Below are 112,955 nucleotides of genomic sequence, written 5' to 3'. Positions count from 1 at the left end.
CGATGCAGCGGCGGGCCCAGATGCAGCGAGATGGCGCCGCCCGGCGCCAGGCACCGACGCGCCGTTTGCAGCCCGTGCGGCGAAAACAGGCCGGCGGCAGGGCTGCCGTCGTCGGCGTCGGTCAGGTCGTAGACGATCAGGTCGAATTGCCGACCAGCCCGGGCGGATGCCTCCATCAGTCCAAGCCCGTCGCCGATCACCAGATGCAGGCGCGGATCCAGCGGCTCGTCCAGCGCGCCCTGGTGAATGCCGCCGAGCCACTCGCGCGCCAGCCGGACGACTTCGCCGTCGAGCTCGGCCACCACGACTTCCCGCATGGTGGGAATACGCAGCAGCTCGAACGCCGACCCGCCGTCGCCACCGCCCACCACCAACGCCGAACGTGGCGTTCCGTGCACTGCCGCCATCGGCGCGGTCATCAGTTCATGTTGGATGTAGGCATCGGCCTCGGTGCTCATGATGCGGCCATCGAGCCGGAAAATTCGCCCAAAATGCGCGTTCTCGCCGATTTCCACCTGCTGGTGGCGCGTCCGGGACGCCGCCAGCACGCTCACTTCCCCGAGCGTGGTGCCTGCCCCCGGCGCCAGCCATTCCGTCCACGTTTGACCACCCCTTCGGGAAGTGCCCGCGCGCCCGGAATTGCCGCCTGCTTCTGCTAAAATTGCGGTTTTCCCGCCGTCAGGTTCTCGCATGTCTGCCCTCGCCCATCCCGCCACAAGCCCTTACGCCAACCAACCCGTCAAGCTGATGGCCGATGCCATCCGCGTGCTTGCCATGGACGCTGTCCAGCAGGCCAATTCCGGCCACCCCGGTGCGCCGATGGGGATGGCGGACATCGCCGTGGCGCTATGGGGCCGGCATCTGAAGCATAACCCGGTCAATCCCCAGTGGGCCGACCGCGATCGCTTCGTGCTGTCCAACGGCCACGGATCGATGCTTATTTACGCCTTGCTGCACCTGACCGGCTACGACCTGCCGATCGCGGAACTGAAGAATTTCCGACAGTTGCACAGCAAGACCGCCGGCCACCCCGAATATGGCATCACGCCTGGCGTGGAAACCACCACCGGTCCGCTGGGCCAGGGCATCACCAACGCCGTGGGCATGGCGCTGGCCGAGCGCTTGCTGGGCGAAGAGTTCAATCGCCCCGGCTTCGACATCGTCAATCACCACACGTACGTCTTCCTGGGCGACGGCTGCCTGATGGAAGGCATCAGCCACGAGGCGTGCTCGCTGGCTGGCACGCTCAAGCTCAACAAGCTGATTGCGTTGTGGGACGACAACGGCATCTCGATCGACGGCGACGTGGTGCACTGGTTTGCCGACGATACCCCGAAGCGTTTCGAAGCCTACGGCTGGAACGTGATCCGCGGCGTGGACGGTCATGACGTGGTGGCCGTGGATAACGCCATCGCGCAGGCCAAGGCCAGCGACAAGCCGACGCTGATCTGCTGCCGCACCCTGATCGGCAAGGGCGCGCCGAACAAGGAAGGCGGTCACGACGTGCACGGCGCACCGCTGGGCGGCGCCGAAGTGCTGGCCACGCGCGAGGCGCTGGGCTGGGTGCACGCGCCGTTCGAACTGCCCGAGGCCGTGTATGAAGCCTGGAACGCGAAGGCAACCGGCCAGGCGCTGGAATCGGCCTGGAACGCGCTGTTCGACGCCTACGCACAGGTGCATCCGTACGAAGCCGGCGAATTCCAGCGCCGCATGCGCGGCGAACTGCCGGCCGCGTTCGACGAGACCGTGGACGCTTTCATCGCCAAGTGCGAAGAAAAGGCCGAGACCATCGCCACCCGCAAAGCCAGCCAGAACACGATCGAAGCGTTCGGCCCGGTGCTGCCGGAATTCCTCGGCGGTTCGGCCGACCTGACCGGATCCAACCTGACCAACTGGTCGGGCAGCAAGGCCGTACGCGCCGACGCCTGGGGCAACCACATCAACTACGGTGTGCGCGAATTCGGCATGAGCGCCATCCTGAACGGCATCACGCTGCATGGCGGCTACATTCCTTACGGCGGCACGTTCCTGACGTTCTCGGACTACAGCCGCAATGCGCTGCGCATGGCGGCGCTGATGAAGATCCGCTCGCTGTTCGTGTTCACGCACGATTCGATCGGCCTTGGCGAAGACGGTCCGACGCACCAGTCGATCGAGCATGTTGCCAGCCTGCGCCTGATCCCGAACATGGATGTCTGGCGTACCGCCGACACCACCGAGACCGCCGTGGCCTGGGCCGAGGCGATCCGCCGCGAGAACGGCCCGAGTTGCCTGATCTTTAGCCGCCAGAACCTGCCGTTCCAGAAACGCGACGACGCCACGCGCGCGAACATTGCGCGCGGCGGCTATGTACTGCGCGACGCGAAGAATCCGCGCACCAAGCGTCCGGACGCCGTGATCGTCGCCACCGGTTCGGAAGTGGGCTTGGCGGTGGGTGCCGCCGATGCGCTGGCTGCCGAAGGCGTGCACGTGCGCGTGGTTTCCGTCCCGGCGACGACCGTGTTCGACAAGCAGGATGCCGCCTACAAGGCCAGCGTGCTGCCGGCCGGCGTGCCGCGCATTGCAGTGGAAGCTGGCGTGACGGATTTCTGGTGGAAGTATCAGGTGCAGGCCGTGGTCGGCATCGATACGTTTGGCGAATCGGCGCCGGCCGGCGTGCTGTTCAAGCACTTCGGCTTCACGGTCGAGAACGTGGCCGACACCGTGCGCGCAACGCTCGCCCAATAAATTCGCCCGCGCGGCAGGCCGGTGCGACGCGCCGGCTGCCGGCGCAGGCCACTGGCTTTATCGATTGCACTCTAGGAGATAGACATGACCATCAAGATCGGCATCAACGGTTTCGGCCGTATCGGGCGCATGGTGTTCCGCGCGGCCGCCGCAAACTTCAAGGACATTGAAGTCGTCGCCATCAATGACCTGCTCGAGCCGGACTATCTGGCGTACATGCTGAAGTACGACTCGGTGCACGGTCGCTTCGACGGCGAAGTGTCGGTCGATGGCAACACGCTGGTCGTCAACGGCAAGAAGATCCGCCTGACCGCCGTCAAGGACCCGGCCGAACTGAAGTGGGGCGAAGTTGGCGCGGACGTGGTCATCGAATCGACCGGTATTTTCCTGACCAAGGAAGGCGCACAGAAGCACATCGACGCGGGCGCCAAGAAGGTGATCATGTCGGCGCCGTCCAAGGACGACACCCCGATGTTCGTCTTTGGCGTGAACCACGACACGTATAAGGGCGAGGCGATCATCTCGAACGCCAGCTGCACGACCAACTGCCTGGCGCCGGTTGCCAAGGTGCTGAACGACAAGTGGGGCATCAAGCGCGGCCTGATGACCACCGTGCACGCCGCCACGGCCACGCAGAAGACCGTTGACGGCCCGTCGAACAAGGACTGGCGCGGTGGCCGCGGCATCCTGGAAAACATCATCCCGTCGTCGACCGGCGCAGCAAAGGCCGTGGGCGTGGTGATTCCGCAACTGAACAAGAAGCTGACCGGCATGTCGTTCCGCGTGCCGACCTCCGATGTGTCGGTGGTCGATCTGACTGTCGAGCTGGAAAATCCGGCCAAGTACGAGGAAATCTGCGCCGAGATGAAGGCGCAAAGCGAAGGCGCGTTGAAGGGCGTGCTGGGCTACACGGAAGACAAGGTCGTGGCCACCGATTTCCGCGGCGACGCACGCACCTCGATTTTCGACGCCGAAGCCGGTATCGCACTGGACGGCACGTTCATCAAGGTGGTGAGCTGGTACGACAACGAATGGGGTTACTCGAACAAGTGCCTGGAAATGGCACGTGTCGTTGCCAAGTAATTGGCATTTGCAACCTCATGGAAACGCGCCTTCGGGCGCGTTTTTTATTGTCCGGTCGCTGCGCATCAGGGGCCGATCGGCTTTGCGTCGATGCTGGCGCCATCGACTAGGAAATGCCCGCCCGCCACGTGGTGGATGGTCCGCAGCGCATCGTGGCCTTCGAAGTGCCAGCGTCCTGCGCTGAATACCCGCGCATCGGCGTGGGCCGCCACCACCTCGCCAAGGAACAGGTCGTAGCCTTGCTGAATCGCCGGTTCTGGCAATATCCGGCACTCCAGCCACGCCGCGCAGCCTTCCAGCAACGGCGCGCCGATCACACTGCCGGCAAACGTCTGGAGGCCGTACGCGGCGAACTTGTCGATGCCTTGTTGCTCGGCGATCTCGCGGCCCGAACTCGAGCCAAGCGCCTGCGTGATGTCGACCTGGCTGACTGTGGGCACCTGCAGCGCAAATTCGCCGCTCGCTTCGAGTAACTGCCGTGTCCAGGTGGCCTTGTCCAGCACCACGGCGACCTTTGGCGGGGCAAAGTCCAACGGCATGGCCCAGGCGGCGGCCATGATGTTGCGCTGGCCGCCGTTTGCCGCGCTGACCAGAACGGTGGGGCCGTGATTGAGCAGGCGATAAGCCTTGGCGAGATCGACGGGGAGACGGTGGGAATTCATATTCGGAATCCGAAAAATCTGATGCAATCTGCGCAGGCTCAAGGCACGAACTAGCACATGTGGGCCAATATAACGGCACTCTCGAACGCCATCAGCTCGATTTTTGACATTATCTGTCTCAATGCTGTCAAAAATACGGCGGATATTGACAAGCGTAGTGCGAGAAGTGCCGAATTTGCTTTTCCCTGCCGTTTTTTTCTCTTACACTCGGAAGATATGTTGATATCTGATGTGCAGCCAGTGAAAGTGGTGGGGCCATCCAGAAGCGTGAGATATAACAACCGGGCCTGATCATGGTAAATGTGGATACCAAGCTGCTGGTGATTTTTACCGAGCTGCTGAGCAAGCGAAACGCCACTTATGTGGCGGAAAAAATGCACATGACGGCCCCCGCGGTGTCCCATTCGCTGGGCCGGCTGCGTGAGATCTTCGACGATCCGCTCTTCATCCGCGTGCCGCACGGCCTGACGCCCACGCCGCGCGCGCTGGAGCTCGGTCCGAAGATCCGCGACATGCTCGATCTCTGGTCGTTGATCAATGAAGGCGATGCCGACAACTTCGATCCCGCCATCGCGACCGGCACGTTGAGCATCGGCTTTGCCGCGGAGCTTGGCGATACGGTTTTCAACCGTTTTGTCCTGCGTATCAAGCAGTTGGCGCCCGATCTGCATATTCGCCTGATCGAATCGCACTCGTGGGAAAGCGACGTCGCGTCGATGCGCGCCAATGAACTCGATCTCGCCTTTTCGCCATTCCCCACGCGCCATCCCGAGATTGTCGAGGAAATGGTGACGTCGCTGAACCTGTGGGTTTGCGCGCGCAAGAATCATCCGGTATTGAGGAATGAATGGACGCTGGAGCAATATCTTGAATGCAGCCATATCTTCATGGCGCATTCGGGTGGTGCTGGCCGTCCGGCCGCGGCGCTGATTCCGCTGGACTACGCCTTGCAACAGCGCGGTCTCAAGCGCAACGCCACGCTGACGGTCCATTCATGGCGCGCGCAGGCAGAGCTGGCCGCGCAGACCGACATGATCTTCACGGTCAACGCGCTTACTAAGGACATGGCTTGCGAGACTTATGGGCTGAAGGCGTTTCCGCTACCCGCCGAGCTCAATACCACGCTGGGCCTCAATATGTTCTGGCACCGCAGCCGCAACACCCATCCGATGCTGGTTTGGGCGCGCGCGTTGTTTCGCCAGGTCGTCGGAGAATTCGTAGGGCCGCCGCAAACCACGACGACGCGAAATCTGCGTGTGGTGGCCGAGCAGGATGTGCACGAGTGAGCGACAAAAATAAGCGACAAAATGGAATGAAAAAAAACCGGCGCGAGCCGGTTTTTTCATGTCCGCGTTCGCACGGCATGCGCCGCGCCGCTTAGCGCTTGGGCCGGTGGGGGCAGTTGTCCTTCGTGCAATTGCCATACAGCGACAAGGCGTGTTCCTGCAGCGCAAAGCCGCGTTCGCGCGCAATGCTCTGCTGGCGCTGCTCGATGTCCGCGTCGAAAAATTCCTCGACTCGGCCGCAATCCAGGCACACCAGATGGTCATGGTGCTTGCCTTCGTTCAACTCGAAAATCGCCTTGCCGGATTCAAAGTTGTTGCGTGACAGGAGGCCGGCTTGTTCAAACTGAGTCAGCACACGATAAACCGTGGCCAGCCCGATATCCATATGCTCGTTGAGCAGAATGCGGTAAACGTCTTCCGCGCTCAGATGGCGTTGTTCGCTGGTTTGGAAAATCTCAAGGATCTTCAGGCGGGGGACAGTCGCCTTCAGGCCGATATTTTTGAGGTCCGCCGGACTCGGCATGGGCGTGACTCCCTAGAGTACAATGTCTGGATAGTTGAATCATAAGGGTTTTGGCGACAAAAGTCGCCCCGGTGCCATGGCGCCCGGACGCCGCCTGCGCGGTGGCGTACCCGTTGCGCCGTGGCCGTGCCGGAGCCACCGCTATCATGCGGTGCGCCGGTTCCGGCACAGATCATTCCCGTCTGGAAGCGAGATACATGCGTTCATTCCGTTCGTCCGCCATGCGCCCGGCGCTGGTGTCTTCCCTGCTGGCAGCCGCGCTGCTCGCTGGCGCCTGCTCGGCTTACGACAGCACGTCGCGCAAGGTGGCTTCCGCCATCACGCCGTACCGCATCAATATCGTTCAGGGCAACTTCGTGTCGCGGGAAGCGGTTTCCCAGCTGCGCGAAGGCATGACGCGCGACCAGGTTCGCTTCCTGCTGGGCACGCCGCTGCTGCAGGACGTGTTCCACGGCAATCGCTGGGACTATTACTTTTCGTTCCGCCGCGGCAGCACGCCAGTCGTGCAATCGCGCCACTTCACGGTGTTCTTCGACGCCGACAAGCTGGTCAAGTGGGAAGGCAGCGAGCTGCCGTCCGAATATGAGCTGATTGCCGAAATCGACGGCATGAAGGCTGCGCTGAAGAATCAGACGCCGGGCAAGATCACATCGCCCAGCCCCGCGCCTGCCGATTCGGCCCCGGCTCCGATGCCCACGCCGGCTGGCGCGTCCGCGCCTGAAGCCGCGCCGGCGACGCCCGCATCGCCGGATGCTGCGCCGGCACCGGCCGCTTCGCCCGCTCCGGCCGCCAGCGCCGTGCAGGACAAACCGGCCAGCTGAGCCGGCGCGCGGCTGGTCCCGGACCGCCACTTCAGCCCTTTCAACCCCTCCCGCTGCCCGCGCCGTTTGCGGGGCGCGGGCATCAGAATCGTCGCATCATGAAAATCGCCATTGCAGGCGCATCCGGCCGCATGGGCCGCATGCTCATCGAGACCGTGCTGGAAACCGACGGCGTCACGCTGGCTGGAGCACTGGAAGTGCCGGGCTCGGCCGCGCTGGGTCAGGACGCCGGCATGTTCCTCGGTCGCGATACGGGCGTGAAAATTTCCGCCGACATCGACGCAGTGCTGGGTAACAGCGACTGCCTGATCGATTTCACGCGCCCCGAGGGCACGCTTGCACATCTGGCCGTCGCGAAGCGCCTGGGCAAGAAAATCGTGGTTGGCACGACCGGCTTCGATGCGGCCGGCAAACAGGCGCTGGCCGACGCGGCCGAATCGATCGGCGTGGTGTTCGCCTCCAACTTCAGCGTTGGCGTGAATGCTACGTTCAAGCTGCTCGAAGTGGCGGCAAAGCTGCTTTCCACGGGCTACGACATCGAGATCATCGAGGCCCATCATCGTCATAAGGTCGACGCTCCGTCCGGCACCGCGCTGACGATGGGCGAAGTGATCGCCAAGTCGATCGGCCGCGATCTCGACAGCTGCGCCGTGTACGCGCGTGAGGGCCACACCGGCCCGCGCGATCCGAATTCGATCGGCTTTGCCACCATCCGCGGCGGCGATATCGTCGGCGATCACACGGTGATGTTCGCCGGCATCGGCGAACGCATCGAGATCAGCCACAAGTCGTCAAGCCGCCAGTCCTATGCCGATGGCGCCGTGCGCGCTGCCCGGTTCCTGGCCGATAAGCCCAGCGGCATGTTCGACATGCAGGATGTGCTGGGCCTGAAGTAAGTCCAACGGCTCGCCCAGGCGGGCCGTTTTTACCTTTGCAGGGCGCCGTGGCGGCCGGGTTTGGTGGTCGGCCACGGTTATAATCGCCTCTTTCGCAATCCAATCCCCCCCGGCCGCCCGACGCGCCAGTCGCCGCGCGCGGACCGTTGTCCAGACCGTCGTCCTGACCATGCAAGACAAATATCTTCCGTCCGCCGTAGAACAAGCCGCCCAGCAGCACTGGCAAGCCATCGACGCCTACAAGGTATCGGAGCACGCGGTCGGACCCGACGGCAAGGAAAAGGAGAAGTTCTACGCCTGCTCGATGCTGCCGTATCCGTCGGGCAAGCTCCACATGGGGCATGTGCGCAACTACACCATCAACGATGTGATGGCGCGCTACCTGCGCATGAACGGCCGCAACGTGCTGATGCCGATGGGCTGGGACGCGTTCGGCATGCCCGCCGAGAACGCCGCGCTCAACAACGGCGTGGCGCCTGCCGCGTGGACCTACGACAACATCGCTTACATGAAGAAGCAGATGCAGTCGATGGGTCTGGCGATCGACTGGTCGCGCGAAGTCGCCACCTGCAGCCCCGACTACTATCGCTGGAATCAGTGGCTGTTCCTGAAGATGCTCGAACGCGGCATCGCCTATCGCAAGACCGGCACCGTGAACTGGGATCCGGTGGACCAGACCGTGCTGGCCAACGAGCAGGTGATCGACGGCCGCGGCTGGCGCTCGGGCGCAGTCGTGGAAAAGCGCGAGATCCCGATGTACTACCTGCGCATCACCGATTACGCGCAGGAACTGCTGGGCGATCTGGACGACCTGGGCTGGCCGGAGCGCGTCAAGATCATGCAGCAGAACTGGATCGGCCGCAGCGAAGGCGTGCGCTTCGCCTTCCCGCACGACATCCGCGGCGCCGACGGCGCGCCGATCAACGACGGCAAGCTCTATGTCTTCACCACGCGTGCCGACACGATCATGGGCGTGACGTTCTGCGCGGTTGCCGCCGAGCATCCGCTGGCCACGCACGCTGCCGCCAACAATCCCGAACTGGCCGCATTCATCGAGGAATGCAAGCACGGCTCGGTCATGGAAGCCGATATGGCGACCATGGAAAAGAAGGGCATGCCCACCGGGCTGCAGGTCACACATCCGCTGACCGGCGAACAGGTGGACGTGTGGGTCGGCAACTATGTGTTGATGACCTATGGCGACGGCGCCGTGATGGGCGTGCCCGCGCATGACGAGCGCGACTTCGCCTTCGCCAACAAGTACAAGCTGCCGATCAAGCAGGTCATCGACGTCAAGGGCCAGGCCTATTCCACCGATGCGTGGCAGGAATGGTATGGCGACAAGGAAGCGGGCCGGTGCATCCACAGCGGCAAATATGACGGCCTTGGCTACAAGGCGGCGGTCGACGCCATCGCCGCCGACCTGGCCGCCAAGGGCCTCGGCGAAAAGAAGGTGACGTGGCGCCTGCGCGACTGGGGCATTTCGCGTCAGCGCTACTGGGGCACGCCGATCCCGCTGATCCATTGCGACAGCTGCGGCGTGGTGCCGGTGCCGGAGAAGGACCTGCCCGTGGTGCTGCCCGAGGACCTCGTGCCGGACGGCACGGGCAATCCGCTCGCCAAGGATCCGCGTTTCCTGCATTGCACGTGCCCGTCGTGCGGCAAGCCCGCGCGCCGCGAGACCGACACGATGGATACGTTCATCGATTCGTGCTGGTACTACATGCGCTACACCTGCCCGGACGCCGACACGATGGTCGATGCGCGTAACGATTACTGGATGCCGATGGACCAGTACATCGGCGGTATCGAGCACGCGATTCTCCATTTGCTGTACGCGCGTTTCTGGACCAAGGTCATGCGCGACATGGGCCTACTCAAGTTCGACGAGCCATTCACGAACCTGCTCACGCAGGGCATGGTGCTGAACGAGACGTTCTACCGCGAGGACGCGGCGGGCAAGAAGACCTGGTACAACCCGGCCGACGTCGACCTGAAGACCGACGAGCGTGGCCGTCCCGTGGGCGCCACGCTGAAGGCCGACGGCCAGCCGGTGGTGATCGGCGGCGTGGAAAAGATGTCGAAGTCCAAGAACAACGGCATCGACCCGCAGGCGCTGATCGATCAGCACGGCGCCGATACGGCGCGTCTGTTCGTGATGTTCGCGGCGCCGCCCGAGCAGCAGCTCGAGTGGAGCGGGTCGGGCGTGGAGGGCGCGTCGCGCTTCCTGCGCCGCGTGTGGAACTACGGCTATGCCAACGCGCAAGCGATCCGCGACGGTGCGGGCACTGCGCCGACCGCCGATGACGCCGCGCTGCGCCGCGAGGTCCACAGCGTGCTCAAGCAGGCCAACTACGACTACGAGCGCATCCAGTACAACACCGTGGTATCGGCCACGATGAAAATGCTCAATGCGCTGGAAGATGCCAAGTCCGCGTCGCCGGCTGCCCGCCGCGAGGGCTTCAGCATCCTGCTGCGCGTGCTGTACCCGGTGGTGCCCCATATCGCGCATGGACTGTGGGCGGAACTGGGCTACGCCGACGAGTTCGGCGACATCCTCGACGCCGCATGGCCGCAGGTCGACGAAGGCGCGCTGGTGCGCAGCGAGATCGAACTGGTGCTGCAGGTCAACGGCAAGGTGCGCGGGAGCCTCACGGTGCCGGCCGATGCAGACCGCGCCGCGATCGAGGCCGCGGCCGCCGCCAACGAGATCGTCGCCAAGTTTGCCAACGGCGCGGCGCCCAAGAAGATCGTCGTGGTCCCGGGCCGCCTCGTCAACGTCGTGCTGTAAGGCACATAGTCAGGAACAGACATGGATCGACCGGACATGGGACGCCGCGGATTTCTCGCCATCGGCGCCGCAATGGCGGCGGCTGGCCTGCTGGCCGGCTGCGGCTTTCACATGCGCGGTAATGCCGATTTCGCGTTCAAGCGGCTTTACATCGGCTTGCCGTCGAATACCCTGATGGGCGCGGACTTGCGGCGCAATATCCGCAACGGGTCGGACACCAAGATCGTCGAAGACCCGAAGGAAGCCGACGCGATGCTCGACGTGCTGGCCGACACGCGCGCCAAGACGATCCTGTCGATCACCGCCGAGGGCGTGGTGCGCGAGTATCGGCTGACCCAGCGATTCAGCTTCCGCCTGCGCGATGCCACGGGCAAGGAGCTGATCGGGCCGTCCACGCTGGTGCTCACGCGCGACCTGACGTACAACGAAGCCAACACGCTGGCCAAGGACTACGAAGAACAACAGCTCTATCGCGACATGCAGCGCGACGTGGTGCAGCAACTGATGCGCCGGCTTGCGGCAGTCAAGACGATCTAGGCGGAGATCCGCCAGGACACCACGATGCAGCTGAAGCTCGACGGACTCGACGCCCATCTCCGGCAGGCCCAGACCAAGGGCCTGGCGCCGTTGTACGTGGTGCATGGCGACGAGCACCTGCTGGTGCTCGAGGCGGTGGACCGCCTGCGGCGGGCCGCGCGCGAATCCGGCTTTACCGAGCGCGAGGTGCTGGTGGCCGAACGCGGTTTTCACTGGAGCCAGCTCACCGAGGCGCAGCAATCGATGTCGCTGTTCGGCGACCGCAAGATCGTCGAGTTGCGCGTGCCGACGGGCAAGCCCGGCAAGGATGGCGGCGAGGCGCTGCGGGCCGTCGCGGCCCAACCGTCGCAGGATGTCGTGATGCTGGTCACGCTGCCGCGGCTCGATTTTGCGGCATCGAAATCCGCGTGGTTTCAGGCGCTGGAATCAGCCGGCGTGTCGATCAAGGTCGATGCGGTCGATCGCACGCGCTTGCCGGCATGGGTGGGCGACCGCCTTGCCCTGCAGCAGCAGCGCGTGGAACCGGGCGAAGCCGGCCGGCGCGCGCTGCAGTTCATCGCCGACAAGGTCGAAGGCAATCTGCTTGCCGCGCATCAGGAAATTCAGAAGCTCGGTTTGCTCTATCCGCCCGGCGTGCTGACGTTCGATCAAGTGCACGATGCGGTGCTCAACGTGGCCCGCTACGACGTGTTCAAGGTGTCCGAGGCGATGCTCGCGGGGGATGTTCCGCGCCTGGTGCGGATGCTGGAAGGATTGCGCGGCGAAGGCGAGGCCACCGTGCTGGTGCTGTGGGCGCTGACCGAGGAAATTCGCGTATTATCCAAGGTCCGGCAAGGGCTGGCGGCCGGCAAGCCGGCGGGCGTGCTGATGCGTGAACTGCGTGTCTGGGGCCCGCGCGAGCGCTTGGTGCCACAGGCGGCCCAGCGGCTGTCGATGCCGCAACTCGAAGCCGCCCTGGCGATGGCTGCGCGGCTCGACCGGCAAGTCAAGGGGCTGTCGGATCTGCCCGGCGCAGGCGGTCCGGGCGGCGGTTTGCCGGCAGAGCCCTGGGATGGCCTGCTGGAACTGGCGCTGATGGTCGCGCGGCCGGCCTGAGCACGGCACGGCGAGCGCCAGACCGGACGGAATCAGAATATCGCTGGCAGCCGCGCCGGCACATCGACATCGCGGCACCCACAGCAAACCGGGCATCGCCCGGGACATCATCATGACCGAGTTCGATCTCCACGCTTACATGCACCGCGTCGGCCAGCAGGCCCGCGCGGCGTCGCGCGCCATGGCGCGCGCCTCCACGGCCGACAAGAACCGCGCGTTGCTGACGATTGCCGCAGCCATCCGGCGCGATGCCGACCAGCTCAAGGCCGTCAACGCGCGCGATGTGGAGCGTGCCCGCGCCAATGGCCAGGACGCCGCGTTCATCGATCGCCTGACGCTGTCGGACAAGGCCATTGCGACGATGGCCGCCGGCCTCGAACAGATCGCCGCGCTGGCCGATCCGATCGGCGAAATCACCAACATGAAGTTCCGGCCCACCGGCATCCAGGTAGGGCAGATGCGCGTGCCGCTGGGCGTGATCGGCATCATTTACGAATCGCGTCCGAATGTGACCATCGATGCCGCAGCGTTGTGCCTGAAATCGGGCAACGCCACGATCCTGCGCGGCGGCTCCGAAGCGATCGAATCGAACACCGCGCTGGCAGCGCTGGTGGCCGAAGGGCTGTCCGCGGCCGGCTTGCCGGCCGAAGCGGTTCAGGTGATCGAGACCACCGATCGCGCGGCAGTCGGTCGCCTGATCACGATGACCGAATACGTCGACGTGATCGTGCCGCGCGGCGGCAAGAGCCTGATCGCGCGCCTGATGGAGGAGGCGCGGGTGCCGATGATCAAGCATCTGGACGGCATCTGTCATGTCTATATCGACGACGATGCCGATGCCGAAAAGGCGGTGCGCATCTGCGACAACGCCAAGACCCAGCGCTACGCGCCGTGCAACACGATGGAAACGTTGCTGGTGTCGCGCAAGGTGGCGACCGCGATCCTGCCGCCGTTGTGCCGTATCTACCAGGAAAAAGGCGTCGAGTTGCGTGTCTGCGCCGATACACGCACCACACTTGAAGCAGCCGGATTCTCTGGCCTGGTCGACGCCACGGAAGAAGACTGGCGCCTGGAATATCTGGCGCCCGTGCTGGCGATCCGCATCGTGGATGGCCTCGACGCTGCCATCGCGCACATCAACACCTATGGCTCGGCGCACACCGACTCGATCGTCACGGAAAACTACACGACCGGCATGCGCTTCCTGCGGGAAGTCGATTCGGCCAGCGTGATGATCAACGCATCGACGCGCTTTGCCGATGGCTTCGAGTACGGACTCGGCGCGGAGATCGGCATCTCGAATGACAAGCTGCACGCACGCGGTCCGGTCGGACTGGAAGGGCTCACTTCCCTGAAGTACGTCGTGTTCGGTCACGGCGAGATTCGCATCTGAAAGGACGGACAAGTCGATGCTTTGGGTCAAGGCCTTTCATATCCTGTTCGTCATCTCGTGGTTTGCGGGGCTGTTCTATTTGCCGCGCATCTTCGTCAATCTGGCGATGGAGACCGATCCGGCAAGCGTCAAACGCCTGCTGCTCATGGCGCGCAAGCTATTTCGCTTCATGACGATACTCGCGGTGCCGGCACTGGTGTTTGGCCTGTGGCTGTTCCTGGGCTACGGCATCGGGCGCGGTGCGGGGCAGGGCTGGATGCACGCCAAGCTGGCGCTGGTACTGGTATTGATCGGCTATCACCATGGTTGCGGCGTGTTGCTGCGCAAGTTCGAGCGGGGCGTCAATACGCGCTCGCATACGTTCTATCGCTGGTTCAACGAGTTGCCGGTGCTGGTATTGCTGGCCATCGTGATTCTGGTTGTCGTAAAGCCGTTCTAGGCTATTGGGTTTCCACTGTTTTTCGATGAGGTCGTGATGAGCAAGCAGGTCGAATATTTCCTGGCGCCACAGTCTCCGTTCGTCTACCTGGGCCATGCGCGTTTCGTGGCGATCGCCAACCGGCACAATGCGCAGGTGCTGCTAAAGCCGGCCGATCTGGGCAAGGTGTTTGCGGTCTCCGGCGGCTTGCCGCTGGCGCAGCGCCCGCCGCAGCGTCAGGCGTATCGGCTGATCGAGCTCGAGCGCTGGAGCAAGTTTCTCGATATCCCGATGAACCTGCATCCGACCTACTTCCCGGTCTCCGGCGACGCCGCGGCCCGGCTGATCATCGCCGCGCAGCTGGCGCACGGCACCGCCCGCGCGCTGGAATTGACCGGCGCAATCTCGCGCGCAATCTGGGCCGAGCAGCGCAATATTGCCGACGCGGCCACGTTGGCGCAGATCGCCGACGAGAACGATTTCGACGGCGCGGGACTGCTCAAGGCCAGCGAGGCGCAAGCGGTGCAGGCGGCCTATGCGCAGAATACGCAGGACGCGATTTCGGCCAATGTGTTCGGCGCGCCGTGGTTTATCCATGACGGTCAGCCCTACTGGGGCCAGGACCGGCTCGATTTTCTCGATCGCGCGCTCGCGGCGGGCTGATCGACGCGCCGGGCCAAATTTGTTCCGTCCGCCGTTGCGGACGTTTTTGTTTTCAGGAATCTCACGCCATGACCCAAGCCTTTTTTGCTCCTTGCCCGCGCGGCCTTGAATCGGCGCTGGCCGACGAGCTGCGCGAGATTGCGCAATATCCGGCCGTGGCGGCCACGGCGCCGTTCGAGGTGCATCGCGAGATGCCGGGCGGCGTGTCGTTCTCCGGCGAGATGGCTGCCGCGTACGCGGTGAACCTGCATTCGCGCATTGCCAGCCGCGTGCTGTTGCGCGTGGCGCAGCGCGGCTATCGGCACGAAGACGATATCTACACGCTGGCGCGCCAGCAGCGCTGGGAGCAGTGGTTCTCGCCGGACGAGACGCTGCGGGTCGATATCACGTCGCACAAGTCCGCGCTGCGCAGTCTCAATTTCACGGCATTGCGCGTGAAGGACGGCGTGTGCGATGCGATGCGCGAGCGGCTCGGCGCACGGCCCAGCGTGGACACGGTGAGCCCCGACGTCCGGATCTACGCGCACCTGAGCGAGACCGATTGCACGCTCTATCTGGATACTACGGGCGAACCCTTGTTCAAGCGCGGCTGGCGCATGGAAAAGGGCGAAGCACCGCTGAAGGAAAATCTCGCCGCCGGCATTCTGCGTCTGGCCGGCTGGACGCAAGGACAGACGGACCGTCCGTTTTTCGATCCGATGTGTGGCAGCGGCACGTTCCTGGTGGAAGCCGCGCAAGTGGCGCTCGGCATCGCGCCGGGCGTGGGGCGCACCTTCGCGTTCGAATGGCTCAAAGGCGCCGATACCCGGGCCTGGCAGGCATTGCGGTCCGATGCGCAGCGCGCGCGTGAAGAGGCGGCAGGCCGTGCTGCCACGCTGCAGATTGCGGGTTCCGATATTTCGACCGACATGCTGTCGATGGCGGACGCCAACTGGCAGCGCGCCGGCTTGCCCGGCGATGTGCCGCTCAAGCAGGTCGATGCGCGCTTCGTGCAGCCGCCGTTTGCGCAAGCCGGTGTGCTGATCATGAATCCGCCTTACGGCGAGCGCATCGCGGTGCGTGGGGATCGCCGTAACGCGCTGCAGGATGCGCCGCGCGACGAAGCCGAGGAGGCGGCCGCAAACCAGTTCGCCACGGCCTTCGCCACGACCCTGAAGCAGAATTTTTCAGGCTGGCAGGCGTGGGTATTTACCGGCGATCTGTCGATGCCGAAACGTCTGCGTCTCAAGGAATCGCGGCGGACGCCGCTGTTCAACGGCAATATCGAATGCCGGCTGTTTCGTTTCGACATGGTGCGCGGCGCAAATCGCGAACCGCAGAAGAAGGACTGACTACGTTGCGCTGCATCCCTGCGATCTTCAGGCCGCGGCGGCCCGGGGATCGCGCAGGAACTTGCGCATCACGCTTCACGCGTGCCGGTTGCGCCCCGTCAGCGCGTCTGCATTGCGCGCGAACTCTGCAAGGAAGCTCTGCAGGCTGACCACCGGTTCCTGCAACATATGGCGCGGCAGGTCGAACAGCGCGTAGAAATATTCCTCGTTGCCCTCGCAGCGTTCCGCCGGCAGGCAGTATTGCTCCCAATCGACACAGGCCGGCGTGTACATGCCGTTGCCCGGCCAGAAGAACGGCACGATGCGGCCTTCGCGCAGGCCCTCGATCAGCGCGGCCGGCGCCTCGTAGGCTTCGGCCGATTCCACCTGGCTCATCAGTCCCGCGCGCGTCTCGATCACCATCAGCGTGGCATGGCCCTGAGCCGTCAACAGCAGCATGCCGACCGGATTCGGAAACAGGTAGTACTCGACGAAACCGTAGCGCGCGGCGGTCTGGCGCACGCGCTCGGCCATCGCCGGATCGGACAGGAACGAGTACGAATGGCGTGTCAGCAGGTCGCGCAGCGTGCGCGAGATCGAGGCGAAGTATTGCTGCTGCAGCGCGTCGATTTCCTCGTTCAGGCGCGCCACCATGTTCGGGTCGTGCTTCTTGACGTAGCGATCGATCAGGCCGTGATTGAAACCTTGCACCGCGATGCTTTCGTCCGCCGTGCCGGTCAGCAGGATGGTCTTGCAGGGCAGGTCTTCCAGCGACTGGCAGAATTCCAGGCCGTCCATCTGCGGCATCGAGTAATCCACCACGATCACGCCCGGCTGCAGGAAGCGGTGCACGTCATGGATCTGGCGATGAATGCGGTCGACATCGAGCTGCACGGTGCGGCGCTCGGAAAGAAAGGTCAGGTCGTCGTGCGTGACGCGCACCGGCAGGAAGGCGGGGTGGCGCGTGGCATAGGCTTCGCGGATCCAGCCCAGGGCCTCGCGCGGATCGGTAAAGCTGACCACGGCGCGCGATGCATCCATCTGGAACGCCAGGCTGTCGATAAACGATTTGCTATCGTCGACCAGCACCGTCAGGACGGGGTGATGGAAGACCGACAGGTTCCTGTCATGCGCAGTGAATGTCATGGTGCGATCAAATCTGGCGGCCGGCCGCAAAGGGAAAACAGTGGGGCAAGCCAGTATAGCGCCTGCGATTGGGCGTGCAACCGGACCACGCAAAAGGAAACGGCCAGCGTTGGTTGCTGGCCGCAGTAGTTCGATTTTATTGATGACAGGTCTGCGCGCTGCTTTATTCACACGCCGGACGAGCGGCCTGTCAGTATTAACGGCAGATTAGTCGACCGACTTGAACATGTCCTCCACCACCTTCTTGGCGTCGCCGAACACCATCATGGTCTTGTCCATATAGAACAGCTCGTTGTCCAGGCCCGCGTAGCCGGCCGCCATCGAGCGCTTGTTCACGATGATGGTCTTGGCCTTGTACGCTTCCAGGATCGGCATGCCGGCGATCGGCGATTTCGGGTCGGTCTTGGCCGCCGGGTTGACGACGTCGTTGGCGCCGAGCACCAGCACCACGTCGGCCTGGCCGAACTCACTGTTGATGTCCTCCATCTCGAAGACCTGGTCGTACGGCACCTCGGCCTCGGCCAGCAGCACGTTCATATGGCCCGGCATGCGCCCCGCCACGGGGTGGATCGCATACTTCACGGTCACGCCGTGCTCGGTCAGCTTTTCGGTCAATTCCTTGAGCGCATGCTGCGCCCGCGCGACCGCCAGGCCGTAGCCGGGCACGATGATCACGGTTTCCGCGTTGCTCATCAGGAATGCCGCGTCGTCGGCGGAGCCCGATTTCACATTGCGCTGCGCCTGCGCGCCTCCCGCGGCCGCCGCCGAAGTGTCGCCGCCAAAGCCGCCCAGGATCACGTTGAAGAACGAGCGGTTCATCGCGCGGCACATGATGTACGACAGAATCGCGCCCGACGAGCCGACCAGCGAGCCGGCGATGATGAGCATCGGATTGTTCAGCGAGAAGCCAATGCCCGCCGCCGCCCAGCCCGAGTACGAATTCAGCATCGACACCACCACCGGCATGTCCGCGCCGCCGATCGGGATGATGATCAGCACGCCCAGCACGAACGCGATGGCCAGCATGATCAGGAACGGGAGCCATGCCTGCGACATGAAGAAAATCACGCCGAAGCCGATCATCGCGACGGCCAGCAGCAGGTTCAGCCAGTGCTGCCCGGCGAACACCACTGGCGCGCCCTGGAACAGGCGGAACTTGTAGCGGCCCGACAGCTTGCCGAACGCGATGACCGAACCTGAGAACGTGATCGCGCCCACGAAGCAGCCGATGAACAGCTCGATACGGTTGCCCAACGGAATCGCATGCGAGCCGGCCGGCGTGATGCCGAACGCTGCCGGCTCGGCCACCGCGGCCACCGCGATGAACACCGCCGCAAGACCGATCAGCGAGTGCATCGCCGCCACCAGTTCCGGCATCTTGGTCATCTCGACCTTGCGCGCCACATAGGCGCCGATGCCGCCGCCCACCACCAGTGCGCCGAAGATCAACGCCAGGCCGGTGCCGATCGACGATTGCGCCGCGCCTGCGGCGATGAATTCGTTCTTGAGCTTGACGATCAGCGCCAGCGTGGTCACCACGGCAATCGCCATGCCGATCATGCCGAAGGTGTTGCCCTTGCGCGCCGAGGCGGGGTGGGACAGGCCCTTGAGCGCCTGGATGAAGCAGATCGACGCCACCAGGTACAACAGCGTCACAAGGTTCATGCTGATGAGTTCCATCACGCCGCCTCCTTGCCTGCGCCCGATCCCGCCTTCGCTTTCGGTTCCTTTTTCTTGAACATCTCCAGCATGCGCTGGGTCACCAGGAAGCCGCCAAACACGTTCACGGCGGCCAGCGCCACGGCCAGCGTGCCCATGATGCGGCCCACGCCGCCTTCGGTCAGGCCGGCCGCCAGCATCGCGCCGACGATGATGATGGCCGAGATCGCATTGGTCACGGCCATCAGCGGGGTGTGCAGCGCCGGTGTGACCGTCCACACCACGTGGTAACCCACGTAGATCGCCAGCACAAAGATGATCAGGTTGATCACCGTGTGGTTCACCATCTCCATCGACTTCTCCTCCGTTGCTTTCGAATACGTGCTGCCGTGCGTCACGTCGATCGGGACTGCAAGGATCGCCACTGCAAGATCAAGGTGCGCCGACGCCGCGGCAGCGATGGCGGCGCGGACGGTCCGGTCCGCGCCAGCGTGTCATCGCGGAAATCAGGCGGCCTGCCTGACGACCTGGCCGTCCTTGCACATCAGGCAGGCGGCGACGATGTCGTCTTCGAGGTTGAGGGTGTAGCGGCCGTCCTTGTCGACGATCAGCTTGAGGAAGTCGAGCACGTTGCGCGCGTAGAGCGCCGACGCATCGGCCGCCACCATGCTGGCCAGATTGGTATGGCCGATCAGGACGACGCCGTGGCGCTCCACGACTTCATCGGGCACGGTCAGCGGGCAGTTGCCGCCCTGCACGGCTGCCAGATCGACGACCACGGAGCCCGGCTTCATCTGCTTGACCGTGTCTTCGGCCAGCAGAACCGGCGCCTTGCGGCCCGGGATCAGCGCGGTGGTGATCACGATGTCGGCCTGGGTGGCGCGCTGGTGGACGAGTTCGGCCTGGCGGCGCATCCAGTCCGCAGGCATCGGACGCGCGTAGCCGCCCACGCCCTGGGCGATCTCGCGTTCCTCGTCGGTCAGAAATGGCACATCGAGAAACTTGGCGCCGAGCGATTCGATCTGTTCCTTGACGGCGGGGCGCACGTCCGATGCCTCGATCACCGCGCCGAGGCGTTTCGCCGTGGCGATCGCCTGCAGCCCGGCCACGCCCGCGCCCAGGATCAGCACCCGCGCGGCCTTGACTGTCCCGGCCGCGGTCATCAGCATCGGCATGAAGCGCTGGTAGTGGTGCGCGGCCACCAGCACGGCCTTGTAGCCGGCGATGTTGGCCTGCGACGACAGCACGTCCATGCTCTGCGCGCGCGTCGTGCGCGGCGCGGCTTCCAGCGCAAATGCGGTGATCGCGGCGCTGGCCATGCGCGCGTTGTTCTCGACATCGAACGGATTGAGCATGCCGACCAATACGGCGCCAGGCTTGATCTGCGCGCGCTCGGCGTCGTCCGGTGCGCGCACCTTCAGCACCAGCTCCGCGCCCAGTGCGTCGGCGACGGACCCGATGCGAGCGCCGGCGGCTTCGAAGGCGGCGTCGGGAATGCTGGCGCGTACGCCTGCGCCCGACTGCACCGTGACCTGATGGCCCTGCGCGACGTATTTCTTGACGGTCTCCGGGGTGGCGGCGACACGCGTCTCACCTGCCCGCGTCTCGAGCGGGATGCCGATATGCATCGTCAATTTCTCCTGTCTGGCGTTTTTATGTATTGGTCGGGCCAACGTCCTCGCCCGTTGGTGCAGCGCGGAACGCAGCATCAATTTTTGCGCAGCTTACCCGAAACTTACGTCCGGTGGTGACTGGGTGGTCAGCGATTTGTGCTTTCGTCGAGACTCATTTTTTCGCGGAATGAAATGGCTCGTTTCATTCGGACCCGATTGCCTCTAATTACGCTTTTACCAAATGACATCGACATCACAGTATTTCTTGACGCCGATTTGATGCGCGGATCGATATCGTGGCGCTTGCGTCGCTTTCGCGATGTTCATTCAAACGCCTTCACGCCTTCACGTTATCGCTCCCTCATGATTGCAACTCGTCTGTTCACTTCCGCGCCCGCCGCGCTGGCCGCCTGCGTGCTGCTTGCAGCGCCGTTTTCCTCGGTATTGGCACAGGAAGTCCCGGCCCCAGCGCAGGACGCCGCCAATACCTCGCCGCATGCGTTCACCGCCAATGTGTCGCTGGTTTCGGATTATCGATATCGCGGTATCAGCCAGACTGACCGGCGCCCGGCCGTGCAGGGCGGCTTCGATTATGCGCACGCCAGCGGTTTTTATCTCGGAAACTGGAATTCCAGCATCAGCTGGCTCGGCGACGCCGACGCATCGGTGTCGGCGCCGGTCGAAATGGATTTCTACGGCGGCTTCCGGAATACGTTCAAGCTGGCGGAGCAGGACATCAATTACGACGTTGGCGTGCTCGAGTACTACTATCCGGGCGGCTATACCGCGACGCGTCCGTACACCACGGAAATTTACGCCGGTGTCGGCTGGGGGCCCGTGTTTCTCAAGTATTCACACGCCGTGACCAACCTGTTCGGTTTTGCCGACAGCAAGAACAGTTACTACATCGACCTCACGGCCAACGCTCCGCTCAACGTGTGGGATCTCACGCTCAATGCGCATGTGGGATACCAGGGCGTGCAGCATTTCAGCGATGCGTCGTACACGGACTGGAAAATCGGCTTGACCCGTGACCTCGGCCACGGCTTTGCGCTGGCCGTTGCGTATATCGGCAGCAATGCCGACAAGAGTGTCTACACCAATTCGCGCGGCCGCTATCTGGGCAAGGCGACGGCGTTTGCATCGATTACCAAGACGTTCTGACCCTACGGGCTTTACGCGATCTTGATGCGCGTCCCGGCAATCGATGCACAAGCTTGACGCGCGCATCCCTAGCATAAAGCCATGTTCAACAGAAGGTCCGCGCAACGTGGACCACGCCTTATGCGACAGTCATCGAGTCTCGCCGTAGCGTTTGCTTCGATTCCGCGACGCCGCTCCCCTTCGCACGATCAGTGGATTCGCCTGCGGCTGGCGGTGTCGTCGGCGCAGGTGTTTGCGCTGCGCCAGACATTGCATCGCGCGATTGGCAGCATGGCGCGGATCTACGTCGTGCAGGTCGATCATCGCCACGGCGAAACCTCGCTGCATGTGGAGGTGGAACGTGCCGATCGCGATGCGGCGATGCACGCGATCATGACCGCGCTGCCGGCGGCGGAATTCGGCGCCGCGTCTGTGCTGGGAGAGGATCATGGCGCGCAGTGAGGCGCCGCGCGGCGCGCTGGCCGAGGGTTTGTGGCTGCCGATGATCACGCCGCTGCAACACGATCGCGTGGCACTCGATACGGCCCAGCGTCTGGCCGCGCACTACGCCGCGGCTGGCGTCGACGGCCTGATCGTGCTTGGCACGACCGGCGAGGGCGGCCTGCTGACCGATGCCGAGCGTTCGATGCTGGCTGCCGCCGTGCTCGAAGCCGTCGATGGCGCGGTGCCGGTGATCGCAGGCGTCGGCGGCGTGGCCACGCATGCCGTGTGCGATCAGGTGCGCAAGCTCGATCGTCTGGCGCTGGCCGGATATCTCGTGCCGCCGCCGTACTATCTGCGCGTATCCGATGAAGGCATCGCCTGGCACATGCGCAGTGTGGCCGGCCAGACCGGCAAGCCGCTGATGCTCTACAACGTCCCCAAACGCACGGGCTGCACGATGTCGCCCGAGCTTGTCTGGCGGCTGGCGACGCATCCGCAGATCGTCGCCATCAAGGAGTGCGATCCGGCCGGATTGCGCACGCTGGCGATGCAGGACCGCATCGGTGCATTTTGCGGCGACGATGCGTCGATGCTCGAGCATCTGCTGCGCGGCGGTACGGGCATCGTGCCGGCTGCCGCGCATATACGCCCAGACCTGTTTGTGCGGCTGCTGCAACTGGCGCGCACCGGGCGCGAAGAGGCCGCCCGCGCGCTGTTCCGGCAATTGTCGCCGTTGATCGGCCTGTTGTTCGCCGAACCCAATCCCGCGCCGGTCAAGGCGGCTCTTGCGCTGTGCGGTCTTGCCACCGCGGAAGTGCGTCGACCCTTGATGCCAGCATCGAAAACGCTGGCGGCACAGCTGGACGCAGCGATGGCGTTGCTGCCGCCAGCAACCGTCGCGCGGGCTGCGTGACGGGGTAGAACGATGCACGTTTCGACGGCAACCGGTAAAATGCCCGATTGCTTAAAAAATGTGCATCATGTCACGAGAATGGAATGCCAGCGTCACAGTTGCCGCCGTTATCGAACGCGGCGGCCGTTTCCTGATGGTGGAAGAGGAAACCCCGGACGGCTTGCGCCTGAATCAGCCCGCGGGCCATCTCGAGCCCGGTGAAAGCCTGATCCGCGCCGTGGTGCGCGAAACGCTGGAAGAAACCGCGCACACGTTCGAACCGCGTGCCTTGCTCGGTTGCTACATGAGTCGCGGCCGCTCGTCGCGCGACCAGGGCGACACCACCTATATCCGCTTCGCCTTCACGGGCGACCTCGGCGCGCTGGACGCAGGCCGCCAGCTCGATGCCGGCATCGTGCGCACCGTATGGATGACCGCCGAGGAACTGCGCGCGTGCACCGAGCGCCATCGCTCGCCGCTGCTGATGGCTTGCGTCGACGACTATCTGGCAGGCAAACGGTTTGCGCTCGATATGCTGCACACCCATCCGACCGCCGTCGCCGACCCGATCGCCGCGGCCGCGGCCACCGCCTCGGGGGCCGCATCGTGAGCGGCAAGCGTGTGGTGGTGGGCATGTCGGGCGGCGTCGATTCGTCGGTGACCGCCTGGCTGCTCAAGCAGCAAGGGTATGAAGTGATCGGCCTGTTCATGAAGAACTGGGAAGACGATGACGACAGCGAATACTGCTCGACGCGGCAGGACTGGCTCGATGTCGCATCGGTGGCCGATGTGATCGGTGTGGATGTGGAGGCGGTCAATTTTGCCGCCGAATACAAGGACCGCGTGTTCGCTGATTTCCTGCGCGAATATTCGGCGGGCCGCACCCCGAATCCCGACGTGCTGTGCAATGCCGAAATCAAGTTCAAGGCGTTTCTGGACCACGCCATGTCGCTTGGCGCGGACACCATCGCCACCGGCCACTATGCGCGTGTGCGCCAGGCCGCGAACGGACGCTTCGAGCTGCTCAAGGCCTTCGACCACACCAAGGACCAGAGCTATTTCCTGCATCGGCTGAACCAGGCGCAACTGTCGCGTACGCTGTTTCCGCTCGGCGAAATTCCCAAATCGCGCGTGCGCGAAATCGCCGCGGAGATCGGCCTGCCCAATGCGAAGAAAAAGGACTCGACCGGCATCTGCTTTATCGGCGAACGGCCTTTCCGCGATTTTCTCAATCGCTACCTGCCGACCAAGCCGGGCCCGATGAAGACCGACGACGGCAAGGTGGTGGGCGAGCACATCGGCCTGGCGTTCTACACGTTGGGCCAGCGCAAGGGCATCGGGCTTGGCGGCAGCCGTGATGGCACCGGCGACGCATGGTACGTGGCACGCAAGGACATGGCGACCAACACGCTGTATGTGGTGCAGGGTCACGATCATCCGTGGCTGCTGACGCCCGTGCTGCATGCCGAGGATTTGTCGTGGGTGGCGGGCGAGCCCCCGGCCGCCGGCGCTGCGATGGCGGCCAAGACGCGCTACCGTCAGAGCGATGCGGCATGCACCGTGGTGGCAGCCGATGCGAGCGCGCTGGACTTGTCGTTCGCCGAGGCGCAATGGGCGGTCACGCCGGGACAGTCGGCCGTGCTTTACGACGGCGATGTCTGCCTCGGCGGCGGAATCATCCAGTAATCCGGTAATCCGGTAATCCGGTAAGCAAAACGGCCGCATGCGCGGCCGTTGTCGTATGGATTGCCGAAGGCGGCGTCAGGCTGCCGGCGGGGCGGTATCGATGAACGACTGGCGTTTCTCGATCTTTTCCTGGAAAGCCAGCAGATTCGGATACTGCGCGCGCCAGGCGATGTCCGGAAAGCGGAAATCGAGATACGCCAGCGCGCAGCCCACGGCCACATCGGCCAGCGTGTAGTGGATGCCGGTGCACCACGGCTTGTCGGCCAGACCGGCCGACATGGCGGCCAGTGCCGCGTCGATCTTGCCGCGCTGGCGTGCCACCCAGCTTTCGCTGCGTTCCTGCGGCTGGCGTTGCGTGCCTTCCAGCCGCACCAGCAACGCGGCGTCCAGCAGGCCGTCGGCCAGTGCTTCCCAGCAGCGCACTTCCAGGCGCTCGCGGCCGCCTTGCGGAATCAGGCGGCTGACCGGCGACAGGGTGTCAGCGTATTCGGCAATCACGCGTGAATCGAATACCGCGCCGCCATCTTCCATGACGAGGCACGGCACCTTGCCGAGCGGATTGAACTGACCAATCGTCGTATCGGGCGACCAGACGTTCTCCTCGATCATCTGGTACTCGATCTTCTTTTCCGCCAGCACGATGCGCACCTTGCGCGCGTATGGACTGGACTGCGACGCGTACAGCTTCATGTTCTCCCCTTGATCGATAAGCGAGGCGGAGTATACCTGCGGCGCGATGCAACTGCGGGGCCAATGGAGCGTGGCGCGCCGATCGCTGTGGCTGCCGGATCTCAAGCCGCACAGCGCCATGGCCCGATGGTAAAATCCCGCGTTGCGCGTTTGGCGGCTGCGCTCCTTCGCTGGCCGTCCTGGCCCTTGCTTTGCAAGGACGAGCGGCGAAATCGCCGCTTATGGTCGCTTCCCATGGTTCCAGCGCCTCCTGCGCGAGCCCCCTGTACCCCCATTTCTCCCGGTTGCCAGCATGTCCACCTCATCCCTTTCGCCGCTCACCGCCCTGTCTCCCATCGATGGCCGTTATGCCGCAAAGGCCGATGCGCTGCGCGAATGGCTGTCCGAGGCGGCCTTCATGCGCAATCGCGTCAAGGTGGAGGTCAACTGGCTGATCGCGCTGGCGCAGGCCGGCCTGCCCGATGTGCCGAAGTTCTCGGCGCAGTCCGAGGCCGCACTGCAGGCGCTGGTGGACAACTTCACCGAGGCCGACGCCGCGCGCATCAAGGAAATCGAGGCTGTCACGAACCACGACGTGAAGGCCGTCGAATACTGGCTCAAGGAACAGGTCAAGGGTAACGCCGAGCTTGAGGCAGCGAGCGAGTTCATCCATTTCGCCTGCACCTCGGAAGACATCAACAACACGTCGCACGGCATGATGCTCAAGGGCGCCCGCGACGGCGTCATCGTGCCGACGCTCAAGCGCGTGCAGGCCCGCCTGGTGGAACTAGCCAAGCTCAACGCCAACCAGCCGATGCTGTCGCGCACGCACGGCCAGCCGGCCAGCCCGACCACGCTGGGCAAGGAGCTCGCCAACGTGGCCGCGCGCCTGGCGCGCGCCATCGACCGTATCGAGCGCGTGGAGCTGCTCGGCAAGATGAACGGCGCCGTTGGCAACTACAACGCGCACCTCTCGGCCTATCCGTCGTTCGACTGGGAGTCGTTCTCGCGCCAGGTGATCGAGCAGCGCCTGGGCCTGACGTTCAACCCGTACACGATCCAGATCGAACCGCACGACTACATGGCCGAGCTGTTCGACGCCGTAGCGCGCGCCAACACGATCCTGCTGGATCTGAACCGCGACGTGTGGGGCTACATCTCGCTGGGCTACTTCAAGCAGAAGACCAAGGCCGGCGAGATCGGCTCGTCGACGATGCCGCACAAGGTCAATCCGATCGATTTCGAGAATTCGGAAGGCAACGTGGGCCTGGCCAATGCCGTACTGCGCCATCTGTCGGAAAAGCTGCCCGTGTCGCGCTGGCAGCGCGATCTCACCGATTCGACGGTGCTGCGCAATATGGGCGTGGCATTCGGCTACAGCCTGCTGGCGTACGAGGCATGCCTGCGCGGCCTGGGCAAGCTGGAAACCAATCCGGAACGTCTGAACGAAGACCTGGACAACTGCTGGGAAGTGCTGGCCGAGCCGGTGCAGACCGTGATGCGTCGTTTTGGCGTGCCCAATCCGTACGAGCAGCTCAAGGAACTGACGCGCGGCAAGGGAATTTCGCGCGAGGCGTTGCAGACGTTCGTGCAGGGTCTGGCGATCCCCGACGACGCCAAGCAGCTGCTGCTGGACATGACGCCAGCTAGCTATATTGGCAAGGCCGTGGAACTGGCAAACCGCATCTGACACTCGCCGGGCGCGGGAATTCCGCGCACCTCAGCGCGGCATGCTGAACAAGGGCTGACCTTCGGGTCGGCCTTTTTTGTTTGTGCCGCGCATCGACAGACCTTGCCGCCCTGCGACCAATCGCCGCTGCCGTTTTGCCCTGCGGCGCGCTAGGATCGTCGTCCGAGCGACGGGTGCGGCCTTCCGTCACATCAAACGATTTGAACAACTTAATGAAGTTCGTACTTTCTCTGGCCATGCGGACGCCATAATAATGCGAGAATTCGCTGCGACGGCGGGCACGTCCTGAGGCAGCAGACCGTCGGAACAGGTGGCATCAGCTGTTGACCATAACGAAAGCAACAATCGAAGGGATTGACTGACATGGGTTCCAATGGAGCGTGGCCGCGCGGCGAAGCGCGCTACACCGCAACGGCCATCGGCCTGCACTGGCTGATCGCATTTGGCATCTTTGCCGCCTTCGGTCTCGGTCTCTACATGACCGGCATTCCGGGGCTGACGCCTACCAAGCTGAAGCTGTATTCCTGGCACAAGTGGCTGGGCGTGACGATTTTCGTGGTGGCCGTGCTGCGCGTGCTGTGGCGCGCCACCCATGCAGCGCCCGCGGTGGCGCCCGGCACGCCTGCCTGGCAGGCCCGCGCCGCCGCGGCCGCACATCATTTGCTGTACGTACTGATCCTGGTGGTGCCGATCACCGGCTATCTCTATAGCTCGTCGGCGGGCGTGCCCGTGGTGTATCTGGGCCTGTGGAAACTGCCGCCGCTGATCGAAGCCAGCGACACGCTCAAGCCGATCCTCAAGTTTGCGCACGTCTGGCTGAACTACCTGATGGCCGGCATCGTCGTGGTGCACGCGGCCGCAGCCATCAAGCACCAGATCATCGATCGCGATGGCACGCTTGGCCGCATGATTCCGTTCCTGCGCTGACCGCGCGGGATTGCAGGCGCATTGCCCTGTATCCGATCAACGGCCCGCACGGGCCAGTCACCAGTGGAGTCTCTCAGATGAAACGCATGTCCCGTCCCGGCACGATGTTCGTGGCGGCCGCAGTGGCCACGGCCGGTCTGGCCGCCAATCTCGCCTGGGCCCAGATCGATGCTGCGAAGAGCTCGGTCACTGCCACCGCCAAGCAGATCGGCGTGCCGATGGAAGGCAAGTTCAAAAAGTTCGACGCCACGGTCGACTTCGACCCGGCCAAGCTGGCAACGTCGTCCGCCAAGGTCGAGATCGATGTGTCGACCTTCGAGATCGGCGATGCCGAGACCACCAAGGAGGTCAAGGGCAAGGACTGGTTCGACGCCGGCAAGTACCCGAAGGCCGTGTTCCAGTCCACCAGCATCAAGGCCGGCGCGGCTGGCAAGTTCGACGTGGCCGGCAAGCTGACCATCAAGGGCAAGACCGTTGACGTCACCGTGCCCGCCACCTATCGGCAGGAGGGCGGCGCCCAGGTATTCGACGGTGTGCTGCCGATCAAGCGCACCGTCTTCAATATCGGCGACGGAGAATGGAAGGACACCTCGGTCGTAGCCGATGACGTACAGATCAAGTTTCACATCGTGACACCGGCAAAGAAGGGTTGATGCGGGATTTCCTGCCGACGCCGCCTTGCCGATTTTTTTCGCTTTGACTCTCCAACTTTTTGACGGGAGATTTTCCATGAAGATGCGCACCCTGATCGCCGCCGCCGCGGCTGCTTCCGCCACGTTTGCCGCCGGCGCCGCCATGGCCAATGCCGCGACGTACAACATCGATCCGACCCACACGTATCCGAGCTTCGAGGCCGACCACATGGGCGGCCTGTCGAAGTGGCGCGGCAAGTTCGACAAGTCCACCGGCGTGGTTACGCTCGATCGCGCTGCCAAGGCCGGCACCGTCGACATCAAGATCGACGCCGCATCGATCGACTTCGGCAACGGCAAGCTCAATGAACACGCCAAGAGCGCCGAGATGTTCGACGTGCAGCAATTCCCCGATGCCACGTACAAGGGCAAGTTCTCGAAGTTCAACGGCGATGTGCCGACCGAAGTGGACGGCGTGCTGACGCTGCGCGGCGTGTCGAAGCCGGTGAAGCTCGAGATCAAGGAATTCAAGTGCATCCAGCATCCGATGCTCAAGCGTGAAGCGTGTGGCGCCGATGCGGTGGCCTCGTTCAATCGCGCCGACTTCGGCCTCGACTACGGCGTCAAGTACGGCTTCAAGCAGGACGTGAAGCTGGCGATCCAGGTGGAAGCCATCAAGGCCGACTGATCGCGTATCGCTTCAATCCGGCGTATTAGCGCCGGTCGGGAGGTTGTCACTTCCCTAAGACATGGTCCGGCATGGTTGCCGGGCCATTTTTTTTGACCGCGGCATACCCCACTTCTGGCCGCGAGTGCACGGTTGTGCGGTTTAGAACTGCCACAGTACAATGGTTCGCCGCAGTCCCACCCTCTGGGGCCGCGCCCGTACCGGTGCCGCCGGTCGCGCGCGCTCCCGCAACAGGTCACGCGCATCAATATGAGCATCGGCTGCATTCCCTGATTTTCGGTAGTTGGCCGCAAGATTTTGCCTAGCTGTACCTGGCCGACGCCCGAAGGCGTAGCGGCTTACAGCGTTTCTTGGATTTCCCCTGGCGCGATACCGTGTACTCCAAAACGCAAATCGATCCGGTAGTTAGCTTCCGCAACTCGCAGGGCGAGCAGGTGCGGGGCACGATCATCAATCTCCAGCGCAAGTCGCTGGTGATGGAAATCTACAATCCCTATTCGATTGTCCAGGTCAGCGAGGTCTTGAGCGAACTGACCGTGCGAATGGGCGCGAAAAACGCTTATCTGGGCAAAGCTGTCGTCATGAGCCTGGTAAACACCGGCCTGACCGCAGTGGTTTCCCTGACGCTGATCGACGAATGGCGCGAGCTGACGGACGTCAACGATGCCCCGAAATCGGTCGCGCGCGAAGCCGAGACATTCGTGCAGGACTGGGATACGCGCTTCAATATCAGGCGCGATTACCAGATCGTGGTCAACGAAATGCGGGCGTTCCTGTCGGAAGTGTCGCGCTGGGTGGAGCAGGTCGACCTGACCGAATCGCTGCCCAAGAAGGAAGGGCGGCTGCGCGAGGACGTGTTCTACGAACTGGCGTCGCCGCTGATGGGCAAGGTCAAGACCTACCTGGACTGGCTCGAAGGTGAGGCGCAGCGCGTCGATCCTGAACTGGCGCCCGTGCACCGCACTTACGCACAGGCCGCGCTGCACCCGTTGCTGCTGCGCGCGCCGTTCGTCTATCGCACTTTCACCAAGCCGCTCGGCTATGCCGGCGACTACGAGATGGTGAACCAGATCCTCAGCGATCCGCAGCAAGGCCCGACCACGTATTTCCAGATCGTCAACACGGCGTTCCTGAAGGCGGCGGTGGCCACGGCGCACCGCAACCGCATCGATCTGCTGATCGATTTCCTGACGCGCCAGGCCGAGCGCGCACGCGCGGAAGGCCGCACGTTCCGCATCCTGAACGTCGGATGCGGGCCGGCTTTCGAAATCCAGCGCTTCGTGCGCGAATATCCGAATCCCGAACTGCTGTCGTTCCAGCTCGTCGACTTCAGCGAGGAAACCCTCGAATACACGCGCAACTCCGTCGAACGTTCCGCGGCGGCGGCCGGGCACAAGGCATCGGTGGAGATGCTGCACCAATCCGTGCACGAACTGCTCAAGCGCCGCATATCGGCCGACGATCCCAGCGTGCGTGAATTCGATGCGGTCTACTGCGCGGGGCTATTCGACTACCTGTCCGACAAGGTCTGCGCGCGCCTGCTGTCGTACTTTGCATCGCGCTCCAAGCCCGGCGGCCAGTTGCTGGTCACCAACGTCCACTCCGACAACCCCGAGAAATTCGGGATGGAGCATTTGCTGGAGTGGTACCTGATCTATCGCGACGAGGCGGGAATGTCCTCGCTTTTGCCGGAGAACTCGCATGCCCACCGACTCTATGTCGATGAAACCGGCGTCAATGTCTTCGCCGAAGCCACTATCCGCTGAGGACGAGGCCGCGCCGCCTGCCAAGGTCGTGAGCTCGAACCAGCTCTACGCCGGCTACCAGTCGGAACTCGCCGATTTTCGTCTGGCTTTCAGCCGCGGCGGCGCCTACACGGCCATCGCGCTGGTGATGCTCGGCGTCGGGCTCGACTACGGCCAGTATCCGCATTTCCAGCTGCCGTTCGCGGTGGCGCGCGTGGTGGTGTCGCTGATGATCGCCGCGGTGGTGGTAGCGCTCTACAGCCAGGCCGGGCGACGCTTCGCCCCGTGGCTGACCATGACGTGGCTGCTGCTGCCGCAGATCATGATTGCGTGGATGATCTCGCGCACCGAGGGCGTCGAATCGCCGTACTACGTGGGCCTGAACCTGGCGATCTTCGCCTCGGGCATCGCGCTGCCGTTCGGGCTGTGGCAGAACCTGGTATTCGGCATCCTTTCGTACCTGCTTTACGCCGCCGCGTGCCTGCTGCACCCGGGCGGCATCGAGCCGGTTGGCACGTTCATCGTCAACTCGCTGTTCCTGTTGTTTGCCGCGGCGGCCAGCGGCGTCTACACGTTCTTCAACGAACGTGCGCGCTTCATGCTGTTCCGGCTCAAGGCCGAGGTTGCCGACAAGAATACCGAGCTCGAGGTCATCAACCGGAAGCTGGTCGATATCAAGGGCCAGATGCTGCAGCAGGAAAAGATGGCGGCGATCGGCACGCTGGCCGCGGGGCTGCTGCACGAAGTCAACAACCCGGTGAATTTCTGCCTGATGGCCATCGAGGTGGCGATGGAAGAGCCGGCGGCGAAGGCCGAGCCCGGGCTGCAGGAATGCCTGGTCGACGCCAAGCAGGGCATGCAGCGCATCCAGCATATCGTTTCGGACCTGAAAACCTTTGCCTACCGCAAGCCCGGTGCGGAGGTGGAAGGCACGCCTTTCCTGTTCGAAAAGGCGCTCGATTCCTCGCAGCGCCTGACCGCGCACGAGCTGCGCGGTGTCAAGATGACTCGCGAAATGCCCGTGGATACGCTGGTGCTCGGCGACGAAGCCGCCATCATCGGCGTGCTCATCAACCTGTTCTCTAACGCCGCGCTGGCCATGCGCAAGGCGGGCACCAAGGATCCCGCCATCCACACCACGGTGCGCTGGCAGGAAAAGCGGCTTCATGTCACGGTCAGGGACAACGGTCCCGGCATCGCGCCGGAACATCTGGCGCGCGTGTTCGAGCCGTTCTTCACCACGCGCGAAGTGGGGCAGGGCCTGGGGCTTGGCCTGTCGATCAGCTATGCGGTGATCGAGCGCCATGGCGGCACGCTGTTCGCGGAGAGCGAAGTCGGCCAATGGGCCGCCTTCAGCTTCGATTTGCCGCGCGCGGAGTAATGCCGTGATGACCGCTATCGCGCAGGTGCGCCCCACGGTTCTCTACGTCGATGACGAGGAAATGGCGTGCAAGTATTTCGCGCGCGCTGTCGGCAGCGAGTACGAGGTCCTGTTGGCCAGCGGCGCCGAGGAAGCCGTCGGCATCCTGCGCGCAAACCACGCGAAAATTTCGGTGCTGGTCACCGATTTCCGCATGCCCGGACGGGACGGCGGCGACCTGTTACGCCAGGTGGCGCTCGACTATCCGCATATCGTGCGCATCCTGGTCACGGCCTATGCGGACAAGGACATGCTGCTGGAGACCGTGAACACCGGCGAGGTGTTTCGCATTCTCGAAAAGCCGATTGCCGTGGCCGACGTGCGCGAGGTATTGCGCCTGGCCGGCGAACGCTATCGCGAGCGCACGATGCGCCAGCAACGGCTGATGGCGATCGACGAAACGCTGGCGTTTCTTGCGCACGAACTGAACACGCCGCTGGCGGCCATCGCCAACTTCGCGCATGGCATCCAGTCGCGCGTGGCCACCGAGGTGACGCCGTTGCGCAACGCGGAGATCGGCCAGGCCGCGGCCGCCATGCACGACAACGCGCAATATTGCCTGGCCGTGCTGTCGTCGTTTCTCCAGTCGGTGCGAAGCAGCGCGGGCGGCGCGGCGCCACGCCCGGGCGCCGGCAACGAAGTCAGCGCCGGCGCGCTGGTGGCATCCCTGCTCGATAGCTATCCATTTGCCGATAACCAACGTAGCTGGGTACAGGTCGAGCTGAAAGGCGATTTTGTGGTTCCGGTGCTGCCCAACTGCGTCGCATTGGTGCTGTCATCCGTGATGAGCAATGCGCTGCGGGCGCTGGGCGGTACGGCGGACCCATCGCTGCGTTTTGTCGTGGCCGCCGGCGAACGTCCCGAAATACGCATTGCCGACAACGGTCCCGGCATTCCGCCCGAGGTCATGGACCGGCTGCTGGTGGATCCCGTCACCACCCATGCATCGGCCGGCGGAAACGGCATGGGCATGATTTTTTGCAACCGCGTGATGCAGTCGTTCGGCGGCGGCATCCGGATCGCTTCGGCGCCCGGCGCCGGAACGACCGTTACCCTCGATTTCCCCAATTTCAAGAATCGTATGCACAGGAGTGATCGATGAGCGAACTGAATACTACGCAGGCACCCCCGGCGATTCTGTTCGTCGATGACGAGGCAACTGCCGTCAAATATTTCCAGCGCGCCATTGGCCAGCTGGCGCCAGTGGTGACCGGCCAGTCTGTCGAGGAAGGCAAGGCCCTGCTCGATGCGCACGCCGACAGCCTGGCCGTGCTGGTATCGGACCAGCGTATGCCGGGCGAATACGGCAACGAACTGCTGCGATATGCGCGCGAGCGCTATCCGCATATCGTGCGGATCCTGACCACGGCCTACTCGGAACTCGACCAGACCGTCGAAGCGGTCAACCAGGGCCAGATCCATCGCTATATCAAGAAGCCGTGGGACATCACCGCGCTGCGCATGGAACTGAAGCAGGCGCTGGAGCTGTCCGGCCTGCGCAGGGAGCGCGACCAACTGGTGCGCGAAAAGCTGATGGTGTTGCAGACGCAGACCGTGGCCACGCGCGTGGGCATGGTGCATGCGCTGTGCGCGAGCCTGATCGGCCCGGGCCGCTTCCAGCCGGTGGAGACCTATCTGTCGGGCGCAAAGCTGTCCGGCGCGCAGAACGCGGAGCCCGATTGGCAGCGCCTGGACTACGCCGATCTGGTCGGCGCGGAAAGCCAGCGCAGCGGATCATTCGGCCATGCGGTGGGCAGCAAGCTGGCGCAGTTGCGTGCGTCGGGCCGAAGCGCCGCGGACGTGGCCGCGGTGCTTGCCGAGGCGCTCGGTGCGTCGGTGCGCCGCGACGCTGACGCTATCACCTGGACTTCGCTGAGCGCGTTGAACGAGTTCGTGTCGAAGCCGGTTGGCGAGGCGGTTTCCGCCGATCATGCCGCCTGGCTGGCTGTCCTGTTGTGGCTCGATGAGGCCGGCGGCGCGCTGCAGCTTGCGCGCGAGGGCGAATCGATCACTGCCCGCCCCGGCCCGCGCACCGAATCGTTCGCATCAGACCGCCTGGCCGTATGGATCGAACAACTGGTCGAGGCTTGAGAGACGCCGACACCGCGTCGTCACCGCTCCCTTCAGCACGATGTCCAGACCCCGCCGCGGCGGGGTTTTTTCTTGCCTTTGCCGATGCCGCCGCGCATCGGACGGCAATGACGGCCACAAAAAAGGCGCCCGTAGGCGCCTTTCGCGTGTGTCAGGTGCTGCGGGCCGTCAGGCCTGCGCGCCGTAGTTCGGATCGTTGCGATCAGTGACGTCGCCGCCTTTCTTCTCGCCCTTCACCAGGTCTTCGCGCTTCACGCCCAGCCACATCGCCAGCGCCGCGGCCACGAACACCGACGAATAGATACCGAACAGAATACCCACCGTCAGCGCCAGCGCAAAGTAATGCAGCGTCGGACCGCCGAAGAAGAACATCGACAGCACCATCATTTCGGTCGAACCGTGCGTGATGATGGTCCGCGACATCGTGCTCGTGATCGCGTTGTCGATGATCTCGTGCGTGGACATCTTGCGGTACTTGCGGAAATTCTCGCGGATCCGGTCAAAGATCACGACCGATTCGTTCACGGAGTAGCCGAGCACCGCCAGAATGGCCGCCAGCACTGACAGCGAGAATTCCCACTGGAAGAACGCGAAGAAGCCCAGGATGATCACCACGTCGTGCAGGTTCGCGATGATGCCGGCCACCGCGAACTTCCATTCGAAGCGGAACGACAGGTAGATCACGATGCCCGCGACCACACACAGCAATGCCAGCAGGCCGTCCGTGGCGAGTTCCTTGCCAACCTGCGGCCCGACGAACTCGACGCGCTGCAGCTTCACATCCGGCGCGGCGGCGCTCAGCGCGCCCAGCACCTGTTCGCTCTGCTGGGCCGAGGTCACCGGCTTGCCGTCCGGACCCTTCTGCAGGGGCAGGCGGATCATCACGTCGCGCGAGGTGCCGAAGTTTTGCACCTGCACGTCGGAGTAGCCGAGCTTGCTGACCTGGCCGCGGATTTTTTCGAGGTCGGCGGACTGCTGGTAGTTGACCTCCATCACCGTGCCGCCGGTGAACTCGATCGACAGGTGCAGGCCCTTGTGCCAGAGGAAGAAGACAGCGGCGGCAAACGTCAGGAAGGAGATCACGTTGAAGACCAACGCGTGCTTCATGAACGGAATGTCGCGCTTGATGCGGAAAAATTCCATGATGTATTCCTGATGTGTCCTGGCTTACTTGACCGCCGGCGTAGTGTCGGTGCCCGGCTTCCAGATCTGGCCGATCGCCACGCTCTGCAGCTTCTTCTTGCGGCCGTACCAGAGGTTGACCAAGCCGCGATTGAAGAACACCGCCGAGAACATCGAAGTCAGAATGCCCAGGCAATGCACCACGGCAAAGCCGCGCACCGGGCCGGAGCCGAACGCCAGCAGAGCCAGGCCGGCGATCAGCGTGGTCACGTTGGAGTCCAGGATCGTGGCCCATGCGCGGTCGAAGCCGACAGCGATGGCCATCTGCGGCGAGGCGCCCGCCCGCAATTCTTCGCGGATCCGCTCATTGATCAGCACGTTCGCATCGATCGCCATGCCCAGCACCAGCGCGATAGCGGCAATGCCCGGCAGCGTCAGCGTCGCTTGCAACATCGACAGCACCGCAACCAGCAACAGCAGGTTGATGCCGAGCGCCAGCACCGAGAACACGCCGAACAGCATGTAGTACAGCACCATGAAGACCGCAATCGCGCCGAAGCCATAGGCCACCGAGTCGAAGCCCTTCTTGATGTTGTCCGCGCCGAGCGACGGGCCGATCGTGCGTTCCTCGATGATTTCCATCGGTGCGGCCAGCGAACCCGCGCGCAGCAGCAGCGCCAGGTCATTGGCGGCTTCGGTCGAATACGAGCCGGTGATCTGGAAGCTGGAACCGAGCTCGGACTGGATCGTCGCCACGGTCAGAACTTCGCCCTTGCCCTTTTCGAACAGCACGATGCCCATCGGCTTGCCGATGTTTTCGCGCGATACGTCGCGCAGCACGCGGCCGCCCTGGGCGTCGAGCTTGATGTTCACGGACGGACGCTGGTTCTGGTCGAAGCCGGCCGACGCGCTTTCGATGCGGTCGCCGGTGAAGATCACCTGCTTGCGCAGAATCACCGGCGCGCCGTTGCCTTGCGTGAACAGTTCGTCGCCAAACGGCACGGGGTCGCCCGGACGCGGATTGCGCGGCGCGTCGGGATCGGCCAGCCGCGCTTCGAGCGTGGCGGTGCGGCCGATGATGTCCTTGGCCTTGGCGGTGTCCTGCACGCCCGGCAGTTGCACGACGATACGGTCGGCGCCTTGCTGCTGGATAACCGGCTCGGCCACGCCGAGCTCGTTCACGCGGTTATGCAGGGTGGTGATGTTCTGCTTGACCGCGGCGTCCTGCACCGCCTTGCGGGCGGCGTCGGTGAACACGCCGACGATATTGTTGCCGTCCGCGGAAAACGCCAGCTCGCGCAGGTTGTCGGCCAGCAAGGCGCGCGCGCGGTTGGCGTCGTCGGCATTGTTGAAGCGCACGGTCAGACGGTCGCCGTCGCGGTCGATGCCGGCATGACGGATGTTCTTGTCACGCAGCAGCGTGCGGGCGTCGCCGGAAAGGCTGTCGAGTTTTTTATCGACGGCGCCTTTCATGTCCACCTGGAGCAGGAAATGCACGCCGCCGCGCAAGTCGAGACCCAGATACATCGGCAACGCATGCAGCGCGGTCAGCCAGCGCGGCGAGCCCGAGAGCAGGTTCAGCGCCACCACGTAGGTGGGATCGCTGGCATCGGGATTGAGCGAACGCGACAGCACGTCCTTGGCCCGGAGCTGCTCGTCCGTGGTGCGGAAGCGCGCCTTGACCGAACCCGATTGGCCGGCGACGTCGTAGAACATGCCGTCCGGCTGCAACTGGTTCTGCGCCAGGATCTCCTCCACTTGCTTTTGCATGGAGAGGTCGACCTTGACCGTGGCCTTGGCCGACGAGACCTGGACGGCGGGTGCCTCGCCGAAGAAATTCGGCAGGGTATAGATGATGCCGATGGCCAGGGCCACCAGGATCACGATGTATTTCCAAAGCGGGTAACGATTCATCTTTGGCCAGTCATTGCGGTTGGCATGGCCGATAGTCGTGCGACATGCACGCCGGATCGGCCGGACCGGTTGGCAAACAGCCGCCTGGCCGCCCGGAATCGGATCCCGGAGGATCCGCGGGCTGGTCCAGGCGGCTGCGCAGGGCATGGTCGCGGGGCATCGGATGCCACATGACGCATGCCGGGGTCAGGCTTGCAGGAAAGACCCGGTCAGAGCGACTTCAGCGAGCCTTTCGGCAGCACGGTGGTCACGGCGTTCTTCTGCACGGTGATTTCCGTGCCTTCGGCCACTTCCAGCGTCACATAGTTCTCATTGACCTTGGTGACACGGCCCAGGATGCCGCCGGCGGTGACGACTTCATCGTTCTTGGCCAGCGCTTCCAGCATAGCTTTCGATTCCTTCTGGCGCTTCATCTGCGGGCGGATCATGATGAACCACAGCACGGCGAACATCAGGATGATCGGCAGGAAGCTCATAAGGCCACCAGCCGCGCCGCCGGCACCGGCAGTCTGGGCAAAAGCGTTGGAAATCAGCACGTTACTTCTCCGTCACAAAGGTCTATCAGGGAATCGGGCATTCTATCACCCGGTTGTTGTCCCGCCTTGGCATTCTAGGGCGGATTGCGGGTTTGCTCGGGGTGCGTTTGGCGTACTTTGCGGACGTTGCCGAAACGCGCCGGACAGATGCCTGCGGGGCAGGTATTCGACCATCAGGCCGCAAAAAGTTCGCGTGCCTGTCTGGTCTTCAACACATTAGCGCGCGCCGCGGGCGCGGTTCTCGGCAAACTGGCGCCGGAACGCCTCAAAGCGATGCGCCTCGATGGCGGCGCGCATCTCGCTCATCAGTTCCAGGTAGTAATAGAGATTGTGGATCGTGTTCAGGCGCGCGCCGAGGATTTCGCCCACGCGATGCAGGTGATGCAGGTAGGCCCGCGAGAAATTGCGGCAGGTGTAGCAGCCGCATTGTTCGTCCAGCGGGCGCGCGTCGTTGCGGTGCGCGGCGTTGCGGATCTTGACGTCGCCAAAGCGCGTGAACAGCCAGCCGTTGCGCGCGTTGCGGGTTGGCATCACGCAATCGAACATGTCCACGCCATGCGCGACGCCGGCAACCAGGTCTTCCGGCGTGCCCACGCCCATCAGATAGTGCGGTTTGTGCGCGGGCAGGCGCGGACCGACGTGTTCCAGCACGCGCATCATGTCTTCCTTGGGCTCGCCCACCGACAGCCCGCCGATCGCGTAGCCGTGGAAATCCAGTTCGGAAAGCCCCGCCAGCGATTCGTCGCGCAGATCCTCGAACATGCCGCCTTGCACGATGCCGAACAACGCATTCGGATTGGCAAGACTGTCGAATTCATCGCGCGAACGCTTGGCCCAGCGCAGGCTCATGCGCATCGACTTTGCCGCTTCGTCGTGCGTGGCGGGCCGGCCGTCGATCTCGTAGGGCGTGCACTCGTCGAACTGCATCACGATGTCAGAATTGAGCGTGCGCTGGATCTGCATCGAGATCTCGGGCGACAGGAACAGCTTGTCGCCGTTGACCGGCGATGCGAACGTGACGCCTTCTTCGGTGATCTTGCGCAGTTCGCCAAGCGAAAACACCTGAAAGCCACCGGAATCGGTCAGGATCGGCTTGTCCCAGCCGATGAACTTGTGCAGGCCGCCGTGCGTCTGCACCACGTCCAGCCCGGGGCGCAGCCACAGGTGGAACGTGTTGCCGAGGATGATCTGCGCGCCGATCTCGTTCAGTTCGAGCGGCGACATGGCCTTGACCGACCCATAGGTGCCGACCGGCATGAAGACTGGCGTTTCGACAACGCCGTGGTTGAGCGTGACGCGGCCGCGACGCGCGTTGCCATCGGTGGTCAGCAGTTCGAAATTGAGCATGATGTGTTCTCGGTCCAGTCAGTCGCGGCGGGTCAGCAGCATGGCATCGCCATAGCTGAAGAAACGATAGCGCTCGGCCACGGCGTGCCGGTAGGCGGCGCGAATCGCTTCGACGCCCGCCAGCGCGGACACCAGCATGAGCAGCGTGGACTTGGGCAGATGGAAGTTTGTAATAAGTGCGTCGACCACGCGGAAACGGTAGCCGGGCGTGATGAAGATATCGGTGTCGCCCTGGCCGGCGCGCAACACGCCGTCCTCGCCGGCGGCCGATTCCAGCGCCCGCAGCGACGTCGTGCCGACCGCAATGACCCGGCCGCCCCGCGCGCGAGTCTCGCGCACCGCATCGGCCAGTTCGGGCGTGATGGCAAACCACTCCGAATGCATCTTGTGTTCGGCCAGATTCTCGGTGCGAACCGGCTGAAATGTGCCGGCACCTACGTGCAGGGTCAGGAAGGCGCGGCGGATGCCGGCCATATCGAGCCGCGCGAACAGCGCGTCGTCAAAGTGCAGGCCGGCCGTCGGCGCGGCCACCGCGCCGGGGTTGCGCGCGTAGACGGTCTGATAGCGCGTTTCGTCGTAGGCGTCGGGATCGTGCGTGATGTACGGCGGCAGCGGCAGCCGGCCATAACGTTCGATCAGGTCGAGCGCCGGTTCCGGAAAGCGCAGCGTGAAGAACTGGTCTACGCGCGGGCCCACCGTGACCGAAAAGGCGTCGTCGGCCAGATGCAGCGCGCTGCCTTCGGCCGGGGTTTTCGACGCGCGCACCTGCGCCAGCACGGTATGGCTGTCGAGTACGCGCTCGACCAGCACCTCCACGCGGCCGCCGCTGGGCTTCTGGCCGAAGAAGCGCGCCTTGATCACACGGGTGTCGTTGAACACCAGCAGATCGTTCGGCGTCAGATAGTCGAGGATGTCGCTGAATGCGCGGTCGATCAGCCGCACGGCGTCGGCGGTGTCCTCCGGCGCGGTCCGTTCCACCACCAGCAGGCGGCTGGCGCTGCGGTCGGGCAGGGCGGACTGGGCAATCAGCTCGGGCGGCAGCGGAAAATCGAAATCGGACAGGGTCAGCATGGTTCAGCAGCAAGACAAAACAACGCTGGGCGGCATTCCGGCTGGAGTGCCGCCGCAGTCATCGGCATAGCGTGGGTACAATCGGCGAATCCGACATTGTAAGGCTTGGGCGACTGGCTTCGCCCGTCGGCCTCGTTTACCGTCCATATTCGCGCTCTGATGCCCGGCACCGCCACCGACCCAAACGACCCATCCGCCGCCGCTCCGGAAAGGCCGACGCGCACCCGTGCCGCCGCGGGTGGCAGCCCGGCGGGGTCGAAATCGGACAAATCCGATAAACCGGGAAAAGCGGACAACGTGGACAAGCCGGCCAACGCCGGCAAGCCGAACGCGTCTTCGGCGGCCGCCCGGCTGGCCAAGCTTGGGCTGCGCCGGCCTGTCGACCTGGTGCTGCATCTGCCGCTGCGCTACGAGGACGAAACCACGCTCGAACCGATCCGGGAGGCCGTGCGCCGTGCCGGAATGGGCCTGGCGGCCCAGGTCGAAGGCGAAGTGGTCTCGAACGAGGTCACATTCCGGCCGCGCCGCCAACTGGTGGTCAAGATCGCCGACGAAACCGACGAATTGACGCTGCGTTTCCTCAATTTCTATGGCAGCCAGACCAAGCAGATGGCCGAGGGCGCGCGCCTGCGCGTGCGCGGCGAAATCCGCGGCGGGTTCTTCGGCGCCGAAATGGTCCATCCGACGGTTCGCACCGTCACCCCCGACGATCCGCTGCCGGACCGTTTGACCCCGGTATATCCGGCAACTGCGGGGATCTCGCAGGCATATCTACGCAAGGCGATTGGCGGCGCGATGTTGCGCACGGCCCTGCCTGAAACCTTGCCGCAGGCGGTCCTGCGCGGCCCGCTGGCGCAACTGAAGCTGCCGCCGCTGATCGATTGCCTGCGCTTGCTGCACAACCCGCCGCCGCAGGAAAGCGAGGCCGCGCTGGCCGATCGGTCGCACCCGGCATGGGTCCGCATCAAATTCGACGAGCTATTGGCGCAGCAGATATCGTTGCGACGCTCGCAGGCCGCGCGGCGCGAAAAGAACGCGCCTTCGATGCCGCGTCGCGACGATGGGCTGCTCAGCCGTTTTCTGACGGCGCTGCCATTCCAGTTGACCGGCGCGCAGCAGCGCGTGGTGGAAGAGATCGCGGCCGACATGGCGCGTCCGCATCCGATGCACCGTTTGCTGCAGGGCGACGTGGGCAGCGGCAAGACCATCGTCGCCGCGCTGGCCGCCTGCCAGGCGATCGACGCCGGCTACCAGGCCGCGCTGATGGCGCCGACCGAAATCCTCGCCGAACAGCACTTTCGCAAGCTGTCGGGGTGGCTCGAGCCGCTTGGCGTGCCGGTGGTCTGGCTGGCCGGCAGCCTGAAGAGCAAGGCCAAGCGGGAAGCCGTCGCGCGCGCCGAATCGGGCGAGGCCAGGCTGGTGATCGGCACGCACGCGCTGATCCAGGACGGCGTCCGCTTTGCCAACCTGGGCCTTGCAGTAGTCGACGAACAGCACCGTTTTGGCGTGGCGCAGCGGCTGGCGCTGCGCGGCAAGGCGGGCGAGGGCGACCAGAACCGGCCCGTCGACGAAAAGGTGCCCCATCAGCTGATGATGTCGGCGACGCCGATCCCGCGCACGCTGGCGATGACCTATTACGCCGATCTCGACGTATCGGTGATCGACGAACTGCCGCCCGGGCGCACGCCGATCGTCACGCGGCTGGTCAACGATGCGCGCCGCGATGAGGTTATCGAGCGCGTGCATCATGCTGCGGCCGATGGTCGGCAGGTTTACTGGGTGTGTCCGCTGATCGAGGAAAGCGAGGCGCTGCAGCTTCAGACCGCGGTGGAAACCTATGAGACGCTGGTGGCCGCGCTGCCCGATCTGCGCGTCGGACTTGTCCATGGTCGCCTGCCGCCGGCCGAAAAGGCCGCGGTGATGGACGATTTCAGCGCCAACCGGCTCCAGGTGCTGGTGGCGACCACGGTGATCGAAGTGGGCGTCGATGTGCCCAACGCGTCGCTAATGGTGATCGAGCATGCCGAGCGCTTCGGTCTGGCGCAGTTGCACCAGTTGCGAGGGCGGGTGGGGCGCGGCAGCGCGGAATCGGTTTGCCTGCTGATGTATCAGGCGCCCTTGTCGCCGACTGCGCGCGAACGGCTGGCCACGATGCGCGAAACCACCGACGGCTTTGAAATTGCGCGGCGCGATTTGCAGATCCGGGGCCCCGGAGAGTTTCTTGGCGCGCGCCAGTCGGGCGAGGCCATGCTGCGCTTTGCCGATCTGGAAACCGACGCCTGGCTGGTCGATTACGCCCAGGCCGCCGCCGAAATGATGCTGGAAAGGTTTCCCGAAGCGGTCGAGGCGCATCTTTCGCGCTGGCTGGGTGGCCGCGAGCATTTCCTCAAGGCCTGAGGGCGCAAGGGCGCTTCGGAGGCATCTGATCTGTCAGAAAAGTGATCGATAGACTGCATTGTTCGGCCGATCTGACAGACACCGGATTCGAAGCTAAAATCTATCGCCTAACCGAACCTGATTGATCATGACGCTCACCGAACTCAAGTACATCGTCGCCGTTGCGCGCGAGCGGCATTTCGGCCGGGCGGCCGAAGCATGCTTCGTCTCGCAGCCGACGCTGTCGGTCGCCATCAAGAAGCTGGAAGACGAGCTGACCGTGCAGATTTTCGAGCGCGGCACGTCGGAGGTTTCGGTGACGGCAATCGGCGAGCAGATCGTGGCGCAGGCCCAGCGCGTGCTGGAGCAGACCATGGCCATCCGCGAAATTGCCAAGCAGGGCAAGGATCCCCTGGCGGGGCCGCTGCGCGTGGGCGTGATCTATACGATCGGACCGTACCTGCTGCCTGCACTGGTCAAGCGAATGATCGAGACCGTGCCGCAGATGCCGCTGATGCTGCAGGAAAACTACACGAACAAGCTGATCGAACTGCTCAAGCAGGGCGAGATCGATTGCGCCATCATGGCCGAGCCGTTTGCCGATTCGGGCCTGATGGTGCGTCCGCTTTACGACGAGCCATTCGTGGTGGCCGTGCCGCGCGGCCATCGGCTGGCGCAGCAGTCAAAGGTCGATCCGGACGAACTGAAGCAGCAGACCATGCTGCTGCTTGGCAGCGGCCACTGTTTCCGCGATCACGTGCTGAACGTGTGTCCGGAATTGTCGCGTTTCTCGCAGGCTGCAGACGGCATCCAGAAGACCTTCGAAGGCTCGTCGCTGGAAACCATTCGCCACATGGTCGCCAGCGGCGTCGGCATCACGGTGCTGCCGCGCACCTCGGTGCCCGATCTCAAGCCGCGCAACGATATGCTGGCGTATGTGCCGTTTGCCGATCCGGTGCCTGATCGTCGCGTGGTGCTGGCGTGGCGCAAGAGCTTTACGCGGCTGCCCGCGATGGACGCGCTGGCCAATGCGGTCGCGGCATGCGAGCTGCCCGGCATCCGCAAGATCAGCGATACGCCGGCCGCGGAGGCCGTGGCGGCCTGATTGGCAGCGTTGGGTATCGGTTCAAGCGGAACGGCAGGCATGTCCTGCCGTTTTTGTTGGTCGCTCGGGTCTTCGTAAATATAGTTTTTTGCTATCGAATTGAATTCAATAATTAAATTGAATTATAGAAAGCCGATCGATAGACTTTCTCCATCGGATCCGGTGCCTCGCGGAGCCCGCGCGGATCACGCAACAAACGTGGAGAAACATCATGGCAATGCTCGACCTTTTCGTCAGCGAATTCCAGCAGCTTCGCGCCGCAGCGACGGACGCCGGCCATCGCACCGCGCCCGACGACGTCGCCCGGCTGCGCCGCAAGGTGGTCCGCAAAGAGATTGGCATGGCCGTGGTGGCGCTTGGCGCGATGGTCATGTTCGTCGACGCAGCGCGGGGGCTGTCCTTCCTTGCGGCATAGTCATAGTGCGATAATGCGCACTGCTCGCCCGCGTGGTCCGCGGGCGCCGAACCTCGTGGCTTGACCAGAATGGAGCTGAACGACCATGGCAAAGAAAAATGAGATGAGCGTGAACATCGGTATTTCGGACAAGGACCGCAAAAAGATTGCGGAAGGCCTGTGCAAGCTGCTGGCCGACACGTACACCCTCTATCTCAAGACCCATAACTTCCACTGGAACGTCACGGGTCCGATGTTCAATACCTTGCACCTGATGTTCGAGACGCAGTACAACGAACTGGCCCTGGCAGTGGACGCCATTGCCGAGCGCATTCGTGCGCTGGGCTATCCGGCGCCGGGCACGTACAAGGAATACGCCAAGCTGTCGTCGATCGCCGAGGAAGAGGGCGTGCCCGAAGCCACGGACATGATCCGCAAGCTCGTGGAAGGCCAGGAAGCCGTGGTGCGCACCGCGCGCTCGCTGTTCCCCGTGATCGACGCCGCAGGCGACGAGCCGTCGGCTGACCTGCTGACCCAGCGCATGCAGACGCACGAAAAGACCGCGTGGATGCTGCGCTCGATGCTGGCCTGATTCGCGCCATGCCGGCCACCGGTTGAACCGGCACGACGCGCCGCTGCTCATCACGCAGCGGCGCGTTTTTACTTTGCATCGCCTGGAATTGCCTAGAAGTCTGCTCGCGCCATGTCCCATCCTTCCGCCGCCCCCCAACATCCAGGTCGCCTCGCGCTGTACGCGCGGCTGGTTCGCATCGACAAGCCGATCGGCACGCTGCTGCTGCTGTGGCCCACGCTGTGGGCGCTGTGGATGGCCGCCGAAGGCCCGCCGTCGTGGCAGATCTTCTGGATCTTCTTCGCCGGCACCTTCCTGATGCGCTCGGCAGGCTGCGCCATCAACGACTGGGCCGACCGGGATTTCGACAAGCATGTCAAACGCACGCGCGAGCGCCCGCTGACCGCCGGCTTGATCGCAAGCTGGGAAGCGCTTGTGCTGGCCGCCGTGCTGGCGCTGATCGCGTTTGCATTGATCCTGCCGCTCAACGGGCTGACCAAATGGCTGGCTGTGGCCGCCGCCGTGCTGGCGGGCACCTATCCGTTTTTCAAGCGCTTCTTTGCCATTCCCCAGGCGTATCTGGGCATTGCCTTCGGGTTTGGGATTCCGATGGCGTTCGCCGCCATCCAGGACCACGTGCCGTTCGTGGCGTGGCTGATGCTGCTGGCGAACGTGTTCTGGGCGGTGGCCTACGACACCGCCTACGCGATGGTCGACCGCGACGACGACCTGCTGATCGGCATGAAGACGTCAGCTATCACGTTCGGACGCTTCGATGTGGCGGCGATCATGATCTGCTACACCGCGTTTCTGGGCCTGATGGCGTGGGCTGGCGTGCTGCTGGGGCTCGGCTGGCCGTACTTTGCCGGCCTGGCCGCGGCCGCCGTGCTGGCCGGCTATCACTACACGCTGATCCGCGGTCGCGACCGGATGAAATGCTTCGCGGCGTTCCGGCATAACAACTGGCTTGGCGCCTGCGTCTTTGTTGGGACGCTTGCAGCCTACGCGCTGCAATAAAAAAACGGGGCCGGCGGATGCGCGGCCCCGATTTCTTTCTATGGGCTTGTGAGCCCAGCGGATTGTGAGCCCCCGATGGCTGCGCGGCTCTTGCCGCTCAGTCCTTGCCGAACTCGGCGCCCATTTCGCGGCCGCGGGCCGCGGCGGCGTGCATGGCCTTGACGAAGGCGTCCTGGATGCCGCTGGCGTCCATGGCGGTCAACGCGGCGTAGGTCGTGCCGCCCTTCGACGTGACGCGCTCGCGCAGTGTGGCCACCGGTTCCGGCGATTGCGCCGCCAGCGCCGCCGCACCGCGGAACGTCTCGACGGCCAGTTGGCGACCCTGTTCCGCGGAGAGCCCCATTTCTGTCGCCGCGCGCTCCATCGCTTCCACGAAATAGAACACGTACGCCGGCCCGCTGCCGGAAATCGCCGTCACGGCGTCGATCTGATCGTCGTTCTCAACCCAGACGCATTGGCCGACCGCCTGCGCCACGGCCGTGGCGATATCGCGATCGGCGGCCGACAATCCCGGCGCAGCGGCCAGGCCGGTCATGCCCATGCCGGCCAGCGCCGGCGTGTTGGGCATGGCGCGCACCAGCCGCGAACGGCCAACCCAGCGCGCCATGTCCTGCAAACGGATCCCGGCCGCCACGCTGATGATCAGGTTGTCGGTCAGCAGCGGTGCCAGCGAGGCGATGGCGTCGCGAAACTGCTGTGGCTTGACGGCCAGCACGATCACATCGCTGGCGCCGAAAGCGGCGTCCGGTGCGGCCAGCGCGTGAACGCCGGTGCGGGCCAGGCGCTGGCGCGCATCTTCGGAAGGATCGACCACGCGGATCGCGCCGGCAGGCACGCCGCGGGCGACCAGGCCGCCAATCAGCGCGGAGGCCATGTTGCCGCCGCCAAGGAAGGCGAAGGTGAGGGAATCGAGCATCAAGTTTCCAGGTTTGCCGAAGCGATACGTGTCGTCGGCTTTATTGTCTTTGTGGGGTTGCGAAGAAGTGGTGCGGACCTGACGGAGCGATCAGCTCCGCGCACCGAAGATCGCGGTACCGATGCGCACCAGCGTGGCGCCCTCGGCGATGGCCGCGCCCATGTCGGCGGACATCCCCATCGACAGGGTGTCCACCTTTAGCCCGGATTGGCGTAGTTGATCAAGCAACGCGCGAAGGGCGGCAAACGGTTGACGCTGCGCGATCGGATCGGACGCCGGCGCGGGGATCGCCATCAGTCCGCGCAGTTGCAGATTCGGCAGCACCGCCATGGCGTGCGCCAGCGCGGGAACTTCCTCAGGCGCGACGCCGCTCTTGCTGGCCTCGCCGCTGATATTGACCTGGATGCAGACCTGCAGCGGCGCCATGCCGGCCGGGCGCTGCTCGGACAGGCGTTCGGCAATCTTCAGGCGGTCGATCGCGTGCACCCAGTCGAAATGCCCGGCTACCGCGCGCGTCTTGTTGCTCTGCAGCGGCCCAATGAAATGCCATTGAATGCGGCTTCGCAAATCCTCCAGCGCGGCGATTTTCTCGATGCCTTCCTGGACATAGTTTTCGCCGAATGCGTGCTGTCCGGCATCGAATGCCTCGCGCACGCGGCTTGCCGAAACGGTCTTGGAAACTGCCAGCAGCGCGACGTCGGAAGCGGCCCTGCCGGCCTGTTGTGCAGCCGCCGCGATGTCATTTTTCACGGCTTGCAAGTTGGCGGCGATTACAGACATAATCCGGCGAGCATATTCTAAGAAGTAAAACAATAAGCGGGTTTTTAGGGTGGGGTCATTATAGATGGACATCGCACAGCTATTGGCCTTTGCGGTCAAGAACAAGGCCTCCGATCTTCACCTGTCGGCCGACATGCCGCCGATGGTGCGTATCCACGGGGACATGCGGCGCATCAACGTCGCGGCCATGACGCACAAGGACGTGCACGCCATGGTGTACGACATCATGACCGACGTGCAGCGCAAGAGTTACGAAGAGCGGCTGGAAATCGATTTCTCATTCGAGATTTCCGGGCTCTCCCGTTTTCGCGTCAATGCGTACACCACGCAGCGCGGCGCGGCCGCGGTGTTCCGGACGATTCCTTCCAAGGTGCTGACGCTGGACGACCTCCACGCGCCGGCCGTGTTCGCCGACCTGTGCATGAAGCCGCGCGGGCTGGTGCTGGTGACGGGCCCGACAGGCTCGGGCAAGTCCACCACGCTGGCGGCGATGGTCGACCATCGCAACGACAACGACATGGGCCACATCCTCACGGTGGAAGACCCAATCGAATTCGTGCACACCTCGAAGAAAAGCCTGATCAACCAGCGCGAGCTGGGCCCGCATACGCATTCGTTTGCCAACGCGCTGCGCTCGGCGTTGCGCGAGGATCCGGACGTGGTGCTGGTCGGCGAATTGCGCGACCTTGAAACGATCCGCCTCGCGCTGACTGCGGCCGAAACCGGTCACCTGGTGTTTGCCACGCTGCACACCAGTTCCGCGGCCAAGACCATCGACCGTGTGGTCGACGTGTTTCCGCCCGAAGAAAAGGACATGGTGCGCACCATGTTGTCCGAATCGCTCGAAGCGGTGATCTCGCAGACGCTGCTCAAGACGCGCGACGGCAACGGACGCACCGCCGCGCACGAGATCATGATCGCCACGCCCGCGATCCGGCATCTGATCCGCGAGAACAAGATTGCGCAGATGTATTCGATGATGCAGACGTCGAGCGGCCTTGGCATGCAGACGCTCGATCAGTGCCTGAGCGATCTGATCAAGCGCGGCGTGATCAACTTCAACGATGCCCGGGCAATTGCCAAGAACCCCGACGCCTTCATGGGCTAGCGGAACCGCGTCAGGCAAACAAGGAACGATCATGCTCGACCGTGAGTCCGCATCGAAGTACATCAACGACCTGCTCGAACTGATGGTGAACAACCGCGGTTCAGACCTGTTCATCACGTCGGAATTTCCGCCGGCCATCAAGGTCGACGGCAAGATTACGCCGGTCTCGCAGCAGCCGCTCAATCCCACGCAGGCGCTTGGCCTGGTGCGTTCGATCATGAATGAGCGCCAGGTGAAGGAGTTCGACGACACGCGCGAATGCAACTTCGCCATCACCGCGCCCAATGCGGGACGCTTCCGCGTGTCGGCGTTCATCCAGCAGGGCCGCGCCGGCATGGTGGTGCGCACCATCAACACGCGCATTCCGTCCGTCGAGGATCTCGATCTGCCCAGCTCGCTGCATGAGATCGTGATGTCAAAGCGCGGTCTGGTGATCGTCACCGGCGCGACGGGCTCGGGCAAGTCCACCTCGCTCGCGGCGATGCTCGATCACCGCAACGCGCATTCGTACGGCCACATCATCACGATCGAAGATCCGATCGAATACGTCCACGCGCATCAGAACTGCATCGTGACGCAGCGCGAAGTCGGCATCGACACCGATTCCTGGCACGTCGCGCTCAAGAACACGCTGCGCCAGGCGCCCGACGTGATCCTGATCGGCGAAATCCGCGACCGCGAAACCATGGAGTACGCGATGCAATACGCGGAGACCGGACACCTCTGCCTGGCCACGCTGCACGCGAACAACGCCAACCAGGCGATCGATCGCATCGTCAACTTCTTTCCCGAGGAGAAGCGCCAGCAATTGCTGATCGATCTGTCGCTGAACCTGAAGGCAATGATTTCGCAGCGGCTGCTGCCGCGCGCTGGCCGCAAGGGCCGCGTGCCGGCCGTGGAAATCATGATCGGCACGCCGCTGGTGGCCGATCTGATTTTCAAGGGCGAGATCCACGAGCTCAAGGAAGTCATCAAGAAATCGCGCGAGCAGGGCATGATTTCGTTCGACCAGGCGCTGTTCGAGCTCTATGAATCGGAAAAGATCACCTACGAGGACGCGCTTAAGAATGCCGATTCGCTCAACGATCTGCGCCTGATGATCAAGCTGCATAGCGTGCGGCACCGCGATACCGATCTAGGCGCCGGCACCGAGCACCTGAACGTCATCTGAAGCGGCGCGACCTGACCTGAGCCGGCGCGCAACGCGGGGCGCGCCGCCACCAGCGCGCGATGTGGTTTGCGCTATGCTTGCTGCCTGTTACCGACCACAGATTCCAGGAGCCTGACGATGAGCAACGTGTACCAGTTCGAAGCCAATTCGCTGTCGGGCCAGCCCGTGTCGCTGACCGACTTTCGCGGCAAGGTGCTGCTGATCGTCAATACGGCCAGCGAATGCGGCTTCACGCCGCAGTATGCGGGCCTGCAGGCGCTGCAGGATGCGTATCAGACGCGCGGTTTCGACGTGCTTGGCTTTCCGTGCAACCAGTTTGGCAAGCAGGAGCCGGGCGATGCGGATGAGATCGGCGCATTCTGCGAATCGCGCTTCCATGTCACGTTTCCGATGTTCGAGAAGATCGACGTGAATGGCGCCAATGCGCATCCGCTGTACCGCTGGCTGACGGCGGAAAAGCCCGGACTGCTCGGCACGCAGGCCATCAAGTGGAATTTCACGAAATTCCTGCTGCGCCGCGACGGCACCATCTACAAGCGCTATGCGCCGACCACCAAGCCCGAGGAAATCCGCGGCGATATCGAAACGCTGCTGACCGACCCCGGTTCCTGAGAGAGCAGGCGCGCGTCAGCCGTGTGAATCGGCCCGCACCGCACGCAGGAAACCATTGAGCGAGCGTTCGGAGGTTTCCTGAAAACGCTCGTCGAGCATCGTCAGCGTTCGGCAGCGGTCCAGCCGGAAGCTCCGATAGTCTTCGCGCGCGGTGCACCACGCGGCCAGCAGCCATACGTTGCCCCAGAAAAACATGCCGAGCGGCTGCACCACGCGCACCGTGTCGCGCTGTTGCGCGTCGCTGTAGTCGATTTGCAGCAGCCGTTGCGCGCCAATCGCGGTATGTACGATGTCGAACGCTTCGCGCACGGCCGGGTGGTTGGCGTATTCCGGTGCAAAGATGCGGCTCTGCTGCGCGGCCAGGCGACGTGGCGGCGGCAGGGCTGCCATCAGTTTTTCCAGCGACGGATCGGCCGCGGCAGCCAGCGCGCCGCCGCCCCAGGCCTTGAGCAGGCGTAGGCCCGCCACCATCGCTTCCACTTCCATCGCGGTGAACATCAGCGGCGGGACATCGTAGTCGGGCCGAAGCCGATAGCCGATGCCGGCCTCGCCTTCCACCGGCACGCCCGACAGCGACAGCGCCTGGATATCGCGATAGACCGTGCGCTCGGAGACGCCGAGCCGCTGCGCCAGCAGTGACGCCGTGGTCAGGCGACGTCCGCGCAGCACCTGCACGATCTGGAAGAGGCGGTCGGCGCGTCGGCTCATCGGCAATGTCGTCCTGTGTTTTCCGATGCGCGATCAGTGCGCGGCCGGCTCGTGCAGGCCGATCCGGTTACCTTCGCTGTCGGTGATATGGGCGAAGCGCCCCATGTTGTCCGGCAACTGCACCGGACCGCGCACCGTGCGGCCGCCGGCGTAAGTTACGCGCGCCAGTACGTCGTCCAGCTGCGGTGCATTGAAATACGGCACCGGACCATAGAACGCGCTGGACCGGTACTGTTCGCCCTGCACCAGTGCGCCGGCCGATTCGGCATGCGTGAAGACGGCCAGGTCGACTTCGCCGATAGTTTCGCGGCGCAGCGGATGTTCGAACACCGACTCGTAGAAACGCATCGCGCGCTGCATGTCGGTCACCGGGATTTCCAGCCAGTTGACCAGCGCGTTGGACGGATTGGACATGGTGGCTCTCCTCTTCGCAATGTTGGGAGACCGGATGATGCGCGGGCGCTCCTGACAGCGTCGTGTCAGGAGCCTGTCAGGGTATCAGCGCGGCATCCACGCCGCCAGGACCGGAACCATGATGGCCGTGAGCACGCCATTCAGCCCCATGCCCAGCGCCGAGAAAGCGCCGGCTTCCTGGCTGACCTGGAACGCGCGCGCGGTGCCGATGCCGTGCGCAGCGACGCCGGTGGCGAAGCCGCGCACCGTGTAGTCACGTATACGCAGCAGGTTCAGCAGGAAGGTGGCACTGACCGCGCCGATGATCCCGGTGGCCATGACCAGCACGGCAGTCAGCGAAGGCAGTCCGCCGATCTTGTCGGAGACGCCCATGGCGATCGGAATCGTGACCGACTTCGGCGCGAGCGAGCGCACCACTTCCGGCGATGCGCCGAGCGCGTAGGCGATTCCCACCGCCGACACCACGGCGGCCAGCGAACCGGCCACGAGGCCGCACAGCAGTGGCAGCAGGTTGGTGCGCAGCTTGGGCAGTTGCATGTACAGCGGCACCGCCAGCGCGACCGTGGCCGGCCCCAGCAGGAAGTGCACGAACTGCGCGCCATCGAAATACGTCTTGTACGGCGTGCCGGTGACCGTCAGCACGGTGACGAGGATTGCCACCGAAATCATCACGGGATTGGCCAGCGGCGAAAATTTTGCGCGTTCATAGATGCGGAACGCGAACACATAGGCGAGCAACGTGGCAGTCAGCCCGATCAGCGGACTGGCAGCCAGATACACCCAGATTTCGTTCAGGCGCGGTGACATCATGGCTGCATCTCCGGACTAGCGGGCGCGGGCGTCTGGGCAGGCGGCTTGCGCATCAGCGCGCGCGTGACCAGCGCCGTCACGGCGATCGCCACCCAGGTGGAGATCACCAGCGCAATCACGATCGGCATCCATTCGCTGCCGATACGGCTTGCGTGCACCATGATGCCGACACCGGCCGGCACGAACAGCAGCGACAGGTGCTTGAGCAGTTCGCTGGCCGGGCCCTGGATCACCGGCAACAGCCGGTTGTCGAAGGCCAGCCAGCCGAACAGCAGCAGCATGCCGATGACGGGGCCGGGAACGGGCAGGTGCAACGCATAGCTGATGACCTCGCCCACGGTCTGGAAGACCAGCAGGATGGCAAACGTCTGGAGCATGGGGGCAGCTTGGGGAGCAAATGTGCCGACATGGTACTCCCGTACAAGATGCGTGCAACCGGACGCTTCGGGTCGTCAGGCGGTCAGGCGGCCTGCGCGGCGACCGCCGGCGCGAGCATCCGGTCGACCAGTTCCACCCAGTGCATCACCGGCGTCTGCGTGCCGCTCTGCAGATGCGTGATGCAGCCGATGTTGGCCGACACGATTGAATCGGGCGACGTGGCCTGCAGCTTGTCGAGCTTGTCGTCGCGCAGGCGGTACGACAATTCCGGCTGCAACACTGAATACGTTCCGGCCGATCCGCAGCACAGGTGGCTATCGGCGCAGAGGCGCACGTCCACGCCCAGCCGTGTCAGCAGCGACTCCACCTTGCCGCGGATCTGCTGGCCGTGCTGCAGCGTGCAGGGCGGATGCCACGCCACGCGGCGGCCGTCGCGCGGCACCGCGCCGGCCAGCCGCTGCAGGTCGTCGGCGAAGTCGGGCAGCAGTTCGGACAGGTCGCGCGTCAGCGCCGATATGCGCGCGGCGCGTTCGGCGTATTTTGGATCGTTGCGCAACAGATGGCCGTAGTCCTTCACCATCGCGCCGCAGCCCGATGCCGTCATGACGATGGCCTGCGCGCCGGCTTCGATATGGGGCCACCACGCGTCGATATTGGCCCGCATGTTGTCGAGCCCGCCCGCATGGTCGCCGGTATGGAAGCGGATCGCGCCGCAGCAGCCCGCCTCGCGCGCCACCACCAGCTGCACGCCGAGCCGGTCGAACACGCGCGCCGTGGCGGCGTTGATGTTCGGCGACATCGCCGGCTGCACGCAGCCATCGAGCAGCAGCATCTTGCGTGGATGTTCGTTGCGCGGCCAGACGCCCTCTGGCGACCGATGCGCGGGCACCTTGTTGCGCAGCGTTTGCGGCAGCAGCGGGCGCACGGCCTGGCCCAGCTTCAGCGCCGGACCGAACAGCGCGGGGCGCGTCAGCCCTTCGCGCAGCAACCAGCGCGTGAAGCGCTGTCCGGCGGGGCGCTGCACGCCTTGCGCGGCCAGCCTGTCGTCGACGATCTGCCGGCCGATGTCGACCAGCCGGCCATAGCTGACGCCGGACGGGCAGGTCGATTCGCAGTTGCGGCAGGTCAGGCAGCGGTCCAGATGCAGGCGCGTGCTTTCGGTCACCGGATTGCCTTCCAGCACCTGTTTCATCAGATAGATGCGCCCGCGCGGACCATCGAGCTCGTCGCCGAGCAGCTGATAGGTGGGGCAGGTGGCGGTGCAGAAGCCGCAGTGCACGCAGTTGCCGACGATCGACTTTGCCTCTTCGCCTTCGGGCGTGTCACGCAGGAATTCGGCCAGGGTGGTTTGCATGGTGGGGTCGTTATATTGGCGAGGTTTCAGAGCCCGCTGTACATGCGCTGCGGATTGAAGATGCCGGCAGGATCGAAAGTGGCCTTCAGCCGCTTGTGGATCGCGGCCAGCGGTGCGGAGAGCGGCGTGAACACGCCGACCGACTTGTCGCCATTGCGGAACAACGTGGCGTGCCCGCCTGCGGCCTGGGCGATCGCACGCACCTGATCGGCGCTGGCGGCGCTGTCGTCCGGGGCGATCCACCAGCGCTGGCCGCCGCCCCATTCCACCAGTTGCGCGCCCGGCAGATCGAGCGGCTTGGTCACGGGCGGCACCGCGATGCGCCACAGCGCGCGCGCGGCGTCGTGCGCCGGGGCGAAGAACGGATGTGTCTGTTCGCGCAGCGCCGACCACAACTGAAGTGCGTGACTGCCGTCGACGTTCGTCCCGCCCAGCGCATCGCGCGCCGCGCATACGGCCGCCGTGGCGCCGCAAAGCCGCACGTGCAGCGCGCCGTCGTGCCACGCCGAGGCGGCGATCGGCAGCGGCTTGCCGCCCCATTTGTTGAGCTGGTCGATGGCATCGGCCTGCGACATCGCAAAGTGCAGCGTGGCGTCGTCGAACGGTGTCGGCAGCACCTTGAGCGACACCTCGGTGATCAGCCCGAGCGTGCCGAGCGATCCGGCCAGCAGGCGCGATACGTCATAGCCGGCGACGTTCTTCATGACCTGACCGCCAAAATTTAGGATTTCGCCCTTGCCGTCCATCAGTTGCGCCCCCAGCACGAAATCGCGCAACGCGCCCACCGACTGGCGGCGCGGCCCGGACAAGCCGGCCGCCACCGCGCCGCCCAGCGTGGCGGCACTGGCCTGTCCGCGCGCAGCGAAATGCGGCGGCTCGAAGGCCAGCATCTGACGTCGCGCTGCGAGTGTGTCCTCGATCTCCGCCAGCGGCGTGCCGCAGCGCGCCGTGATCACCAGCTCCGCCGGGTCGTAATCGACGATCCCGCGATAGGCGCGCGTGTCGAGCACGTCGCCTGCCAGCGCCTGACCATAGAAATCCTTGCTGCCGCCGCCGCGCAGGCGCAACGGCGTGCGGCTGTCGCCGGCTTGGCGGATCGCATCGCGAAAACTCGCGAGTGTGGCGTCGAGGTTGGCTTGCATGAGGACGTATGGTTATCGGTATTGGTATCAGTTGTCTTTCGGCGGCGTGCGGGGGCCGGGCGCGTTGTCGGGCATCGCCTCCACGTGATAGTCCGGCAACGCGCTGCCGCAATGCTTGCAGTAATGCGCGTCGGGCTCGTGGCCCTCGGTCAGGCAGTGTTCGCACGAGCGCGTGGTCAGCGGCCGCTTGATGATGCTGGCGGCCAGTTCCGCGCCGACGATGCCGGTCGGGAATGCGATGATTCCGTAGCCCAGCAGGATCGTCAGCGACGTGATGAACTGGCCTACCGGCGTCTTGGGCACGATGTCGCCAAAGCCCGTGGTGGTCAGCGTCACGATGGCCCAGTACATGCTGTGCGGAATGCTGGTGAAGCCGTTCTGCGGGCCTTCCACCACGTACATCACGGTGCCGAGGATCACGGTGATGATGAACACCGTGCCGAGGAAAACGAAGATCTTGCGGCGGCTGTTGGCCAGTGCGCGCGCCAGGATCTCGGCTTCCTCGAAGTACACCGTCAGCTTGAGAATCCGAAAGACACGCATCAGACGCAGCAGGCGCACGTCGATCAGGAACGCAAGTTCGGGCACGAAGAACGACGCCCACGTCGGCATGATCGAAATGAAATCGATCACGCCGTAGAAGCTCAGCGCGTAGCGCAGCGGCCGTTTCACCACGGACAGGCGCATGATGTACTCGGCCGTGAACAGCAGCGTGAAGAGCCATTCGAGCACGGTGAACAATCCGCCAAGCCGCGCGTGGATTGATGGAATGCTGTCGAGCATTACCACGCCCACGCTGGCGACGATGGCGATCAGCAAAAGCACGTCGAACAGCCGGCCCTGACGTGTGTCGGCTTCGAAGATGATGGTGTACCAGCGCTGGCGCCAGCCCGATTCGGGCAGGCCCAGCCGTTGGCGGTTGAGCGCGGTCTGGTTGCGGTGCGGCATCTGGGAAATCAACGGTTTGCGCAGAGACGACATGCTGCCTGTGCCCACCGGTGTGTGTGGATCGGAAACGGGTCAGAAACGTGGCAGATCGGGATGCGGCAGCAGTCCGCGGCTCACGTGCATCTTGCCGTATTCGGCGCAGCGTGCCAGCGTGGGAATGGCCTTGTCCGGATTCAGCAGCCGCGCCGGATCGAACGCCGCCTTCACGCCGAAGAACGCCTCGCATTCGGCGCGCGAGAACTGCACGCACATCGAATTGAGTTTTTCTACGCCGACGCCGTGTTCGCCGGTCACCGTGCCGCCCAGTTCCACACAGGTTTCCAAAATGTCGGCGCCGAATAGTTCGGCGCGGTGCCATTGGTCGGCGTCAGCGCCGTCGAACAGGATCAGCGGGTGCATGTTGCCATCGCCGGCGTGGAACACGTTGATGCATCGCAACGCGTACTTCTGCTCCATCTGTTCGATGCGCTTGAGCAGCGTGCCGATATGCTTGCGCGGAATCGTGCCGTCCATGCAGTAGTAGTCGGGCGAGATGCGGCCCGCCGCGGGGAAGGCATTCTTGCGGCCGCTCCAGAAGCGCAGGCGTTCGGCTTCGCTTTGCGACACGGTGATGCGCGTGGCGCCCGACGCGCGCAGCACTTCGCTCATGCGGCCGATTTCCTCGGCCACTTCCTCGGGCGTGCCGTCGGATTCGCACAGCAGGATCGCCGCGGCGTCGAGGTCGTAGCCGGCCTTGACGAATTCCTCGACGGCGGCCGTGGCGGGCTTGTCCATCATCTCGAGTCCGGCAGGAATGATGCCGGCGGCGATCACGTCAGCCACGGCATTGCCGCCTTTTTCGACGTCGTCGAAGCTGGCCATGATGACTTGCGCCAGTTGCGGCTTGGGAATGAGCCGCACGGTGACTTCGGTTACCACGGCCAGCATGCCTTCGGAGCCGATGAGCGCGGCCAGCAGATCGAGCCCGGGCGCGTCGGGCGCTTCGGACCCGAATACCACCACGTCGCCCTCCATCGTCACCGCGCGCACGCGCAGCACGTTGTGCACGGTCAGGCCGTATTTCAGGCAATGCACGCCGCCCGAATTCTCTGCCACGTTGCCGCCGATCGAGCAGGCGATTTGCGATGAAGGGTCGGGCGCGTAGTAGAGGTTGTGCGACGCCGCGGCCTCGGAGATCGCCAGGTTGCGCACGCCGGGCTGGACCACGGCCGTGCGCGAATAGGGATCGACCGACAGGATGCGCTTGAACTTGGCCAGCGACAGCACCAGGCCGCCGGCAATCGGCATGGCGCCGCCCGAAAGACTGGTTCCCGATCCGCGCGGCACCACTGGTACGCCAAGTTCATGGCACAGACGCAGCACCGCGCAGACCTGCTCTTCGGTGCTGGGCAGGACCACGGCGTCGGGCACTTGCCGATACGCGGCCAGTCCGTCGCACTCATAGGGCACGGTGTCTTCGGCCTTCCACAGCACGGCCGATTCGGGAAGGATGTCGGCCAGCCGCGCCAGCAGCGCGGTGCGGCGGGTTTCGGTGGATGCACCGGCAACGGTGTGGGCGTCTTGCGGGGCGTTCATGGCAGCTACTCCTGTGACGGACCGGGCGCCGCGCGTCGCCTTCACGCACGGCCGGGACGGCAGACTATAGCGCAGGCAATTGGCCACGCGCGTGCCAGGGCGCGTGAATTCGGCATGGCAACCCGATCAAAATGGTTCATGCCGGGCGCGGACGGCCAGTTCCAGCGTAGTGGCTGCGGCGCTACCAGTCCAGCCCGAGCAGCCAGTCAATGAAATAGCGCGCTTCGGGCATCAGCGGCGCCTGTTCGCGTTCGACGATGTAGTAGCCGTGCGGCGAGACCGATTCGATATCGAGCAGCTTGATCATCTGTCCCGCGGCCAGCCACTGCCGCGCCATGCGCTGGCGCACCAGCCCCACGCCCTGGTTCGATACGATGGCTTCGAGCATCAGGCCGATATCGTTGAACTGCGCGCCGGTCTGCGGTTCGGGCCAGTCCAGCCCGGCGGTTTCGAACCAGGGCCGCCAAGGCTCCAGCGGGCTGCGCAGCAGCGTCAGGTTGTGCAGGTCGTCGGGCCGCTTGATGGCGAAACCGTTCACGCGCTCGTAGTATTCGCGGCCGCATGCCGGAAACACGGGCTCGACCAGCAGCCGGGTCGTCTTCAGGTCCGGATACCGGCCGGTGCCATAGCGGATTTCCAGATCGGTGTCTTCCGCCTTCACATCGAGAAACGGCACGGCCAGGTGCAGTTCCAGGTCGATATGCGGATACAGCGCCGTGAACTCGGGCAGGCGCGGCACCAGGTGCTGGCGGCCGAACGTGGGCGGAATGGCCACGCGCAGGCGCGCGCGCAGCTTGTTGTATTCAGGACGCGCCAGTTCGTTGAGCGATTTGAGCGCGTCCTCCACATTGCGCTGGTAGCGCATGCCGGCCGCGGTCAGCCGCAGCGCTGCGTTCGAGCGCACGAACAGGTCTTCGCCCCACAGTTCCTCAAGGTTCTTGATCCGGTGCGAGACCGCGCTGGGCGTGACCGAAAGTTCCTCGGCGGCGCGCGCGAAGCTGCCGAGCCGCGCCGCCGATTCGAATGCAATCAGCAGGTGCAGCGGCGGGACGCGATGAAAGGCCGATGCCATGACCGGTGCCTCAGCGCGTGGCGTTGAAGATCTTGCCCGGGTTCAGGATATGGTTCGGATCGAGCGCATCCTTGATGGCGCGCATCAGGTCCAGCGCGTCCTCGCCATGTTCCTGCGCCAGAAAGCCCATCTTGTGCAGCCCCACGCCGTGTTCTCCGGTGCATGTGCCGCCCATCGCCAGCGCGCGCTGCACGATGCGGCGGTTGATGTCCTCGGCTTCGGCCATTTCGGCGGGCTGGTCCGGGTCGACCAGAATCGCCACGTGGAAATTGCCGTCGCCGACGTGTCCGACGATCGGGCAGGGCAGCGACGATGCGTTAAGGTCCTTTTCCGTTTCCGTCACGCAGTCGGCCAGTCTCGAAATCGGCACGCATACGTCGGTAGTGACGGACTTGCATCCGGGCTTGAGCTGCAGCATCGCAAAGTACGCCGTGTGGCGCGCATTCCAGAGCCGCGAGCGGTCTTCGGGACGGGTGGCCCATTCGAAGCCCTGGCCGCCATGTTCCGCAGCGATTTCCTGCACGGTCTCGGCCTGCTCGCGTACGCCGGCCTCGGTGCCGTGGAATTCGAAGAACAAATGCGGCATTTCCGGCAGCGTGAGATTGTCGTGCCGATTGATGGCGCGGATCGCCAGCGCGTCGACAAATTCGACCCGCGCCACGGGCACGCCAAGCTGGATGGTCTGGATCGTCGCGCGCACCGCATCGCCCATGCTGGGGAACGCGCAAACCGCCGCCGAAATCGCCTCGGGCTGGGGGTACAGGCGCACCGTCACCTCGGTGATGATGCCGAGCGTGCCTTCGCTGCCCACGAACAGGCGCGTCAGGTCGTAGCCGGCCGACGACTTGCGGGCGTTGGTGCCGGTGCGGATGACGCGGCCGTCGGCGGTCACCACGGTCAGCGCCAGCACGTTCTCGCGCATGGTGCCGTAGCGCACGGCGTTGGTGCCGGACGCGCGTGTGGCGCACATGCCGCCCAGCGACGCATCGGCGCCCGGATCGATCGGGAAGAACAGGCCGGTGTCCTTGATTTCCTGGTTCAGCTGCTTGCGTGTGACACCCGGCTGGACGGTCACGGTCAGGTCTTCGGGGTGGACGGCCAGCACGCGGTTCATTTGCGACAGGTCCAGGCTCACGCCGCCGGCCACGGCCAGGAGATGGCCTTCCAGCGAGGATCCGGCGCCATACGGAATCAGCGGCACGCGGTGGGCGTTGCACAAGCGGGCCAGTTCGGCCACTTCTTCGGTGCTGTGGGCAAACACCACGGCGTCTGGCAGCGCGGGTGGAAATGGCGATTCGTCGCGCCCATGGTGCTCGCGCACGCCGTGCGAGGTGGAATACCGCTCGCCGAAGCGGGCCGCCAGGGCGTCGGCCAGTTGGGTGGGAAACGGACGGCGCGCCAGCGCTGATGCGGGGGTGGGGTGGTTCATGCGGGTCTCCGGCGGGCCGTATGGCTCTGTATGCAGTGGAATGCCGCTATTCTACGGCCGGCTTGGGCGCCCGCGTCACAGGACTGGCGCGCCACCGCGGATCGCGCGCCGATTAACGGCCATGGCACGCCCGAAGCGGTCCATAATTGCGCCACTTCGCAGTCGATCAACAAAATGAGGAGACCGGCATGGGCAACCGCCTGTCCAAGATTGCCACGCGCACCGGCGACGCCGGCACCACCGGGCTCGGCGACGGCAGCCGCGTCGGCAAGAACAGCCTGCGTATCGCCGCCATCGGCGATGTGGACGAACTGAATTGCCATATCGGCCTGCTGCTGACCGAGCCGGACCTGCCGGCGGACGTGCGCGGCGCCTTGCTAGACATCCAGCACGATCTGTTCGATCTGGGCGGCGAGTTGTCGATCCCCGGCTTCACGCTGCTCAAGACGCCTCAGGTAGCGCAGCTCGACGCCTGGCTGGAACACTACAACGCCAGCCTGCCGCGCCTGGCCGAGTTCATTCTGCCAGGCGGCAGCCGCGCGGCCGCCCAGGCGCATGTGTGCCGCACCGTATGCCGGCGCGCTGAACGCGCGCTGGTCGAACTGGGCGCCGCCGAGGCGCTCAACGAGGCGCCGCGCCAGTACCTGAACCGGCTGTCCGATCTGCTTTTCGTGCTGGCCCGGGTGCTCAATCGCGCGAGCGGCGGCACCGACGTGCTATGGCAGCGCGAACGCACATGATTGCAGTGATTTATCGATAACTTTTTGGCTGGATCGCGCGCGCAGGCGATAAACCGAGGAAATTACTCGGAAAAGCGTGATTCGCCCTTGAAATGGCCCGGTCCGGCCACATTTCGCACTCAGGTTGAAATTGCAGTCCCTGACAGAGAGACAGGGCTCAATAGGAGAGAACACTATGGGTAAGATCATCGGTATCGACCTCGGTACCACCAACAGCTGCGTGTCGGTCCTTGAAGGCAACACGCCGAAAGTCATTGAAAACTCGGAAGGCACGCGTACCACGCCGTCGATCATCGCCTACATGGAAGATGGCGAGATCCTGGTCGGGGCCCCGGCCAAGCGCCAGGCGGTGACCAATCCGCGCAACACCCTGTACGCGGTGAAGCGCCTGATCGGCCGCAAGTTCGAGGAAAAGGAAGTCCAGAAGGACATCGGCCTGATGCCGTACGCGATCGTCAAGGCCGACAACGGCGACGCCTGGGTTGGCGTGCGCGACCAGAAGCTTGCCCCGCCGCAGGTTTCCGCTGAAGTGCTGCGCAAGATGAAGAAGACCGCCGAGGACTACCTGGGCGAGCCCGTGACCGAAGCCGTGATCACGGTGCCGGCCTACTTCAACGATTCGCAGCGCCAGGCCACCAAGGATGCCGGCCGCATCGCCGGACTGGACGTCAAGCGCATCATCAACGAACCGACCGCAGCCGCGCTCGCGTTCGGCATGGACAAGAACGAGAAGGGCGACCGCAAGATTGCCGTGTATGACCTCGGCGGCGGCACGTTCGATATCTCGATCATCGAAATTGCCGACGTGGACGGCGAAAAGCAGTTCGAAGTGCTGTCGACCAACGGCGACACCTTCCTGGGCGGCGAAGATTTCGACCAGCGCATCATCGACTACATCATTGCCGAGTTCAAAAAGGAACAGGGCGTCGATCTGTCGAAGGACGTCCTGGCCCTGCAGCGCCTGAAGGAAGCGGCCGAAAAGGCCAAGATCGAACTGTCGAGCTCGCAGCAGACCGAAATCAATCTGCCGTACATCACGGCGGACGCCTCGGGTCCGAAGCACTTGAACCTGAAGATCACGCGCGCCAAGCTGGAAGCGCTGGTCGAAGACCTGATCACGCGCACCATCGAGCCGTGCCGCACCGCCATCAAGGATGCGGGCGTCAAGGTCAGCGACATCGACGACGTGATCCTGGTGGGCGGCATGACCCGCATGCCCAAGGTGCAGGAACAGGTGCGCGAGTTCTTCGGCAAGGAAGCCCGCAAGGACGTGAACCCGGACGAAGCCGTGGCCGTGGGTGCCGCGATCCAGGGTTCGGTGTTGTCGGGCGATCGTACCGACGTGCTGCTGCTGGACGTGACGCCGCTGTCGCTGGGTATCGAAACCCTGGGCGGCGTGATGACCAAGATGATCACCAAGAACACGACCATCCCGACCAAGCACGCCCAGGTCTTCTCGACCGCCGACGACAACCAGCCGGCCGTGACGATCAAGGTGTTCCAGGGCGAGCGCGAGATGGCCAGCGGCAACAAGCTGCTGGGCGAGTTCAACCTGGAAGGCATTCCGCCGTCGCCGCGTGGCACGCCGCAGATCGAGGTGTCGTTCGACATCGACGCCAACGGCATCCTGCACGTCGGCGCGAAGGACAAGGCCACCGGCAAGGAAAACCGCATCACGATCAAGGCGAATTCGGGTCTGTCGGAAGACGAGATCCAGCGCATGGTTAAGGACGCCGAGGCCAACGCCGAGGAAGACAAGAAGGCCCGCGAGCTGGCTGACGCCCGCAACCAGGCCGATGCGCTGATCCACTCGACGCGCAAGGCGCTGACCGAGCATGGCGACAAGCTCGAGGCCGGCGAGAAGGACAAGATCGAATCGGCGATCAAGGAACTGGAAGACGCCGCACGCGGCGGCGACAAGGCCGAGATCGACGCCAAGGTCACTGCGCTGTCCGAAGTCAGCCAGAAGCTGGGCGAGAAGGTCTACGCCGAGATGCAGGCCAAGGCTGGCGAGGGCGCCGCACCTGGCGCCGGCGCCGCGGGCGGCCAGCAGCAGGCCCAGCCGCAGGACGACAACGTCGTGGATGCCGAATTCAAGGAAGTCAACGACAAGAAGTAAGCGGGAAGGGGGCGGCGGCGCCGGGATAGCCGGCGCCGCCGCCCGTTCCCGACGCCGGGCGACGGTGGTCTGACTCAAGGTGAAAACCACGGTCGGACACCGCGCTCGGCTTTTTTGCTTATCGCGCGGCGGGTATTCCGTGACCCGCCGGGCCAATCAGGTATGAGCCACCATGGCAAAACGTGACTACTACGAAGTGCTCGGGGTAGGCAAGAACGCGAGCGACGACGAGATCAAGAAGGCGTATCGCAAGCTTGCGATGAAGTTTCACCCGGACCGCAATCCGGACAACAAGGAAGCCGAAGAGAAGTTCAAGGAGGTCAAGGAAGCCTACGAGATGCTTTCCGACCCCGAGAAAAAGGCTGCCTACGACCAGTACGGCCACGCGGGCGTGGATCCGAACATGGCTGGCGGCTTTGGCGCCGGCGGATTCGGCGGCGGCGGCTTTGCCGAAGCATTCGGCGACATCTTTGGCGATATCTTCGGCCAGGCGGCTGGCGGCGGACGCCGCGGCAATGGTCCGCAGGCGTACCGCGGCGCCGATCTGCGCTACAGCATGGAAATCACGCTGGAGCAGGCCGCGCATGGCCACGAGGCGCAGATCCGCGTGCCGCACTGGGACGATTGCGACCATTGCCACGGCAACGGCGCGGAGCCCGGTTCGTCGGTGGAAACCTGCCCAACCTGTAATGGCGTGGGCCAGGTGCGGGTGTCGCAGGGTTTCTTCACGATGCAGCAGACGTGTCCGAAGTGCCACGGCAGCGGCAAGTTCATTCCGAAGCCTTGCACCAAGTGCCACGGCCAAGGAAAGCTGAAATCGCAGAAGACGCTCGAGGTAAAGATTCCGGCCGGTATCGACGAAGGCATGCGGATCCGTTCGTCGGGCAACGGCGAGCCCGGCATCAACGGCGGGCCGCCCGGAGACCTGTACGTCGAGGTTCACATCAAGCCGCACGAGGTGTTCGAACGAGACGGCGACGACCTGCATTGCCAGATGCCGATTTCGTTCGCCACGGCGGCGCTCGGCGGCGAGCTGGAAGTGCCCACGCTGGGCGGCAAGGCGTCTTTCCCGGTGCCCGAAGGCACGCAGGGTGGCAAGACGTTCCGCCTGCGCGGCAAGGGCATCAAGGGTGTGCGCTCGGGCTATCCCGGCGACCTCTACGTGCACGTGAATGTGGAAACGCCGGTCAAGCTGACCGATGCGCAGAAGGAAATCCTGCGCCAGTTCGATCGCTCGGTGCACGAGGGCGGATCGCGCCATAGCCCGCAGGAGCAATCCTGGCTCGACAAGGTGAAGAGCTTCTTCAGTTAAGCGAGCGCTCCATTGCGCAAGGTTCCCGAGCGGGACAATGAAAACGGCCACGTGAAAGCAACGTGGCCGTTTTTTTATGGGCGACGCGGCGATAATGCGGGCTTGATGTATCCAGTCTGCCTCTGCCGATCGTGGTCCTGCCGTCCCGTACCAATTCCCCTTTTGTCCTGCTCGACGACGCGCACGCGCCGGGCGTTGCCGCATCGCGCCTGTATAGCGATTTCGTGCGCCAGGACGTGGTGCCCGCCGGCACCGAGCCGGCCGTGCTCGACGCGTTGCTGGCCGACGGCTGGCGCGACGGCCTGCACGTCACGCTGTTCGCACCGTACGAATTTGGCGGCCCGCTGGTGGGCGCGCCGATGCATGCCGACGAGCGCCTGCCTTTCCATGACGGCGCGCTGCGCCTGTTCTGGTTCCGCTCGCTGACCATGCTCGATGCCGCGCAGGCGCGCCAGTGGATAGACGCGCAGGCGTCGACGGGGCCGGCCGGCGTGCTCGATATCGCGGCAAACCTGTCGCGCCAGCAGTACACCGATGCCATCGCCCGGATCCGCGACTACATCGCCGCTGGCGACACCTATCAGGTCAACTTTACGCAGCGGCTGCGCTTCGATGCGTTCGGCGATCCGGTGACGTTCTATGCGGCATTGCGCGCGGCGCAACCGGTGCCGTTCGGCGCGCTGGCGCAATTGCCGGGCGATCACTGGGTGCTGTCGCTGTCGCCGGAACTGTTCGTGGCACACGACGGCCATGGGCGCATGGTGGCGCGCCCGATGAAAGGCACCGCGCCGCGTAGCGGCGACCCGCAGGCCGATGCGCGGGCGGCCAAGCTGCTGGCGGCCGACGCCAAGAATCGCGCCGAAAACGTGATGATCGTCGACCTGCTGCGCAACGATCTTGGACGTATCGCGACGCCCGGCAGCGTGGCCGTGCCCGACCGCTTCGTCGTCGAGCCGTTCGGGCGTGTGTTGCAGATGACGTCGACGGTGGTGGCCACGGCGCGTCCCGAGACCTCGTTTGCCGACGTGATGCGGGCCCTCTATCCGTGCGGGTCGATCACGGGCGCACCCAAGCGTCGCACGATGCAAATCATCGCCGAGCTGGAGACATCTGCGCGCGGCCTCTACACCGGATCGATCGGCTGGCTCGATGCACCGCGCGACGGCGCACGGCTTGGCCCGTTTGGCATGTCCGTGGCGATTCGCACGCTGGTGCTCGCGCCGCGGGGCGCCGACGGCCTGCGGCGTGGCGAAATGGGCGTCGGCGGCGGTATCGTCTACGACAGCATCGCCGACGACGAATTCGCCGAGTGCGGATGGAAGGCGCGGTTTCTTACCGGGCATGATCCGGGATTCGCATTGTTCGAGACCATGCATGCGCGCGACGGGGCAGTCTTGCACCGGGAACGGCATCTGCGGCGCATCGCGCAATCGTGCCGCAGTTTTGGCTTTGCGCTCGACCTGCCCGCGGCGCGCGCCGCGTTACAGGCCGAAGCCGCGCGCCTGGGCGACGGCGATTGGCGCCTGCGCATGAATGTCGACAAACGCGGCGCGCTGGCGTTTGCCTCGGGCGCGCTCGTGCCGTTGCAAGATGCGCCAGTCGCGGTGGAACTGGCGCCGATACGGCTGGCCGTGGTCGATCCGTTGCGCCGCCACAAGATCAGCGTGCGCGCGGTGTTCGATCACGGCTGGCAGGCGGCTGAACGCAATGGCGCGTTCGATTGCCTGTTCTTCAATACGCGCGATGAATTGCTCGAAGGCGGGCGCAGTTCGGTGTTCGTCAAGCTAGAGGGTCAGTGGCTGACGCCGCCGCTGTCGGCCGACATCCTGCCGGGCGTGATGCGCGCCGTGGTGATCGAGGAGGGCGATGCGCTGGTCGACGGTCCCGTTGTCGAGGCGACGATCACGCGCAAAATGTTGTTGCGAGCGCAGGCGATTGTGATTGCGAATGCGTTGCGCGGCACGTTGCGCGCGCAATTGCGCATCGATCGCTGAGGCCGCGCGCCCCTGCCGCTGCGGCAGAGGCGGTCCGCATATCGCGCCGGAGATCGGTCCCGGATCGGCGCGGCCCGGTCAGGCTGCGAAGGTGTGTTCGATGGCTGGGAAACTGCCGTCCTTGACTGCCGCGACATAGGCGCGCACGGCCGCTTCGATAGACGGCTGGCCGTCCATGAAATTGCGCACGAACTTCGCCTTGCGGCCCGGGTAGATGTTCAGCATGTCCTGCAGCACCAGCACCTGACCCGAGCAGTCCACGCCAGCACCAATGCCGATGGTCGGCACCGTCAGCAGCGCGGTGACTTCGCCCGCCACCTTGGCCGGCACGGCTTCCATCAGCACGACCTGCGCGCCGGCCTGCTGCAGCGCATGCGCATCGCGCTTGAGCTGCGCCGCACCGGCCTCGGTCTTGCCCTGTACCTTGAATCCACCAAATGCATGCACCGATTGCGGCGTCAGGCCAATATGCGCGCACACCGGGATGCTGCGCTCGACCAGGAATTTCACGATCGGCGCCAGCCATTCGCCGCCTTCGAGCTTGACCATCTGCGCACCGGCGCGCATGACCGTCGCCGCGCTTTCGAACGCCTTCTCGGGCGTCGGATAGGTGCCGAACGGCAGGTCCGTCACCAGCAACGCGGTCTGGTTGCCGCGCGCCACGCATTCGGTGTGATACGCCATGTGTTCCAGCGTCACGGGCAGCGTGGTTTGCTGGCCCTGCATCACGTTGCCGAGCGAATCGCCAACCAGGATCATTTCGACGCCGCAATAGTCGAGCAGCGCGGCAAAGCTGGAATCGTACGCGGTCAGCATGGCGATCTTTTCGCCGGCGTCGCGCATGGCTTGCAGCTTCGGGATGGTGACGGTCTTGCGGGAGGGATCGAGAAGGTAGCTCATGGCAGTGCCCGTAGGAGTAGCGACCGTGGCTCGCACGAAAAAGCTTCGGCGGCCGGCCGTTGTCGTTATCGTGTGTTGTGCTGCCGTGAGACCTTCGGCGTGTCTTCGGGGCAGTTCAGGATGCGGCGAGATTCAGGAATGCCTTGCGGCCTCGCATGTTCTCGATGCGCGACAGTAGTGTACGGAAATCGCCGTCGTTGTCCACCGGATTGAAATGCGCGGTATCGACGATCAGCACCGGGGCTTCGTCGTAGCGATGAAACAGTTCGCCGTAGGCGTCAGTCAGCCTTTGCAGATACTGTTCGTCGATGCTGGTTTCGCCAGGCAGTCCTCGCCGCGCAATGCGCTCGCGCAACAGCGACGGCGTGGCTTGCAGCATGATCACCAGATCGACGCGCTGCTGCGGCGCCTGCAGGTGCGCGGCCAGCGCGTCGTAGAGCGCCAGCTCGTCGGCCTCGAGCGTCAGCGACGCATAGAGCCGGTCGCGGGCATGCAGGAAATTGGCGATCATGCGCTGGCCGGCCAGCATCGCCGCGTGCCATTGCTGCAGCTGCGTGGCGCGCTGGTGCAGGCAGGCCAGCTGCATCGGCAACGCATAGCGTTGCGGATCGCGATAGAAACGTTCGAGAAATGGATTGTGACGGGCGCCGTCGGGCAGTTCGCCAGCGCGCAGATGCTGCGCCAGGCGTTGGGCCAGCGCCGCCTTGCCGGACCCGATCGGGCCTTCCACGACGATGCGGCGCAGGTGATCGAGCATGGCTCAGATGGGCCGCGTGCTCACGCCGGCGTGCCGCCTTCCTGCAGGCGTGTGCATTTGCATGAGGAAATCTTCTCGATACGCTGATTCTGCACGCCGGCGAGATAATCGGCGGCGCGGCCTGCGCCGGGAATCTCGATAGCCGGGGAAAGCTCCAGCAGTGGCACCAGCACGAACGCGCGCTCGGTCATGCGCGGATGCGGCACGGTCAGAATCTCGGTGTTGATCGACGCGTCGCCATACAGCAGCAGGTCCAGGTCCAGCGTGCGCGGCGCGTTGCGAAACGGCCGCTCGCGTCCGAACTGGTCTTCGATGTGATGGCAGATGCGTAGCAGTTGCGGCGCCGAAAACGTCGTCTGCAGCTTGACCACCGCATTGAAGTAGTCGTCGCCCGTGGCGTCCACTGGCGCCGTGCGATAGAACGAAGATTTGGCGAGCACCGTGATGCCGGCATGCTGTGCCAGGCATACGATCGCGTCTTTCAAGGCTTGGCGCCCATCACCCAGATTGGCGCCGATGCCGATGAAGGCTAGCGTCATGTTATTCCTCCGGCTTGGCGCGGCGCGGTCCTGGCTGCGGCTGACCCTCTGCCGCTGATTCCGCCGAACCCGCCTCGCTGCGGGAAGACACTGTATCCGATTTCCGCGGACCGCGTCGGCGACGGCGCTTGCGTGCCGGCGCATCCCCTTCGTGGGTCTCGGCATCTTCCTGGTTGCCGCTGTCGGCGTCGCCCGCCGCCTTGCTGCCGCTCTTGCCACCACCCTTGCCGCGCGGCCCGCGGGCCGCTTCGATCAGCGCTTCGCGCTGGTCCGGCGGACAGTTCTGGAAGTCGGTCCACCACTGGCCCAGTTCGGCCGGCTGCTCGCCGGCTTCGCAGCGCAGTTGCAGGAAATCGTAGCCGGCGCGGAAGCGCGGCGATTCCAGCAGCCGGAACGGCATGCGGCCGACACGCTTTTCGAAACGCGGCTGCATGCCCCAGATGTCGCGCATATCGGTGACGAAGCGGCGCTGGATTGCCAACTGGCCGGTCTGTCTTTCCAGCACGATATCCATCGCCGTGTTCAGCGCGGCAATCGGGTGCTCGCCGGCCTCGCGCAGCTTCGTCCAGTGCTGCAGCACGTGGTGCCACAGCAGCGAGGCGAACAGAAAGCCCGGCGACACCGGCTTGCCGGCCTGCACGCGGCGGTCGGTGTTGTCCAGCGCCAGTTGCACGAAGCGCTGGCCCATCGGCTGTTCGATGGCCACGTCGAGCAGCGGCAGCAGGCCCTTGTGCAGCCCGGCCTTGCGCAGTTCCTGCAGCGACGCCCAGGCGTGGCCCGACATCAGCAGCTTGAGCATTTCGTCGAACAGCCGCGCGCTCGGCACGTTATGGATCAGCGGCGCCAGTTCGTGAATCGGTTCGCGGGTCTGCTCGTCGATGCCGAAGCCGGTCTTGGCGGCAAAGCGCACCACGCGCAGCATCCGTACCGGATCCTCGCGGTAGCGCGTGACCGGATCGCCGATCATGCGCAGCGTGCGCGCCCGGATGTCCTCCATGCCGTGATGGTAGTCATGCACGGTTTGCGCGGCCGGATCGTAGTACATCGCGTTGATCGTGAAATCGCGGCGCTCTGCGTCCTCGGCTTGCGATCCCCAGACGTTGTCGCGCAGCACGCGGCCGCTGGCGTCGATCGCATGGGTCTTGCTGTCCAGTTCGGCGCGTTTCAGGCGACGGCCTTCGGGCAGCGTTTCGCTGGCGATGGCGTCCACCAGCGCACGGAACGTCGAGACTTCGATGATTTCCTGCTCGCGGCCACCGTAGAACGTGACGTGCACGATCTGAAAGCGGCGGCCGATGATGCGCGAGCGGCGGAACAGCGCCTGCACCTGTTCTGGCGTGGCGTTGGTGGCTACGTCGAAATCCTTGGGCTTGATGCCAAGCAGCAGGTCGCGCACCGCGCCGCCGACGATGAACGCCTGATAGCCGGCCTGTTGCAGCGTGGAAGTGACCTTGACCGCGTTGCGGGAAATCAGGCTCGGGTCGATCCGGTGTTCGTCCACGGCGACGATGCGCGGCATGTGGGCGCGGCCGGCGCGGCGTTGCTTGGGCCCGGGCTTGCCCAGCAGCCGATTGATGAGCTTCTTGATCACGTCAGAACAGGTCCATGATGCGCCAGCCGGCCGCGGCCGCATGGTTGCGCAGGCGGTCGTCGGGATTGGCGGCGATTGGCTCGCTGACCTTTTCCAGCAGCGGCAGGTCGTTGGCCGAGTCGCTGTAGAACGTGGTGCTGCCGAAGTCGTCCCACTTCGCACCCATGCTCTTGAGCCAGCTGTCCACGCGCGTGATCTTGCCTTCGCGGAAGCTCGGCACGCCGGCCACTTCGCCGGTGAACGCGCTTTCGGGCTTGCCGTCGATGGTTTCCGGCTCGGTGGCGATCAGATGCTTGATGCCGAAGGCCTGGGCGATCGGCGACGTCACGAAGCTGTTGGTGGCGGTCACCACGGCGCACAGGTCGCCTGCTTCGAGGTGCTTGTACACCAGCGCGCGGGCCTGCGGCGTGATTACGGGTTCGATCACTTCATGCATGAAGCGCACGCGCCATTGGTCCAGCCGGTCGCGCGGATTGGCCGCCAGCGGGGCGAGCGCGAAGCGCAGGAACGCCTGGATATCGAGCGTGCCGGCCTTGTATTGGGTATAGAACTCGTCGTTCTTGCGACGGTACGATTCCTCGTCGACAACGCCAAGGCGGACCAGGAAGCGGCCCCATTCGTGGTCGCTATCGGTCGGGATCAGGGTGTGGTCGAGGTCAAACAGTGCCAGATTCATGGGGCGCGATTTTACATTAAGGTGCCGGGGGCGGTCGTGGGCGCCCGGCGTGAGCGGAGCGGCATGCATGCCAGCTCCCGGTTGCGGTGCCGCGCTACTCGCGGAATTCGGCAAACATTTCGCGCAGCAGCGGCAGCGTCACGGCCCGTTTGCGCTCGAGCGAGTACATGTCCAGTGCATCGAGCAAGGCCATTAGGCTCGGCATGTCGCGGTAGTGGCGCGTCACCAGCCAGTGTGGAATTTCGGGCGACAGCTGCAGGCCGCGTTCGCGGGCGGCCTGCAGCAGTGCCGCCATCTTGTCTTCGTCGGATAACGATTCAAGCTGGTAGACCAGGCCCCAGCCGAGCCGGGTGCGCAGGTCTTCACGCACCGGCATGGCGCGCGGAGCGAGCCCGCCGGCCACCACGATGGCGCATCGCACGTGCGCGCGCACCTCGTTATACAGCGAGAACACCGCGATCTGACGCGCTTCGTCCAGCAGTTCGACGTCGTCGACGGTATAGACCTGGCACGACGGGTCGAAGATGAAATCGGACAGCGCATGGTGCGGGCTCAGATAGCGGCAGTTCAGTCCCAGGTGCAGCGCAGCGTCACACACCGCGTGCAACAGGTGCGTGCGCCCCGAGCCGACTTCGCCCCACAGGTAGATCAACCGGTCGTTGGCCTGCTCGCGCGCCAGCGCCACGGGCAGTTCGCGCAGCCGCTGCACGGGCTCGCGGTTGGCGGCCACGAAGAAGTTCTCGAACGTGGATGGCGGCGGGCTGCCCAGTTCGAGCGACAGCTGCTTATGACTTTGACGCGATGACATGACGAATCCGTTACTTGCGCGAAACGTGCCTGCTGAAGACGCACCCGATCTGGTGACGATACAAGTCGCTGCCCAGGTAAACGCGTCGCAGCTGACGCGCGCCGACCAGCAGCACCGCACAAGTCGGCAATGCCAGCAGCACGCCGAAAAAGCCGAACAGCTGCCCGAACGCGAGCAGCGCAAAGATCACAACCAGCGGATGCAGGCCAATACGCTCGCCCACCAGGCGCGGCGTCAGGTGGAAGCTTTCCACAAATTGGCGGATGCCATATACCACTGCCACCGCGCCAAGCCCGTACCAGTTACCAAACTGCAACAGCGCCGCCACCACGGCCAGGGTCAGGACCAGGGCGAACAGCGCGATGGCCACGGCTATCCATAACAGGATGCGTTTGGAGTCTTGCGAAAGCAGCGGAGCGGTCATCGGAGGGGCCGGCGGGTCATGGGTTGGCAGTGGGGCAGATGGATTCGTCCGCCGATCACTGGTCGCCGGGAGCCTGTATCCGTTAAAATCGCGATTTTACTGGAGTCGCGTCCGCTCTCCGCGCCCGATTGGCCTCACCGCCCCGGGAAGCGTTGTTCAAATGCGCCGATTTCCACACTTCACCTCCTCAAAGACAAGCAGGTTCTCATGAGCGCATCCCCGACCGCCGGCCAGGCAGGCCTTTCCTACCGCGATGCCGGTGTTGACATCGATGCCGGCGACGCACTGGTCGACCGCATCAAGCCGTTTGCCAAGCGCACCATGCGCGAAGGCGTGATGGCCGGCATCGGCGGGTTCGGCGCCTTGTTCGAACTTTCCAAGAAGTTCCAGGAGCCGGTGCTGGTCTCTGGCACCGACGGCGTGGGCACCAAGCTGAAGCTGGCCTTCCAGCTGAACCGCCACGACACCGTGGGCCAGGATCTGGTCGCCATGAGCGTGAACGACATTCTGGTGCAGGGTGCCGAGCCGCTGTTCTTCCTCGACTACTTCGCCTGCGGCAAGCTCGACGTGGACACCGCCGCCACCGTGATCCAGGGCATCGCCCATGGTTGCGAGTTGGCCGGCTGCGCGCTGATCGGCGGCGAAACCGCCGAAATGCCGAGCATGTACCCCGATGGCGAATACGATCTGGCCGGCTTTGCGGTCGGCGCGGTGGAAAAGAGGAAGATCATCGACGGCACTACGATCCAGCCGGGCGACGTGGTGCTGGGCCTGGCCTCGTCGGGCGCGCACTCCAATGGTTATTCGCTGGTGCGCAAGATCATCGACGTGGCCAAGCCGGACCTGAACGCCGATTTCCACGGCCAGCGCCTGCAGGACGCCATCATGGCGCCGACCCGCATCTACGTGAAGCCGCTGCTGTCGTTGATCGAAACGCTGCCGGTCAAGGGCATGGCGCACATTACCGGCGGCGGCCTGACCGAGAACGTGCCGCGCGTGCTGGGCGACACCCTCACGGCCGTGATCCAGAAGGACGCCTGGACGCTGCCGCCGCTGTTCCAGTGGCTCCAGTCGCAGGGCCGCGTGGCCGACGCCGAAATGCATCGCGTATTCAACTGCGGCATCGGCATGGTCGTGATCGTGGCGAAGGAAGACGCCGAACGCGCGATCCGTCACCTGCAGGCCGCCGGTGAAGCCGTGTGGCAAATCGGTGAGATCCAGCAACGTCAGGAAGGCCAGGCGCAGACCGTGGTGGTTTGAGCGCCATCGCCTAACTGCCGCAAGCAAAAGCCCGATCGTCGAGATCGGGCTTTTTGTTTTTGCGAGCGGCGGATTTGCGCCGTTACGGCTGGCTGCCGAGCTGGGTCAGCGCGTCGCCGGTGACCCGGCAGATCCGCCAGTCCGGCATGACATCGGCGCCCATCGCACGATAGAAGTCGATCGACGGCTGGTTCCAGTCGAGCACCGACCACTCGAAGCGGCCGCAGCCGCGTTCCACCGCAATCGCGGCCAGATGCTGCAGCAGCGCCTTGCCCAGGCCGTGACCGCGCCAGGCCGGCTCGACGAACAGGTCTTCGAGATACAGGCCCGGTTTGGCCAGGAACGTCGAAAAATTGTGGAAGAACAGCGCGAAGCCGACGGCATGCCTGGCGCCATCCTGTTCGACTTCCACGATCACGGCCTCGGCATGCGGCGTGGCGCCAAACAGCGCGTCGCGGATCTTCTGCGGCGTGGCTTCCACCAGGTGCGTGAGTTTTTCGTATTCGGCCAGATCCGAGATCAGGCGAAACAGCGTGGCGCTGTCGTCGGGCGTGGCGGGGCGGATCGAGAAGGCAGTCATCGCGGTGTGCATCGGAAAATGTGAGCGACGATTATCGTTCACATGTCGTGCGATCACCAGCCCGCGGCGCGGGCCACCTGCGCCACGTAGTCGGGCGCCAGGCAATCGACGGCGATGCGTTCCGGCGTGCTGCGCAGCCATGTCAGCTGGCGCTTGCAGAGCTGGCGCGTGGCCGCCACGCCGCGCTCGCGCATGTCGACGACGTTGCAGGTGCCGTCGAGGAATTCCCAGACCTGGCGGTAGCCGACGCAGCGCATCGACGGCAGCCCAAGGTGCAGGTCGCCGCGCGCGCGCAGTGCCTGGACTTCCTCGATCAGGCCGCCGTTGAGCATCGCGTCGAAACGTTCGGCAATGCGGGCATGCAGCACGGCGCGATCGGAGGGCTCCAGCGCGATCACGCGAAAGCGCGCGTCGGCGGCTCCCGTAAACGTGCGCGAATCCGCCTGCCGGGCCAGCAGCGTCGACATCGGCTGCCCGCTGAGGCGATGGATTTCCAGCGCGCGCTGAATGCGCTGGGCGTCGTTGGGCGCCAGGCGCGCGGCCGTGACGGGATCGACTTCGGCCAGCATCGCGTGCAGGGCCGGCCAGCCGCGCTCGGCGGCCAGCGCATCGAGTTCGGCCCGCACCGACGCATCGGCCTGCGGCAAATCGTTCAGGCCCTGCGTCAGCGCCTTGTAATAGAGCATCGTACCGCCGACGATCAGCGGCGTGCATTGCCGCGCGCGGATCTCGTCGATCAGTCGCTCGGCATCGGCCACGAACTGCGCGGCGGAGTAGCTGTCGGCCGGATCGATGATGTCGATCAGGTGATGCGGCACGCTGGCCAGTTCGGCGCGCGTCGGCTTGGCCGTGCCGATATCCATGTCGCGATAGACCAGCGCGGAGTCCAGGCTGATGATCTCCACCGGTTTGCGCGCGGCCAGCTCCAGCGCGGCAGCGGTCTTGCCGGAGGCGGTCGGGCCGAGCAGGCAGACGACGGGCGGGAAGGCGGAGGTTTGCGGCGACATCGTCGGAGCAGTGCGCAGCGCGCCTATTGGCCGCGCAGGAACAGGCGATCGAGTTCGGTCACCGTCAGCTGGACCCAAGTCGGCCGTCCGTGGTTGCACTGGTCGGCGCGTTCGGTCTGTTCCATCTGGCGCAGCAGCGCATTCATTTCTTCGAGCGTGAGCTTGCGATTGGCGCGCACTGCGCTATGACAGGCCAGCGTGGCGAGCAGTTCGTTCTGGCGCTCGGCCAGCACGCGCGAGCCGCCAAAAGACTGCAGGTCGCGCAGCACGTCGCGCGCCAGCGCTTCGGCATCGGCCTGCTTGAGCAGCGCCGGAATGGCGCGTACCGCGAGCGTGGTTGGGGACACCGGGGCGATGTCGAAACCCAGCAACTGCAGCGTTTCCTGATGTTCCTCGGCCGCACCGACTTCCACCGGGCTGGCCGGCAGCGTGACCGGAATCAGCAGCGGCTGCACGGCGAGTTCGCGCGCGTCCAGACCGGCCTTGATCTGCTCGTACAGAATGCGCTCGTGCGCGGCGTGCATGTCGACCAGTACGAGTCCGCGCGCGTTTTGCGCCAGCACGTAGATGCCGTGCAACTGGGCGATCGCGTAGCCAAGCGGATGGTCGTCGTCGCTCGCCTCGTCGCTTGCGTCGGGCAGCGCGGAGACGCGCGCCGGCAAGCGGTCGAGCAGGCTGGGCGGTTCGTCGGCGCGCGCGGCCGCCGCGTCGGCCAGCCACGCCGGCGGTTGCGACGATGGCTGCCAGGTGCGTGGCGCATTCGAAGACGGGCCCCCCGTGGCGTCGCGCACCATGCCAAGGTAAGCCTGGCGCGGCTGGGCGATGCCAAGTTCGGACTGGCGTCCGGCGGAATAGTTGATCCATTGCGGCGCGGCATTGGCGACGCCGGACGCACTGGCTCCAGGCCGCGGCGCGATGCCGGCGCCGTCGCCAGTATCTGAATGCAGGCTGTCGCCTTGCTCGCCGGCCTGCCGCGCCAGGCATCGCTGCACCGCGTGGTAGACGAACTGATGCACGGCGCGCGACTCGCGGAAGCGCACTTCGATCTTCGACGGATGGACGTTCACATCGACCAGTTCGGGCGGCAGGTCCAGGCACAGCACGTAGGATGGGAAACGATCGCCGTGCAGCACGTCCTGGTAGGCGCTGCGCACCGCATGGGTGAGCAGTTTGTCGCGCACGAAGCGGCCATTGACGAAGAAATACTGCTGGTCCGGACGGCCGCGCGAGGCAGTGGGCAGTCCGGCAAAGCCGTACAGGTGCAGCGCGTCGGCCTGCTCGTCCAGCGCCAGTCGCGCGCGCGCGAAGTCGCTGCCCAGCACTTGCGCCGTGCGCGCCGACACATCGCCGGCATTCCAGTGTTCCAGCGGCTTGCCGTTATGGTGAACGGAGATCGTCACGTCGGGCCGCGCCAGCGCCACGCGGCGGATAATTTCGAGGCAGTGGCCCAGTTCGGTCTGCTCGGACTTCAGGAATTTTCGGCGGGCCGGCGTGTTGAAGTACAGGTGCTGCACGTCGATCATCGTGCCCACGCCGCCCGACGCCGGCTGCAGGTGTCCGGTATCGGCGCTGATTTGCGTCGCGTGAGGCGCATCGGCGGTGCGGCTGGTCAGGACGAGGTGCGACACCGATGCAATCGACGCCAACGCCTCGCCGCGAAATCCGAGCGTCAGCACCGACTCGAGTTCGTCCAGCGACGCGATCTTGCTGGTGGCGTGGCGCATCAGTGCGACGGGCAGTTCGTCGGCGGGGATGCCGCAGCCGTTATCGGTGATGACAATACGGCGCACGCCGCCTTCTTCGAGCCGCACGCCGAGTTGCGTGGTCCCCGCATCGAGCGCATTTTCGAGCAGTTCCTTCACGACCGACGCCGGCCGTTCCACCACTTCGCCAGCGGCAATCTGGCTGATCAGTTGGTCGGGCAGAGGGCGGATTGGGCGCCCGGGCTGGGCGGTGCGGAGGCTGGCGGGTTTGGCGTCGGCAGGCATGCGGCGATTATACGTGCGGCCAGACACGTTTCCGTCACAAGGATTGCAGGAACGTAACGAGTTTCCGCGAATGGCTCTTGTATGATGTGGACCTTCATTACGTGGGGACAATCTTGGATACCGCTTTGCAGCTTATCGACATGGTTCTGCATGTCGACAAATTTCTGGGTCAGTTCGTCCTGGACTACGGCGTCTGGGTCTACGGCATCCTGTTTGCGATCGTTTTCGCCGAAACCGGCCTGGTAGTGGTGCCATTCCTGCCCGGCGATTCGCTGTTGTTCATTGCGGGCGCCATGTGCGCGACAGGCGCGATGAACGAATGGGTGCTGTGTGGCCTGCTGTTCGCGGCCGCGGTGACCGGCAACACGGTGAATTACTTCGTCGGCAGTTGGGTGGGCCCCAAGGTGTTTGAACAGCATTGGCGTTTTCTGGATCAGAACGCACTGCGCAAAACCCATGACTTCTATGAGCGTCACGGCGGCAAGACGCTGGTGATGGCGCGTTTTGTCCCGATCGTGCGGACGTTTGCGCCCTTTGTGGCGGGCGTCTCGCAGATGACGTTTGCGCGCTTCCAGATGTTCAACGTGATCGGCGCCGCTGCGTGGGTGTTCGGACTGGTGTTCGCGGGCTATTTCTTCGGCAACCTGCCGTTCATCAAGCAGTACCTGAACCTGATCGTGCTGGCCGGGATCGGCGCGGCCGTGGTGCCGCTGGTGCTGGGCGGGCTGTGGAAACTGGTGCGCGGCAAAAGCCGCACGCCGCGCGCGCCGGCGGACCGCTGAGCGGCCCATTTGCGGTCGCGCGCGAAGGCGCGTGAATGCGGTGAAGGCGCCTGAGAAGGGCGGTGAGAAGGCCGACGTTCCGATGAACGTCGGCGGCTTCAGCCGGGACTGCGGCTCATCATCCGCAGGGCTGGCATCCGGTCGCGGATCTGCGTGGTGTCCGCGGCATCGGGACGCGCCTGGACGTAGGCCTCCAGGTCTTCCAGCGCGGGGCGGAAACATTCCAGATTGGCGTAGGCCAGCCCGCGATCACGCACTTCCTCGATGGAATCGGGCAGCAGGATCACGAGCCGGTTCTGCACCGCGAGCAGCCGCTGCCAGCGCGATTCCTGCAGGTAGATCGCCTTCAGGTTGCGCAACATGCGCGCAATGATTTCGCGATGGCTGGCCACATGCAGGAACAGGCCCAGCGGCACCTCGTTGGAATCGGTCACGCCCTCCCGTTCCAGGTAGGGGTCGAGGATTTCCTGCAACTGCTCCCGCGACAAGGTTTCTCCGGTCAGCGGATCGAGCACGACCTCACCCGCGGGGATCGTCATGCGCACCAGAAAATGGCTCGGGAACGATACACCCTTGAGGGGCAGGCCGATCTGCTGGCCCAGTTCCATATACAGCACAGCGAGCGAGATCGGAATGCCGCGGCGCTGCTTGAGCACCACGTTCAAATACGAATTGTCCGGATCGTAATAGTCGTTGGCGTTGGGCCCGAAGCCAAGGTCGCGGTAGAAGAAATGGTTGAGCAGGCGCAGGCGCTGGATGGCCGGCGTGCCTTCGGCGATGCGCCGCTTGAGGCGGACGGCCAGCACATCCATGGCGGCCAGTTCCGCTTGCAAGTCGAGATCGGGATAGGCGTCCTGGGCGATTGCGAGCGCGGTTTCCGTCAGCGGAATGGCTTCGTCGTCGGCCACGAGGCTGGCAAAGTAATCCAGGACTTTCGTGGAGGTCATGGGGGCGATGTTCCTGACTAGCCGGCGCGGCGCCGGAAGGCCGCATAGCGCAGGCCCATGAGCCACAGTGTACCGAAGTAGACCGCCGCCGCAAGTACCAGGCATGCCGCCATCAAGGCGATCCGCAGGCCCGGCGTGGCGCCCATGGCGACCCAGTCGAAATTGCGCGCCAGCCAGAGCAGCATGCCGGACAGAATCAGCACTGCCGCCACCAGCCGCAGCAGGAACAGCGTCCAGCCCGGCGCCGGCTGATAGAAGCCGCGGCGGCGCAGGCCGAAGAACAGCAGCAGCGCATTAACCGTTGCGCCGAAGCTGATCGACAGCGCCAGGCCGGCGTGACCCAGCATCGGCACGAAGACGAAGTTCGACGCCTGCGTGATGGCCAGCACGAGCAGCGCGATCTTGACCGGCGTACGGATATCCTGGCGCGCGTAGAAACCCGGCGTCAGGATCTTGATGAGGATGAGCCCGAGCAGCCCGACACCGTAGGAGACCAGCGCCTGGCGGGTCATCTCGACGGCGTGTGCATCGAACTTGCCGTAATTGAACAGCACCGAGGTCAGCGGCGTGCCGAATACGAACAGCCCCACGGCGCAGGGCACGGCCAGCAGGAACGTCAGCCGCAGGCCCCAGTCGAGCAGTCCCGAGTATTCCTCTCGATCGTCGTTGGCGCTGGCGCGCGACAGGCTTGGCAACAGGATGGTGCCCAGCGCCACGCCCAGCAGCGCGGTGGGGAATTCCATCAGGCGATCCGCGTAGGTCAGGTACGACACGCTGCCGGCCGCCAGGCGCGACGCGATATTGGTATTGATGATGAGGCTGATCTGCGCGACCGACACAGCCAGCAGCGCCGGCGCCATCTGGCGGATCACGCGCCGCACGCCGGGATTCGCCCACGCTTGGCGCAGGTTGAACGAAATGCGCGGCAGCACGCCAAGCCTGCGCATGGCGGGGACCTGGATCGCCAGTTGCAGCACGCCGCCGGCGAGCACGCCCCAAGCCTGGGCGTAGATCGGCTGGCTCATATGCGGGCCGACGAACAGCGCCGCGACGATCAGGCAAACGTTCAGCAGCACCGGCGTAAATGCGGGCACCGCGAAATTGCGCCAAGTGTTCAGGATGCCCGAGGCCAGCGCGACCATCGAGATCAAGCCGATATACGGGAACATCACGCGCGTCATGAACACCGCGGCGTTGTAGGTTTCGGCGTCGCCGCGAAAGCCGGTGGCCACGACGGTCATCACGATCGGCGCCCCGATCACGCCCAGCAGCGAGACCGCCGCGAGCACCCACGCCATGATCGTGGCCACCGCATCGATCAACTGGTGGGTTTCCGCTTCGCCGCGCTTGCCGTGGTATTCGTTGAGAATCGGTACGAACGCCTGAGAAAACGCGCCTTCGCCGAACACGCGGCGCAGCAGGTTGGGAATGCGGAACGCCACATTGAAGGCGTCTGTCATGTCCGACGCGCCGAACGCGCGGGCGATCAGGATTTCACGCATCAGCCCGGTAATGCGTGAAAGCATCGTCAGACTGCTGATGGTGGCAAGCGCTTTGAGCAGGTTCAAGATGAGAAATCGGGGGAAGCGTCGGAAGCCGGAGTGGCCTGCACGGTTGACGAACGCCATTCAGACGCCCGCCGGATCATAAAGTTGCCGCGGCGCCACGCCCGGTGCGGCCACGCGTCGCAAGATGTGGCGCGTATTATACGGATCGGCTGGCGTCCGACGACCGTGGTGCGGGGTATACGAATCGGCCTTGCCTGCGGCGTCGGCATGTGTGTATAATCGCCGATTCGCAAGGACAGTCGCGTCCAGGATTCGTTTGTCGAAACATCCCGGGTCGCAAGATGTGACTTAATTGTTGCGTCCCAAATTATTTGCGTCGCCCCGGGCGCGCACTCTGAATTCAGGAAGAGATACATGGCAAATTCCGCACAAGCTCGCAAGCGCGCGCGCCAAGCCGTCGCCGCGAACGCCCACAACTCCAGCCTGCGCTCGCGCCTGCGCACCGCCGTCAAGGCTGTCCGCAAGGCCATCGACGCCGGTGACAAGGCCGCTGCCGCTGAAATCTTCAAGCAGTCGCAAACCGTGATCGACAGCATTGCCGACAAGAAGATCGTGCACAAGAACAAGGCTGCACGTCACAAGTCGCGCCTGTCGGCTGCCATCAAGGCCATGGCTGCCTGATAGTTGCAATTGCCGCGGCCACTCCGGTGGCCCTGCACTAAAAAGCTCGTCTTCGGACGGGCTTTTTTGTTTCTGGCTGGTTCCTGGCGCGCGGTGGATCGGGGCGAGCGCGGTATTTGACGATTGCCGCGGCCGTGTCGGTGGATATGGTGTCCTTCCGTCGCCTGCGATCCGGCTGATCGCAGCGCGCGGGCGATAAAAAACCCGGCGCCACGGCCGGGTCTGCATTGGTTGCCAGCTGGGGCGGCTGGAAAGCCGGCTCCGCAGGCGGCGGGCGGCAGATGCTCACTCGCCCAGCGAGCAGGCTTCCACCACTTGCAGGTCGTTGTCGCGCGCAAAGTTCAGCACGAAATCGAGCGCTTTCGGCTCGATTTCGCGCAGCCGCGTATCGACCACCACGTTCTTGACGCCCGCGACGATCACCGGCCGTACATACGGCGAATAGGTCAGTCGGGGATCCCCAGTGTCGCCAGCAGGGCGGAATTGCGCCATCACGCCACACAACCGTTCAGCCCAGTCGCTTGGGCGGAAGGTCTTGCCTTCCTTGGTAACGCCTTGGATAAAGTATTCGCGAACTTGGGGGGTGGTCATGGGACTGCGGGGATCTGCTTGGTGACTCGACGGTAAACCCGCCTTGAACGGGCGCCCGTTTGACGCATCCGTTGAGCGATTGGTTCGCGTGCATCCGGAATTTGCAGCGGGGCGATGGTCTCGGCGGGGGCACTTTTGATGCCGGCGGCGGGCGGTCGGCAAGGGTATGCCGGGCCCCGCGTGAATCAGCCAGTATTATATCTTATATAAGACTTGCGCATAGGAGGAAATCCTGTCGGGAAGCTGTCAGCCGGGCGCGCGCCGCGCCTGTCCGGGTTAACGGAGCGGGCTCGCCAAAGCTGGAATAATCCCTTATGATTCTTGCAATTACATTGCGTAAGCGACGCGCAAGGCGGCTCCGCGACACGCTCTGGTCCCAGGCGATTGCCGTTCCCGGCGCGCCGGCCACGAGTCCCCAGCGAGCCGCCTTCTTTGTTTTATGAGCCCATCCCCGATCAAGCATTACCTCCAGTTCAGCGACCTCGGTGCCGAGGAATATGAGTACCTGCTGGACCGCGCGAGGATTCTGAAGGCGAAGTTCAAGAACTACGAAACCTGGCATCCGCTGCACGATCGCACGCTGGCCATGATCTTCGAGAAGAATTCCACGCGTACCCGCCTGTCGTTCGAAGCGGGCATCCACCAGTTGGGCGGCCATGCGGTGTTCCTGAATACGCGCGATTCGCAACTGGGTCGTGGCGAGCCGATCGAGGATGCGGCGCAGGTGATTTCGCGCATGGTCGACATCATCATGATCCGCACGTTCGGGCAGGAGATCATCGACCGCTTTGCCGCGCACTCGCGCGTACCGGTGATCAACGGCCTGACCAACGAATACCACCCCTGCCAGGTGCTGGCCGATATCTTTACGTACATCGAGCAGCGCGGCAGCATCGCCGGCAAGACCGTGGCGTGGATCGGCGACGCCAACAATATGGCGTACACGTGGATCCAGGCTGCCGAACGGCTGGACTTCACGTTCCATTTCTCCGCGCCGCCGGGATATCAGCTCGACCCTGCCATGGTGCCGGCCAGCGCCGCGTCGCGCGTGAAGGTGTTTGCCGATCCGCTCGAGGCTTGCGCCGGCGCGCACCTGGTGACCACCGACGTGTGGACCAGCATGGGTTTCGAAGCCGAGAACGAAGCCCGCAAGCGCGCCTTCAAGGACTGGATGGTTACCACGCCGATGATGGACCGCGCCAGCGCCGACGCGCTGTTCATGCATTGCCTGCCCGCCCACCGCGGCGAGGAAGTGGAGGCCGCGGTGATCGATGGCCCGCGCAGCGTCGTGTGGGAAGAGGCCGAGAACCGCCTGCACGTCCAGAAGGCGCTGATGGAATACCTGCTCTGCGGCCGCTATTGAGGCGGTGCCAGCATCAATGGAAGGGGGCCGCGCAGGCTCCCTTTTTTACGTCTTACGAAACCTGAACCGATCGATTCGAGGAGATTGAAATGAGCCAGTTCGACAATGTGTCCGTCGTCAAGAAGGCCAACCTGTACTTTGATGGCAAGTGCGTGAGCCACACCGTGCTGTTTGCCGACGGCACCCGCAAGACGCTGGGCGTGATCTTTCCGTCATCGCTGACCTTCAACACCGGCGCGCCCGAGATCATGGAAGTCAACGCGGGCAGCTGCCGCGTGCGTCTGGCCGGTTCGGAAGAATGGAAGACCTACGGCGCTGGCCAGCAGTTCGACGTACCGGGCAACAGCAGCTTCGACATCGAGGTGACCGACACGCTCGACTACGTCTGCCATTTCGCCTGATTTTCGCGCCGCTTGCGCCGGAACTCAGAGAATGACGGGTTCCGGCTCGATCCGCACACCGAAACGCCCCTGCACCGCATCGGCGATGCGGTGGGCAAGATTCAGCAGCGCGGCCCCGCTGCCGCCGCCACGGTGCACCAGCACCAGCGCCTGCTTGTCATAGACACCCACCGGACCGTCGTCGAATCCCTTGAATCCGCACTGGTCGATCAGCCAGCCCGCCGCGAGCTTGTAACTGCCGTCGGGCTGCGCATAGCTCACCAGCGCCGGATACTCGTCGAGCAAGGCGTTGCGCTTGACCGCATCGACGACCGGATTCTTGAAGAACGATCCGGCGTTGCCGATCTGGCTGGGATCGGGCAGTTTGCGCGAGCGGATGGCGATCACGGCATCCCGTACCTGCGCGGCGCTAGGCGATCCCTGGGCCGCGAGTTCGCGCGCCAGTTCACCGTAATTGAGCACCGGGCGCCACGCCTTGGGCAGACGCAGCGTCACCGCGGTGATGATGTAGCGATCCTTGCCTTCGTGCTTGAACAGGCTGTCCCGATATCCAAAAGCGCACGCGTCCAGATCGAGTGTGACAAACTCGCCCGACTGACGATCGAACGCGCGCAGGCGCTCAAAGCGCTCGCGCAGTTCCACGCCATAGGCGCCGATGTTCTGAATCGGGGCCGCGCCGGCCGTGCCTGGGATCAGCGCCAGGTTTTCCAGCCCCGGCATGCCATCGGCAACGGTGCGGCCGACCAGCGCGTGCCAGTTTTCGCCCGCGCCGGCCGTGACGAGCCACGCTTCGTCGTCCTGCGTGACGTCATAGCCGGGGATTTCCATCAGCAACACGCAGGCATCGAGGTCGCCGGTCAATACCACGTTGCTGCCGCCGCCCAGCACCACCACGGGCATGCCGGCGATGCGAGCGTCGCGCAGGGCGTCCACCAGATCTGATTCACTGCGGATGTGGGCTGCCAGACGCGCGTGGGCATCGAACCCGAATGTATTGTGGGTGCGCAGGGGATAAAATTCGTGGAAATCTGCCATGCAAGGACGGGGAGGAGAACCCCGGACCGGGGCAGCCCCCGATTATACGTAACCGATCCGGATCGCCGCCGCTTGCCGGCTGCGCCATCGCAACACCAGGAGAATCGATATGCCGTCGTTTGACGTAGTTTGCGAAGCCAACATGGTCGAAGTGAAGAACGCCGTGGAACAGGCCAACAAGGAAATTTCCACGCGGTTCGACTTCAAGGGTTCCGACGCCCGTGTCGAGCAAAAGGAAGGCGAACTGACCGCGTTCGCCGATGACGACTTCAAACTCGGCCAGGTCAAGGATGTCATGATCAACAAGATGGCCAAGCGCAATGTCGATGTGCGCTTCCTGGACTACGGCAAGGTCGAGAAGATCAGCGGCGACAAGGTCAAGCAGGTCATCACGATCAAGAAGGGCGTGACCGGAGATTTGTCCAAGAAGATCGTACGCATGATCAAGGACAGCAAGATCAAGGTTCAGGCCAGCATCCAGGGCGATGCGGTGCGCGTGACGGGCACCAAGCGCGACGATCTGCAGTCGGTGATTGCGTTGCTGCGCAAGGACGTTGCCGAAGCGCCGCTCGATTTCAACAACTTCCGCGATTGATCGCGCGGCGCGCTGCGCCGCCGCGTCTCACTGCGCCTGTCGCGGCTGCGGCAGGCCGCCGATCTTTGCGCCGGGCTTGATGCCTTTCTGCGCGAACCATCCCTTGTTCATCTCCAGCGCGTAACGGACCGCTGCGCGCGGGCAGTGGTTGTCCTCCGTTTGCGGCGCCATGTCCTCGATATTGACGATGCTGCCGTCGTCGGCCAGAAAGGCGATCGACAGCGGAAGGTTCGTGTTCTTCATCCAGAAGCAGTGACCGGCCTTTTCGTCGAACAGGAACAGCATGCCGGCGTTGGCGGGCATGCTCTTGCGGTACATCAGCCCGCGTTCACGCTGTTCCGGGGTCGCCGCCACTTCGGCCTGGATCGCGTACATTCCGGCAGTCAAGGGAATCACGGGCATTGCCGCCTGCGCGTGGGCCAGCCCAGTCAGCGCCGTGGCGCCGATGGCAAGCAGAGACTTGAGCACGATGTGCATGGGTTGATTCTGGTCGTTGAGAGTCCGCAGCAGGCCAAAGCATAGCGCAGCCGATCAGGTGTGTGTCGGCGGCAGCGGGTGCGCGGACATGAAAAAAGGCAGGACGTGTCAAACGTGCCTGCCTTTCACATCCACGCGGGTCGAGGCTTGCGCCGCCGCCCGCGCGCGTGCCGCCTTTACTGAGCGGCCGGTGCCGAAGCTTCCGCCTTCTTGGCGTGCTTCTTCTTAGTGGTCTTCTTCTTGGTGGTCTTCGCCGGCTTCGCGGCTTCCTTGGCGGCCGGCGCTGCAGTGTCAGCAGCGGGTGCCGAAGCTTGGGCGAAGGCGCCAGTAGCGAACAGGCCAACAACCAGGGCAGCGATCAGTTTTTTCATTGCGAGTACCTCGAAGAATTTGTATCCAGTATTTGGAAGGTTTGACGCGCAGTAGACGTGTCACTCGCAAAAACGACGCGCTTGCGTTGTGCGTTGACGTCATGTCGGCCGGGATTTGTAACCATGTTTTACCTGCATCACCCGCGCCGTCTGTGCAGGTTTTGTCTTGCGCACAGGCGAAACGTTGTGTGTAAGTCCTAATGTGCGCACATCCAGTTCGCACCATTGGCCGGGCGTCAGATGCAATGCGGGCAGCGACACATCGCCGATCGATGCGCGGATCAGTCGCAGCGTCGGATAACCCGCGGCCGCGGTCATGCGACGCACCTGACGATTCTTGCCTTCGCGAATCGCGAGTTGAATCCAGGTAGTAGGAATGGCGGCGCGAAACCGGATTGGCGGATCCCGATCCCACAACCATGCAGGCGCGTCAACGATCGACACTTTCGCGGGCAGCGTCTTGAAATCGCCAAGATCCACCCCGCTGCGCAACAGCCGCAGCGCCGCCTCGTCCGGCACGCCTTCCACCTGCGCGAAATAGGTCTTGGTGAGTTTGTGTTGGGGATCGGCAATGCGCGCCTGCAACGCGCCGTCATCGGTCAGCAGCAGCAAGCCTTCGCTGTCCGCATCGAGCCGGCCCGCCGGGTACACGCCGGGCACATCGACGCAATCGGCCAGCGTCGCGCGCGTGGGGTGCGCCGAAAACTGGCTCATCATCTGGAAGGGCTTGTTGAGGGCGATCAGGGTCATGGGCGCGCATTATCTCCCAAGGCCGCGCGCGCCAGTATTCCGCGTCCGCAAGTTGGCGCGCGCCATCGCTTTATGCATAATATTGAGAATAGTCTTATGTCTTATATAAGACATGTGCGAGATACTTGGCGGTGCACGGCCTGCAGGTCCGCCGCCATGTGACGAGGCTGAAACGCCCGCTACAATGCCTCGCACAACACAATCGCGTGGCCCGGCGGCAAGCCCGGGCAGTCATCACCCCATCCGCAGTTGGAGACGATTATGTATCAGCACATCAAGGTGCCGGCAGGCGAAAAAATCACGGTCAACGCCGATTTCTCGCTGAACGTGCCCGACAACCCGATCATCCCGTACATCGAAGGCGACGGAACGGGCGTGGATATCACGCCGGTGATGCTGAAGGTGGTGGATGCAGCGGTCGCCAAGGCCTACGGCGGCAAGCGCAAGATCGCCTGGATGGAAGTCTACGCCGGGGAGAAGTCGACCCGCATCTACGGCCCGGACGTTTGGCTGCCGGACGAAACGCTCGACGTCGTCAAGGAATATGTGGTGTCGATCAAGGGTCCGCTCACCACGCCCGTCGGCGGTGGCATCCGATCGCTGAACGTGGCGCTGCGCCAGCAGCTTGACCTTTACGTCTGCCTGCGCCCGGTTCGCTATTTCAAGGGCGTGCCTTCGCCCGTGCGCGAGCCCGAAAAGACCGACATGGTGATTTTCCGCGAGAACTCCGAAGACATCTACGCGGGTATCGAATGGGAGGCCGGCAGCGAGGGCGCGCGAAAGCTGATCGCCTTCCTGCGCAACGAAATGGGTGTGACGAAGATCCGTTTCCCGGACACGTCCGGCATCGGCGTCAAGCCCGTTTCCAAGCAGGGCACGCAGCGCCTGGTGCGCAAGGCCATCCAGTACGCCATCGACAACGACAAGCCGTCCGTGACGCTGGTGCACAAGGGCAACATCATGAAATTCACGGAAGGCGGCTTCCGCGATTGGGGCTATGAACTCGCGCAGCAGGAATTCGGCGCCCAACTGGTGGATGGCGGCCCGTGGTGCAAGTTCAAGAATCCCAAGACCGGACGCGACATCGTCGTCAAGGACGCCATCGCCGACGCTTTCCTGCAGCAGATCCTGCTGCGGCCGGCCGAATATTCGGTGATCGCCACCCTGAACCTGAACGGCGACTACATTTCGGACGCGCTTGCGGCGCAGGTCGGCGGGATCGGGATTGCGCCCGGCGCGAACATGTCGGATTCCGTGGCGATGTTCGAAGCCACCCACGGCACCGCGCCGAAGTACGCGGGCAAGGACTATGTGAATCCGGGCTCTGAAATCCTGTCCGCGGAAATGATGCTGCGTCACATGGGATGGACGGAGGCTGCGGACCTGATCATCGACGCGATGGAGAAGTCGATCCAGTCGAAGAAGGTCACGTACGATTTTGCGCGACTTCTGGAAGGTGCCACGCAGGTATCGTGCTCCGGGTTCGGGCAGGTAATGATCGACAACATGTGACGCCGGATGGCCCGGTCCGGATGGCGCGCGAACATCGCGGCCCGGTCGGGTGTGGCATCGAAGGGCGGCCCAAGCGGCCGCTTTTCCATCCTTCCGCCAATGCGGAAACAAAAGCAGAAACGCCCGGCGCATGGATGACATGCGCCGGGCGTCTTGTCGGATGCTGGCGTACCGCTATTGCAGCGTGCTGCGGCAGGACGTGGTCCACCGTCGCACAGGATCCCGTTCCGAAGGGAAGAACATTCCCTTCACATCCGCATGGACCGACACCGCTCTATGGCGCGTTCGGTCGCGGCGCACTTTACTGGTTGGCGTCCTGGATGTTCGTCGCTTGCTTGCCCTTCGGGCCTTGCACGACTTCGAACACAACGCGCTGGCCTTCCTTCAGCGTCTTGAAACCCGCCATCTGAATGGCCGAAAAGTGCGCAAACAGTTCTTCCTCGCCGTCGTCCGGCTTGATAAAGCCAAAACCCTTGGCGTCATTGAACCATTTGACGATACCGCTTGCCATAAACTCCCCCAACGAAAAAGCTGATTTCAAGCGGGGAAACCAATGGCCAGCCGAACACCACCTCGACGGGCTTGTGCATGCAATCCCCGGAGGGGCTGCAACAACAGCGCCGCGCAAATGAAATTCGCGTGGTCAGTCGCTCGGCGCCCGCCTGGATGCGGGCCGGTAACAACTGGCCAACGCCGGTCGTGGGCCTCCCTGCTCACGGAAACATCCGATCCGGCCTGTATGCTTGGCTCGCTGGCCGGGAGCAGATGTGCGATCGATTTTTCTGGCAAACCTACACACTGTCAAGTTGGCAGATTCCCCACTCGGCGTGGGGTGTGGCGGGATTGAAACGGCCGCAGATGGTACCTTAGCTGCCGTGGTGCGCGGATTCGTCCGTCCCGTTGCGGCGCAGGCATTTCCGGTCCGGTACGGTGCGCGGCGGCAACCGGATGCACCGCAAACGTGCGCTGGGCGGCTTCTGTACGGTGGCCCACCTCCGGAATTTTCCAATGAGCGGGACTTGAATACGGGTCCAGTTCCCCAAATTGCAGACTTGTGAGTAAGGGTTAGAATAAAAGCCATGGCGACACGGCTGGCGAACACCCCCCAACGCGATGCAGGCACGGTAATCGAGCGGAAAGAGCAGCAGCTCAAGCCGCCGGCGATGTACAAGGTGCTCCTGCTCAACGACGACTACACTCCCATGGAGTTTGTCGTGATGATCCTGCAGCAGTATTTCAGCAGGGACCGGGAAACGGCGACGCAGATCATGCTGACCGTTCACCGGGAAGGCAAGGGCGTTTGCGGTATCTACACGCGGGATATCGCGGCGACCAAGGTCGAGCTTGTATCAACCCATGCGCGGCAGGCGGGCCACCCGCTGCAGTGCGTGATGGAGGAAGCATGATTGCGCAAGAATTGGAAGTAAGCCTGCACATGGCCTTTGTCGAGGCACGCCAGGCTCGCCACGAGTTCATTACCGTGGAACACCTTCTGCTGGCGTTGCTCGACAACCCGACGGCGGCCGAAGTGCTGCGCGCGTGCGCGGCAAATATCGAGGACTTGCGCACCAGTCTGAAGAACTTCATTGCCGATAACACGCCCGTCGTGCCCGGCACGGACGAGGTGGACACGCAGCCCACGCTGGGATTCCAGCGTGTGATCCAGCGCGCCATCATGCACGTGCAATCGACGTCGAACGGCAAGAAGGAAGTCACCGGCGCGAACGTGCTGGTGGCGATCTTCGGCGAGAAGGACTCCCACGCGGTGTACTACCTGCAGCAGCAGGGCGTGACGCGCCTGGACGTGGTCAACTTCATCAGCCACGGCATCCGCAAGGATCAGGCGGAGCCCGCCAAGCACGGCGAAGGCAATGCCGAGGGCGAGGGCGGCGACGGCAAGGAAAGCCCGCTCGAGCAATACACGCAGAACCTGAACGCGCTGGCCAAGGCCGGCAAGATAGACCCGTTGATCGGCCGGGACAGCGAGGTCGAGCGCGTGGTGCAGGTGCTGTGCCGCCGGCGCAAGAACAATCCGCTGCTGGTGGGCGAGGCCGGCGTAGGCAAGACCGCGATCGCGGAAGGCCTTGCTTGGCGCATCACCAAGAACGAAGTGCCCGATATCCTTGAAAAGGCCACGGTGTACTCGCTCGACATGGGCGCGTTGCTGGCCGGCACGAAGTATCGCGGCGATTTCGAGCAGCGCCTGAAGGGTGTGCTGAAGTCGCTCAAGGACAATCCGAACGCGATCCTGTTTATCGACGAGATCCACACGCTGATCGGCGCGGGCGCCGCGTCGGGCGGCACGCTGGACGCCAGCAACCTGCTCAAGCCGGCGCTGTCGTCGGGGCAGCTCAAGTGCGTCGGCGCGACCACGTTCACCGAATATCGCGGCATTTTCGAAAAAGACGCCGCACTGTCGCGCCGTTTCCAGAAAATCGACGTGGTCGAACCGTCGGTCGACCAGACCGTGCAGATCCTGCGCGGCCTGAAATCGCGCTTCGAGGAACACCATGGCGTGAAGTACGCGGCGTCGGCGCTGACTGCCGCCGCCGAACTGTCAGCGCGCTTCATTACCGACCGCCATCTGCCGGACAAGGCTATCGATGTGATCGATGAGGCGGGCGCCGCGCAGCGGATCCTGCCGAAGTCGAAGCAGAAGAAGACGATCGGCAAGGGCGAGATCGAGGACATCGTGTCGCGCATCGCGCGCATTCCGCCGCAGAGCGTCAACCAGGACGATCGCAGCAAGCTGCAGACGCTGGAACGCGACCTGAAATCGGTGGTGTTCGGTCAGGATCCCGCGATCGAGGCGCTGTCCGCGGCGATCAAGATGTCGCGTGCGGGGCTGGGCAAGACCGACAAGCCTATCGGCTCCTTCCTGTTCTCCGGCCCGACCGGCGTGGGCAAGACCGAAGTGGCCAAGCAACTCGCGTTCATCATGGGCATCGAGTTGCTGCGCTTCGACATGTCCGAATACATGGAGCGCCATGCGGTCAGCCGGTTGATCGGCGCGCCGCCGGGCTATGTCGGATTCGACCAGGGCGGCTTGCTGACCGAGGCCGTCACCAAGAAGCCGCATTGCGTGCTGCTGCTCGACGAGATCGAGAAGGCGCATCCGGATATTTTCAATATCCTGCTGCAGGTGATGGACCATGGCTCGCTGACCGATAACAACGGCCGTCGCGCCGACTTCCGCAACGTGATCATCATCATGACCACCAATGCGGGAGCCGAAACGATGAACCGGGCGACGATCGGTTTCACCACGGCGCGCGAGCAGGGCGACGAGATGGCCGACATCAAGCGGATGTTCACGCCCGAGTTCCGCAACCGGCTCGATGCCACCATCAGCTTCCGTGCGCTCGATGAGGAGATCATCCTGCGTGTGGTGGACAAGTTCCTGATGCAGCTGGAAGAGCAGCTGCACGAGAAGAAGGTGGAAGCCAGTTTCTCGGAAAAGCTGCGCAAGTATTTGGCCAAGAAGGGTTTCGACCCGCTGATGGGTGCACGGCCAATGCAGCGCCTGATCCAGGACATGATCCGCAAGGCGCTCGCCGACGAACTGCTGTTTGGCAGGCTGCTGACCGGAGGCAAGGTGGCGGTCGATCTGGACGACAACGACCAGATCCTGCTGAGCTTTTCGGAAGCCGATCCGGAGCCCCCCGAGGCGCCGGAGAGCGAACAGCGCGCAGAAGCCTGAGCACGCTCCGAGGGCGCCGCACCGGGTGCGGCATCGACACAACGGCCGGGCAATGTCCCGGCCGTTTTCTTGCCCGATTGTTCCAGTTTTGGGCGATCAGCGACGGTCATTCTGCAAGTTGACCGATCATCGGGCAAAATACGGGACGGCGCGTACCGCCTTTCCTTTTGTCCGGTGGCCGTTTGGCCACCCAGCCTGAGTCCCCGATGTCCTCTCCAGACCGCACGCGGCTGCGCCGCCTGCTGCTCAAGTCGTTGCCGATGGGCGCCATGCCCGTGGCGTCGCTGGCCAGTCTCGTTCAAGCCGCCCATGCCGCGGAGCCCGCCGCCGCCAGCCGGCCGATCTCGATGGTGTTGCCGTTCCCGCCGGGCGGCAGCGTGGATATCGTCGCTCGTCAGCTTCAGCCCGGACTCAAGACCAGCCTTGGGCAGACCGTGGTGGTCGACAACAAGCCCGGCGCAGGCGGCCTGATCGCCAGCAGCACCGTGGCGCGCGCCAAGCCTGACGGCAATACGCTGCTGATGGCGTTCGACACCCATGCCATCAATCCGTTTGCGTACAAGAACCTGCCCTACGACACCTTCAAGGACTTCACGCCGATCACGCAGCTCGTGCGGTTTCCGCTGGTGATTGCCGCAAACCCGGCGCTATCCGCATCGAACGTCCGCGAACTGATTGCCTTGGCCAAGTCCAATCCGGGCGCCGTGCGCTATGCATCGTCTGGCATCGGCAGCCTGAACCAGCTCGCGGCGGAAGCGCTGGCAACCGATGCCGGCGTACATTTCCTGCATGTGCCGTACAAGGGCGGCGGCCCGGCCGTGCAGGCCGTGCTGGCCGGAGAGGTCGACCTGTTTTTCAGCAGCTATGCCGCTGTCCAGGCGCATATTGCCGCCAAGACGATCAAGGTGCTCGGCGTGACCGGCACCAGCCGCATCAAGCAAATGCCGCAAGTGCCCACCGTGGCCGAGCAGGGTTTCAAGGGCTTCGAGGCCTATTCCTGGATCGGCGTATTCGGCCCGGCCAATATGCAACCGGACACCGTCACGCGACTGCACGATGCACTCGGCGCGGCGATCAAGCAGCCCAAGGTGGTGGAGGCGCTGACCGCGCAGGGTTTCGAAATCGCAGTCGGCTCGCCCGCCGATCTCGGCAACCTGGTTCGCCACGAGCATGACAAGTGGCAGGCCGTGGCCCGCAAGGCCAATATCCAGTTCGAATAACCGATGCCCGCACTGCCCGAACCGTTCGATCATGCCGTGGTCGTTTGCAACGATCTCGACGCGGCTGCCGCCAATTGGCGCGCGCTCGGCTTCACGCTGACGCCGCGCGGCTATCACACGCTGGGCTCGCAAAACCACTGCATCATGCTGGGGCGCGACTACCTCGAACTGCTGCACGTCACGGCGCCGAGCCCCAGCCGCCAGTATTACTGGGATGCCCAGCAGCGCGGCGACGGTTGTGCGGCGATGTCGTGCAAGAGCAGCGACGCGTTTGCGACGGCCGCCAGGTTGCGCGCCGCGGGTTTCGAAGTGTCGGATCCGATTGAGTTTTCGCGGCCCGTCCGGCTTGACGACGGCAGCGAGCACCCGGCGACGTTCCGCGTGACCGCACTGGATCAGGCCCCCGGGGCGCGGTATTTCGTCTGCGAACATCGCACGCCCGAATTGCTCTGGCGTCCGGAATGGATGGGCCACGCCAACGGCGCACAGGCGATTGACGCGACGTATCTGGTCGTGGAGGCCGCCGATCTGGCGCGCACGGCGCAGGCTTATGCCACGCTGACCGGCGCCCCGATCACGCACGCGACGGGCGAGATCGCGGTGTTGGCCGTCGATGGCGCCTCGTTGGTCATCACCGCGCCGCAAGCGCTGGGCGATGCCACGGACGCGCCGCAGGTCGAGCGCGCCACGCCCGGCTATGCGGCAATCCGGCTCGCAACGGCCGATCTGGCACTGGCGCGGGCGCACTGGCGCACGAACGGCGTGCGGGCCATCGATCTCTCGCCAAGCATCACGCTGATCCCCGCTGCGCAGGCCAACGGCGTGGCGCTGATCTTCGAACAGCGCGCGTAGTCGGTCGGAGCGTTCCGCGGTGGTGGATCGACGCGCTCAGCCTGCCTTGGCGTGGGCCACGCCGGTCGATCCAAATCCACCCGCTCCGCGCGCGGAATCTTCCGAGAACGTCTCCACCGTCGTGAAAACCGGGCGCAGTACCGGCACGAACATCATTTGCGCAATGCGCTCGCCGGGCTGGATGACGATCGGCTCGGTGCCGGGCGCATTGCGGTTCCACACGCTGACCATGATCTGACCCTGGTAGTCGGCATCGATCACGCCGATGGAATTGCCCAGCACCAATCCCTTCTTGTGGCCAAGCCCGGAGCGCGGCACGATCGTCGCGCACATGTACGGATTGGCCATGTGTACGGCGATCCCGGCAGGCACCAGCTGCGCGGCGGTGCCCGGCTCGATAGTCACGGGGCCATCCACGCAGGCATGCAGGTCGATGGCTGCCGCCATGTCGCTTTGGTAGGCTGGCAGGCCCCAGTCGTTCAGGCGGGCGTCGAGTACCTTGATTTCGACGGTCGGGTTCACGGCTACGGTCATGGATATGTTTCCTGCAATGCGCTGGCGCGTTAATCGGACAAAGGCGGCATGATACCGTGGCGCCCCTGCCGATTCAGCACTTCGGAGCAGCACTGTGGCGCCCGAATCGCCGGCGCCTATGCCGCCAGGTCGAAGGCGTCGGCCAGCAGTTCGTAGGTGCGCATGCGCGCCTGGTACGACGCTGTCACGCTCAGCACAATCAACTCGTCGGCGGCGAACCGATCACGCAGGCTCAGCATGCGTTCGGCCACCTGGGCCGGGGTGCCGCAAATGGTGCGCGGCCGCTCGCGTTCGATGATCAGACGGTCGCGCTCGCTGGGCGTAAAGTCCGCCGCCTGCGCCAGCGACGGAATCGGCGCGTTCACGCCGTAGGCCATCTGCAGGCGACGGATGTCCACCGCGCTTTCCAGCATCGCGGCTTGCGCTTCGGTGTCGGCGCAGATCACGAAGACCGCGGCGGCGCTATACGGCGCATCGTGGTAGCCGGCGTTGAAATCGTCGCGATATTGCCGCGCTACGGCGTGGCCGCCATGCGCGTTGATAAAGTGCGCAAAGGCGAAGCGCAGACCTAGCCGCGCGGCCAGCGCGCCGCCGAAATCGCTGGATCCCAGCACCCACAGCTCGGGCCGCGTGTCGATTGCCGGTTGCAGCAGCACGCCTTCGGCCAGATGGTCGGGCGGCACATCGCCGCGCAACAGGAACGACAGGTCCTGCACCTGCTGCGGAAACTGATCGCCGCGATTGTATTGCCCCATTGCCACCGCCTGCGCCGTGCGCATGTCGCCGCCGGGTGCGCGGCCCACGCCCAGGTCGATGCGGTTCGGAAACAGTGCTTCGAGCATGCGGAACTGCTCGGCAACCTTGAACGGGCTGTAGTACGGCAGCATCACGCCGCCGGAGCCCAGGCGGATGCGCTGCGTAACGCTGCCCAGGCGCGCCAGCATGACTTCCGGCGCGGGATTGCATACGCCGTGCAGGCCGTGGTGCTCGGCGCACCAGTAGCGCGTATAGCCGAGCGCGTCGGCCATCTGGGCGAGGTCGACAGTGGCCGCCAGCGCGTCGCGCGCGCTATGGCCGTGGATGACGGGGCTCTGGTCGAGGACCGACAGTCGCAACTTGGGACGAGTTTGGCTCATGGCAGCAGACACGGCACGCTATATGGACGTTATGTGGACTTGCGCGGCAGCCGCTGGCCGATGGCGTTGATGAGCTGGCGCGCCAGCGAAAGCTTGTCGGCGCGAGGCAGGCGCGTCATGCCGTGGCTATCGAACAGCACGATCTCGTTGTCATCGAGACCGAACGTATGGTGTCCGATATTGCCGACCAGCAGCGGCACGCCCTTGCGTTGGCGTTTCTGTTCGCCGTACTGCTCCAGGTTCTCGCTCTCGGCAGCAAAGCCAACGCAGTAGGGCGCGTCAGCACGCGCGGCCACGGCCGCCAGGATGTCAGGGTTCTGTACGAACTGCAGCGTGGGCGTGTCGCTGTCGTTAGCTTTCTTGAGCTTTTGCTGCGCGACTGCGGCGGGCCGCCAGTCGGCCACGGCAGCCACGGCGATGAACACGTCGACCTCGCGCAACTGGGCCATCACCGCATCGTGCATCTGCTGGGCGCTGCGTACATCGGTCCGCACCACGCCGCGAGGTGTGCCGAGCGCGGTCGGCCCGGCCACCAGCAGCACCTCGGCGCCGGCCTCGCGCGCGGCGCGGGCAATCGAGAACCCCATCTTGCCCGACGACAGATTGGTGATGCCGCGCACCGGATCGATTGCCTCGAAGGTCGGGCCCGCCGTGATCAGTACGCGCTTGCCGGCAAGCGGCTTGGGCTGGAAGAACGCAATGAGATCCTCAACGATTTCTTCCGGTTCGAGCATCCGGCCGTCACCGATTTCGCCGCAGGCCTGGTCGCCGGTTCCCGGTCCCAGAATCGCCACGCCGTCAGCGCGCAGTTGCGCGGCATTGCGCTGGGTGGGCGCGGCGGCCCACATCTGGCGATTCATCGCGGGCGCGACCAGCAGCGGGCATTCGCGCGCGATGCACAGCGTGGTGAGCAGGTCGTCGCACAGCCCGTTGGCGACCTTGGCCAGAAAGTCGGTGGAAGCCGGCGCGATCAGGATGGCGTCGGCCTCGCGCGAGAGGTCGATATGCGCCATGTTGTTGTCCACGCGCGCATCCCATTGCGAAAGGAATACCGGTCGGCCGGACAGCGCCTGCATCGTGACGGGCGTGATGAAATGCGTCGCCGCCTCGGTCATCGCCACCTGTACGGTGGCGCCGGCCTTGGTCAGAAGCCGGACCAGTTCGGCCGACTTGTAGCAGGCAATGCCGCCGGTGAGGCCAAGAACGATGTGCTTGCCGCGCAAATCCATGGGGAACGCTCTCGAGGAAACTTGAGTTCCGCATCATACCGCTGGCGCGATGGATGTGCCGGGCAGGCGTGGGTCGCCGGAGCGCACCTCTGGCGCGCGCGCCAGAGGTGGACCGGGAAAGTTGCTGCCGGAAGAAACGAAAAAGGGAAGAACGGGAAGGCGGATATTGCCGGCGGCAAGAATTTGCCGTCAATCACCGCCGTCAATCAACGCCGACGATGTCGCCGTCAGTGCCGGCGAACGCGCCGTAACTCGTCGACGATCAGCAGGACCGCGCCTACCGTGATCGCGCAATCGGCGACATTGAACGCCGGAAAATGCATGTTGCGCAGGTGGAAATCGAGAAAGTCGATCACGTGACCGTAGATGACACGGTCGACCACATTGCCCACCGCGCCGCCAAGAATCAACGACACCGCCAGACAGAACAGCTTCTGGCCCGTATGGCGATACAGCAGCCAGACGATGAAGCTGCCCACCGCGACGCCCAGCACCGTGAAGAACCAGCGCTGCCAGCCGCCCGCGTCGGCAAGGAAGCTGAACGCCGCGCCCTTGTTCCAGACCAGCACGAGATTGAAGAAGCTCGTGACCGGGCGCGATTCACCGTACTGGAACGAGCGCGAGATCAGGATCTTGAAGAACTGGTCGATCATGACGACCAGCAGCGCAAAGGCCATCCACAGCCACGGCGTGACGTTGCTTTTGCCTTTGCCCTTGCTGCGCGCCGGAGTCGAGCGCGCGGAGCGCGTGGAAGACGTTGCCATCAGGCGTGGCTCCTATGTTCACCGGCGCCAAACAGGTTGCTGTCGCAGCGGCCGCAAATCGTCGGGTGCTCGGGGTTGTGGCCGACATCGGCGCGATAGTGCCAGCAGCGCTCGCACTTGGCATGCTGCGAAGGCGTGACGGTCACCATCAGATCGCCGCCTTCCGGCGCCGGCGTGACCTTGGCGGCCGACGTCAGCAGCACGAAGCGCAAATCGTCCTCCAGGCTTTGCAATGCGCTCAGCACCGGGCCGCCCGCGGCAATCGTGACTTCCGCCTGCAGCGACGATCCGATATCGCCCTCGGCGCGTACGGCTTCCAGCTGGCGCGTGACCTCGGCGCGCACGGTGCGGATCTCGTGCCACTTCATCAGCAGGTTGTCCGCATCGTCCACCGAAGGGATGTCGTAGTAGGTGCTCGTAAAGATCGTGTCCGTGTGTTCGGTGCCGTGCGCAAAGATCTGCCAGGCTTCCTCGGCCGTGAACGACAGGAACGGCGCCATCCAGTGCAGCATCGCCTGCGTGATGTGGTACAGCGCATTCTGCGCGGCGCGGCGCGCCTTCGAATCGGCTGCCGTGGTGTAGAGGCGATCCTTCAGCACATCGAGGTAAAAGCCGCCCAGGTCTTCGGAGCAGAACGTCTGCAGCTTGGCCACCACCGGGTGGAATTCGTAGGCCTGATAGTGCGACAGCACTTCCTTTTGCAGGCGCTCGGTCAGCGCCACTGCGTAGCGGTCGATCTCAAGCCATTCCGACGCCGGCAGCGCGTCGCGGGCGTGGTCGTAGTCGGTCAGGTTGGCCAGCAGGAAGCGCAGCGTGTTGCGGATGCGGCGATAGCCTTCCACCACGCGCTTGAGGATCTCCTCCGAGATCGACAGCTCGCCCGAGTAATCGGTCGACGCCACCCACAGCCGGATGATTTCCGCGCCCATCTTGTTCGAGATGTCCTGCGGCGCGACCGTGTTGCCGACCGACTTCGACATCTTGCGGCCTTCGCCGTCGACCGTGAAGCCGTGCGTGAGCAGCGCCTTGTACGGTGGCTTGCCATAGAGCATCGATGCGGTCAGCAACGACGAATGGAACCAGCCGCGATGCTGGTCCGAGCCTTCCAGGTACAGGTCCGCCAGACGGCCGTCAGGGGTGTCGGCCGACGGATCGTAGAGTTCGTCGCGGTGCGATCCGCGGATCACGGTCCAGTGGGTCGTGCCTGAATCGAACCAGACGTCGAGCGTGTCGCGGTTCTTTTCGTACTGCGCGGCTTCGTCGCCGAGCAATTCCTTGGGGTCGAGCGATTGCCATGCCTCGATGCCGTGCTGTTCGACGCGCTTGGCCACTTCCTCGAGCAACTCGGGTGTGCGCGGGTGTAGCGCGCCGGTTTCCTTGTGCACGAAGAACGCCATCGGCACGCCCCATTGGCGCTGGCGCGACAGCGTCCAGTCCGGGCGGTTGGCGATCATGTTGTGCAGGCGCTGCTTGCCCCACGACGGGTAGAACTCGGTGGCCTCGATGCCCGCCAGCGCGGTCTCGCGCAGGGTCGGGCCGTTGTCGGCCGGATCCACGTCCATGCCGGCAAACCACTGCGACGTGGCGCGATAGATGATTGGCGTCTTGTGACGCCAGCAGTGCATGTAGCTGTGTTCGTACTTATGGGCGTTGAACAGGTTGCCCGAGGTGCGCAGCACCTCGACGATCTTCGGGTTGGCATCCCAGATCGACAGTCCGCCGAACAACGGCAGCGTGCTGGCGTAGACGCCATCGCCCATCACTGGGCTGATGATGTCCGCATCGGGCATGCCGTGCGCCTTGCATGACTGGAAGTCTTCCACACCGTAGGCCGGCGCCGAATGGACGATGCCGGTGCCAGTGTCGGTGGTCACGTAGTCGCCCAGGTAGACCGGCGACGTGCGCGCGTATCCCGCGTCCATCTTGGCAAGCGGGTGATGGAAGCGCACTTCGGTCAACGCATCGCCGCGCGCGGTGGCCACGATGGTGCCTTCCAGCGCGTAGGTTTTCAGCTGCTCCTCGACGCGATCCTTGGCCAGGATCAGGAAGCCGCGCGGCGTGTCGACCAGCGCGTATTCCACTTCCGGATGCATGTTCAATGCCTGGTTCGACGGAATCGTCCAGGGCGTGGTGGTCCAGATCACGATCCAGCCCGGCTTGCCTTGCAGCTGCGCCAACGGCACGTGGAACGCATGGGCCAGCTTGTCGAGTTCCGCGAACGGGAAGCCGACATCGATCGACAGATCGACCTTGTCCTTGTACTCGACTTCCGCCTCAGCCAGTGCCGAACCGCAGTCGAAACACCAATTCACGGGCTTCAGGCCGCGGAACACGTAGCCTTTCTCCATGATCTTGCCCAGCGCACGCAGCTCGTCGGCTTCGTTGCTGAAGTTCATGGTCAGATAGGGATTGTCCCAGTCGCCCAGCACGCCCAAGCGTTCGAAATCCTTCTTCTGGCGGGCGATCTGTTCCGTCGCGTAAGCGCGCGCCTTGGCCTGGACTTCCTGCACGGGCAGGCCCTTGCCGAACTGCTTTTCGATCTGGATTTCGATCGGCATGCCATGGCAGTCCCAGCCCGGCACGTAGACGGCGTCCAGGCCGGTCAGGCCGCGCGCCTTGATGATCATGTCCTTCAGGACCTTGTTGACCGCATGGCCGATGTGGATGTCGCCGTTGGCATACGGCGGGCCGTCGTGCAGCACGAACTTCTTCGCGCCCTTGCGCGCCGCGCGGATCTTCTTGTAGATCTGCTTGTCCTGCCACTGCTTGACCCACAGCGGCTCGCGCTTGGGCAGGTCGCCGCGCATCGGGAACGGCGTGTCCAGCAGGTTGACCGAATACTTGCTTTTTTCAGGCTTGGCGCGTTTGTCGTCTGACATGTTCGATTCTCAGGGCAATTCGTGAGGCGCGGCCGGTAGATGACCGCCGCGCGCGTGTCGGTTTCGGAGCAAGGCAGGGCGGGCCCCGGCGGCGCGCATCTGGCGAGCCGCCGGCCGCTAGCTAATTCGATCCGTAGCGGAAGTGGCAAAGTCGCGCCGGCCGCCGCTCGCGCCCGGCGAGGCGATGCCGAAGAACGCACGCGCGTCCTCGGCATCCTTGGCGATCGCGGCGGTGAGGGCGTCCAGCGAGTCGTAGCGCATCTCGTCGCGCAGCTTCTTCATGAATTCCACCCGGACCAGCTTGCCGTAGAGGTTTTCATTGATGTCGAAAAGATGCACTTCCAGCAGCACGCGGCCGGCGTCTTCCACCGTGGGGCGTACGCCGATGCTTGCCACGCCTGGCAGCGGATGCTCGGCAAGGCCATGCACCTGCACCACGAAGATGCCATTGACGGCCGGGCGCTTGTGCGAAATCTTCAGGTTCAGCGTCGGGAAGCCGAGATTGCGGCCGAGCTTGCGTCCATGGATCACATGGCCGCTAATCGCGTAGCCGTGGCCCAGCAGGCGACGCGCGTGTTCGAGATCGCCATCGCCCAGGGCCTGGCGCACCGCCGAGCTGGAAATGCGGATGCCGCCCTCGGACACCGAACCCATTTGCTCGACATCGAAGCCGAATTGGCGGCCCGCGTCCTGCAGATAGGCAAAGTCGCCCGCGCGCCTGGCGCCGAAGCGGAAGTCGTCGCCCACCAGGATCCACCGCGCGTGCAGCCCGTGCCAGAGCACGTTTTCGACGAAGGCCTGCGGCGATTGCGCGGCGAAGTGGGCGTTGAAGTGCTCCACGACCACGCGATCGACGCCATTGCGGCGCAGGGCGTCGAGCTTGTCGCGCAGCAGGGCGATGCGGGTCGGGGCGTGTTCGGGGGAGAAAAATTCCCGCGGATGCGGCTCGAACGTCATCACGCACAGCGGCAGGCCGCGCGCGTCGGCGGCGGCGCGCGCGCGCGCCAGCAGCGACTGGTGGCCGCGATGCACACCGTCGAAATTACCGATGGTGAGCGCGCAGGGCGCCCGGCTTTCGGCGTTGGGCAGGCCGCGGAAGACTTTCACGAGGACGGCGGACGAGCGTTTTAGGGAAAGCGAGCATTATAAGGCGAATGGCCACACTTGCCGCCCGATTGGCAGTTTCCCCGGCGCCGGCGTGGTGCCGGTGTTGGTCGGCTGCCCACAAATGGCGAATTTGTGGCCGATCCGCCCACCCGGTAATGGCGCAGCGCCGCAAAAATCGGCATGATATGCGCGATTCAGAACAAAAACCGCGCGAATACTGCAACGGTTGCCGCCGAGACGCGGCTCCTTCAGCCGATTGTCGTCGCCTTACATGCCAGGCCACACTTGAACGCGCTGCTCAACAAGATCCTGCCGCCCGGTCCGCAATTGGACACCGAGACACGGGCCAAGCTGCTGGCCACCGTGCACCGGGTGTCGCCCACGGCCATCGCATCGTCCGTCCTGCTGCCGGCGCTGACCGCCTGTGCCTTCTGGAATCACGCCAGCCACGCCGCGTTGCTGGCGTGGTGCGCGATCATGCTGATGCTCACCGCGGGCGGCAGCTGGTTCTATTTCGGCTACCAGCGGGACATCGGCAAAATGAGCCGCTCGGCGCACACGCGCAAGTGGTGGAACAACATGCGCGCGATTGCCTTTCTCACCGGCCTGACGTGGGGAAGTTCGGCGCTGCTGCATCTGTACACCAACTCCGTGGTGTTTTCGAGCGTGCTGTACTTGCTGACGCTGGGCGTGCTGGCGGGCGGCGCCACTTCGCAATCGCCCATCCCGTCCAACCTGGTGTTTGCGGGCGTGCCGATCCTGGTGCCCAACATCATGCTGGCCGACTTTGCGTTCCCGCAGCACGGCGGCTTCGTGCAGATCCTGCTGGTGATCTACGCGCTGATGCTGGCGCGCCATTCGCTGAATCTGCAGCACACGCTGGTGCGGGCCATCCAGCTGGAATCGGAAAGCCGGCGGCTGGCAAAACAGTTCCAGGAAGAAAAGGAGCGCGCGCTGCACGCCAGCGAGGAAAAATCGCGCTTCCTGGCCGCCGCCAGCCACGATCTGCGCCAGCCCGTCCACGCGCTGGTCATGCTGGTGGAAGCGCTGCGCGCGCGCAACCAGTCGAGTTCGCTGCATCCTCTGGTTGAGCAGGTGGCCGCCGGCACGCAGACCATCGATTTGCTGTTCCGCTCGCTGCTCGACCTTTCCAAGCTCGAGGGCCGCAAGGTGTTACCGACGCTGGAGCCCTGCGAACTGAACGCGCTGATCCACGACGTGATGAGCCAGTTTGCCGCCGATGCGCGCGAAAGCGGGCTGACGCTGACCCCGCGTGTGCCCGACGAGCTTTACGCGATGGCCGAACCGGTGCTGTTGCGGCGGGCGCTGTTCAATCTCGTGCAGAACGCGCTGCGCTATACCAAGCGCGGCGGCATTCTGGTCACCGCGCGCCAGCGTCGCAAACATGTGCGCGTCGAAGTGTGGGACACCGGCGCCGGCATCACGCCCGAGCATCTGCCGGAGATCTTCTCGCCGTACTACCAGGTGCATAACCCCCAGCGCGATCCGTCGCAGGGACTCGGCCTGGGCCTGGCGATCTTCAAGGAATGCGTGCGCCTGATGCGCGGGACGTATGGCGTGCGGTCGGTGCCGGGCAAGGGCTCGGTATTCTGGTTTGCGCTGGCTCCCGTGCCGGCCGAAACCGTGGCCAGCGTGCGCGCCATGCGCGCCAATGCGCGGGCCGAGGATGCGCGCCAGGACCGCCTGCGCGGCACGGTGCTGGTGGTGGACGACGACAGCCAGATCCGCAAGGCGTGGATCGCGCTGATGGAAGCATGGGGAATCCGCGTGGCATGCGCCGCGCATGGCCAGGAAGCCGATGCGCTGTTCGCCAAGGGCCTGAAGCCGGACATCATCTTCTGCGACCTGCGCTTGCCCGGCAACGAAAACGGCCTGGATCTGCTGGAACGCTGGCAGACCACGCAACCGCAGGCGCGCAGCGCGCTGCTGACGGGCGACCTGAAATCGGCCGCGCTGCTGGCCGCCGAGGACGCCGGATACTTCGTGCTGCCCAAGCCGGTGGATCCAGCCAATCTGCGAATGTTGTTGCGGCGCTGGCTGCAACCAGCCTGACGCTGATAACTCTTGGCCTCACGCACGGCGCAAAACCGGCAGCGCAGGTAAACGCCGCCATCGGCGCAGGCGCCGCGGGGCATCGTTGCAAGACGGAGTGGTAGAGCGGGGAAGCGGCGTGGTGTTCCGCCGCTGCCGCGACGCGCGTTACTGCCGCAGGCGGAATCGCTCCATGCGCGACATCACCTGCATGCGCGTGCGCACGCCCAAGCGTTGCAGGATGGCCGAAACGTGTTCCTTGACGGTGTTTTCCGTCAGCCCCAGCTTGCGCGCGATGACCTTGTTCGGCAGGCCTTCCAGCACCAACGCCAGCACCGAGCCCTGGCGCGGCGTCAGGCCCAGTTCGGCAGGCGTGACAGGAATGCCATGGGCCGGGCCGAACGATTGCGAGCGGCCGGACAGGGCCTCGTCCGACGGAAAGCTCGTATCGCCGGCCAGCACCTTGCGTACCGCGGCGGTGAAGGCGTTGGCGTCCAGATGCTTGCCGACGAAACCGCAGGCGGACAGCGCGCGGGCGCGTCCCACGATTTCCGGTGTGGCTTCGGCGGACATGAAGATAAAGCGCGCGGCCGGAATCACGGTCTTGAAGGCCTGCATGGCATCGAAGCCAGTGCCGTCATTAAGCCAGATATCAAGCAGCACGATATCGGGACGAAGTCCCTGATTCAGCGTATGGAGAGCCTCCTTGGCGCTACCGGCAGCGTGGACTGCGACGTCGGGCATCACCTCCGCAAGAAATGCGGTGGTGCCGGAAAGAGCCATAGGATGATCATCGACCACCAACAGAGTCGGTGCAGCGTTCGACATGCGTATTCCCGTCTAATTTCCCGTTTCGTCCTTGTTGTCACCGTCTTCTGGAGAAGCAGCGCGTGGACGTAGGACCCACTCTAACAGAGCGGGGTGCGCGTCACAATCCATGGCACTTGGGTATTTCGCGTTGCATTTGAACGTGAAAACGTTGCCCGGTGTACGTTTCGGGGTAATTAAGTGCCTAATGCGTACGGTTTGCGGGCGTTTACCCTGCGGCGCGGTAGAATCGCGGCGATGAAAAATATTGTCATATTGATTTCCGGGCGCGGCTCCAACATGGAAGCGATCGTCCGGGCCTGCGCAGCCGAGCGATGGCCGGCGCGCGTGGCGGCGGTGCTGTCGAACCGGCCCGACGCTTCGGGCCTGAAATTCGCTGCCGACCATGGCATTGCCACGGGCGTGGTGGACCACAAGCAGTTTGCCGATCGCGCCAGTTTCGACGCCGCGATGCGCGACGCGATCGACGCCTATCAACCGGATCTGGTGGTGCTGGCCGGCTTCATGCGTATTCTCACGGCGGAATTCGTGGCCCATTACGCGCAGCGGATGCTCAATATCCATCCGTCGCTGCTGCCGAGTTTCCCCGGCATGCATACGCACCGCCAAGCGCTGGAGGCAGGCGTGAAACTGCACGGCGCCACGGTGCACTTCGTTACGCCGGAACTCGATCACGGCCCGATCGTGATACAGGCCGCGCTTGATGTTCTGCCTGGCGACACGCCTGAGTCGCTGGCCGATCGTTTGCTCGATAGCGAACATGTCATTTACCCGCGCGCTGTGCGCTGGTTCGTCGAGGATCGTCTGCACGTGCAGCGCGGTATCGTTCAAGTTCAACCGGCCGAGCCCCAATGGTTCATGGCCAACTCGCCCGCAACGGCAGGAAAACAGCCATGAGTCGCAATTCCGCAACACCCCAGGACAATCGCCAGCGTTCGCGTGGCAGCAAAGGCAAGGGCAGTCCGATTCGTCAGCCCCGAGCACATGGCGCAGACGCCACGCCGCGCACGCCGGGCGGGCTGCAGGCTTTCCATCTGCAGCACATCGACCGGCTGCTGGGCAAGGTGCTGCTGTTCGCGCGGCCCGCCGATGCGGTGGTGAGCTTTTACTTCCGTGAAAATAGCAAACTCGGCCACCGCGACCGCGGAATCATCGCAGAAGCAATTTTTGCCGTGTTGCGTCGACGCGTCGAATTTGGTCAATTTGCCGAAAGTGGCACGGGGTCGGCCACGCGCCGCCTGGCTCTGCTCGGTCTTGCCGCAACGCTGGGGCGCGACACGCTGTCGCCGTTCCTCTATCCGGACGAAGCCGAGTGGCTCGATCGCCTGACGACGATCGAGCGCTCGAGCCTGGCGCCGCGCGTGCGCGCGAACCTGCCCGAATGGCTTTACGACGATCTCGTCGCGCGGCACGGCGAGGCGTTCACCGCCGCGCTGGGCGATGCGTGGCTGCGTCCGGCGCCCCTGGATCTGCGGGTGAATACCGTGAAGGTGTCGAAGGAAGAGGCGCTGGCCGAACTGACCAACGCCGGCATCGCGGCCGAGCCGACGCCCATGGCGCCCGATGGCATCCGGCTCAAAGGCAAGCCCGCGCTGAACCAGCTGCCGCTGTTCATCAACGGGGGTGTCGAGGTTCAGGACGAAGGCAGCCAGTTGCTATGTCATCTGCTGGCGCCGCGCCGCGGTGAAATGGTGGTCGACTTCTGCGCGGGCGCGGGCGGCAAGACGCTGGCGCTCGGCGTGGCCATGCGATCGACCGGTCGGCTCTACGCCTTCGATGTGTCGGAAAAACGCCTCGCCAATCTGAAGCCGCGCCTGGCGCGCAGCGGGCTGTCGAACGTCCATCCGGTGCTGATCGATTCGGAGCGCGACGCCAAGGTCAAGCGCCTGGCCGGCAAGATCGACCGCGTGCTGGTCGACGCGCCGTGCAGCGGACTTGGGACATTGCGTCGCAATCCCGATCTCAAATGGCGTCAGTCGCCGGAATCGGTAGTCGAGCTGACGGCCAAGCAAGCGGCGATCCTTGAGGCGGCCGCAAAGCTGGTGAAGGGCGGCGGTCGCGTGGTCTACGCCACGTGCAGCGTGCTGGAAGCCGAAAACGAAGCGATCGTGCGCGACTTCCTCGCCAAGAACGAAAACTTCCGGCTCGTGCCGGTGGCTGAGGTGCTGGCCGAGCAGAAGATCACGGTGCCAGAATTGCCGGCCGAAAGCGGCATGCTGGCGCTGTTCCCGCATATCCACCAGACCGACGGCTTCTTCGCCGCGGTGTTGGAGCGGACGCGTTAAGCGCGGATCTGGACAGAAAGCGAACCGATGAATCCGAACGCGTTGGCGGCGCTGACCCAGTCCCATTCGGTACTGGGCCGCATGCTCGATGACCTGATCCACGACACCAACGGCCAGGGCTTCTTCTGGCAGATCGGCGTGCTGGCGGCGTGCCTGGTGATTGCATGGCCATTGGCGCGCCACGTGGTCAAGCGGCTCGAAGCGCGGCACGCGTCGTCGAGCTTCGCGCTGCGCTTTGCAACGGTCAGCCTGGAACGCGCCATGTTCCCGTTGTTCGGCTGGCTGCTGGTACTGGCCGCGCGCTACGGCCTCGCGCCCTTTGCCTCGGTCAGCGTGCTGCGGCTGGCGCTGGTGCCGCTGTTCGGCATCGCGGCGCTTTATGTTGCGTTCTACATCCTGCGGCGCGGAATGTCCGCCACAGGCCAGTTGCACGGCATGCTGGTGCTGGTGGAGAAGGTGCTGACCACGACGGTGTGGATCGCCATGGCGCTGTATGTGGTCGGCGTGCTGCCCGATGTCATCGCCTGGATGGAAAGCATGCGCTTTTCGGTAGGCGGCAAGCACCCGATCAGCGTGGCCGACGCACTGTTGGGCGTGGTGTGGATTCTGCTCACCGTACTGGTGGCGATGTGGTTCGGGTCGTGGCTCGAAGACCGTCTGATGGGGGCGCCCACCCTCGACGCGAACCTCAAGGTGGTGCTGACGCGCATTTCCAAGGCGCTGCTGCTGCTGGTGTCGCTGCTGCTGAGCCTGTCGCTGGTGGGGATCGACCTGACCGTGCTGTCGGTGTTCGGCGGCGCGCTCGGCGTGGGTCTCGGTCTGGGTTTGCAGAAGATCGCCAGCAATTACATCTCGGGCTTCATCATCCTGCTCGATCGCTCGGTCAAGTTGGGCGACCAGATCACGGTGGACAAGTACACGGGCATCGTGTCGCAGATCCGCACGCGCTACACGGTCGTGCGCAACGGCGATGGCGAGACCCTGGTGCCGAACGAGCAACTCGTGGCGCAGTCCGTGCAAAACCATTCGTTCTCGGGCACCAATGTCCGGGTGGCGGTGCGGGTGCAGGCCGACTACGCATCCGACCCCGAAGTAGTCATCGGCCTGCTGCAGGATTGTGTGCGCGATATTCCACGTGTGCTGCCCGCTCCTCAGCCTTCGGCCTTTCTCGTGGCCTTTGCCGATAGCGGCATCGAATACGAAGTCGCGGTCAATATTGCCGATCCCCAAAACGGCAAGCTGGGCGTCCAATCGGCGATGAATCGCGCGATTTGGCGCACGTTCCAGCAACATGGCGTGTCGATCCCGTATCCGCAGCGCGAACTCCGCGTCTTGAACGAGGCGCCCACATCACTCCCGGCTGGCCCGCAAGCGGCAAGCTGACGCGCGAACGAAGTCGTTCCGGCATCACCTGCGGGAACGAAGTTCAACAGAGTGCATCAAAGTGGGGGAAAAAGCGGATGTCTACCCTGTTGCGATTCGGTACAATGCCGGGTTGTCGCGGGTGTATACCGACATCCTGCAGCCCCACACCAGACAACCGCCAGATTGCAGCGGTTCGTACCTCGGCCCGGCTCCCTGCCACTTTCGCAGGATTGCGCCAGCGCCAGAAAGCTATCGCAATCGCTGACTTCGCAGGCCTTTTTCTGCGCGACAGGTGCGCCCCACGCTGGTGGCGCGCTGCAACCATTCGTTTTACGACGGAGAACATAGTTTGTTCGACATTATTCTTGACTGGGCCGCGAACGGCCTTGCCAATTGGTCCTGGTGGGAGATCGTGATCTACACGCTCGTGATGACGCACATCACCATCGCAGGCGTGACCATCTTCCTGCACCGCTGCATGGCGCACCGGTCGCTGGATCTGCATCCGATTGCCCAGCATTTCTTCCGCTTCTGGCTCTGGCTGACCACGGGCATGGTGACCAAGGAATGGACCGCCATTCACCGCAAGCATCACGCCAAATGCGAAACCGAAGACGATCCGCATAGCCCGCAGACGCGCGGCATCCGCAAGGTGCTGCTGGAAGGCGCCGAACTGTATCGCGCGGAGGCCAAGAACACCGAAACGATCAGCAAGTTCGGCCACGGCACGCCCAATGACTGGATCGAGCGCAATCTGTATTCGCGTTTCACCTGGCAGGGCGTGGGCCTGATGTTGATCATCGACCTGGCGTTGTTCGGCCTGGTCGGCATGTCCGTGTGGGCCGTGCAGATGCTGTGGATCCCGATCCATGCCGCCGGCATCATCAACGGCCTGGGCCACTTCTGGGGCTACCGCAACTACGATTGCGAAGACGCGTCGACCAATGTGTCGCCGTGGGGCTTCATCATCGGTGGCGAAGAGCTGCACAACAATCACCACACGTATCCGACGTCGGCCAAGTTCTCGATCAAGTGGTACGAGATCGACGTGGGCTGGTGGTATATCCGCGCGATGCAGTCGGTTGGCCTGGCAAAGGTCAAGAAGACGCCGCCCAAGGCCCGCCTGGTGGAAGCCCGGCCCGTCGACCACAACACGCTTGAAGCGATCATCGCCAATCGTTACGACGTGATGGCCCGCTACGCCAAGGCGCTGAAGTCCGCATATCGCGCCGAGCTGCGCAAGCACAAGGAAGGCCGTTCGCCCGAGTACAAGAGCTACAAGCCGGCGCGCAAGTGGTTCCATCGCGAGGAAGTGAAGCTCGCGGCGCCGCAGCGCCAGCAGCTTGCCAGCATCACCGAGCAGAACAAGATGCTGCACACGTATGTGGAAATGCGTCGCGAACTGGCCGTGATCTGGGGCCGTTCGAATATGACGCGCGAGCAACTGTTGGCCCAGCTGCAAGCGTGGTGCCACCGCGCTGAAGCGAGCGGCATCCAGGCTTTGCAGGACTTTTCGCTGCGCCTGCGCCGGTACGCCTGATACAATCGGCAGCGCGCCCGTCATGGCTACAAAGCCCCGCCCCAGGCGGGGCTTTTCTTTTCGCTACACTCCCCCATGTTTCCGGCACAGACTGCGCAGTTGAGCGCGGCAGCCGATGGGCGCCCCGAGGAGTACTGCACAAATGACCCCACAAACGATCAAGACTGTCGAGTTCGAAAAGCCGAACTTGGCGGATGCCGAACATGCCGACGGCGGCAGCTGCGTTGCCCATGCGTGGGCCAAGGTGCCTCCCGTGCTGTCGCCCGACGAACGCAGCGCCCTCAAGGACCGGATCCGCAAGCTTCTGAAAGCGCGCAATGCGGTGCTGGTGGCGCACTACTACGTCGATGCAGATCTGCAGGACCTGGCCGAGGAAACCGGCGGTTGCGTGTCCGATTCGCTCGAAATGGCGCGTTTCGGGCGGGACCATGCGGCGCAGACGCTGGTGGTAGCAGGCGTGCGTTTCATGGGGGAAACCGCCAAGATTCTCAGTCCCGAGAAGACCATCCTGATGCCTGATCTGGATGCCACCTGCTCGCTCGACCTCGGCTGCCCGGCGGACGAATTCACTGCGTTTTGCGATGCGCATCCCGATCGCACCGTGGTGGTCTATGCCAATACGAGCGCTGCCGTGAAGGCGCGCGCGGACTGGATGGTCACATCGAGCATTGGGCTGAAGATCGTCGAGCATCTGCACGCGCGCGGCGAAAAGATCCTGTGGGCCCCGGACAAGCACCTCGGCAGCTACATCCAGAAGCAGACCGGCGCCGACATGCTGCTGTGGCAGGGCTCGTGCCTGGTGCATGACGAATTCAAGGGCATCGAACTGGATCTGCTGCGCCGCGAACATCCGCGCGCCAAGATCCTGGTACACCCGGAATCGCCGGCCAATGTGGTCGAGCAGGCCGATGTGGTGGGCTCGACCAGCCAGTTGATCGCCGCGGCCCAGCAACTCGACGCCACCGAATTCATCGTCGCCACCGATAACGGCATCCTGCACAAGATGCGCATGGCCGCACCGGGCAAGCTGTTTATCGAGGCGCCGACGGCTGGCAACAGCGCGACATGCAAAAGCTGCGCGCATTGCCCGTGGATGGCGATGAATGCGCTCGGCAATCTCGCCGAGGTGCTGGAAACCGGCCGCAACGAAATCCACGTCGATGCGGACATTGGGCGACGCGCTGTCACGTGTATCGACCGTATGCTCGACTTCGCCGCGCAGCAGAAGGCCAATGTAAGGCCTGCCGCGGATCTCGCAAAGGAATCGGCGTTGTTTCAGGGAGTGGGTCCGGCATGAGCGTGAATTCGGTATTCGACAGCTACGGCCCGGCGTTGCGCGCCGCGCTGGAAGCCAACGTCAACGCGGCCATTGCCGAGGATGTGGGAAGCGGAGATCTGACCGGCCTGCTGATCCCGGCCGACAAGATTGTGCAGGCACGCGTGATCGTGCGTGAAAACGCGGTGCTGTGCGGCCAGCCGTGGTTTGAAGCGTGCATGGCGGCCGTCGATACGCGGCTGCAGGTTCGCTGGCGCATGGAAGAGGGCGCGCGGATGGCGCCTGACGACGTGGTGTGCGAAATTACCGGCCCCGCGCGCGCATTGTTGACGGCCGAACGCCCGTCGCTGAATTTCCTGCAGTTGCTTTCGGGCGTGGCCACGGCGACGCGCCGATATGCCGACCTGATTGCCGATACGCGCGCACGTGTGCTCGACACGCGCAAGACGCTGCCAGGCCTGCGTCTGGCGCAGAAATACGCGGTCAGGATTGGTGGAGGCGAGAACCAGCGCCTTGCCCTTTACGACGGCATTCTGATCAAGGAAAACCATATCGCGGCGGCTGGCAGCATCACGGCGGCCATGCGCGCGGCGCTGGCGCTCGACAGCGATGCGACCGTGCAGGTCGAGGTCGAATCGATTGCCGAACTGGAAGAAGCGTTGAACGCTGGCGCGGTTTCGGTGTTGATCGACAACTTCACGATCGACATGATGCGCGAGGCCGTTGAGATCAATCGTGGACGCGCGCTGCTGGAAGTTTCGGGGGGCGTGAACTACGACACGATCCGTGCGTATGCTGAAACCGGCGTGGATCGCATTTCGGTAGGCGCGCTGACCAAGGACGTGCGCGCCACGGACTACTCGCTGCGCATCGTCGGCTAGCGACTGTTGCGAATCGCTGCGTATCCGCGTTTCGCGAATGCTTGTCGCGAATGCGTATGGGTCGATTTCGATTGACGGGAGTGGCGCGCGGATACGCCTTGGGCCGCGCAGCCGATCGCGCATCGTGGGGTGCGCCTGGACGTTGAAACCGCCGTCCCGCCGGCCGTCGATCAGAAACAGATCGAAAGAGAATTCGATCAAAAGATGGTTCGAACAAGATCGTTCGAACATCGAAAGAACCCGAAAAGGAAATTCGCGCCCATGGAGAATCTCATGGGCGCGAACTTCAATGCAGGTTTTGGCGGAGGTGCGCGGATTTCACTTCATGCGGCCCGGATATGGGGCCGACCTTCGCGCGCCAGGGCGTGACGATCAATTGTCAAACCCGGACGGCCACACCATTTTCCGGCTCAAGGCACGGCTTGCGTTTGTGCCTTGAGCAATGGCTGCCACCTTCACCAGCGCGGGCCGCCGCTGTCTATGCGGAGCCCGCGAGATCGCTGCGGTCTCGCTTGGCGCTTCCATCTGCGCCGTGCGATTGTTTAGAGCTTGGTAGTCGATGAGATAGACGGCAGCGTCGGCAGCGGCTTCCGCGTAATCGTCGGCAGCGTCTGGCTCGGCGGCACGATCTCGGCGACCGTCGGTTCCACGATCATTTGGGGAATCGGTTGGGGGAACGCTGGACCCATCGCCAGCACGGGCTCGACCGCTGTGGTCACTGGCACGAAAGCCACTGCCGGGAGGGGCGCTGGCTCAAGCGGAGTGAACGTAGGCGCCGTTGGCATTTCCGGCATCGGTGGCATTGGCGCGAATCCCGTCAGCAAATTTGCGTCGTTGCCGGGGTTGCTTTGCGCTACCCTCCGGGCCGCGGCTTCAGCGTCGATCTGTGCTTGCCTGGCCGCCTGCTCGGCGGCCTGTTGCGCCTGGTATTCGGCCTGTTTGCGGGCGTTCTCCTCGGCCCAATATGCTGCGCGTTCGGCGTCGGCTTGCGCACGTGCCTGAGCTTCAGCGTCGATCTGTGCTTGCCTGGCCGCCTGCTCGGCGGCCTGTTGCGCCTGGTATTCGGCCTGTTTGCGGGC

General features: G+C 64.3%; 104 protein-coding genes and 2 pseudogenes (1 of these 106 only partly in view). 55 read left to right on the top strand and 51 right to left on the bottom strand.

All coding sequences use genetic code 11. The annotated features are described in order from the left end of the window. A protein-coding gene (locus tag AC1RKI_RS06695; protein ID WP_492794421.1) for a spermine/spermidine synthase domain-containing protein crosses the window boundary here: on the bottom strand, positions 1–692 show its 5' portion. The gene continues 283 nt to the left of window position 1, outside the view; only the first 692 of its 975 coding nucleotides appear in the window; the start codon lies at positions 690–692; its stop codon lies off the left edge, out of view. On the opposite strand from AC1RKI_RS06695, the gene tkt reads away from it, so the two are divergent. Then, on the top strand, positions 691–2,727 hold the full coding sequence (gene tkt, locus AC1RKI_RS06690; protein WP_150979551.1) for a transketolase: 2,037 nt from the start codon (positions 691–693) through the stop codon (positions 2,725–2,727). The two genes, AC1RKI_RS06695 and tkt, sit on opposite strands and share 2 nt — an antisense overlap. 84 nt (positions 2,728–2,811) lie before the next feature. Then, positions 2,812–3,810, top strand: coding sequence for a type I glyceraldehyde-3-phosphate dehydrogenase (gap, locus tag AC1RKI_RS06685; RefSeq protein WP_061955440.1), 999 nt, complete (start codon positions 2,812–2,814; stop codon positions 3,808–3,810). A gap of 65 nt (positions 3,811–3,875) precedes the next feature. Here the strand turns inward: gap and AC1RKI_RS06680 are convergent, their stop codons facing one another. Beyond that, positions 3,876–4,472 carry a flavin reductase family protein gene (locus AC1RKI_RS06680; RefSeq protein ID WP_492794423.1) on the bottom strand — a complete coding sequence of 199 codons (597 nt, stop codon included), beginning with the start codon at positions 4,470–4,472 and terminating at the stop codon, positions 3,876–3,878. A gap of 293 nt (positions 4,473–4,765) precedes the next feature. Here AC1RKI_RS06680 and AC1RKI_RS06675 point away from each other — a divergent pair, with 293 nt between their 5' ends. Further along, entirely contained in the window at positions 4,766–5,758 is a 993-nt protein-coding gene (locus AC1RKI_RS06675) for a LysR family transcriptional regulator (RefSeq protein ID WP_492794425.1), read from the top strand. Positions 5,759–5,849: 91 nt separating this feature from the next. Here the strand turns inward: AC1RKI_RS06675 and fur are convergent, their stop codons facing one another. Further along, positions 5,850–6,281, bottom strand: a complete 432-nt coding sequence (gene fur / locus AC1RKI_RS06670) for a ferric iron uptake transcriptional regulator (RefSeq protein WP_061955446.1) — start codon at positions 6,279–6,281, stop codon at positions 5,850–5,852. A gap of 197 nt (positions 6,282–6,478) precedes the next feature. On the opposite strand from fur, the gene AC1RKI_RS06665 reads away from it, so the two are divergent. The 9 genes from AC1RKI_RS06665 (at position 6,479) to AC1RKI_RS06625 (ending at position 16,226) form a co-directional block, all read left to right on the top strand. Continuing rightward, the gene (locus AC1RKI_RS06665; RefSeq protein ID WP_061955448.1) at positions 6,479–7,102 is read left to right on the top strand and encodes an outer membrane protein assembly factor BamE; all 624 of its coding nucleotides are present in this window, start codon (positions 6,479–6,481) and stop codon (positions 7,100–7,102) included. A 98-nt stretch (positions 7,103–7,200) separates the two neighbouring features. Beyond that, positions 7,201–7,998, top strand: a complete 798-nt coding sequence (gene dapB / locus AC1RKI_RS06660) for a 4-hydroxy-tetrahydrodipicolinate reductase (RefSeq protein ID WP_341248134.1) — start codon at positions 7,201–7,203, stop codon at positions 7,996–7,998. Positions 7,999–8,167: 169 nt separating this feature from the next. Continuing rightward, on the top strand, positions 8,168–10,789 hold the full coding sequence (leuS, locus tag AC1RKI_RS06655; RefSeq protein ID WP_492794427.1) for a leucine--tRNA ligase: 2,622 nt from the start codon (positions 8,168–8,170) through the stop codon (positions 10,787–10,789). Between the two features lie 21 nt (positions 10,790–10,810). Then, positions 10,811–11,326: an LPS-assembly lipoprotein LptE gene (locus AC1RKI_RS06650; protein WP_061955452.1), complete on the top strand. Its 516-nt coding sequence runs from the start codon at positions 10,811–10,813 to the stop codon at positions 11,324–11,326. 24 nt (positions 11,327–11,350) lie between these two features. Continuing rightward, a complete protein-coding gene (gene holA / locus AC1RKI_RS06645) occupies positions 11,351–12,421 on the top strand; it encodes a DNA polymerase III subunit delta (RefSeq protein ID WP_492794430.1) in 1,071 nt (356 codons plus the stop codon). 112 nt (positions 12,422–12,533) lie between these two features. Continuing rightward, positions 12,534–13,814: a glutamate-5-semialdehyde dehydrogenase gene (locus AC1RKI_RS06640; RefSeq protein WP_061955456.1), complete on the top strand. Its 1,281-nt coding sequence runs from the start codon at positions 12,534–12,536 to the stop codon at positions 13,812–13,814. Positions 13,815–13,830: 16 nt separating this feature from the next. Further along, positions 13,831–14,253, top strand: coding sequence for a CopD family protein (locus tag AC1RKI_RS06635; protein ID WP_150979558.1), 423 nt, complete (start codon positions 13,831–13,833; stop codon positions 14,251–14,253). Positions 14,254–14,289: 36 nt separating this feature from the next. Continuing rightward, the gene (locus AC1RKI_RS06630) at positions 14,290–14,895 is read left to right on the top strand and encodes a 2-hydroxychromene-2-carboxylate isomerase (RefSeq protein WP_061955460.1); all 606 of its coding nucleotides are present in this window, start codon (positions 14,290–14,292) and stop codon (positions 14,893–14,895) included. Between the two features lie 68 nt (positions 14,896–14,963). Beyond that, the gene (locus AC1RKI_RS06625; protein ID WP_244786087.1) at positions 14,964–16,226 is read left to right on the top strand and encodes a THUMP domain-containing class I SAM-dependent RNA methyltransferase; all 1,263 of its coding nucleotides are present in this window, start codon (positions 14,964–14,966) and stop codon (positions 16,224–16,226) included. A gap of 75 nt (positions 16,227–16,301) precedes the next feature. Here the strand turns inward: AC1RKI_RS06625 and AC1RKI_RS06620 are convergent, their stop codons facing one another. The 4 genes from AC1RKI_RS06620 to AC1RKI_RS06605 form a co-directional block, all read right to left on the bottom strand. Then, on the bottom strand, positions 16,302–17,351 hold the full coding sequence (locus tag AC1RKI_RS06620) for a response regulator (protein WP_061955464.1): 1,050 nt from the start codon (positions 17,349–17,351) through the stop codon (positions 16,302–16,304). Positions 17,352–17,558: 207 nt separating this feature from the next. Further along, positions 17,559–19,031 (bottom strand): NAD(P)(+) transhydrogenase (Re/Si-specific) subunit beta, encoded by a 1,473-nt coding sequence (locus AC1RKI_RS06615; RefSeq protein ID WP_061955466.1) that lies wholly within the window; start codon positions 19,029–19,031, stop codon positions 17,559–17,561. Next, positions 19,031–19,363, bottom strand: coding sequence for an NAD(P) transhydrogenase subunit alpha part 2 (locus tag AC1RKI_RS06610; RefSeq protein WP_061955554.1), 333 nt, complete (start codon positions 19,361–19,363; stop codon positions 19,031–19,033). Before AC1RKI_RS06610 ends, AC1RKI_RS06615 begins: the two co-directional genes overlap by 1 nt. 153 nt (positions 19,364–19,516) lie before the next feature. Continuing rightward, a complete protein-coding gene (locus AC1RKI_RS06605; protein ID WP_492794434.1) occupies positions 19,517–20,638 on the bottom strand; it encodes a Re/Si-specific NAD(P)(+) transhydrogenase subunit alpha in 1,122 nt (373 codons plus the stop codon). A 348-nt stretch (positions 20,639–20,986) separates the two neighbouring features. Here AC1RKI_RS06605 and AC1RKI_RS06600 point away from each other — a divergent pair, with 348 nt between their 5' ends. The 5 genes from AC1RKI_RS06600 (at position 20,987) to mnmA (ending at position 24,788) form a co-directional block, all read left to right on the top strand. Next, positions 20,987–21,787, top strand: a complete 801-nt coding sequence (locus tag AC1RKI_RS06600; RefSeq protein WP_492794436.1) for a TorF family putative porin — start codon at positions 20,987–20,989, stop codon at positions 21,785–21,787. A 120-nt stretch (positions 21,788–21,907) separates the two neighbouring features. Continuing rightward, the gene (locus tag AC1RKI_RS06595; RefSeq protein ID WP_341248139.1) at positions 21,908–22,228 is read left to right on the top strand and encodes a hypothetical protein; all 321 of its coding nucleotides are present in this window, start codon (positions 21,908–21,910) and stop codon (positions 22,226–22,228) included. Next, positions 22,215–23,123: a 4-hydroxy-tetrahydrodipicolinate synthase gene (dapA, locus tag AC1RKI_RS06590; protein WP_061955475.1), complete on the top strand. Its 909-nt coding sequence runs from the start codon at positions 22,215–22,217 to the stop codon at positions 23,121–23,123. Before AC1RKI_RS06595 ends, dapA begins: the two co-directional genes overlap by 14 nt. Before the next feature lie 58 nt (positions 23,124–23,181). Further along, positions 23,182–23,712 carry an NUDIX hydrolase gene (locus tag AC1RKI_RS06585; RefSeq protein ID WP_150979563.1) on the top strand — a complete coding sequence of 177 codons (531 nt, stop codon included), beginning with the start codon at positions 23,182–23,184 and terminating at the stop codon, positions 23,710–23,712. Further along, positions 23,709–24,788, top strand: a complete 1,080-nt coding sequence (gene mnmA / locus AC1RKI_RS06580) for a tRNA 2-thiouridine(34) synthase MnmA (protein ID WP_227458949.1) — start codon at positions 23,709–23,711, stop codon at positions 24,786–24,788. The genes AC1RKI_RS06585 and mnmA overlap by 4 nt, the downstream gene beginning before the upstream one ends. Before the next feature lie 75 nt (positions 24,789–24,863). On the opposite strand, the gene AC1RKI_RS06575 is transcribed toward mnmA, so the two are convergent. Then, a complete protein-coding gene (locus tag AC1RKI_RS06575; RefSeq protein WP_061955556.1) occupies positions 24,864–25,478 on the bottom strand; it encodes a glutathione S-transferase C-terminal domain-containing protein in 615 nt (204 codons plus the stop codon). Positions 25,479–25,770: 292 nt separating this feature from the next. Between AC1RKI_RS06575 and purB the strand changes: the two genes are divergently transcribed. From purB to AC1RKI_RS06535, 8 genes are all read left to right on the top strand, one after another. Continuing rightward, positions 25,771–27,147, top strand: a complete 1,377-nt coding sequence (purB, locus tag AC1RKI_RS06570; protein ID WP_061955481.1) for an adenylosuccinate lyase — start codon at positions 25,771–25,773, stop codon at positions 27,145–27,147. 363 nt (positions 27,148–27,510) lie between these two features. After that, on the top strand, positions 27,511–28,074 hold the full coding sequence (locus tag AC1RKI_RS06565) for a cytochrome b (protein WP_150979566.1): 564 nt from the start codon (positions 27,511–27,513) through the stop codon (positions 28,072–28,074). A gap of 77 nt (positions 28,075–28,151) precedes the next feature. Beyond that, positions 28,152–28,727 carry a YceI family protein gene (locus AC1RKI_RS06560; protein ID WP_061955486.1) on the top strand — a complete coding sequence of 192 codons (576 nt, stop codon included), beginning with the start codon at positions 28,152–28,154 and terminating at the stop codon, positions 28,725–28,727. A gap of 76 nt (positions 28,728–28,803) precedes the next feature. Next, positions 28,804–29,394: a YceI family protein gene (locus AC1RKI_RS06555; RefSeq protein WP_061955488.1), complete on the top strand. Its 591-nt coding sequence runs from the start codon at positions 28,804–28,806 to the stop codon at positions 29,392–29,394. A 374-nt stretch (positions 29,395–29,768) separates the two neighbouring features. Next, a complete protein-coding gene (locus tag AC1RKI_RS06550) occupies positions 29,769–31,160 on the top strand; it encodes a class I SAM-dependent methyltransferase (RefSeq protein WP_061955560.1) in 1,392 nt (463 codons plus the stop codon). 28 nt (positions 31,161–31,188) lie between these two features. Then, positions 31,189–32,520 (top strand): sensor histidine kinase, encoded by a 1,332-nt coding sequence (locus tag AC1RKI_RS06545; protein ID WP_061955558.1) that lies wholly within the window; start codon positions 31,189–31,191, stop codon positions 32,518–32,520. A gap of 7 nt (positions 32,521–32,527) precedes the next feature. Further along, a complete protein-coding gene (locus AC1RKI_RS06540; protein WP_061955490.1) occupies positions 32,528–33,661 on the top strand; it encodes a hybrid sensor histidine kinase/response regulator in 1,134 nt (377 codons plus the stop codon). Next, entirely contained in the window at positions 33,658–34,650 is a 993-nt protein-coding gene (locus AC1RKI_RS06535) for a response regulator (protein WP_061955492.1), read from the top strand. The genes AC1RKI_RS06540 and AC1RKI_RS06535 overlap by 4 nt, the downstream gene beginning before the upstream one ends. Before the next feature lie 168 nt (positions 34,651–34,818). Here the strand turns inward: AC1RKI_RS06535 and secF are convergent, their stop codons facing one another. The 5 genes from secF to queA form a co-directional block, all read right to left on the bottom strand. Further along, entirely contained in the window at positions 34,819–35,793 is a 975-nt protein-coding gene (gene secF, locus AC1RKI_RS06530) for a protein translocase subunit SecF (RefSeq protein ID WP_061955494.1), read from the bottom strand. A 24-nt stretch (positions 35,794–35,817) separates the two neighbouring features. Next, complete coding sequence (gene secD / locus AC1RKI_RS06525; protein WP_061955496.1) at positions 35,818–37,686, bottom strand: protein translocase subunit SecD; 1,869 nt, start codon at positions 37,684–37,686, stop codon at positions 35,818–35,820. Positions 37,687–37,895: 209 nt separating this feature from the next. Further along, a complete protein-coding gene (gene yajC / locus AC1RKI_RS06520) occupies positions 37,896–38,222 on the bottom strand; it encodes a preprotein translocase subunit YajC (protein ID WP_061955498.1) in 327 nt (108 codons plus the stop codon). Between the two features lie 216 nt (positions 38,223–38,438). Further along, a complete protein-coding gene (gene tgt / locus AC1RKI_RS06515) occupies positions 38,439–39,569 on the bottom strand; it encodes a tRNA guanosine(34) transglycosylase Tgt (RefSeq protein ID WP_150979569.1) in 1,131 nt (376 codons plus the stop codon). 18 nt (positions 39,570–39,587) lie between these two features. Continuing rightward, on the bottom strand, positions 39,588–40,640 hold the full coding sequence (queA, locus tag AC1RKI_RS06510) for a tRNA preQ1(34) S-adenosylmethionine ribosyltransferase-isomerase QueA (RefSeq protein WP_150979570.1): 1,053 nt from the start codon (positions 40,638–40,640) through the stop codon (positions 39,588–39,590). Positions 40,641–40,799: 159 nt separating this feature from the next. Here queA and recG point away from each other — a divergent pair, with 159 nt between their 5' ends. From recG to ubiA, 5 genes are all read left to right on the top strand, one after another. Further along, positions 40,800–43,037, top strand: a complete 2,238-nt coding sequence (recG, locus tag AC1RKI_RS06505; protein ID WP_492794443.1) for an ATP-dependent DNA helicase RecG — start codon at positions 40,800–40,802, stop codon at positions 43,035–43,037. 127 nt (positions 43,038–43,164) lie between these two features. Beyond that, positions 43,165–44,121 (top strand): LysR substrate-binding domain-containing protein, encoded by a 957-nt coding sequence (locus AC1RKI_RS06500; RefSeq protein WP_061955506.1) that lies wholly within the window; start codon positions 43,165–43,167, stop codon positions 44,119–44,121. Between the two features lie 211 nt (positions 44,122–44,332). Continuing rightward, positions 44,333–44,536, top strand: a complete 204-nt coding sequence (locus AC1RKI_RS06495; RefSeq protein WP_061955508.1) for a hypothetical protein — start codon at positions 44,333–44,335, stop codon at positions 44,534–44,536. An 85-nt stretch (positions 44,537–44,621) separates the two neighbouring features. Next, a complete protein-coding gene (locus AC1RKI_RS06490) occupies positions 44,622–45,107 on the top strand; it encodes a Dps family protein (protein ID WP_061955510.1) in 486 nt (161 codons plus the stop codon). A 111-nt stretch (positions 45,108–45,218) separates the two neighbouring features. Further along, on the top strand, positions 45,219–46,103 hold the full coding sequence (gene ubiA, locus AC1RKI_RS06485) for a 4-hydroxybenzoate octaprenyltransferase (protein WP_490714823.1): 885 nt from the start codon (positions 45,219–45,221) through the stop codon (positions 46,101–46,103). A gap of 97 nt (positions 46,104–46,200) precedes the next feature. Here the strand turns inward: ubiA and proC are convergent, their stop codons facing one another. Next, complete coding sequence (gene proC, locus AC1RKI_RS06480) at positions 46,201–47,019, bottom strand: pyrroline-5-carboxylate reductase (RefSeq protein ID WP_061955514.1); 819 nt, start codon at positions 47,017–47,019, stop codon at positions 46,201–46,203. A gap of 90 nt (positions 47,020–47,109) precedes the next feature. Next, positions 47,110–47,799, bottom strand: a complete 690-nt coding sequence (locus tag AC1RKI_RS06475; protein WP_244787718.1) for a YggS family pyridoxal phosphate-dependent enzyme — start codon at positions 47,797–47,799, stop codon at positions 47,110–47,112. Between the two features lie 64 nt (positions 47,800–47,863). Here AC1RKI_RS06475 and AC1RKI_RS06470 point away from each other — a divergent pair, with 64 nt between their 5' ends. The 3 genes from AC1RKI_RS06470 (at position 47,864) to AC1RKI_RS06460 (ending at position 50,690) form a co-directional block, all read left to right on the top strand. Then, on the top strand, positions 47,864–48,907 hold the full coding sequence (locus tag AC1RKI_RS06470) for a type IV pilus twitching motility protein PilT (RefSeq protein WP_061955519.1): 1,044 nt from the start codon (positions 47,864–47,866) through the stop codon (positions 48,905–48,907). A 31-nt stretch (positions 48,908–48,938) separates the two neighbouring features. After that, positions 48,939–50,078, top strand: coding sequence for a PilT/PilU family type 4a pilus ATPase (locus AC1RKI_RS06465; protein WP_061955521.1), 1,140 nt, complete (start codon positions 48,939–48,941; stop codon positions 50,076–50,078). 117 nt (positions 50,079–50,195) lie between these two features. Beyond that, complete coding sequence (locus tag AC1RKI_RS06460) at positions 50,196–50,690, top strand: glutathione peroxidase (protein ID WP_061955523.1); 495 nt, start codon at positions 50,196–50,198, stop codon at positions 50,688–50,690. Between the two features lie 15 nt (positions 50,691–50,705). On the opposite strand, the gene AC1RKI_RS06455 is transcribed toward AC1RKI_RS06460, so the two are convergent. The 10 genes from AC1RKI_RS06455 to AC1RKI_RS06410 form a co-directional block, all read right to left on the bottom strand. After that, entirely contained in the window at positions 50,706–51,398 is a 693-nt protein-coding gene (locus AC1RKI_RS06455; protein WP_492794448.1) for a helix-turn-helix transcriptional regulator, read from the bottom strand. 33 nt (positions 51,399–51,431) lie between these two features. Further along, positions 51,432–51,812, bottom strand: coding sequence for a VOC family protein (locus AC1RKI_RS06450; RefSeq protein WP_061960251.1), 381 nt, complete (start codon positions 51,810–51,812; stop codon positions 51,432–51,434). A gap of 84 nt (positions 51,813–51,896) precedes the next feature. Then, positions 51,897–52,622: an LrgB family protein gene (locus tag AC1RKI_RS06445; RefSeq protein ID WP_061960250.1), complete on the bottom strand. Its 726-nt coding sequence runs from the start codon at positions 52,620–52,622 to the stop codon at positions 51,897–51,899. After that, the gene (locus AC1RKI_RS06440; RefSeq protein WP_227458958.1) at positions 52,619–52,999 is read right to left on the bottom strand and encodes a CidA/LrgA family protein; all 381 of its coding nucleotides are present in this window, start codon (positions 52,997–52,999) and stop codon (positions 52,619–52,621) included. The genes AC1RKI_RS06445 and AC1RKI_RS06440 overlap by 4 nt, the downstream gene beginning before the upstream one ends. 83 nt (positions 53,000–53,082) lie before the next feature. Next, positions 53,083–54,354 (bottom strand): glycolate oxidase subunit GlcF, encoded by a 1,272-nt coding sequence (glcF, locus tag AC1RKI_RS06435; protein ID WP_244786069.1) that lies wholly within the window; start codon positions 54,352–54,354, stop codon positions 53,083–53,085. A gap of 26 nt (positions 54,355–54,380) precedes the next feature. After that, positions 54,381–55,496 (bottom strand): glycolate oxidase subunit GlcE, encoded by a 1,116-nt coding sequence (glcE, locus tag AC1RKI_RS06430; RefSeq protein WP_492794451.1) that lies wholly within the window; start codon positions 55,494–55,496, stop codon positions 54,381–54,383. Positions 55,497–55,523: 27 nt separating this feature from the next. Next, positions 55,524–56,444 (bottom strand): ion transporter, encoded by a 921-nt coding sequence (locus AC1RKI_RS06425; RefSeq protein ID WP_150979674.1) that lies wholly within the window; start codon positions 56,442–56,444, stop codon positions 55,524–55,526. A 72-nt stretch (positions 56,445–56,516) separates the two neighbouring features. Continuing rightward, the gene (locus AC1RKI_RS06420; RefSeq protein WP_061952949.1) at positions 56,517–58,019 is read right to left on the bottom strand and encodes an FAD-linked oxidase C-terminal domain-containing protein; all 1,503 of its coding nucleotides are present in this window, start codon (positions 58,017–58,019) and stop codon (positions 56,517–56,519) included. A 181-nt stretch (positions 58,020–58,200) separates the two neighbouring features. Then, the gene (locus AC1RKI_RS06415) at positions 58,201–59,091 is read right to left on the bottom strand and encodes a LysR substrate-binding domain-containing protein (RefSeq protein ID WP_490714825.1); all 891 of its coding nucleotides are present in this window, start codon (positions 59,089–59,091) and stop codon (positions 58,201–58,203) included. A 10-nt stretch (positions 59,092–59,101) separates the two neighbouring features. Next, positions 59,102–60,520: an FAD-binding oxidoreductase gene (locus AC1RKI_RS06410; RefSeq protein ID WP_227458960.1), complete on the bottom strand. Its 1,419-nt coding sequence runs from the start codon at positions 60,518–60,520 to the stop codon at positions 59,102–59,104. Positions 60,521–60,708: 188 nt separating this feature from the next. Between AC1RKI_RS06410 and AC1RKI_RS06405 the strand changes: the two genes are divergently transcribed. The 4 genes from AC1RKI_RS06405 (at position 60,709) to pabB (ending at position 66,685) form a co-directional block, all read left to right on the top strand. After that, the gene (locus AC1RKI_RS06405; RefSeq protein ID WP_061952943.1) at positions 60,709–61,260 is read left to right on the top strand and encodes a cob(I)yrinic acid a,c-diamide adenosyltransferase; all 552 of its coding nucleotides are present in this window, start codon (positions 60,709–60,711) and stop codon (positions 61,258–61,260) included. A gap of 175 nt (positions 61,261–61,435) precedes the next feature. Next, the gene (dnaK, locus tag AC1RKI_RS06400) at positions 61,436–63,379 is read left to right on the top strand and encodes a molecular chaperone DnaK (RefSeq protein ID WP_061952940.1); all 1,944 of its coding nucleotides are present in this window, start codon (positions 61,436–61,438) and stop codon (positions 63,377–63,379) included. Between the two features lie 172 nt (positions 63,380–63,551). Next, positions 63,552–64,691: a molecular chaperone DnaJ gene (gene dnaJ / locus AC1RKI_RS06395; RefSeq protein WP_061952938.1), complete on the top strand. Its 1,140-nt coding sequence runs from the start codon at positions 63,552–63,554 to the stop codon at positions 64,689–64,691. 131 nt (positions 64,692–64,822) lie between these two features. Then, positions 64,823–66,685: an aminodeoxychorismate synthase component I gene (pabB, locus tag AC1RKI_RS06390; protein WP_492794455.1), complete on the top strand. Its 1,863-nt coding sequence runs from the start codon at positions 64,823–64,825 to the stop codon at positions 66,683–66,685. 78 nt (positions 66,686–66,763) lie between these two features. On the opposite strand, the gene panB is transcribed toward pabB, so the two are convergent. From panB to AC1RKI_RS06355, 7 genes and pseudogenes are all read right to left on the bottom strand, one after another. Continuing rightward, positions 66,764–67,585, bottom strand: coding sequence for a 3-methyl-2-oxobutanoate hydroxymethyltransferase (panB, locus tag AC1RKI_RS06385; protein WP_061952936.1), 822 nt, complete (start codon positions 67,583–67,585; stop codon positions 66,764–66,766). A gap of 115 nt (positions 67,586–67,700) precedes the next feature. Next, entirely contained in the window at positions 67,701–68,342 is a 642-nt protein-coding gene (locus AC1RKI_RS06380; RefSeq protein ID WP_227458963.1) for a deoxynucleoside kinase, read from the bottom strand. Positions 68,343–68,362: 20 nt separating this feature from the next. Next, on the bottom strand, positions 68,363–68,881 hold the full coding sequence (gene folK, locus AC1RKI_RS06375) for a 2-amino-4-hydroxy-6-hydroxymethyldihydropteridine diphosphokinase (RefSeq protein WP_061952932.1): 519 nt from the start codon (positions 68,879–68,881) through the stop codon (positions 68,363–68,365). Between the two features lies 1 nt (position 68,882). After that, entirely contained in the window at positions 68,883–70,472 is a 1,590-nt protein-coding gene (gene pcnB, locus AC1RKI_RS06370; RefSeq protein ID WP_061952930.1) for a polynucleotide adenylyltransferase PcnB, read from the bottom strand. A gap of 1 nt (position 70,473) precedes the next feature. Beyond that, entirely contained in the window at positions 70,474–71,148 is a 675-nt protein-coding gene (locus AC1RKI_RS06365; RefSeq protein WP_061952928.1) for a histidinol-phosphatase, read from the bottom strand. A 94-nt stretch (positions 71,149–71,242) separates the two neighbouring features. Beyond that, on the bottom strand, positions 71,243–71,956 hold the full coding sequence (gene hda, locus AC1RKI_RS06360; protein WP_061952926.1) for a DnaA regulatory inactivator Hda: 714 nt from the start codon (positions 71,954–71,956) through the stop codon (positions 71,243–71,245). Positions 71,957–71,966: 10 nt separating this feature from the next. Then, positions 71,967–72,311: pseudogene (locus AC1RKI_RS06355) on the bottom strand (AI-2E family transporter); the annotation flags it as partial. A gap of 276 nt (positions 72,312–72,587) precedes the next feature. Here AC1RKI_RS06355 and purM point away from each other — a divergent pair. Further along, positions 72,588–73,640 carry a phosphoribosylformylglycinamidine cyclo-ligase gene (purM, locus tag AC1RKI_RS06350; protein ID WP_490714828.1) on the top strand — a complete coding sequence of 351 codons (1,053 nt, stop codon included), beginning with the start codon at positions 72,588–72,590 and terminating at the stop codon, positions 73,638–73,640. An 82-nt stretch (positions 73,641–73,722) separates the two neighbouring features. Here the strand turns inward: purM and AC1RKI_RS06345 are convergent, their stop codons facing one another. The 3 genes from AC1RKI_RS06345 to mutL are packed head-to-tail and all read right to left on the bottom strand — an operon-like array spanning position 73,723 to position 77,215. Further along, positions 73,723–74,220, bottom strand: a complete 498-nt coding sequence (locus AC1RKI_RS06345) for a GNAT family N-acetyltransferase (protein WP_341248147.1) — start codon at positions 74,218–74,220, stop codon at positions 73,723–73,725. A 53-nt stretch (positions 74,221–74,273) separates the two neighbouring features. Further along, complete coding sequence (gene miaA / locus AC1RKI_RS06340) at positions 74,274–75,227, bottom strand: tRNA (adenosine(37)-N6)-dimethylallyltransferase MiaA (RefSeq protein ID WP_492794460.1); 954 nt, start codon at positions 75,225–75,227, stop codon at positions 74,274–74,276. A 23-nt stretch (positions 75,228–75,250) separates the two neighbouring features. After that, positions 75,251–77,215: a DNA mismatch repair endonuclease MutL gene (mutL, locus tag AC1RKI_RS06335; RefSeq protein WP_492794462.1), complete on the bottom strand. Its 1,965-nt coding sequence runs from the start codon at positions 77,213–77,215 to the stop codon at positions 75,251–75,253. Between the two features lie 125 nt (positions 77,216–77,340). Between mutL and AC1RKI_RS06330 the strand changes: the two genes are divergently transcribed. After that, a complete protein-coding gene (locus AC1RKI_RS06330) occupies positions 77,341–77,997 on the top strand; it encodes a VTT domain-containing protein (protein WP_200898970.1) in 657 nt (218 codons plus the stop codon). Between the two features lie 98 nt (positions 77,998–78,095). On the opposite strand, the gene AC1RKI_RS06325 is transcribed toward AC1RKI_RS06330, so the two are convergent. Further along, positions 78,096–78,944, bottom strand: coding sequence for a SirB1 family protein (locus AC1RKI_RS06325; protein WP_061952914.1), 849 nt, complete (start codon positions 78,942–78,944; stop codon positions 78,096–78,098). 17 nt (positions 78,945–78,961) lie between these two features. Beyond that, complete coding sequence (gene murJ, locus AC1RKI_RS06320; protein WP_061952962.1) at positions 78,962–80,512, bottom strand: murein biosynthesis integral membrane protein MurJ; 1,551 nt, start codon at positions 80,510–80,512, stop codon at positions 78,962–78,964. Positions 80,513–80,866: 354 nt separating this feature from the next. On the opposite strand from murJ, the gene rpsT reads away from it, so the two are divergent. After that, positions 80,867–81,133, top strand: coding sequence for a 30S ribosomal protein S20 (gene rpsT / locus AC1RKI_RS06315; protein ID WP_061952912.1), 267 nt, complete (start codon positions 80,867–80,869; stop codon positions 81,131–81,133). 285 nt (positions 81,134–81,418) lie between these two features. Here the strand turns inward: rpsT and AC1RKI_RS06310 are convergent, their stop codons facing one another. Next, a complete protein-coding gene (locus AC1RKI_RS06310) occupies positions 81,419–81,724 on the bottom strand; it encodes a DUF3579 domain-containing protein (RefSeq protein ID WP_061952910.1) in 306 nt (101 codons plus the stop codon). A 439-nt stretch (positions 81,725–82,163) separates the two neighbouring features. On the opposite strand from AC1RKI_RS06310, the gene argF reads away from it, so the two are divergent. After that, entirely contained in the window at positions 82,164–83,087 is a 924-nt protein-coding gene (gene argF, locus AC1RKI_RS06305; protein WP_061952908.1) for an ornithine carbamoyltransferase, read from the top strand. An 89-nt stretch (positions 83,088–83,176) separates the two neighbouring features. After that, complete coding sequence (ppnP, locus tag AC1RKI_RS06300; RefSeq protein ID WP_061952906.1) at positions 83,177–83,488, top strand: pyrimidine/purine nucleoside phosphorylase; 312 nt, start codon at positions 83,177–83,179, stop codon at positions 83,486–83,488. Between the two features lie 24 nt (positions 83,489–83,512). Here the strand turns inward: ppnP and murB are convergent, their stop codons facing one another. After that, positions 83,513–84,523, bottom strand: a complete 1,011-nt coding sequence (murB, locus tag AC1RKI_RS06295; RefSeq protein ID WP_492794466.1) for a UDP-N-acetylmuramate dehydrogenase — start codon at positions 84,521–84,523, stop codon at positions 83,513–83,515. A 109-nt stretch (positions 84,524–84,632) separates the two neighbouring features. Between murB and AC1RKI_RS06290 the strand changes: the two genes are divergently transcribed. After that, positions 84,633–85,118: a YajQ family cyclic di-GMP-binding protein gene (locus AC1RKI_RS06290; RefSeq protein WP_061952902.1), complete on the top strand. Its 486-nt coding sequence runs from the start codon at positions 84,633–84,635 to the stop codon at positions 85,116–85,118. Positions 85,119–85,145: 27 nt separating this feature from the next. Here the strand turns inward: AC1RKI_RS06290 and AC1RKI_RS06285 are convergent, their stop codons facing one another. From AC1RKI_RS06285 to AC1RKI_RS06275, 3 genes are all read right to left on the bottom strand, one after another. Beyond that, on the bottom strand, positions 85,146–85,595 hold the full coding sequence (locus AC1RKI_RS06285) for a DUF192 domain-containing protein (RefSeq protein WP_061952901.1): 450 nt from the start codon (positions 85,593–85,595) through the stop codon (positions 85,146–85,148). A 176-nt stretch (positions 85,596–85,771) separates the two neighbouring features. Continuing rightward, positions 85,772–85,966 carry a hypothetical protein gene (locus tag AC1RKI_RS06280; RefSeq protein ID WP_061952899.1) on the bottom strand — a complete coding sequence of 65 codons (195 nt, stop codon included), beginning with the start codon at positions 85,964–85,966 and terminating at the stop codon, positions 85,772–85,774. 99 nt (positions 85,967–86,065) lie between these two features. Then, positions 86,066–86,716: a pseudouridine synthase gene (locus AC1RKI_RS06275; protein ID WP_492794469.1), complete on the bottom strand. Its 651-nt coding sequence runs from the start codon at positions 86,714–86,716 to the stop codon at positions 86,066–86,068. 261 nt (positions 86,717–86,977) lie between these two features. Between AC1RKI_RS06275 and icd the strand changes: the two genes are divergently transcribed. Then, the gene (gene icd / locus AC1RKI_RS06270) at positions 86,978–88,228 is read left to right on the top strand and encodes an NADP-dependent isocitrate dehydrogenase (protein WP_150979592.1); all 1,251 of its coding nucleotides are present in this window, start codon (positions 86,978–86,980) and stop codon (positions 88,226–88,228) included. Between the two features lie 301 nt (positions 88,229–88,529). Here icd and AC1RKI_RS06265 read toward each other — a convergent pair whose 3' ends face one another. Beyond that, complete coding sequence (locus AC1RKI_RS06265) at positions 88,530–88,739, bottom strand: cold-shock protein (protein ID WP_061952892.1); 210 nt, start codon at positions 88,737–88,739, stop codon at positions 88,530–88,532. Between the two features lie 568 nt (positions 88,740–89,307). Between AC1RKI_RS06265 and clpS the strand changes: the two genes are divergently transcribed. The 4 genes from clpS (at position 89,308) to AC1RKI_RS06245 (ending at position 94,000) form a co-directional block, all read left to right on the top strand. Further along, positions 89,308–89,634, top strand: a complete 327-nt coding sequence (gene clpS, locus AC1RKI_RS06260; protein ID WP_061952890.1) for an ATP-dependent Clp protease adapter ClpS — start codon at positions 89,308–89,310, stop codon at positions 89,632–89,634. Further along, the gene (gene clpA / locus AC1RKI_RS06255) at positions 89,631–91,928 is read left to right on the top strand and encodes an ATP-dependent Clp protease ATP-binding subunit ClpA (RefSeq protein ID WP_061952888.1); all 2,298 of its coding nucleotides are present in this window, start codon (positions 89,631–89,633) and stop codon (positions 91,926–91,928) included. Before clpS ends, clpA begins: the two co-directional genes overlap by 4 nt. 206 nt (positions 91,929–92,134) lie before the next feature. Next, a complete protein-coding gene (locus AC1RKI_RS06250; protein WP_150979594.1) occupies positions 92,135–93,148 on the top strand; it encodes a tripartite tricarboxylate transporter substrate binding protein in 1,014 nt (337 codons plus the stop codon). Between the two features lie 3 nt (positions 93,149–93,151). Continuing rightward, complete coding sequence (locus AC1RKI_RS06245) at positions 93,152–94,000, top strand: VOC family protein (RefSeq protein ID WP_061952884.1); 849 nt, start codon at positions 93,152–93,154, stop codon at positions 93,998–94,000. Between the two features lie 36 nt (positions 94,001–94,036). Here the strand turns inward: AC1RKI_RS06245 and dut are convergent, their stop codons facing one another. From dut to AC1RKI_RS06215, 6 genes are all read right to left on the bottom strand, one after another. Next, positions 94,037–94,534: a dUTP diphosphatase gene (gene dut / locus AC1RKI_RS06240; protein ID WP_150979596.1), complete on the bottom strand. Its 498-nt coding sequence runs from the start codon at positions 94,532–94,534 to the stop codon at positions 94,037–94,039. 116 nt (positions 94,535–94,650) lie between these two features. Continuing rightward, positions 94,651–95,670 carry an LLM class flavin-dependent oxidoreductase gene (locus AC1RKI_RS06235; protein ID WP_227458973.1) on the bottom strand — a complete coding sequence of 340 codons (1,020 nt, stop codon included), beginning with the start codon at positions 95,668–95,670 and terminating at the stop codon, positions 94,651–94,653. A gap of 29 nt (positions 95,671–95,699) precedes the next feature. Beyond that, entirely contained in the window at positions 95,700–96,899 is a 1,200-nt protein-coding gene (gene coaBC, locus AC1RKI_RS06230; RefSeq protein WP_150979598.1) for a bifunctional phosphopantothenoylcysteine decarboxylase/phosphopantothenate--cysteine ligase CoaBC, read from the bottom strand. Between the two features lie 227 nt (positions 96,900–97,126). Then, complete coding sequence (gene lspA / locus AC1RKI_RS06225; protein ID WP_061952877.1) at positions 97,127–97,663, bottom strand: signal peptidase II; 537 nt, start codon at positions 97,661–97,663, stop codon at positions 97,127–97,129. Then, a complete protein-coding gene (gene ileS / locus AC1RKI_RS06220) occupies positions 97,663–100,542 on the bottom strand; it encodes an isoleucine--tRNA ligase (protein ID WP_244785996.1) in 2,880 nt (959 codons plus the stop codon). Before ileS ends, lspA begins: the two co-directional genes overlap by 1 nt. 117 nt (positions 100,543–100,659) lie before the next feature. After that, positions 100,660–101,649, bottom strand: a complete 990-nt coding sequence (locus AC1RKI_RS06215) for a bifunctional riboflavin kinase/FAD synthetase (protein ID WP_150979600.1) — start codon at positions 101,647–101,649, stop codon at positions 100,660–100,662. 285 nt (positions 101,650–101,934) lie between these two features. Between AC1RKI_RS06215 and AC1RKI_RS06210 the strand changes: the two genes are divergently transcribed. Beyond that, complete coding sequence (locus AC1RKI_RS06210; RefSeq protein WP_061952871.1) at positions 101,935–103,722, top strand: ATP-binding response regulator; 1,788 nt, start codon at positions 101,935–101,937, stop codon at positions 103,720–103,722. Between the two features lie 147 nt (positions 103,723–103,869). On the opposite strand, the gene AC1RKI_RS06205 is transcribed toward AC1RKI_RS06210, so the two are convergent. Continuing rightward, a complete protein-coding gene (locus AC1RKI_RS06205; RefSeq protein WP_061952869.1) occupies positions 103,870–104,529 on the bottom strand; it encodes a response regulator in 660 nt (219 codons plus the stop codon). A 237-nt stretch (positions 104,530–104,766) separates the two neighbouring features. On the opposite strand from AC1RKI_RS06205, the gene purN reads away from it, so the two are divergent. The 6 genes from purN to nadC all read left to right on the top strand — a co-directional run bounded on the left by purN (position 104,767) and on the right by nadC (position 111,876). After that, complete coding sequence (purN, locus tag AC1RKI_RS06200; protein WP_061952867.1) at positions 104,767–105,426, top strand: phosphoribosylglycinamide formyltransferase; 660 nt, start codon at positions 104,767–104,769, stop codon at positions 105,424–105,426. Then, positions 105,423–106,814 carry an RsmB/NOP family class I SAM-dependent RNA methyltransferase gene (locus AC1RKI_RS06195; RefSeq protein ID WP_061952865.1) on the top strand — a complete coding sequence of 464 codons (1,392 nt, stop codon included), beginning with the start codon at positions 105,423–105,425 and terminating at the stop codon, positions 106,812–106,814. The genes purN and AC1RKI_RS06195 overlap by 4 nt, the downstream gene beginning before the upstream one ends. A 27-nt stretch (positions 106,815–106,841) precedes the next feature. Then, on the top strand, positions 106,842–108,197 hold the full coding sequence (locus AC1RKI_RS06190) for a mechanosensitive ion channel family protein (RefSeq protein WP_341248153.1): 1,356 nt from the start codon (positions 106,842–106,844) through the stop codon (positions 108,195–108,197). A 331-nt stretch (positions 108,198–108,528) separates the two neighbouring features. Beyond that, positions 108,529–109,719 (top strand): DesA family fatty acid desaturase, encoded by a 1,191-nt coding sequence (locus AC1RKI_RS06185; protein WP_061952960.1) that lies wholly within the window; start codon positions 108,529–108,531, stop codon positions 109,717–109,719. A 142-nt stretch (positions 109,720–109,861) separates the two neighbouring features. Continuing rightward, entirely contained in the window at positions 109,862–111,016 is a 1,155-nt protein-coding gene (gene nadA / locus AC1RKI_RS06180; protein WP_490714837.1) for a quinolinate synthase NadA, read from the top strand. Then, a complete protein-coding gene (gene nadC, locus AC1RKI_RS06175; protein WP_492794477.1) occupies positions 111,013–111,876 on the top strand; it encodes a carboxylating nicotinate-nucleotide diphosphorylase in 864 nt (287 codons plus the stop codon). Before nadA ends, nadC begins: the two co-directional genes overlap by 4 nt. A gap of 542 nt (positions 111,877–112,418) precedes the next feature. Here nadC and AC1RKI_RS06170 read toward each other — a convergent pair. Continuing rightward, positions 112,419–112,955, bottom strand: a pseudogene (locus AC1RKI_RS06170) (hypothetical protein); the annotation flags it as partial.

Source organism: Cupriavidus sp. GW822-FHT06G04, assembly GCF_058799075.1.
This window is presented reverse-complemented; position numbering and strand designations above follow the sequence as displayed.

What these genes read in the sequence shown, in the direction of transcription:
- tkt (WP_150979551.1), top strand. Translation starts at nt 691, where the DNA reads ATGTCTGCCCTCGCCCATCCCGCCACAAGCCCTTACGCCAACCAACCC.
- gap (WP_061955440.1), top strand. Translation starts at nt 2,812, where the DNA reads ATGACCATCAAGATCGGCATCAACGGTTTCGGCCGTATCGGGCGCATG.
- AC1RKI_RS06680 (WP_492794423.1), bottom strand. Translation starts at nt 4,472, where the DNA reads ATGAATTCCCACCGTCTCCCCGTCGATCTCGCCAAGGCTTATCGCCTG.
- AC1RKI_RS06675 (WP_492794425.1), top strand. Translation starts at nt 4,766, where the DNA reads ATGGTAAATGTGGATACCAAGCTGCTGGTGATTTTTACCGAGCTGCTG.
- fur (WP_061955446.1), bottom strand. Translation starts at nt 6,281, where the DNA reads ATGCCGAGTCCGGCGGACCTCAAAAATATCGGCCTGAAGGCGACTGTC.
- AC1RKI_RS06665 (WP_061955448.1), top strand. Translation starts at nt 6,479, where the DNA reads ATGCGTTCATTCCGTTCGTCCGCCATGCGCCCGGCGCTGGTGTCTTCC.
- dapB (WP_341248134.1), top strand. Translation starts at nt 7,201, where the DNA reads ATGAAAATCGCCATTGCAGGCGCATCCGGCCGCATGGGCCGCATGCTC.
- leuS (WP_492794427.1), top strand. Translation starts at nt 8,168, where the DNA reads ATGCAAGACAAATATCTTCCGTCCGCCGTAGAACAAGCCGCCCAGCAG.
- AC1RKI_RS06650 (WP_061955452.1), top strand. Translation starts at nt 10,811, where the DNA reads ATGGATCGACCGGACATGGGACGCCGCGGATTTCTCGCCATCGGCGCC.
- holA (WP_492794430.1), top strand. Translation starts at nt 11,351, where the DNA reads ATGCAGCTGAAGCTCGACGGACTCGACGCCCATCTCCGGCAGGCCCAG.
- AC1RKI_RS06640 (WP_061955456.1), top strand. Translation starts at nt 12,534, where the DNA reads ATGACCGAGTTCGATCTCCACGCTTACATGCACCGCGTCGGCCAGCAG.
- AC1RKI_RS06635 (WP_150979558.1), top strand. Translation starts at nt 13,831, where the DNA reads ATGCTTTGGGTCAAGGCCTTTCATATCCTGTTCGTCATCTCGTGGTTT.
- AC1RKI_RS06630 (WP_061955460.1), top strand. Translation starts at nt 14,290, where the DNA reads ATGAGCAAGCAGGTCGAATATTTCCTGGCGCCACAGTCTCCGTTCGTC.
- AC1RKI_RS06625 (WP_244786087.1), top strand. Translation starts at nt 14,964, where the DNA reads ATGACCCAAGCCTTTTTTGCTCCTTGCCCGCGCGGCCTTGAATCGGCG.
- AC1RKI_RS06620 (WP_061955464.1), bottom strand. Translation starts at nt 17,351, where the DNA reads ATGACATTCACTGCGCATGACAGGAACCTGTCGGTCTTCCATCACCCC.
- AC1RKI_RS06615 (WP_061955466.1), bottom strand. Translation starts at nt 19,031, where the DNA reads ATGGAACTCATCAGCATGAACCTTGTGACGCTGTTGTACCTGGTGGCG.
- AC1RKI_RS06610 (WP_061955554.1), bottom strand. Translation starts at nt 19,363, where the DNA reads ATGGAGATGGTGAACCACACGGTGATCAACCTGATCATCTTTGTGCTG.
- AC1RKI_RS06605 (WP_492794434.1), bottom strand. Translation starts at nt 20,638, where the DNA reads ATGCATATCGGCATCCCGCTCGAGACGCGGGCAGGTGAGACGCGTGTC.
- AC1RKI_RS06600 (WP_492794436.1), top strand. Translation starts at nt 20,987, where the DNA reads ATGATTGCAACTCGTCTGTTCACTTCCGCGCCCGCCGCGCTGGCCGCC.
- AC1RKI_RS06595 (WP_341248139.1), top strand. Translation starts at nt 21,908, where the DNA reads ATGCGACAGTCATCGAGTCTCGCCGTAGCGTTTGCTTCGATTCCGCGA.
- dapA (WP_061955475.1), top strand. Translation starts at nt 22,215, where the DNA reads ATGGCGCGCAGTGAGGCGCCGCGCGGCGCGCTGGCCGAGGGTTTGTGG.
- AC1RKI_RS06585 (WP_150979563.1), top strand. Translation starts at nt 23,182, where the DNA reads ATGTGCATCATGTCACGAGAATGGAATGCCAGCGTCACAGTTGCCGCC.
- AC1RKI_RS06575 (WP_061955556.1), bottom strand. Translation starts at nt 25,478, where the DNA reads ATGAAGCTGTACGCGTCGCAGTCCAGTCCATACGCGCGCAAGGTGCGC.
- purB (WP_061955481.1), top strand. Translation starts at nt 25,771, where the DNA reads ATGTCCACCTCATCCCTTTCGCCGCTCACCGCCCTGTCTCCCATCGAT.
- AC1RKI_RS06565 (WP_150979566.1), top strand. Translation starts at nt 27,511, where the DNA reads ATGGGTTCCAATGGAGCGTGGCCGCGCGGCGAAGCGCGCTACACCGCA.
- AC1RKI_RS06560 (WP_061955486.1), top strand. Translation starts at nt 28,152, where the DNA reads ATGAAACGCATGTCCCGTCCCGGCACGATGTTCGTGGCGGCCGCAGTG.
- AC1RKI_RS06555 (WP_061955488.1), top strand. Translation starts at nt 28,804, where the DNA reads ATGAAGATGCGCACCCTGATCGCCGCCGCCGCGGCTGCTTCCGCCACG.
- AC1RKI_RS06540 (WP_061955490.1), top strand. Translation starts at nt 32,528, where the DNA reads ATGACCGCTATCGCGCAGGTGCGCCCCACGGTTCTCTACGTCGATGAC.
- AC1RKI_RS06535 (WP_061955492.1), top strand. Translation starts at nt 33,658, where the DNA reads ATGAGCGAACTGAATACTACGCAGGCACCCCCGGCGATTCTGTTCGTC.
- secF (WP_061955494.1), bottom strand. Translation starts at nt 35,793, where the DNA reads ATGGAATTTTTCCGCATCAAGCGCGACATTCCGTTCATGAAGCACGCG.
- secD (WP_061955496.1), bottom strand. Translation starts at nt 37,686, where the DNA reads ATGAATCGTTACCCGCTTTGGAAATACATCGTGATCCTGGTGGCCCTG.
- tgt (WP_150979569.1), bottom strand. Translation starts at nt 39,569, where the DNA reads ATGCTCAATTTCGAACTGCTGACCACCGATGGCAACGCGCGTCGCGGC.
- queA (WP_150979570.1), bottom strand. Translation starts at nt 40,640, where the DNA reads ATGCTGACCCTGTCCGATTTCGATTTTCCGCTGCCGCCCGAGCTGATT.
- recG (WP_492794443.1), top strand. Translation starts at nt 40,800, where the DNA reads ATGCCCGGCACCGCCACCGACCCAAACGACCCATCCGCCGCCGCTCCG.
- AC1RKI_RS06500 (WP_061955506.1), top strand. Translation starts at nt 43,165, where the DNA reads ATGACGCTCACCGAACTCAAGTACATCGTCGCCGTTGCGCGCGAGCGG.
- AC1RKI_RS06495 (WP_061955508.1), top strand. Translation starts at nt 44,333, where the DNA reads ATGGCAATGCTCGACCTTTTCGTCAGCGAATTCCAGCAGCTTCGCGCC.
- AC1RKI_RS06490 (WP_061955510.1), top strand. Translation starts at nt 44,622, where the DNA reads ATGGCAAAGAAAAATGAGATGAGCGTGAACATCGGTATTTCGGACAAG.
- ubiA (WP_490714823.1), top strand. Translation starts at nt 45,219, where the DNA reads ATGTCCCATCCTTCCGCCGCCCCCCAACATCCAGGTCGCCTCGCGCTG.
- proC (WP_061955514.1), bottom strand. Translation starts at nt 47,019, where the DNA reads ATGCTCGATTCCCTCACCTTCGCCTTCCTTGGCGGCGGCAACATGGCC.
- AC1RKI_RS06475 (WP_244787718.1), bottom strand. Translation starts at nt 47,799, where the DNA reads ATGTCTGTAATCGCCGCCAACTTGCAAGCCGTGAAAAATGACATCGCG.
- AC1RKI_RS06470 (WP_061955519.1), top strand. Translation starts at nt 47,864, where the DNA reads ATGGACATCGCACAGCTATTGGCCTTTGCGGTCAAGAACAAGGCCTCC.
- AC1RKI_RS06465 (WP_061955521.1), top strand. Translation starts at nt 48,939, where the DNA reads ATGCTCGACCGTGAGTCCGCATCGAAGTACATCAACGACCTGCTCGAA.
- AC1RKI_RS06460 (WP_061955523.1), top strand. Translation starts at nt 50,196, where the DNA reads ATGAGCAACGTGTACCAGTTCGAAGCCAATTCGCTGTCGGGCCAGCCC.
- AC1RKI_RS06455 (WP_492794448.1), bottom strand. Translation starts at nt 51,398, where the DNA reads ATGAGCCGACGCGCCGACCGCCTCTTCCAGATCGTGCAGGTGCTGCGC.
- AC1RKI_RS06450 (WP_061960251.1), bottom strand. Translation starts at nt 51,812, where the DNA reads ATGTCCAATCCGTCCAACGCGCTGGTCAACTGGCTGGAAATCCCGGTG.
- AC1RKI_RS06445 (WP_061960250.1), bottom strand. Translation starts at nt 52,622, where the DNA reads ATGATGTCACCGCGCCTGAACGAAATCTGGGTGTATCTGGCTGCCAGT.
- AC1RKI_RS06440 (WP_227458958.1), bottom strand. Translation starts at nt 52,999, where the DNA reads ATGCTCCAGACGTTTGCCATCCTGCTGGTCTTCCAGACCGTGGGCGAG.
- glcF (WP_244786069.1), bottom strand. Translation starts at nt 54,354, where the DNA reads ATGCAAACCACCCTGGCCGAATTCCTGCGTGACACGCCCGAAGGCGAA.
- glcE (WP_492794451.1), bottom strand. Translation starts at nt 55,496, where the DNA reads ATGCAAGCCAACCTCGACGCCACACTCGCGAGTTTTCGCGATGCGATC.
- AC1RKI_RS06425 (WP_150979674.1), bottom strand. Translation starts at nt 56,444, where the DNA reads ATGCCGCACCGCAACCAGACCGCGCTCAACCGCCAACGGCTGGGCCTG.
- AC1RKI_RS06420 (WP_061952949.1), bottom strand. Translation starts at nt 58,019, where the DNA reads ATGAACGCCCCGCAAGACGCCCACACCGTTGCCGGTGCATCCACCGAA.
- AC1RKI_RS06415 (WP_490714825.1), bottom strand. Translation starts at nt 59,091, where the DNA reads ATGGCATCGGCCTTTCATCGCGTCCCGCCGCTGCACCTGCTGATTGCA.
- AC1RKI_RS06410 (WP_227458960.1), bottom strand. Translation starts at nt 60,520, where the DNA reads ATGAACCACCCCACCCCCGCATCAGCGCTGGCGCGCCGTCCGTTTCCC.
- AC1RKI_RS06405 (WP_061952943.1), top strand. Translation starts at nt 60,709, where the DNA reads ATGGGCAACCGCCTGTCCAAGATTGCCACGCGCACCGGCGACGCCGGC.
- dnaK (WP_061952940.1), top strand. Translation starts at nt 61,436, where the DNA reads ATGGGTAAGATCATCGGTATCGACCTCGGTACCACCAACAGCTGCGTG.
- dnaJ (WP_061952938.1), top strand. Translation starts at nt 63,552, where the DNA reads ATGGCAAAACGTGACTACTACGAAGTGCTCGGGGTAGGCAAGAACGCG.
- panB (WP_061952936.1), bottom strand. Translation starts at nt 67,585, where the DNA reads ATGAGCTACCTTCTCGATCCCTCCCGCAAGACCGTCACCATCCCGAAG.
- AC1RKI_RS06380 (WP_227458963.1), bottom strand. Translation starts at nt 68,342, where the DNA reads ATGCTCGATCACCTGCGCCGCATCGTCGTGGAAGGCCCGATCGGGTCC.
- folK (WP_061952932.1), bottom strand. Translation starts at nt 68,881, where the DNA reads ATGACGCTAGCCTTCATCGGCATCGGCGCCAATCTGGGTGATGGGCGC.
- AC1RKI_RS06365 (WP_061952928.1), bottom strand. Translation starts at nt 71,148, where the DNA reads ATGAATCTGGCACTGTTTGACCTCGACCACACCCTGATCCCGACCGAT.
- hda (WP_061952926.1), bottom strand. Translation starts at nt 71,956, where the DNA reads ATGTCATCGCGTCAAAGTCATAAGCAGCTGTCGCTCGAACTGGGCAGC.
- purM (WP_490714828.1), top strand. Translation starts at nt 72,588, where the DNA reads ATGAGCGCATCCCCGACCGCCGGCCAGGCAGGCCTTTCCTACCGCGAT.
- AC1RKI_RS06345 (WP_341248147.1), bottom strand. Translation starts at nt 74,220, where the DNA reads ATGACTGCCTTCTCGATCCGCCCCGCCACGCCCGACGACAGCGCCACG.
- miaA (WP_492794460.1), bottom strand. Translation starts at nt 75,227, where the DNA reads ATGTCGCCGCAAACCTCCGCCTTCCCGCCCGTCGTCTGCCTGCTCGGC.
- mutL (WP_492794462.1), bottom strand. Translation starts at nt 77,215, where the DNA reads ATGCCTGCCGACGCCAAACCCGCCAGCCTCCGCACCGCCCAGCCCGGG.
- AC1RKI_RS06325 (WP_061952914.1), bottom strand. Translation starts at nt 78,944, where the DNA reads ATGACCTCCACGAAAGTCCTGGATTACTTTGCCAGCCTCGTGGCCGAC.
- rpsT (WP_061952912.1), top strand. Translation starts at nt 80,867, where the DNA reads ATGGCAAATTCCGCACAAGCTCGCAAGCGCGCGCGCCAAGCCGTCGCC.
- AC1RKI_RS06310 (WP_061952910.1), bottom strand. Translation starts at nt 81,724, where the DNA reads ATGACCACCCCCCAAGTTCGCGAATACTTTATCCAAGGCGTTACCAAG.
- argF (WP_061952908.1), top strand. Translation starts at nt 82,164, where the DNA reads ATGAGCCCATCCCCGATCAAGCATTACCTCCAGTTCAGCGACCTCGGT.
- ppnP (WP_061952906.1), top strand. Translation starts at nt 83,177, where the DNA reads ATGAGCCAGTTCGACAATGTGTCCGTCGTCAAGAAGGCCAACCTGTAC.
- murB (WP_492794466.1), bottom strand. Translation starts at nt 84,523, where the DNA reads ATGGCAGATTTCCACGAATTTTATCCCCTGCGCACCCACAATACATTC.
- AC1RKI_RS06290 (WP_061952902.1), top strand. Translation starts at nt 84,633, where the DNA reads ATGCCGTCGTTTGACGTAGTTTGCGAAGCCAACATGGTCGAAGTGAAG.
- AC1RKI_RS06285 (WP_061952901.1), bottom strand. Translation starts at nt 85,595, where the DNA reads ATGCACATCGTGCTCAAGTCTCTGCTTGCCATCGGCGCCACGGCGCTG.
- AC1RKI_RS06280 (WP_061952899.1), bottom strand. Translation starts at nt 85,966, where the DNA reads ATGAAAAAACTGATCGCTGCCCTGGTTGTTGGCCTGTTCGCTACTGGC.
- AC1RKI_RS06275 (WP_492794469.1), bottom strand. Translation starts at nt 86,716, where the DNA reads ATGACCCTGATCGCCCTCAACAAGCCCTTCCAGATGATGAGCCAGTTT.
- icd (WP_150979592.1), top strand. Translation starts at nt 86,978, where the DNA reads ATGTATCAGCACATCAAGGTGCCGGCAGGCGAAAAAATCACGGTCAAC.
- AC1RKI_RS06265 (WP_061952892.1), bottom strand. Translation starts at nt 88,739, where the DNA reads ATGGCAAGCGGTATCGTCAAATGGTTCAATGACGCCAAGGGTTTTGGC.
- clpS (WP_061952890.1), top strand. Translation starts at nt 89,308, where the DNA reads ATGGCGACACGGCTGGCGAACACCCCCCAACGCGATGCAGGCACGGTA.
- clpA (WP_061952888.1), top strand. Translation starts at nt 89,631, where the DNA reads ATGATTGCGCAAGAATTGGAAGTAAGCCTGCACATGGCCTTTGTCGAG.
- AC1RKI_RS06250 (WP_150979594.1), top strand. Translation starts at nt 92,135, where the DNA reads ATGTCCTCTCCAGACCGCACGCGGCTGCGCCGCCTGCTGCTCAAGTCG.
- AC1RKI_RS06245 (WP_061952884.1), top strand. Translation starts at nt 93,152, where the DNA reads ATGCCCGCACTGCCCGAACCGTTCGATCATGCCGTGGTCGTTTGCAAC.
- dut (WP_150979596.1), bottom strand. Translation starts at nt 94,534, where the DNA reads ATGACCGTAGCCGTGAACCCGACCGTCGAAATCAAGGTACTCGACGCC.
- AC1RKI_RS06235 (WP_227458973.1), bottom strand. Translation starts at nt 95,670, where the DNA reads ATGAGCCAAACTCGTCCCAAGTTGCGACTGTCGGTCCTCGACCAGAGC.
- coaBC (WP_150979598.1), bottom strand. Translation starts at nt 96,899, where the DNA reads ATGGATTTGCGCGGCAAGCACATCGTTCTTGGCCTCACCGGCGGCATT.
- lspA (WP_061952877.1), bottom strand. Translation starts at nt 97,663, where the DNA reads ATGGCAACGTCTTCCACGCGCTCCGCGCGCTCGACTCCGGCGCGCAGC.
- ileS (WP_244785996.1), bottom strand. Translation starts at nt 100,542, where the DNA reads ATGTCAGACGACAAACGCGCCAAGCCTGAAAAAAGCAAGTATTCGGTC.
- AC1RKI_RS06205 (WP_061952869.1), bottom strand. Translation starts at nt 104,529, where the DNA reads ATGTCGAACGCTGCACCGACTCTGTTGGTGGTCGATGATCATCCTATG.
- purN (WP_061952867.1), top strand. Translation starts at nt 104,767, where the DNA reads ATGAAAAATATTGTCATATTGATTTCCGGGCGCGGCTCCAACATGGAA.
- AC1RKI_RS06195 (WP_061952865.1), top strand. Translation starts at nt 105,423, where the DNA reads ATGAGTCGCAATTCCGCAACACCCCAGGACAATCGCCAGCGTTCGCGT.
- AC1RKI_RS06190 (WP_341248153.1), top strand. Translation starts at nt 106,842, where the DNA reads ATGAATCCGAACGCGTTGGCGGCGCTGACCCAGTCCCATTCGGTACTG.
- nadA (WP_490714837.1), top strand. Translation starts at nt 109,862, where the DNA reads ATGACCCCACAAACGATCAAGACTGTCGAGTTCGAAAAGCCGAACTTG.
- nadC (WP_492794477.1), top strand. Translation starts at nt 111,013, where the DNA reads ATGAGCGTGAATTCGGTATTCGACAGCTACGGCCCGGCGTTGCGCGCC.